Raw genomic sequence first — 115,343 nt, 5'->3', positions numbered from 1 at the left:
ATAAAGCAATTCACAAAAAATGAAAATAAAGAATGTGGAGTTTGGATTACTACTCAAATAGTAGAAGCTTCATTAGACGTTGATTTTGACTATTTAATAAGTGAAATGAGCACATTAGATAGCCAGTTTCAAAGATATGGAAGATGCTTTAGAAAAAGAATTTTTCAAGGAATAGAGCCTAATATATTTATTTATACTAAAAATTCTTCTGGAATTGGAAGTGTTTATGATGAAGAAATTTTTAATAAAAGCATAGAATTATTAATTCCTTATGATAATCAAATATTAAAAGAAGCAGTTAAGGTAGATTTAGTAGATAAATTATATTCAAAAGAACTGTTAAAAGGAACAAAATTCTTGAAGAAATTTATTGAGGCATGTAATGTATTGGAAAACATAATTCCATATGAAAATACAAGTAGAGAAGCTCAGCAAGTGCTACGAGACATAGATTCAGTAAGAGTAATTCCTAATGAAATATATAGCAGTAATATAAATCTATTTGATGAAATTATTGAAAGTAAAAGTGAAGACAGGCATAAGTTATTTAGAGAAATTAATAATCTTACTATAAGTATTCCAAAACAGAAATTAAAAAAATTTACTAAGTTAAATAAGGAACTTAGAGTAGATACTATAGTTAATATTGATAACATTCTTTTAATTAATGCTAAGTATACGAATGAAGAAGGGCTATGCCTTGGAGAGCTATATGATAATATTTTTTAGTTAAATTTATAACAGTAAGCAGTAATAATTCTATATGTTAAAAAAGTGATGCAGATATTAAGAGTAAAACCTATTAAAGTCAAAGATGCTAAGTTTTCGAATACTTAATTCTTAGAAGGTGATATATTGAATATTGATTTTGAAAATCTAAAAATTAGTGGACTTAAGGTAGATTATTATTTTATATGCAAAAGAAAATTATGGCTTTTTGATAAAGGAATTTCTATGGAAGCCGCTAATGATAGAGTTATGCAGGGAACAGTGGTGCATCAAGAATCGTATAAAAAGTCTAAAACAAAAGAGCTTTTGATAGATAATTTAATACGCTTAGATATTATTGATGATAATTATGTAAAAGAAGTTAAAATAACCAGCAGAATGAAGCAGGCCGATAAAATGCAGTTGCTTTACTATTTATATTATTTGAAGCAGATTGGTATAGAGAGAAAAGGGAGTCTAAATTATGTAAAGGAAAAGCAGGTTGAGGAAGTAATATTGACAGAGGAAAATAAAGCTTTAGTAGAAGATGCATTATTAGGAATAAGTGAACTTTTACAGGAGCAATATCCACCTAAAGTAGAAGAATATCCTCATTGTATTAAGTGTGCATATTATGAATATTGCTTTGTTAGGGAGGAGGATTAAATTATGGGAAGAGATTATTATATTTTTAGTAATGGAAGAATTAAGAGGAAGGAAAATACCATTTACTTTACAGATTCGGAAGAGAAACAAAAAGCAATTCCTATAGAAGAAGTAGAAAGAATTCACTTGTTTGGAGAAGTGGATTTGAATACGAAGTTTTTAAATTACATTTCAAAGTATAGTATTTTAATTAATATTTATAATTATTATGGTTTCTATAGTGGAACATATTATTCTAAAAAGAAAAATGTATCAGGATTAGTTGTAGTAAATCAATCGAGACTTTATCTAGAATATCCACTAAGATTAAAATTAGCAAAGACATTTATAGACTCAGCAAATCATCATATGCTGAGGAATTTACGGAGACATAAGGTTACTACAGAAAAATATATTGAGAAAATAGAAAATGAAAGAAAAATCATGAATGATTCAAAAAGTATTCAAGAAGTGATGGGAGCAGAAGGTCGAGCTAGAAAGGCATATTATGAAGCATTCAATACTTTCATAAAAGAAGATTTTTACATGGAGAAAAGAGAAAAAAGGCCGCCAAAAGATCCAATAAATGCACTTATTTCTTTTGGAAATAGTTTGATGTATACAACTGTATTGGGGGAAATTTACAAAACTCAGTTAGATCCAACTATTAGTTACCTTCATGAACCTTCAACAAAACGTTTCTCTTTAAGTTTAGATATTTCAGAAATATTTAAGCCACTCATAGTAGATAGTGTTATTTTCACAATGGTAAATAGAAATATGATTAAGAAAAATGATTTCCAAGTAGAAAATGAAATCTGCTTATTAAATGAAAATGGAAAGAAAAAGTTTATCAGAGAATTTGAAAATAAATTATCTACATCAGTAAAACATAGAAGTCTCCATAGAAATGTATCTTATAGAAACCTTATTAAATTGGAATGTTATAAAATAATAAAAATGGCTATTGAGAATGAAGAATATAAACCGTTAAAGGCTTGGTGGTAAGATGTTTGTAATATTAACATATGACGTTGGTGAAAAAAGAGTAAATAGGGTAAGGAAATGTTTGAAGAAATATCTTATATGGACTCAAAATTCAGTATTTGAGGGAGAAATCACAGAAGGGAAACTTCACATGTGTTTAGCGGAAGTTAATAAATATCTTGAAAAGAGCGATGATTCACTTTACATTTATATTGTAAGAAATATTCATAATATAAAAAAAGAGATAGTAGGGCAAGAAAAAAATTATGATGAACTATTTTTATAATTGCAGTAAATCTATTTTTTGTAGAAATCACATAAGTCTTTATAGAATCAAGCTTGAGGATATTAATACAATAAATGTGAGTTTCCAGACTGGAGGTCTACTGCAAAAAGATGAAAATTAACATAAATTTAATAACGATAATTGGCTATTTTACAAGGGTGTGATATAATCTTTTTACTGGGTTTTATATTAACTATGAGGAATGTAAATTTGGGTAATGGCTGAAGGTGCAATATTTGACATGTGGGTTTTATATTAACTATGAGGAATGTAAATCAGTCATTGTATCTAATATATTTCCACTATATGTGTGTTTTATATTAACTATGAGGAATGTAAATGGTAGCATGTCTATGTCTCTAGGCGCTGTTAAAGATGGTTTTATATTAACTATGAGGAATGTAAATTATTTAGATTTATTTCATACTAGTGGTATAAACTTATGTTTTATATTAACTATGAGGAATGTAAATTTAAAGAATAAAGATGGCAGTTATAAGGTACAAGCTGGTTTTATATTAACTATGAGGAATGTAAATTTCCCACTTGAAGGTGAAAATGATAGAAGCTATTTAGGTTTTATATTAACTATGAGGAATGTAAATGTCTTTTAGCCAGTTCTGATTCACTTAAACCTATTAAGTTTTATATTAACTATGAGGAATGTAAATTTTAGTAAAAAACAAAGGAAAGTTTTAAATTGGTGGGGTTTTATATTAACTATGAGGAATGTAAATAGCCAACAGTTAATTGATTTACAGCAAGAAAATATAAGTTTTATATTAACTATGAGGAATGTAAATCTATTTTATTAGCTTCGTATTCTCTACCGCAAGTTGGGTTTTATATTAACTATGAGGAATGTAAATTATCCATATCTAGATATGATTGTACAGCTTGTTTTGGTTTTATATTAACTATGAGGAATGTAAATTTAGAAACATACGCAAGTTGGGAAAAAAACAGAAGAAAGTTTTATATTAACTATGAGGAATGTAAATATTTATATTCCAGTGGGTGCATTTATTACAAGCTGGGTTTTATATTAACTATGAGGAATGTAAATTCAACATGAATTGATGAAGCACTTAATCCATCTAAAGTTTTATATTAGCTATGAGGAATGTAAATCCATCAATAGTTGCACTTGATGATAACGAAGTTGTTGTTTTATATTAACTATGAGGAATGTAAATATGTCAACAACTTTAAAAATAGAACTTCAAGAGTATGTTTTATATTAACTATGAGGAATGTAAATGTAGCTACTGTTGCTAAATCTTTAGAATTAACTTTGCGTTTTATATTAACTATGAGGAATGTAAATAGTGTTGGAGACATGGCTTATTTAACAGGTTATGTTGGTTTTATATTAACTATGAGGAATGTAAATATTGGAGTTGTTTCCATCTCATGCTTTAGTGCTTCGGTTTTATATTAACTATGAGGAATGTAAATATGGGAATGATGTTAATGACAATATTAGCTGGTTTTGTTTTATATTAACTATGAGGAATGTAAATTTAAGATATTAAAACGCTAATATGAAGCTAATAAGGTTTTATATTAACTATGAGGAATGTAAATTTAGATATTATAGTCATGTTCCTAGAGGTTTCTATTGTTTTATATTAACTATGAGGAATGTAAATTATATTGTTTTCCTTCCGTTTCTCTATCTTCTCCATGTTTTATATTAACTATGAGGAATGTAAAGAAAGGCGATATGACAGAGTTCTATGCGGATGATTTAGGTTTTATATTAACTATGAGGAATGTAAAGCCGTACCTACGGAATTTTAATTATATGTTTTTTTGAGTTTTATATTAACTATGAGGAACGTAAATCCGAAACTTCGGAATTTTATTATAAATGTTTTTTTGTTTTATATTAACTACGAGGAATGCACATGAAATCCGGAAAGTTCATAAATAAAAATTAAATTTATTATAATAGAGCAAAATATGTGTTACTAAGATACCTACAAAAGATATTCAATTTTTAGAGTTATATTCATAAGTTTTTATTTATAGATATGTTAGATTATAGAATTGTTCAGGATTAAGAAATTACATAATGTTCATATGTTTATGTAAGACTGATTGTAGTATATAATATTTCAGAAGTGCATGTGAATTGCATATACTAAAGAGATAGAATAATTAATATAGAATGGAAGGTATATATTATGGATTTTAAACCGCTACCAATTGATATAGATGATTTTAAAAAATTAATAACAGGAGGACATTATTTTATAGATAAAACTTTATTGATAAAAAATTTATTAGATAATAAGGCTGTTGTTAATTTGTTTGCAAGACCAAGAAGATTTGGAAAGACTCTAAATATTAGTATGCTTCAATACTTTTTTGAAAAGAGTAGTAAAGATAATTTTCATCTTTTTGATAATTTAAAGATAATGGAAGCAGGAGAAAAATACACAGCTCATATGGGTCAGTATCCTGTTATTAATATATCTTTAAAGTCTGCAAAGCAGGCATCTTTTGAGTTAGCTTATGTATCAATTGTGAGAAGAATAGCAGAAGAGTTTAAAAGGCATCAATATATATTAGATAGTGGAAAGTTAGAGGTTGAAAAAGAAAGATACTTAAAAATAGTTAAAGAGCAGGGGGAAGAAGGAGATTATATTGATTCCTTATATTATCTATGTGAATGCTTAAGAAAATATCATGAAAAAAAAGTAATAATTCTTATAGATGAATATGATGTGCCCCTTGAAAATGCATTTTTTGAAGGGTTTTATGACAGAATGATTAAATTCATAAGATCACTTTTTGAATCGGCTTTAAAGACAGATTCATCTCTAGAATTTGCGGTTATAGCTGGATGCTTAGGTATTTCAAGGGAAGATGCTTTTAATGGATTAAGTAATTTAAACACTATATCAATCTTAAATGAATATTGTGATGAGTATTTCGGATTTACTAAAGCAGAAGTAAATAAGATGATTGGAGAGTATGGATTTATTGAAAGAGAAGAATTAATTAAAAATTGGTATAATGGATATATTTTTGGTAATACGCAATTGTATAATCCTTGGAGTGTTGTACAATTTGTTCATGAGCTGTATAAAAATAAGGAAGCATCACCTGTCTCTTATTTGGAAAATACGGGCATGAGCAGTGCAGTTAAAATCTTAATTGAACGAGCAGACGCAACAGTTAAGAGAGAAATGGAATTATTAATAGAAGGTAAAATAATTGAAAAGCTAATTTATGATGGGATAACTTATGCAGAGGTATATGATACATTAGATAATTTATGGAACTTTATGTTTTTTAGTGGATATTTAAAAAAGGTAAATGAAAGAATAGATGAAATAAATCAGAAATACTTAATGTTAGAGATTACAAATGAAGATATTAAATGTATGATTAAAACAGAAGTTTTAAAATGGTTTCATGACAAGGTAAAAGCAAGAGATTTTAGTGGAATGTACAATGCAATAATATCTGGAGATGCAGAAAGTTTTGAGAATGAACTTGGAAAGCTATTAATAGAAACTATAAGCTTCAATGATGCTTATGAGAATTTCTATCATGGTTTTGTGATAGAATCTTTAACTAATATGAATGATTATATAATAAAATCCAACAGAGAGGGCGGAAGCGGAAGAAGTGATTTATTTATAAAATCTGTTTCACTTAGAGGTATTGCAATAGTTATTAAATTTAAGGTGGCAAAGAATATAGATGAATTGGAAGAAAAAGCAGAGGAAGCTATAAAACAGATAGAAAATAAAGGTTATGATATGGAACTTAGAAGTGAAGGTTATAAAAATGTTATAAAGTATGGAATAAGCTTTTATCAGAAAGATTGTTTGATTAAGTTAAAAAAAGAATAAATATTAGTTTTTTTACCAGATGTAAAGTAGAGTTATATTCCTGTAAGTAAGTGAAAATAACGCCTCGGAAGAAGAGTTTTAGATTCACCTTAACATGAGATGTATTTAAACCTAAATTATTCATAAGTATGCTTGATAGCAATCTAAAAATAACTTTTAGTTCTATCAAGCATATTTTTGCATTAATCAAAGGTAAGTTTTCATAGAATAAAAGTTTTGCTTGTTGTAAAAATATTATTATTTAATTCAGTCGATGAAAAGTTTAATGCTATTATTTGTAATAAAATTTTTATCCAAAAGAAGATTTATGCAATAATAACTAATATATCGTTCTTTTTAGAAACACCAGTACTTGAATAAATTTATATTTTAATTGAAGTAAACAATTTCATTAATATATTGATACAAATGGGAAAAATCAGTATAATTATAATACAATATATGGAATTTAATCTAAAAGGGAGAAAAGTATGTATGGAAGAAGGTATTGGTAATGAACTGGATAATAAAATTTAATCAATTAGAAAGAGAAAATACAGATAAGGTACTAGATATTATAGCTAAGTTTGATAAATATAAAAACGATATATTAGATGATGTTTATACAAAAGCTTATGGTTTGAAACATTCAATAGGTAACTTATTAGATAAATTAAATGCACATGCTATTGTTGGAGAAAAGCTAGAAGAAGAAATAGAGAGGTTAATAAAATTATATATAGAAGTGAGAGAAGATTATGAAAAAGCTGAAGATGAAATAAGAAAATACATGTATGTTTGTGCAAATGAAGCAGCAGAACTAAAATGCTCAATGATTGATATTACAAGTAGATATTTAACATCAAAGAAAGATGCATTTATGTTTAAAAGAAGGATGGATGTATTTACAGCAAAGCTTATTAATATGTCATTTATATTTGATATGGACTATATGGGTGAAATTGAAGTGTTGCAAGAAAATTACTGGGACCTTATGACAATCAAAAAAATAATTGATGCAAGAAATAAAGAATATGATGATGAGCAATATGAACTTATTAAGAAGCTTAAGGAAAGTCAGAAAAAGGATTATTCTAAAATATTTGATTATAAAGATATGATTGATTTAGCAGAAAAACATGAGTACAGGCAGGTTAGACAAAGCGGAGATCATATTATTATGCAGCATAAAAAGACTAATAAAATAGTTCCAATTCCAGCTCATGAATTAAAATATGGATTAATGCTTCAAATACAAAAACAAATTCAGATTAATAAAGTGAGTTAGTGGAATCCAAGTTTCTTTACTTGGATTTTTTTGTTATGCTTGAAACATTATTTTAGCGTATAAACTATACATCTTTAAACTTGATTAATATAGAGCACATTAAAATTAATAGGAAAATAACTTCTTTTATGTTCTCTTAATTATATGTTTTAGGTAAATAATATTGAAGTCTCAACATGCAGTATATACACTTATGGATTATAAATAAATATTTGTATTCTTCAAAAGTAAATGAAATATTAATAAGAAAGTATACTAAAGTATAATTTGAATTAATTGTAAACAAAGTTATAATAAAACAATAGGGTAATTTGCAATACATAAAATTGGAGTTAAAGTGATTAAGCAAGAGGAGATTAAGTTCAGAATTTATGGAGATGGGAGGGATAGGTAACATGGATGATAATGAAGCAAGATGGGTAGAAGAAGAAGATGGCAGCTATTATTATTACTATTCTGATGGAACAATGGCTACAGGTTGGATGCAGGAGGGTGATAACTGGTACTATTTTGATGATAATGGCAAAATGGCAACAGGTTGGGCACCTATAAATGGGGACTGGTATTATTTTTATTCTACTGGTGAAATGGCAACAAGTTGGGTAAATGATGGTGATGGATGGTATTATTTCTATGGCAATGGATCTATGGCATGGGGAAGAACAGTTAAAGGATATCTTTTAGATAATCATGGCAAAATGGTTACAGGTACTGGTTGGGTATATGAAGATGGTGATAGTTATTACCTTAAAGATGATAAAATAGCAACAGGATGGCTGCAAGATGGTGATAATTGGTCCTATTTGTATGATAATGGATCCATGGCATGGGGGAGAACAGTTGATGGATATTATTTAAATGATAATGGTGATTGGGTAAAAGATAAAGGCTGGAAAACAGAAAAAGACAATGATGGTAATGTAACTTACTATTATGTTGATTCTGAAATAGCAGTTACAGGCTGGAAAGAAATAGATAGTAAATGGTATTATTTTGATGAAGATGGAAAAATGAAAACAGGGTGGATAGAAGACAACGGTAATTGGTATTATTTAAATTCAAGTGGTGCAATGGAAACTGGCCAGAATGATATAGATGGTAACACGTACTATTTCTATTCTACTGGAGAAATGGCAACCGGTTGGGTACAATATGGTGATAATTGGCACTATTTTTATAAGGATGACAATGGATCTATGGCACATGATACCATGATTGGCCAATATTATGTAAACGCTAATGGTGACTGGGAACCTAGTGAGGATAATAATACACCTGAAAATATCGATAGCAGTAATTCTCAGGGGACAAGCGATACTAAAACTGTTAATATAAGTCTGGATACAGATACTGGAACAATAGTGGTAACAGATAGTGATAACAATTCGTCTAGTATAGAGTTGCCTCCTGAATTATATGATGCAACAAAGGATAGTGGACTTGCTAATTCATCGAAAGCCGTTCTCGCTAAAGCTACAATTGAATGGTATAATGCAGATACTCAAGATGAGAAGGATACAATCCTTGCTGGAATAAAAGGTGTTAGAGATTATATATCTGAGCATCCCGTTAGTGAATGGACGGAAAAATTTATTGCAGATACTATAAATGAAAATATAGGCGGACTAGTAGGGATTTATGGTGACTATTCAACAGGATTAACGGAAGTTAATGAGCTAAATGATCAAGTCTATTATACTAAGTATGCGCATGTTATGCGTTTGGTTTTATCAGTAACTACTGATGCATTAAATATGGGAAACAAAGTGCATTATGACCAATTAAATGGTGGAACAGGAGAATGGTTGCCGACTGAGTTACAAAAAATGTACCCTGAAACACAATTTAATTTTACAAGGAGAGGACAAAGTGGTGCGGATGTAGAATTTGAGGAGATACCAGGAAATAAACATCCTTCGGAATACGAAGTTAACCCGATGCAATGGCCAGAAGGCTTTAATTATGGAGATTTCAAACCATATACTGGAAGTGGGTACAAAACATTTTTAAAAGATATAAATAAGGGAAAATTGCCTGATGATACAGTATTTTTACCATATGAGCCTAAATCAGGTGAACTAAAAGTGCCAATTGTCGAATAGTTGATTGTAATTATAATAAAAACGAATATGTTAAATTGATATAATAAAAAATATATATTAAACCAAGTAGTCATCTAATTGTGTTAGGGAGAAAAGTTATAAAAGCTTTGATTCTTATAGCTTTTATAACTTTACTCTGCACTAATTTAACAGAACAGAAAAAGTTTAAAGGAGAAAAATTTATGAATAATAAAATTAGTTATTGGGATTTAAGTCAACAAAAAGATTTTTATGGAATATATAAAAAAGCAGATGAAGAATACGCAGAAACAAAGTCTGAATCATCCTTAAGATATAAAGCCGGGGCTTTGTTGCATCTTAAAAAATATCAGGATGTTTTAGATAATGCAACTGAATTAATTAAAATTAGTAATGGCAGAACAGATACTGAATATATTTGGGCAGGTATTGCCAATTGGTTTTTAGGTAATTATGCTGATGCAGTAGAAATATTAAAAAAGGGATTGAAGACAAAATATACAGATGCCGCAGGTGGCGTTGAAATACCAGCTTTACTATATTATATTGCAGTAAGGAGTAATGATAAAAAATTAGAAAAAGAGGCAATTGCACTTTTAAAGAAAAGGTGTAAGTCAAAAGTTTCTCTTAATTATCCTGGTTTCATAGCAGGATATATACTTGATAGAATAGACGATAATGAGTTATTAAATTCATATGCTTCTTTTAAAGAACTTAAAAGAAGAATATTGTGTAAAGCATATTTTTATATTGCAGTTAGAAATTTAAAAAACGGTGATGAGGAAATGTTTTATGAAAATTTAAAGAAGTGTATAGAAAACGAATCATATTTAGAATATGAGTATTTTATTGCTATTGGAGAGCTTGATAAGCAAACTTGTAATGAGTAATGAAGAAATGTTTTATGAAAACTTAACCAAGTGTATAGAAAATGAATCATAAAATCATAATCGCCAGCATTTTTTTGCGATACTTGATTTTCCCTTACTCATGAATAAATTATTATGGCATAGATTAAATGAGCTATGCCATTTGTGATTCATAGAAATAAATTATAATATAATAGTAGGAGTACAATTAATGGCTTAAAGCCTTATAAATGGGTAATAATAGTGAAAGAAGATAAAATATAAATAAAAGGGAAGCTGACAGAGATTAAAATAAAGAGCGTGCTTTGGATAAATACCATGATTAAGGTATTATATAAAGAATGTAATTGTATTTATGGGTCTTAAAATATAGTTAATATGTGGTTTGATTTAGTAGTAAATAAATTATAATATAGTAGTAGGAATACAATTAAGGGCTTAAAACCTTATAAATAGGGAATAGTAGTGAAAAAAGATAAAATATAATTAACTAAAGAGAATCTAATAGGCTCAAAATACAAGAAGTAGGAACTTATCAAAAAATATTTGATATATAGATAGAGATATTTATAATATTGTTTTTCAATATTTAATTTGAAGGAATTAATATAAGATGACAATGAAAGAAGGTGAAGTAAATGAAAAAAATAATACAAATAGGAACCTCCGATTTTAAAGAATTGATAGAAGGAAATAATTATTTTGTAGATAAAAGTTTGCTAATAAAAGAATTTTTAGAGAATGGAGCCAAGATTATTCTTACTCCTAGACCAAGAAGATTTGGTAAAACTTTGAATTTGAGTATGATAAAATACTTCTTTGATACAAGAAACAAAGAAGTAACAAAGGATTTGTTTAAGGGATTAAAAATAGAAAATGAAAAAGATATAATGAAGTTACAACAGCAATATCCAGTTGTGTTTATTAGTTTTAAAGGGATAAAATTCAATAATTTTGAACATGCAATAGTTGCTATTGAAATGCTTATGTCAGATGTTTACAAAGAGTATAGATATTTAATGGAAAGTAATGTTTTCGAAGAAGATGAAAAAAGAGATTTTGATAAAATTATAAATAGGGAAGCTGATTTGGTGCTATTAATAGCTTCTATAAAAAATCTTACTAGTTATTTATATAAATATTACAATAAGAAGGTCATTTTGCTTATAGATGAATATGATGTACCAATTCAAGAAAGCTACATTAGTGGTTATTATGAGGATATGCTTTTATTAATAAGAAATATGTTAAGTGATGCTTTAAAGGATAATATATATTTAGAAAAATCAATGATAACAGGAATTCTTAGAGTTGCAAAGGAAAGTATTTTTTCAGGACTTAATAATTTAGAAGTAAATACCATCCTAGGATATGATTTTAATGATAAATTTGGATTTACAGAAGAAGAAATTGAAAAGTTATTAAAATATTGTGACACAATAGATGAAATAAAGAATATAAAAAAATGGTATAATGGATATACTTTTGGTGGAGAAGTCATATATAATCCTTGGTCTGTTTTAAGTTATTTGAAAAAGAAAAGAGAAGGCTTTAAACCTTACTGGATTAATAGCAGTAGTAATGATTTAATAAAAAAATTATTGCTTAAAGGTGACAATAAGATGAAGCTTGAACTAGAAGACCTTATAGAAGGAAAATACATATTCAAAGTAATTGATGATAACATAGTAATGTCAGAAGTTGAAGATTCTAATGAAAATATTTGGAGTTTTTTACTTATGAGTGGATATTTAAAGGCAATTAAAACTGAAAATGTAGAGGGACTATTAAATTGTGAACTTAAAATTCCTAATCAAGAAGTATTGATTTTCTATAATAATTTAATTAAAAAATGGTTTTCGGAAACTATAACGAATCAAAAATATGAATTGATGTTAGAGACTTTAATAAGTGGAAATATTAAAGTATTTGAAGGGATTTTTAAAGAATTTGTAATTAATAATTTAAGTTATTTTGATGTATCAGGAAAAGAGCCAGAAAGAGTGTATCATGCTTTTGTACTTGGGATACTGATATCACTTTCAAATGATTATGAAGTAAAGTCAAATAAAGAAAGTGGTTATGGAAGATATGCACATATAAAAAGGTGCGATAGCACAACTAGGAACTTAATGATAATTCCGAGTGATGTTTCTAGAACAGGAATTATTATTGAATTTAAGAAAATTGATTATTTCTTAGATGATACTATAGAAAAGGCAACAAAAGAAGCCTTAACTCAAATTGAAGAAAAGAAGTATGAAACAGAGCTATTGCAAAAAGGTATTAATAATATACTAAAATTAGCGATTGTATTTAAAGGAAAAGAAATTAAAGTTACACAAGGTTAAAATATAGAGTTTAATGTTATTTATATTTGATTATAAAGATATGATTGATTTAGCAGAAAAACATGAGTATAAGCAGGTTAGGCAAAGCGGAGATCATATTATTATGCAGCATAAAAAGACTAATAAAATAGTTCCAATTCCAGCTCATGAATTAAAATATGGACTAATGCTTCAAATACAAAAACAAATTCAGATTAATAAAGTGAGTTAGTTGAATCCAAGTTTTTTTACTTGGATTTTTTGCTACGCATAAAATATTATTATTCATTAAAATTAAAGATATTTGTTTTAGATAGTTACATTTCAAGAATGTTTAGAAAACAGGTTTGATTATCAATTATGGAATATGTGAAGGATCGTAGATTAATTAAAGCCTCAGAAGAGATTGGAAATGGAAGAAAGATAATATTTATTTGCAAAAATTATGAAGGGAATACAGAAACACGAATCAACTAATTAATAGTATGTTAATGCAAAGTTATGGTAAAATTTATTTTAGAGTATATTAATAGAACAAAACGTTAGAGATTAGCAAAAGAATTAAAGTTGACGAGGTGAGTGAGTTTGATTAAAGATATTATATGGGATTTTGATGGAACCTTATTTGATACATATCCAGGTACAGTTGATGCTTTTCTAAAAGCACTTGATGATAGCGGAATAAAGGAAACGAAGGAAAATGTATTGAATTACCTTAAGGTTTCTGATAGTTCTGCGGTCACACATTTTAAACAGTTATACAGCTTAAATAATGCTTTCATTGATAAATATACTGATTATAAAAATGATATGAAATTAGAAACAATTAGACCATTCCCATTTGCAGAAGAAGTATGCAGGAAGTTTGCTGCTTTAGGTGGAAGAAATTATATTATTACTCATAGAGGTGACTCAACAGTAAAATTTCTTGAACACTACGGAATGAGATGTCATTTTACAGAAATAATTACAAAGCAGTATGGCTTTAAACGTAAGCCAGATCCGGAAGCATTCATATATCTAATTGAAAAGTATCAAGTTGATAAAAATAGAGCATTGGTGGTTGGAGATAGGGAATGTGAAGTTTTAGGAGGAAAAGCAGCAGGAATCAAGACGTGTTTATATAATACAAATAATATATTAGTTAGTACGGAGCCTGATTTTTATATAGATTCTTTAGAAAACTTATTTAATATAATTGATTGTGTTTTTTAAATTAAATAATTTAAACTTGTTAATGCCTTTGAGTAAATTATTATTAAAAATTAGATTGAGGTGATTATTAATGAAGAGATTATTATTGACTGCATATGGCTTTTCTACAATGGAAATAAGGAATGCGTTTTTAAAATTAGTTCCTAAAAATTCAAAGAATTTAAATATCTGTATTATATCTACCTCCCAGCCTAAACTAAAGGAAAAACATCCACAAATGATTTCAGTTAAGAATGCATTCCATGAAATGGGCTTTAAAGATGTTGAATTTATTGATATTGAATTTGAGGACGTTCAAAAATTAAAAGAGTTTGATGTAATATTTCTTAATGGAGGTTATCCTTTTTATCTGATATATCATTTAAAAAAGAGTGGAGCAGATAAAGTTTTAAAAGAATTAATAAATGATGGCAAAATTATGATTGGTTTAAGCGCAGGATCTATCGCATTAGGTCCGGATAACGAGATGTGTAATCATATTTATCCAGAAGATAATACATTTAAAGTTGCAGATTTGAGTGCATTAAATGCAGTGGATATACGTATATATCCACATTATAAGGAGCATTGTGGAATTTATCCTAATTTAGAAGAAAAGATTTTGGACTTTGAATTAAAGCACAATTGCACAGTAACACGATTAAATAATGATCAGGCAATATTGGTTTTAGATGATAAAATAGAAAAAATAGGCTAAAGTAAAAAGTTAAAAATTAATAAATTTAAAAAGGATAAGAGTTTAGAAGAAACTTTAATAAAAACACTATATATCCAGATGTTTAGAAAGAATTTTTTATCTCGTCATTCAGGTTTATGGAAAGATTGTACATCTTATAAAAATATTATACAATAATAGGACTACCTAGTATAATTATTGTAAGAAGAGAGGATGATGAAAATGAATGAATTCTTGAAAATAGTAAGAGAAAGAAGATCAGCAAATAAATTTATTGAAAATATTAAAATACCTAAAGAAGATTTTTATGACATATTTAAAGAACTTTCCTTAGCACCTTCAGCCTTTAACTTACAGCATGCAAAATATTATGTTGTAGAAGATAGAACATTGATGGACAAAATTTATGAAGCTTCATTTAATCAGTACAAAATAAAGACTGCTTCAGCAACAATAATAGTTACAGGTGATAAGAACGCCTATTTATCAGCAGATAAAATTTATGAAGGATCAATGATGCTTGGAATGATTGATAAAACTGAATATGATATCATGATTAATACCATTAGAAATCTTTATGAAGGATGGGGAGAAGGCTTTAAGCATGATGAAGCTATAAGAAATGCATCGTTATCAGCAATGCTTTTTATGCTACTCGCTAAAGATAAAGAATGGGATACATGCCCAATGATATATTTTGACAAGGATAAGATAAGCAAATTGTTAAATATCCCTGAGAATGAAACTCCTGTTTTAATGATTACTATGGGAAAAATCGATAAGAGCAGTGATAAGATTAGAGGATATAGGAAGCCTGTAGATGAATTTGTAAAGTTTTATTAATTATAGAGAGGCAGACTATTTTTTGATAAATAGTGCTGCCTCTTTAGTTTGAAGTGTAAGAAGTTGTTCTTGATGTTATAGATAAGTTTAGTAGATGCATGGTAAAATAAATACAAGTGATAGATTAGATAAAAAAAGGGTAATGGGTATGAAACATGAAGATTGATAGATTGCTTGGAATCACAATTTATTTATTGAATAACAAAAAGACAAGTGCAAAAATTCTGTCTGATAAATTTGAAGTTTCAATTAGGACGATTCAAAGAGATATAGAAACCTTATGTCAAGCAGGAATTCCAGTAGCTTCATCTGTTGGCGTGGATGGAGGATATGAAATTTTGGATAGCTTTAAAATGAACAGACAGATAGCAGGAGAAAATGATTATGCTTACATAATTTCAGCTTTACAAGGTTTGGCTTCTGCATATAAAAGTCAAAGCACAGCTGCAACGCTTGAAAAGGTAAAAGCAGTATTGAGGAAAGATAAAAGAGATTTAAATATTATTTTAGACTTTAATACTTTAAGTGAGAATAAAAACATTAATGAGAAATTGAAGTTATTAGAGAATATAATTGCAGAAAAATATAGTGTGTCCTTTGAATATACAAATGCAGATAATATAACAACTATTAAAGAAGTTGAACCAATTGCATTGACTTATAGATGGTATTCTTGGTATTTACTTGGATATTCATTGAAGAAAGAAGATTATAGATTATACAAAATTTTGCGCATGATGAATTTGAAGAAAACAAATAGTAGGATATTAAGGAAGCATGAGTCAGCACATATACTCCTAGAAAAAAATGAAGCTAAAGACATTAGAAAATATATAGATATAAAATTATTTGGTAAATGTGAAATAAAGATGAAAGCTATAGAATATTTAAATGGACACATTGAAGCAGAGTACAAGAATGGTGATTTTATTATGAATTTACATGTACCTGAAAATGAACAATTTTGGCTTGGAACTATTCTCTCTTTTGGAAATCTTGCAAAAATAATTGAACCAGAACAACTAAAGCGTAAGCTTTGTGCTAGATGTGATGAAATTTTAAATTTATATAAATGATATTTCATTTTAATTTATGACAGACTGTTGTCGTTATTGTCTTGTTATACTTTCTGTAAAGTAAAATTTAGCTTAAACAAGTAGTGTGTTTATCTATAGAAAAAACAGAGGGGAGTTAGTATCATGAAAAGTGTTTATGAAGAATGTCCAGTATATGGAAAAGGATTAATTACATTAAGAAAGACAAACAATGAGGATTTAGAAGAATTACTTGAATGTTATAGTGATGAAAAGGCTGTTCCATTATTTAATTCAGATAACTGCAATGGAGATAATTTTAATTACACAACAATAGAACGAATGAGACAGGCTATTGAGTTTTGGGAAGTTTCCTATAAGAATGAGGAATTCGTAAGATGGACGATAATTTTAAAGGGTATGAATAAAAAGATTGGAACTATAGAAATGTTTCATAGGAATGCAGATGATGAGTTTAATCATTATGGTATTTTAAGGATTGATCTTCAAAGTAAGTATGAGATTCAATCTATAATTGAAGATATATTAGCTATATCAAATGAGTATTTTTTCGAAGCATTTGAGGTTAAGGGGATACTTACTAAAGCAATTCAAAAGGCTGAAGAACGTATTTGTGCTTTAAAGAAAGCAGGATTTAAGCCTGTTTACAAAAAAGTGATGGGATATGATGATTATTACTGCAGGGAAATTTAAGTCTAGAGTTAAATGATACTTTTAATAATAAAATCTTTAAGCAGGTGACTCTTTATTAATGGAATGAATAATAGAGTCACCTAGATGAACTAGGATTATAACTATGAATAATTATTGATTTTATGGAGAATATATTTTAAGAAGTTAATGAGATTAAGGTTGACATTTAAAATTATAGAGTATATACTTAGTTTATAAATTAATTGAGAGCAATTTAATTTATAAAAATAGAATGTTCTTTATATAAAACACTCATTTGAAATTCCTGTGAAGAATTTCATTATTTTTAAATAATTATGTTGAATAAAATTAAATTTACATCAATTCAAAGTATGAATAAGGAGTGAAATGATCAACATGAGGTTTTACGATTTTTCAGCAAATAAGATGAATGGTCAAGAAATAAAGATGGAAGAGTATAAAGGCAAGGTAGTTTTAGTAGTGAATACAGCCAGTAAATGTGGTTTAACACCTCAGTTTAAAGAATTAGAAGAACTTTATAAAGAATATAAAGATAGAGGCTTTGAAATCTTGGGATTTCCATGTAATCAATTTGCTAAGCAGGACCCAGGAACTAATAAGGAAATTAGTGAATTTTGTTTAATCAATTATGGAGTTAGTTTTACAATGTTTGAAAAAATCGATGTAAATGGAGATAATGCACATCCACTATATAAATATTTAAAAAATGAGGCTAAAGGCATTTTAAATAAAGAAATTAAATGGAACTTTGCTAAGTTTTTAATAGATTCAGAAGGTAATGTAGTAAAAAGATATGCACCAATAACAACTCCATTAAAGTTAAAAGGTGATATAGAAAAGTTGCTGCAACAATAAATAAATTTGTTATATGGTGAAATTTTCACTTAAATAAATTGTCAGATAATAATATTTATAAAGGAGAGATATATTATGATATATGATTATAAGGTAAAAAATATAAAAGGTGACGAGGTCTCATTAAATAATTATAAGGGAAAAGTATTATTAATAGTTAATACAGCTACAGGCTGTGGATTTACCCCTCAATATGAAGGTCTTCAAAAGATATATGATAAATATAAAGACAAAGGATTAGAAATCTTAGATCTCCCATGTAATCAATTCTTTGAGCAGGCACCAGGAAGTAATGAAGAAATTGCAAGCTTCTGTCAGCTTAAATATAATACTACATTTGAAACTTTTGCTAAAATAGATGTAAATGGTGAAAATGCAGCTGACCTATATAAGTTTTTAAAGAAGGAAGCACCAAAAGCGGCTGAAGATGAAGCATCAGAAGGCTTATATAAATTTTTATCAGAAAAAGGCTTTAATACAACTGGAGACGATATAAAATGGAATTTTACAAAATTCTTAGTAGATAAAGCTGGAAATGTAGTTGCAAGATATGCCCCAACATTTGAGCCAGAAAAGTTAGAAGAAGCAATCGAAAAATTACTTTAAGCTTAAATAAAGCAACAAATTAATAACAAATATAAAAAGCGATAAACAAAAGGTTTATTGCTTTTTATATTTAAAAACGCATTGTAAAGCACAAAAGAGAAATTATTGACAGAATCAAAAGAATCAGATATAGTATTAAGATATAGACCAGTCACTATAATTTTATTAAGAAGGTATTGATATGAACGATAAAAAAAATACAAAGGAAAAATTTATAGAAACTGCTTCAAAGCTTTTTGAAGTGAAAGGCTATAATGCGACAGGTTTGAATGAAATCCTAGCAGAGAGTGGAGCACCAAAGGGATCATTATATTACCATTTTCCTAAAGGTAAAGAACAGCTTGCACTAGAAGCAATAATTTCAGCTGGAAAAAAGATAACACTTAATTTAAAAGAAAATCTAAAAAATGCTGAAGATCCTATTCAAGGAGTTATGAATAATTTAGAACATTTAGCAAAAGTAATTGATAATGAACAAAAAACTAGAGATATGTCTATTAGTTTAATTGCTTTGGAAACTTATTTAACCAGTGAAAATTTAAGGAAGGCATGTGAAGAAATTTTTGATGTTTTAGAGAGAACTTATGCTGAAAAATTAATTGAAATTGGGATTGATAAAGAAAAAGCTTATGAGCTAAGTGCTGTAATCGGAGCCATGACAGAAGGTGGAATCACATTGGCTTTAACTAGAAAAAATGGTAATCCGCTTAGATTAATAGCTAAACAAATTCCTAAAATAATAAATTATAGTGAGTAAATGATATTAAGCTAAAATAATTTATGTCATTAATAGTCTATTTCAAAATGATAATATAATGCTTTTGAAATAGACCATTTAAAAAAATATAATTATATAGACTGGTCTAAAAAGTAAGGAGGAAAAGAAAGATAATGGATGTACCAATAACAGCAAAATCTGAAGTAAAAATCAATGCAAAAATAATTATAGGAATATTAGTATTTAGTGCATTTATATCAGTATTTAATGAGACTATATTAAACGTCGCGTTAAATACTTTAATGAAGGAAATGAATGTTACCCCAGGAATAATACAATGGATAATTACAGGATATATGATAGTAGTGTCGGTAATGGTACCAGTCACGGCTTTTTTGATTCAATCCTTTAAAACAAAGGAGTTATATTTAGGAGCAATGACCTTACTGTTAATTGGGACAATCAGTGCAGCACTTTCAGGGTCTTTTACAATGCTGCTTATCTCAAGGATGTTGCAAGCTTCAGGGACTGGAATGATGATTCCACTTATGATGAATACAGTATTAACTATAACACCACCAGAGAAACATGGGTCAGCAATGGGCATATGCGGGGCTGCCATTTCTCTTGGACCAGCATTAGGACCAACTGCAGCAGGAATTATATTACAATATTTTAGCTGGCATGCATTATTCGTAATACTAATTCCATTTATAGTATTAGCCATGATTTTGGCTTATATATATCTGATTAATGTATCTAGCCTTACAAAACCTAAAATTGATATAATATCAATTTTATTATCAAGCATTGGGGTAGGAGGAATTATATATGGTATAAGTGGTTTCAGTGACAATGGAGATATTAAAGTGGTCGGTATAATTTTTATTGTTGGAATTATAGCGTTGATTATATTTGGAAAGCGACAATTAGTCTTAAAAGAACCAATGCTTGAAATGCGTACCTTTAAATATCCTTTATTTTCAATTGGAGTAGCACTTGTTATGATTTCTATGATGACCATGTTCACTATGAATGTAATGCTGCCGATGTTTTTACAGGGAGCACTTAAGACAACAACTTTTGTAGCAGCAATGGCATTGCTTCCAGCAGCTCTTGCAAATGGTTTTGTAACACCTATAGGTGGTACAATTTATGATAAATTTGGTGTGAAAGTATTAATACCAACAGGCTTTTTTATAATTCTTATTGCACTGTGGTTTTTATCAAAAGCAAATAATGATACGGTGCTGATAAAGATTATAATTTCATATGTAGTGGTGTGTATTGGAGTAGGGATTACTATGTCTCCTTGCCAGACAAGTTCTCTTAATCAATTGCCACCAGAAGCTTATCCACATGGAGTAGCAATACTAAATACTTTTCAGCAGATATCAGCAGCTATTGGCTCTTCATTATTCGTAGGGATTATGTCAGCTTCACAGTTGAAAGCGTTAAGAAGTGGAATTGACGAGCAGACAGCAATTTCGGTAGGATTTAGATCTGCAACATTGGTTGCAGTTGGAATTGTTCTAGTTGGATTTTGTTTGTCTTTTGCTTTAAGATTAGGGGAGAAAAAATAATGGAGTTTAAAATTGTAAAATGAAAAATAGTCAAATATAAAAGCTAAACATTCTGCAAATTCAAAATTATTTTTGCGTATAATTTTCTAATTTAGAGGTACAGTTCTCCTAATAAATGAATATCATAATATTCGAAAGGAGATGTTGAAATAAATGGAATTTGAACAAGAAGATACTTATAGAGATTCAAGAGGAATGCATGATAAATGTAAAAAATGTATGAATTATCATGTCAAATTAACCATGACAGATGGAAAAACTTTAGATGGAATTATTGAAAGTGTGGATTCTGATAAAATTATCATTATGGTTGCTGAGGATGTAATGGATAATAGCGGAGGAGGAGGAGATCCTCAGTATTATCAATATCAACAAAATGACTCTGAATACTATCAATATCAGGAAAGACAGTATTATAATTATCGTCCTCCAATGAGGTATAGACGTTTTAGAAGACAAGCATTTCCTCTTGCTGGATTAGCAGCTTTGTCATTATTGCCTTATCCTTATGTTGCTCCACCATATGTATATTATCCTTATTATTATTAATAGATACCTATAGTTATAGAGGCAGTTTCTACACTGTCTCTTTATAAGGCATTATTAGAAAAATAACAAGTTAAGCCGCCTTCATATTTGAAATTGTTATTTTCTTTCATATGCCTAAACAATAAAGTTTTTAGGTTAGAACTTCGTATCCTTTATTCATTAAAGCTGTTACAGCATTTTGAACATCCTTATCTTTAACAAGTATATAGTCAGTATCATAGGTAGAAATGGCAAATATACTTATTTTATTTTGAGCTAATATTGTGCTGATCTCAGAGAGTATGCCGATTAGTGAAAAGTCTAGCTGTCCTTCAACTTTTAAAATTCTCCAGTCTTTCTCGCATTTTATATCTTTAGGAATATTGGCTTCAACACATACAATTGATAGCTCGTCATATGTTTTAGTTATGGAAAAGAAATCACTAGTTTTTGCCCATTCTGGAATTGAAGAAGCTTCAGCTAACCTGCAAACTCCATATTTTTCTTTTAATAGCTGTAGTATTAATTTATTTTCTGACATATTTTACTTCCATCCTTTCAGCGTGTAAATATATTGAATTTGTTTTATGAGACATATTCAAAAATAAAAAAAGCCTAAAGAGAATTTTATTTAATTCTCCCAGGCTTTTATCCTTCCGTGTACACAATATTCTTGTGCGTTTTCTCTTGGACCAAACCAGTAAAACACTGTGGAACCCTAGAAAACTATATGCATTATAAAATTTAAAATACTTTTAATAAATAGTACCATAAGGTGAGATTTTAAGCAATGTTGTTTAGAAATGCAATTTTTTGATTCCTTCCTGTTAGTGATAATTATAGAGCATAATAAGTTTATTATAAGAGCCAATATGATTATTAAGATTGAAGTCCCTACAGGCATATGATATTTAAAAATATTTGTAAAAATAGATTAATATTAAGCATTGTGATAATATTTAAATAAATTTAATAAGTAATCATAATTTTAAATTTCACAGGCTAGATTGGAGGAGTAATGATATGGAGATAGATAGCATTGGATTTGATTTAGATGGAACTCTTTGGGATGCAATAGATGGTGTTTGTGAAGCTTGGAAAGAAGTTTTAAAAAAGCATTCAAAGGTAAAGAAAAAGATAGTAACTTATGAGGAAATAAAGGGGTGTATGGGATTAGTAAATGAGGATATAGGGAAAAAACTATTTCCAGATTTAGATGAAGCATTGAGGATGAAGCTAATGGAAGAAGTATGTGAAAATGAGCTGAAATACTTAGGAAAGCGTGGTGGATTATTATTTCCTAAAGTAGAGGAAACCCTTAAAGAATTATCACAAAAATATAAGTTGTTTATTGTAAGTAACTGCCAAGAAGGATATGTTGAATGTTTTTTTAAAGCACATAACTTAGCTAAATATTTTGTTGACTTTGAATCTTCAGGAGCAACTGGATTAAAAAAAGGAGAAAATATAAAACTTGTAATAGAGAGAAATGGTTTTAAAAATTCAATATACATAGGCGATACTAATGGAGATTTGGAGGGAGCAAAAGCTGCCAAAGTAAAATTTGTTTATGCAAAGTATGGTTTTGGTAACGTTCAAGAATATGACTATGTTATAGATAAATTTGAAGATATATTAAATCTAAAAATATAAAGTATCTTACTGGTATTTTATATTTTTTATGGTTAAAATGTTTTTATAAAGAGTATATATCATAATTAAGAAAATAATCAATAGGATAAAGTAGAATATTAGAAATTATTTTATTGGGAGTGATGAAATGAAAGGGTTGGTAGTTTTTTATTCATTGGAAGAGCATACAAAATTCATAGCAGATATTATAGCAGAGAAATTAAAATGTGAGTTGCTTGAATTAAAGCCAGTAGAGGAATATCCTAAAAGTGGAATCAAAAAATATTTGTTTGGAGGTATGGGTGCCTTATTTAAAAAGCAGCCTGCTTTAAAAAATAAAATTCAAGATCTAAGTGAGTATGACACAATATTTATCGGGACACCCGTTTGGGCTGGAACATATGCACCACCAATAAATACCTTTATCTCTGAGAATAAGATAGCTCATAAGAATCTTGCATTTTTTGCCTGTCATGGTGGCGGCGGAGCTCAAAAATGTTTTGATAAATTAGAAGCTGCTTTAAAAGATAATACTATACTCGGAAAAATTGAATTTGCAGATTCTAGTACAGAATCAGAAAAAAGCGATAAATTAAAGGAATGGATAAGAAAAATTATTAATTAGGGTAAATGTTTAAAATTTGATAAGAAGATATGTGTAAAGTAATTATAGCGTTAATGATATTTAATAATATTATTAACGTTATTTTTATGCAATAAAAGCAAGTTTGTATTTGGAAAAACATATAAAAATATGGTTGAATTTGCCTCTCGGAAGTAGTACTATAAAAGTATAGTACGAATGCAGTACTATATTAAAATCGAATTATATTTATTGGAGGCTTTGATATGGAAAGCAATAAAAATATTTTTAAGGAAAACTCAAAAGTGACCTATAATAAGCAGGCTTCAATCTATGATGAGAAAGGTGATGGAAAATTTGTAGCACCAATGTATGGTGAAATTGTAAAAAGAATAATTAAAGCAGATCCGAAAAGAATATTAGATGTAGGATGCGGTACAGGAAATGTATTAATTAGACTTGCAGCAAACAAAAATTTTAATTTATATGGCTTAGATATTTCTGAAAAAATGATTGAAACTGCTAAGAAAAATCTTGGCGATGCAGTAGAACTTAAAGTTGGAGATTCTGAATATATACCATGGAAAGATAATTTTTTTGATGTTATAGTATGTAATGCATCCTTTCATCATTATCCAAATCCAGAAAAAGTTTTATCTGATATGCGAAGAGTTTTAAGTAATGATGGTATATTGATTATTGGAGATCCAACGGCACCAGCACTTTGTAAACCAATTATAAATATGCTTTTAAAATCATCAGATAAAGGCGATTATTATATATATTCGGAAAAGGAAATAAAAAAACTACTGGTAGAGTGTGGTTTTGAGCCATTTGACTTTAAAAAGATTAATTGGAAGAGTTTTGCAATTAATGCTAAAATAAAATAATAAAAATTTTGGAGTGAGAATTATTATGGATAAAGGATTCAAAAGACAAGTTAATGAGTTTAATGCATTATGGCATAGTATGTTTATGGAAGCAAATTATAAAGACATAGAAGCAAAATATCCGAGCATACAAGTCTTTAGTACAAATGAGTTATCTATAATTAGGATTATTTCTGAAAAAGAAGAAGTGATCATAAGAGATATAGTAGATGTATTAAATATTCCTAAAAGTACATTAACCAGCATAATAGATAGATTAGAAAAGAATGATATTATAGTTAGAGCAATTAGTAAGAAAGATAGAAGATCATATAAACTGGAGCTTACTGAAAAAGGAATGGAAGTTCAGAAAGAGCATGTAAAATTTGAAGAAGAGATTTATGGAAAAGTAATAAGTTTTTTAGATACATATGAAGAAAGAGAAGCGTTTTTAGTGCTTGTAAGAAAGATAGTAAAAAATATTTCTCTTAAATCAAGGTGATAATATAGTATATAAAGCATGTGAATATGTACTTAAACATATAGATGAAGATAGTACATTAACGTCTATAGCAAATAAACTAAATATTAGTAAAAATTATTTATGCTCAATATTCAAACAGCATACAGGTTATACTCCAGCTGAATACAAGAAAAATGTAATGCAAGTGTAAGAGATTCTAAAAAAGAGTCTCTTTTTTGTCTGCTTTATGTAAATGTTTAAAGTCAGTAATTTTTTCATACTTTATCGTAATTTTATACCATTTTAGTAAGTTACTTTTTTATATATCATAAGATTATAGATAGAAATTAGATATTTATAAGTTCTGCTTGAATAATACATTCTACTAAAATATTAGTTTTAGAAATTTTGAAAAAATTTCATCATTCATTTTTAATTGAAACTTATATTGTATAAAAGTGAAGATAGGAATGTTATTTATTCTAATTTTGTAGGCAGTATAAAAATAAATAAGAAAGATGAGGGGCATAAAATCAATTATGATTTTAATAAACTATTTAATTAGGGGAGGAAAAATATATGAAGAAGAAAAAAATAAAAGCTGCAGTATTAGGAGTTCTAGTAAGCACATTTTTAGTAGGAGCGTTTATTCCAACGCCGACTTTTGCAGTGACTAAATCTCACTTTAGTGATGCCTTTGATTATGCTACAGGAAGTTGGTCAAAGTCAGACGGCTGGACTAATGGAGGACAGTTTAATTGTACTTGGAGAGCTAGCAACATTAATTTCAGTAATGGAGTTATGGATCTTACTTTAAATAAAGATACACAAGGTGGTTCTACGCCATATGCTGGTGCAGAATATCGCTCAAATGATACTTTTGGTTATGGACTTTATCAAGTGAGGATGAAACCCGCAAAAAATACTGGTATAGTTTCTTCATTCTTTACTTATACAGGACCAACAGATAATACTCCTTGGGATGAAATTGATATTGAGTTTTTAGGTAAGGATACAACGAAGGTACAATTTAACTATTATACAAATGGTGTAGGAAATCATGAGCACCTTTATAATTTAGGTTTTGATGCCTCAACAAGTTTTCATACTTATGCTTTTAACTGGCAGCCAACCTATATTGCATGGTTAGTAGATGGAAAGGAAGTTTACAGAGCAACAAGTAATATTCCATCTCACCCTGGTAAAATCATGATGAATTTATGGCCAGGAACAGGGGTAGACTCATGGTTAGGTTCTTATAATGGAGTGACTCCACTTAACGCATATTATGACTGGGCGTCTTATGATCCACAATAATATTTAAGTTTATTTAGGTAATAGATAGTTATCTGGGAATTTCTAATTGCGACATATACATTAAAATATTGTAAATGAAAATTGTTATAAATGATGTTTAGAGAGAACTGGCAAGAGTTATATGCCAGTTCTTTTAATTTAGAAGCAACATACTAGGCATTTGCTGGTAACGTGCCCTTAGAGGGTATAATAAAAGCCACCGCTGAGCGAATTATTACTTACTCTAAATAAAAAGTTAATTGGTAACACTTTCTTAATACTTTGTTTACATTTTCCATGTTTACAATCATATTACTTAGCAATATAATAGTAAATTGATAATTTATTATTTATGAAATAAAAATGGTTAAAAGGAAAAGCTAGTATATAGATCTATCATATGAAATTAACAGGAAAGTTTAGATTATTAATTAAAATAAAATTATGGGTAAGGAAGTGAGAGGATGATAATAAATCCTAAATTTAGAGGTTTCGTTTGTACAACAGCACATCCAGAAGGATGTGCTAAAAATGTTTTGAGGGCAGTAAATTATGTGAAAGAAGCTAAGCCAATTAAAGGTCCGAAAAACGTACTTGTTATTGGTGCATCGACGGGATATGGTCTGGCTTCAAGAATTGTATCAACTTTTGGTGCTGGTGCAAGTACTATTGGTGTTGTTTTTGAAAAGTCTGCATCTGAAAGTAGGACAGCTACAGCTGGCTGGTATAATACAGCATCATTTGAGGAGCAGGCTGGTGAAAATGGGTATTATTCTGCGACTATTAATGGAGATGCATTTTCAAAAGAGATAAAGGAAGAAACTATTAAACTAATAAAAAAAGATTTGGGAAAAGTAGATCTTGTAATATATAGTATTGCTTCAGCTAAAAGAATACATCCAGTAACAGGAGAGGTCTTCTCGTCAGTACTGAAACCAATTGGAAAAACATTTAAAGAAAAGACTGTAAACTTTCATAGTTATCAGGTATCAGATATGGAAATTAATCCAGCAGATGAAGATGAGGTAAGAGAAACCGTTGCCGTTATGGGTGGAGAAGACTGGAAGATGTGGATTGATTCATTAATAGCTGCAGATGTTCTTGCAGAGGGAGCAATTACAACAGCATATTCATATATTGGGCCTGAAATCACATATCCTGTTTATAGGAATGGTTCTATAGGAAAGGCAAAGAAAGATTTAGAGAAGACTGCTGAAATAATAAATAAGGACCTCGAGAAGATTAATGGAAAAGCCGTAATATCTGTTAATAAGGCTTTAGTGACTCAATCGAGTCTGGCACTTCCTGTAGTTCCTTTATATATATCTATATTATCTAAGGTTATGAAGGAAAAGGGTATTGATGAAGGCTGCATAGAGCAGATATATAGGTTATTTTCAGAAGAATTATATAAGAGTAATTTCTCACTTGATGATGAAGGTAGAATAAGAATGGATGATTTGGAATTAAGAAGTGATGTTCAAAAAGAAGTTTTTGAGCTATGGAAAAAGATTAATACTGATAATATTACCAAGTTAAGTGATATAGAGGAATTTAGAAATGAATTCTTTAAATTGTTTGGTTTTGGGCATTCTGATATAGATTATGATAATGAAGTTGATCAACATGTTAAAATAGCGAGTGTAGAAATGTAATAATATTAATAATTTTTTTATTTACTGGAAAAAATAAAAAAGTAAATTAAATTTTACGATTATAGTTGATTAGGCAAGCATACTGGTCTGTTATTTTTTTGATTGTGCATAAATGCCATAATTTTCTGGAAGTTGTGGTATAATAGCGCTATAGATTAAAATATGAAAGCCTAGGAGGAGACGGAATGGATATAAAGATTTTAGAAAAATATGCAGAACTCGTAGTTAAAACAGGAATAAATTTGCAGGAAAAACAGCAATTATTTATAACTTCACCAATTGAATGTGCGGATTTTGCTAGAATCATGGCAGAAAAAGCTTATGAAGCAGGGGCTATAAATGTAATAGTAAGATATAATGATGAAAAACTTTCTTTAATAAAATTTAATAAAGCTTCAATGGAAAGCTTTGAAAAGGAACCTATTCACCTTGCACTTGAAAGAGAGCAGCTTATAAAAGAGAAAACCGGATTTATCAGTATAGCTGCTGAAGATCCAGAACTTTTAAGTGGTATAGATCCTAATAAAATATCACTTCAAGCTAAGACAAACAGCACAGCTATGAAAAAAGCCAGTGCTGCAATGATGAGTAATGAAGTTTCATGGTGTGTTGTTTCAGTACCTACAAAAGGATGGGCTAAAAAGGTATTTCCAAATGTGCCAGAGGAAGAAGCAGTGGAAAAGCTTTGGCAGTCAATATTCAGCATAGTGAGAGCTGATAAAGAATCACCAGTTGCTGCTTGGGAAGAACATATATCAAAATTAGATCATAGAAGAAACTATTTAAATGAGAAAAGTTTCAAGTATCTTCACTATAAATCAGAAGGAACTGATTTAGTTGTGGAGCTTCCAGAAGGTCATGAGTGGTTAGCTGGAGCAGAAAATACTAAAGATGGAGTTAGATTTGTAGCTAATATGCCAACAGAAGAAGTATTTACTCTTCCAAAGAGAGATGGTGTAAATGGCTATGTAACTAGTAAAAAACCTTTAAATTATGGCGGAAACTTGATAGATAATTTTAAGCTTACTTTTAAAGATGGTAAAATTGTTGATTTTACAGCAGAAAAGGGTGAAGAAATATTAAAAGGACTTTTAGATACTGATGAAGGTGCAAGATATTTAGGAGAAGTTGCTTTAGTTGGCTATAACTCACCTATATCAAACTCAGGACTAATATTCTATAATACATTATTTGATGAAAATGCATCTTGCCACTTTGCTTTTGGTAAGGCATACCCAAGCTGCTTAAAAGGCAGTGATAATATGTCAGAAAAAGAACTTCTAGAAAAGGGAGTTAATGATTCGTTGACTCATATAGATTTCATGGTAGGTTCAGAGGAGCTTGAAATAATCGGAGAAACTGCGAGTGGTGAAAAAGTTCAAGTATTTAAAAATGGAGATTGGGTAATATAGAGTTCTAACTTTTAACATAGATTTAAATGGAAGCTTACCGAAATTACATACATTTTTGTTTCACAGGACTTATGAAATTTTCGCTGATAGGTTCTAAATGGGAGCATGTACACATTTTTGCATGATCCTAAAGCAAAGTTTATGACAAGCAATAAATGGAACAAGCTCCCATTAAGAACCTTAGAACAGCTAAATTTCAAATGCCTACTACACAAAAATGTATGTGATTTCTGATGAAGGTGTGCATATAAGTTTACTTAAGTAAATGTATATATTTATTTGGTTTGAAGAGGAATATATAATGATTAATAAAGATAGTACAAAGAATGAAGAAGTAGAAATTAAATGTCATGTGGGAAAAAGCAATGAAGAGATGTTAGACTTTTTAATTAAAGAATATAAAATGAATGTTAAATCTCTTTCAAAGGTTTTGGGAGTAGAGACATGGTTTTTGAATAACTTTAATGAAAATAAGAATAAAATATCTGTGGAGGATAGAGGAAAGTTTAGTAGTACACTAGCTGTATTATATTATATTTCTGAAATTACGCCTGATGAAAGGAATCGAGGAGTAATAGATAGCTTAGTGTCAGAATATAATATAGAACTTGATACAATTGCACGGATGGCAGATGTGAAAAAAGATGAATTAATAAATTTTATGAACGGCGGTATTTCAATTTCTGATGCTTCAAAATATAAGATTACAACTGTAAGCATGTTTTTACATTTTATATTTAAGCCTAGTATTGATAAATGGAGTTTAACAATAAAAGCAATAAAAGCCGGATTGGATAATGAAACAATAAATAAGCTTGTTGATGTAACATATGAAGAACTGGAAGGAATGAGGAAACTCTGCAATGGGAAATTTGCTCGAGATACAAATGAGGTTTAATATTATCTGCAGCTTAATAAAAAATATAAACAGCTAAAAAGTAGTGACTTAGTTATTTACTAATCTTTTAAAATTAAAATTACTTTACAGATTGACAAATTCGTTAAAAAATAGTATTTAATATATATAGAGTTATACGACTGACGGAAGTGGGATAAACCACATGAAGTATAACAATTTAAAAGCCGACCGTCTGGGCAAAAGCCTGGATAGTGGGCTTTTTTGTTGTATTAATGAGGAGTGAAAGTCTGAAAAAATGATTTCAAAATGTTTGATATCTTAAGAAAGGAATGATTATATAATGAAAGAATTGATTTTAAAGTATGGATGTAATCAAAATCAAAAGCCAGCTAGAATTTTTACTCAGGATGAAAATCTACCAATAAAAATATTAAATGGGACTCCAGGATATATAAATTTATTAGATGCATTTAATAGCTGGCAGCTTGTAAAAGAATTAAAAGAAGCTACAGGCTTAGCTGCAGCTGCATCTTTTAAGCATGTTAGCCCGGCAGGAGCTGCAGTAGCTATTCCCCTAACTGAAATTTTAAAGAAAGCATATTTTGTAGAGGAGGAGGAATTATCAGATATTTCAACAGCATATATAAGAGCAAGAGGCGCAGATAGAATGTCTTCATATGGAGATTTTGTAGCTTTGTCAGATGAGTGCAATGAGCAGACAGCAAAATTTTTATCACGAGAGGTATCTGATGGAATAATAGCACCAGCTTATTCTGATAAAGCGCTTAAAATATTGAAAAGTAAGCGTAAAGGTAAGTATTTAATAATACAAATGGATATCAATTATGTTCCGAAGGAAATTGAAACAAGAGAAATCTATGGAGTAACCTTTGAACAAAAGAGAAATGATGTAAAAATAAGTCAAGATATATTTAATAATTTGCCTACTAAAAATAAAATTGTACCTGACGATGCTAAAAGGGACTTGATTGTAGCTCTAATTACACTTAAGTATACACAATCAAATTCTGTATGTTATGCAAAAGATGGACAGGCTATTGGAATTGGTGCAGGTCAGCAATCAAGAATTCACTGTACTAGATTGGCTGGAAATAAAGCTGATGCGTGGTTTTTGAGACAAAATCCAAAGGTTATAAAACTTCCTTTTAAAAAAGAAATAAAAAGAGCAGATAGAGATAATGCAATAGATGTTTATATTTCAGATGATTATATGAATCTATTATGTGATGGGGGTTGGGAAGATATATTTTCTGAAAAGCCAGAACCATTAAGCAAAGAAGAAAGGATAATATGGCTTGAAAAATTATCAGAGGTATCTTTAGGTTCAGATGCATTTTTCCCTTTTGGAGATAACATAGAACGTGCTAGAAAAAGTGGCGTTTCTTATATAGCTCAGCCAGGTGGATCTATAAGAGATGATAATGTAATTGAAATCTGCGACAAATATAATATAGCTATGGCATTTACAGGAATAAGACTTTTCCATCATTAATTTAATAAAGTAGAGAAATAAAATATTATGTTCCAGAGAATAGAAAGAAGTACATTATTTTAGATTAAAGATAGTTTTTTAAAGATCAGATAACATTTATTATTAATATTAAAAAAGTTCCGCTAAGCATATCCAGTTAATATTGTCTTAGCAGAACTTTTAATTTTAAGTTTAAATCTAAATTATTAAGTCTCCATCATAAGAGGTAATAATTTTATATAAGTCAGGACGTCTATCTCTGAATATTCCCCATTCAATACGTTGTGTTTCAAGCTCATCTAAATCAAATTCAGCAACCAATACTGTTTCTTCGCTGCGATTAGCTTCAATAACTTTATTACCTTGTGGTCCTGCAATAAAGGATGAACCATAGAAGGTGATTTTAGAGTCTTCATCCTCTTCTACGCCAACACGGTTTGAGGCGATTACAGGAATTAAATTAGCGGCTGCATGACCAAGCATACAAGCCTGCCAGTGATCTTTTGAATCAATTGATCCATCTTGAGGTTCAGAACCAATAGCAGTAGGATAGAATATCATTTCAGCACCCATAAGAGTCATGCATCTAGCTGCTTCTGGATACCATTGATCCCAGCATATACCTACGCCAATTTTACCATAGCGTGTTTTCCATACTTTAAAACCAGTGTCTCCTGGATTAAAGTAAAATTTTTCTTCATAGCCAGGGCCATCAGGAATATGGCTTTTTCTGTAGGTACCAAGTACTTCACCATCAGCATCGATTATTGCAATGGCATTATATCTTGCATAATTTTTCTTCTCATAAAAACTGATAGGAAGAACAACTTTAAGTTCTTTGGCAATTTTCTTAAAGTGATTAATAGCTTTATTTTGTTCTACTTCTGTAGCGTAGATATAATAATCTGATTTTTCTTTTTGACAAAAATATGGAGTTTCAAATAATTCTTGAAGCAAAATTATTTGAGCACCTTTATCGGCTGCTTCTCTTACAAATTTTTCAGCTTTAGAAATATTTTCATCGATGTTTGAAGAACAGCTCATTTGGGTAGCTGCAACTTTAACTTTTCTCATGTGTATCACCTCATCTTATTATTTTATTATTTAGAAGCTGGCATCTGCTGAGTAGTACAATGTATATTCCCACCTTCTTTAATAACAGCTATTCCATCTACCGTTCTGATTTTTCTATCAGGGAAGGTTTCACTTAGCACTTTTGCAGCAGCTTTATCAGCTTCTTTAGCATTACCGCCAAATACAGGTAAAATAATACCGTCATTTACAAAGTAGAAGTTTAAATAGCTTAAAGTTAATCTTTCACCTTTATATTCAGTTCTAGGCGGCTGATTAATTTTAATAATTTCAAACTTTCTGCCTTTGGCATCCGTTGAATTTTTTAATATTTCAAGATTTTCTAAGGTTATTTTATAATTGTTATCTTCATGGTCATTGCAGGTTTGCATAAGGATTTTCCCTGGAGCTGCAAAGCAGGCTATATTATCTACGTGACCATCAGTTTCATCGCCATCTAAACCATTTTTTAGCCAGATAACTTTTTCTATATTTAAATATTCTTTTAAATAATTTTCAATTTGTTCCTTAGTAAGGTCTGGGTTTCTATTAGGATTTAGTAAGCATTCTTCAGTAGTAAGCAGAGTTCCTTCTCCATCAACATGAATTGAACCGCCTTCTAAAATGAAAGGTGCATCAAATTTTTCTACATTGAAATGTTCTAGAATTTTTCCTGCTACTTTGTCGTCTAAATCCCAAGGAGCATATTTTCCACCCCAAGCATTAAAGTTCCAATTCACGCCAGCTAAGCTTTGCGTATCATTCATTATAAATGTTGGACCATTATCACGAAGCCATGCATCATTATGTTCGATAGAAAGAAATTCTACATTATTAGAGGTTTTAAAATGATTTTGCACGTAAGTTAAATCTTCAGGGTTCACAATTACTGTAACTGGTTCAAATTCTGAAATTGCCTTGATGAATTCAGCATATCCAAGACATACACTTTCATGGTTTTCAGGATGGCACATAGATTCTTTAACAGGCCATGAAATAAAGGTACGCTCATGAGTGGTCCATTCAGCAGGCATCTTGTAATTTAAATCTTTTGGATACATATAATACTCCTCTTCTTTAAGAATTTATTTTAGGTTGTTTTATGGTTATAAGTTCTAGTTAGATATTAATATTTAATAATTTTAAAGAAATTCAACTTGAATTTCATCATTTACTGTTAATTGTTAAATATAAACTGTCAATTAGAACATATTTAGTATCTATCATATAATAAACTTCCATTCATATTTATGTCAAGATTCAACTGAAGAAGGGCATTTAGTTTAGAAACAGTGAAAATAATAAGCACATCTGTTTTATTTAATGAGTGTGTGAATTTAGCTTTATTTTTCATTTGAATTTATTAAAAAATCAATAAATAAAAAGGAATATTTTTAATTGATTTTACGAATAATACTATTAAAAACATTTAAAAATAATATAATTCACATTCCTTAATATTACATTTAAATTGGTTTTAAATTCAAAGATAAGGTTTTACCAGCTCTAAAGATTGAATTAATTTCGAGTAAATAAACTCCAAAAATGTAATGAATTATGATAAAATATAATTAAGAAAAGTGCCTAAATTACTACGTTTGCGGGGAAAGTTATGAATAGAAGAACAAGAAAACAAAAAAGAGAAATGGAAAAAGAAATAAATTTTTTCGGAGAATTTTCAAAAATAAAAAAGCATTTTTTTAGAGATTTTAATAGGAAATTAGCCAATGTGAAAGATAAAAGAAATCAAAGTTATATAACTTATAATCCAGAAATAATACTGTTTGTAGTTATTATGAAAAATGTTTCTGGAATTGTTAGCATGAATAGAATGACAAATGATTTTAACAATGATTTAGCAATAGATAATATAGCTAAATCATTAGGATATGACTCGTTAGAAGACATACCACACTATGATACTATAAATGACTTTTTGAGAAAATTAGACGTATCTGAATTAGAAAAAATTAGAGATTATATGATACGAGAGCTTTTCAAAAAAAGGTCGTTGGAGAAATATCGATTATTAGATAAGCATTGGTGCATTGCTATTGATGGTTCACAATTATTTTCCTTTAAGGAAAAACATTGTGAACATTGTTTAAGGAAAGAACACAAGAATAAAGATACTGGTGAAATAGAAAGAATAACTTATTATCACACGGTATTAGAAGCTAAGCTTATTTTAGGAAATATGACATTTAGTATATTAACTGAATTTGTAGAAAATGAGAACGAAAGCGTTAGCAAACAAGATTGTGAAATAAATGCAGCTAGAAGACTTATGAAAAAATTGAAATATAAGTTTAGAAAGCTTAATATCTGCATTTTAGGTGATAGTCTTTATGCATGTGAACCAATTTATAAATTATGTACTGAGTATAAGTGGAAATTTATTTTTAGATTTAAAGAAGGAAGAGCAAAAACACTTTGGGAAGAAATTCAAACCATAAAATATATTGAGAATAATGAAAACACCTCTAATTTAACTTTTAAAAGTCACGAGATACATCAAAAGTTAACTTATATAAATGAAGTTTCATATAAAAATAGCTCTGTTAATATAGTAGATTTCACTGAAAACATTCGCAAGAAATCTAAAGATAAAAGCACAAAAGAAGAAACGTCCAAAAACTTTGTTTTTGTTACGAATATACAAGTTACTAAACGAAATGCTTTTAAAATTGTAGTCGCTGGTAGAAGCAGATGGAAAATAGAAAATGAAGGATTCAACAACCAAAAGAATATAAGATATGATATTGAGCATGCGTGTTGTTTATATTATCAGGCCATGAAAAATCATTATTTATTAGTTCAGATTTCAGATATATTAAGACAACTACTAGAAAACGGTAGCGCAGCACTAAAAGAATTAAAAATTGGGATAAAAGAAATATCTTCAAGAATGCTAGAATCCTTTCGAACAGACACTCTAACATCTGAAGATATATCACAGTTAAATCAGCATATAAAAATACACGATTTATAACAAATATTATTTTAACAAAGGTTGTGATAAATTTAAAGACTATGGAACAAATTAATTAAATTTTTTTTGCGTAGTTGCAACGCAACTAGTACGGCGTTTTTTCAAAAATTGATGGAAATATATTTTCTTAATTTTCTGAAAATAAATAAGGGATTTTAAGAGAATTTGGACGACATAAATAAATTTAATCTTTAACGCTGAGGTTTTACTTGAAAAATAGTATAAATGTATATATAATAATAAAGGATGCAGTATACACATTTATTATTTGTGTGTTATTGATATAAAGAAATATATGAAAAAGCAGTGATGATAAAAGCTACGATTTAAGAATTTCTTCAGAGAGCCGATGGATGGTGAGAATCGGTGAAAGGCTGAATCTTTCCACTTTTGGAGCTGTCAGCGGTAAAGTACATGATTATTTAATTCATGTGTTCAAGCTGAAAGATTAGTAACCTTTATATTACTATTTCGAGTGGTTGATTTTATTATGAATCAGCAATTTGGGTGGCAACGCGGATTATTCCGTCCCAATTTATATATTGGGACGGTTTTTTTATATTATAATTAATAATTATTTAATCAGGAGGAAAAATATGTTAGATATTAAATTTTTAAGAGAGAATCCAGAAATAGTTAAACAAAACATAAAAAATAAGTTTCAAGATAATAAATTAGGTTTAGTAGATGAAGTAATTGATTTAGATGCTGAACTTAGAAAAGTAAAGCAGGAAGTAGAAGCTTTGAGGGCTGATAGAAATAAGCTATCTAAACAAATTGGTGGTTTAATGGCTCAAGGTAAAAAAGAAGAAGCTGAAGAAGTAAAGAAAAAAGTAAGTGCGGATTCAGATAGAATGGCTGAATTAGATATAAAGGAAAAGGAATTAGAAGAAAAAGTTAAAAACATCATGATGGTTATTCCTAACATAATAGATCCAAGTGTTCCTATAGGTAAGGATGATAGTCAAAATGTAGAATTAGAACGTTTTGGAGACCCAGTTGTACCAGATTTTGAAATTCCATATCATACAGAAATTATGGAAAAATTCAATGGTATTGATTTAGATAGTGCAAGAAAGGTTGCAGGTAATGGTTTCTATTACTTAATGGGAGATATTGCAAGACTTCATTCTGCTGTTATATCTTACGCAAGGGACTTTATGATAGATCGTGGTTTTACATATTGTATTCCACCTTTCATGATTCGTAGCCAAGTTGTAACTGGTGTTATGAGTTTTGCAGAAATGGATGCTATGATGTACAAAATTGAAGGCGAAGATCTATATTTAATAGGAACTAGTGAACACTCTATGATTGGTAAGTTCATAGATACAATATTACCAGAAACATCACTTCCTCATACATTAACTAGCTACTCACCATGCTTTAGAAAAGAAAAAGGAGCTCATGGTATAGAAGAAAGAGGAGTATATAGAATTCACCAATTTGAAAAACAAGAAATGATTGTTGTATGCAAGCCGGAAGAAAGTAAAATGTGGTATGAAAAGTTATGGAAGAATACCGTTGATTTATTCCGTTCTTTAGATATACCAGTAAGAACTTTAGAATGCTGTTCAGGTGATTTAGCAGACTTAAAAGTAAAATCAGTTGACGTAGAAGCCTGGTCTCCTAGACAAAAGAAATACTTTGAAGTTGGAAGCTGCTCTAACTTAGGTGATGCACAAGCTCGTCGTTTAAAGATTCGTGTAGATGGTCCAGATGGAAAATATTTTGCACATACATTAAACAATACAGTGGTAGCTCCACCAAGAATGCTTATTGCCTTCCTTGAAAATAACTTAAATGAAGATGGAACTATTAATATTCCAACTGCTCTTCAACCATACATGGGTGGAAAGAAAGTTATTAAATAATTTAAAATAGTATACAAAAATAAAAGAATCCTCTGCTAGTATATTTATTATTATGCTGGCAGAGTTTTTTTGTTTTAATTTGAAGTTATTAAAACATATTGCATGAATATATATTATATTTGATGGTGAAGTTATATATATTGATGTTTAGATTGCAGATAGATTAAACAAAAGCATCTGAGTTATTTGTATATTTATAATAAAATCTCTTTACATTAACATTTTCAAAATGTATAATTGATTTGTATTTTGTAAATAATAAAATCTAATATATAATTAACTGTGTTGAAAAAGAAGAGTAAATAGTATTTTAAATTTAAGAGATCTAGGGAGGGTGGAAGCCTAGAATTTAGAGCTATTGAAGGAAGCTTTGGAGTAATAAATAGAAAGCCACTTGGCGTAGTATATTTATGGGGTTATTCCCTTAAAGATAATTAAGTGGATTAAATTAATTAATTTAATCAATTTAGGTGGTAACGCGGAAGTTAAGCCTTTCGTCCTAGAAGTTTTTAGGATGAGAGGTTTTTTTATATTAAAAATTAAAAAAATATATATAACGTTGTCTTATCATCAGCACTGCTTGACGATTTTTTTTGAATGGGTTGGAATTTAAAAAAAATATAAGCTTCAGTTTAAAGAGAAAGCAACAGATATTGAAGATGCAGTATATTTATGAGTTTAGGATAAATAATTTTGATTAAATATTATTTTTAATTTTGGGAGGTGAAATTATAACAGTGGCAAAAGTAGAATTGACCAATATGTGCATGGTTTATGATAAAGTAAATAATAAAGTTTTAGTCCAAGATAGAATTAAATCTTGGAAAAGGATTTCATTTCCAGGAGGTCATGTAGAAGATGGGGAAAGTTTAATAGAGTCAACTATAAGAGAAATCAAAGAAGAAACAGGGCTAACAATATCAAATTTAGAGCCATGTGGAATCATATACTGGAATAATGATGAAACTGGTGACAAATATTTTGTATTCAATTATAGAACAGATGTATTTAGTGGTGAATTATTAGAAAAAACTGATGAGGGTAATGTGTTTTGGGTAGATAAGGATGATTTGTTAAACCTTAATTTATCAGATGGTCTTAAAGAGAGGTTGCCTATGTTTTTAGAGAAAAAGTATTCAGAGGGATTTGGAACTTGGAATGAACATTGGGAAAGTCAATTAAGATTTATATAAATCGCCATAACAAGGGGCCTATAATACCTTGTAAGGAAGAATGATAAGGAGAGATAAGATAATGAGTTTTGAAAAATTAGCAGATATGATATTTGGAAATGTTAAAAATACACCTGAATATTATATTCAAAAATATCCAAAGAGAAATCTGAAAGTTGGTGCAAGAGTCACAAGATACGCACCAAGTCCAACTGGATTTCAACATATAGGTGGAGTATTTTCAGCATTAATAAATGAAAGATTAGCAAGTCAAACTGAAGGAGTTTTTTATTTAAGAATAGAGGATACTGACCAAAAAAGAGAAGTTGAAGGTGCAATAGAAGATACTATAGTAACTATGCATAATTTTGGTTTAGATTTTAGTGAAGGTATGACAGGTCAGGACACTTTTAAAGGTAATTATGGTCCATATAAACAAAGTGAAAGAGCTGATATATATAATACTTTTGCAAAAGATTTACTTATAAAAGGTTTAGCTTATCCAGATTTTTGTACTCCAGAAGAATTAACAGAACTTAGAGAAAGACAAATGGCTAATAAAATAACTCCAGGATACTATGGAGAATATGCTAAATTTAGAAACATAACAGAAGAAGAAGCAATAAAGAGAATTGAAAATGGAGAAAAGTATATTATAAGATTAAAGTCTCCTGGAAATCCTGAAAAAAGAGTTGAATTCCATGATCTAATAAAGGGGGATATATCATTCCCAGAGAATAATCAGGATGTAGTGCTTATAAAAGGTGATGGACTTCCAACATACCACTTTGCTCATGCAATAGATGATTATTTAATGAGAACTACAGATGTAATAAGAGGAGAAGAATGGTTATCATCACTTCCAATACATGTTCAATTATTTGAAGTTTTAGGTTTTGAAGCTCCAAGATATGCTCATATTCCAGTAATAATGAAGCAGGATGGTGGATCAAAGAGAAAGCTTTCAAAGAGAAAAGATGCAGAAGCTGCTGTTTCTTATTATAAGGAAGTTGGATTCCCAGTAGTATCAGTAGTAGAATACTTACTTAATATAGTTAATTCTACTTTTGAAGAATGGAGAGCTGAAAATCCTAAGGCTGATTATCATGAATTTGAAATCCATTTAGAAAAGATGGGTAAGAGCGGAGCATTATTTGATTTAGTTAAATTAAATGATGTATCTAAAGAATGTATAGCAGTAATGAAAGCAGAATATGTTTATGATAACTATATAACTTGGGCTAAAGAATTTGATGCAGAGATGTACAAATTAGTTTCAGAAAATGAAGTGATGGCAAAAGAAATCTTTAATATAGATAAAGAAGGTCCAAAGCCAAGAAAAGATTTTGCTAAATGGGATGAAGTAAAGGATAAGATTTTCTACTTCTTTGATGAACTATTCTATAAGGAATCAGTAGAACAAATAGAACTTCCAAAGGGTGTAACCTTAGAAGCAGCAAAAGAAGTTGTAGCTACTTATAAAAATGAATTTAAATTTAATGTAGAAAGCCAAGAAGCTTGGTTTGATGACTTAAAGGAAATAGGAATTAGACTTGGATACTGTGCGAATAGAAAAGAATTCAAAGCAAATCCAGATCAATATAAAGGTATGATTTCAGATGTTGCGGGAGCTGTAAGAGCCGCTTTAACTCACAGAACTAATTCACCTGATATTTATACTATAATGCAAATTATAGGTGAAGAAAATACTAGAGAAAGATTTGATAAGTTTTTAGCACTATAACAAGTTAAATAAAGAAATAAAGTAAGGTGTTTTTTTAGATGCCTTACTTTATTTTTATGTTTCTTTATTTCGCATGATTAATATTAGGCTTAAAATTCTTATGATATATATGAGCAATAATAAAATTACATTTGAAAGGGCTATAGGCTAAGTAGATATCTAGATGTAAAATGTATAAAATTAATTGAAACATATATATATATATGTTTCAATTGAAAATTTACAATGTACAATTGACAATTATGGTTGAAATCCTTACAGGATTTCTTCAATAATTGTTAATTGTGAACTGTACATTGCAAATTGCAATATATATATATTGTAAATAAAAATAGGATTTATAACGCAAAAAAAGAGCGTTCAAAATTGAAAACCCTCAGAAAAACGCATTGACAATAAAATAAGCCAATGATATAATATACAATTATGACTATATAATATTAATATAACATATTTTAATCTCTGTGTCAATAGTTTTTTGAAAGGAAGTTTTTAAATTGGATGAAATTATTAATTTGTTTCAAGAAGGCTCACTAGATAAGCAGGTATTTAATGATATACTCAAGTGCAATGAATTAACTCATGAATATGGGTTAAGGCTTAATGAGGACGATATAAAAGAAATAATTAATACAAGAAATTTGGCACTTGAGAAAAGCGGCAGAATAGAGTTTGACGGCCAAATTGTAGATAAAATTATAATGGCCTTTTGCAACTCTCCATATATTTCACAATATAATTATAGTGATACTATAAATGAACTGGTAGAAATTTTTTATAACTATAAGAATGAAACCTTAGATTATATAGGTGATGATGAATTAATAGAAATTATGAAAGAATACTTTGATAATTACTGTCAGGGATCTTTAGAACTTTTAGAAGGTAAAGTATTATATAAAATTGCAGATAATATTAGAAATGGTGTTAAGGATTATACAAATCTAAATAGTGAAAAGGACTGATAAATTATGGGGAACAGTAAGAGTATCAAAAGATATAATTTTTCTATAGAAAACAATCTTGATGCAGAATGTTTTTTTAAAAGCATTTTAGTAATTTGTCATGAAAGAAAACTTTTAGATGATGTAAATTTAACGAAAATATCTTACGAGAGATTAGAAACTTTAAAAATGCAGCTAAAATACTATACAAAAGATGAGAGCAGTTCAGTTATGGTTGAGACAGCAGAAAAACTGATGCAAGGCATTGATTATACTATAGGAATGTATTTAAAAACTTTCGATAATATAGAATTAATAATAGAGGAATTAAAAAAAACGAGTTTATTTGATATGTTAAAAAGAGGGCATGATTTAATAAAAGAAAAAGTGGCGTATAGTGAAAAACTACTGGAGAAGATTCAGAAAAATAAGCTTGATGTTGATAATTATTCATATAACGATACTATTGATTATGGAATCTCGATATTTTTTAAAGAATATAATGATTTCTTTGAGCCTCATGAAGTTTCGGGTTCGGTAGACTATCAGCTTTGTATGGATAATATGAATTATAAAGGTATTGAATATACAAGTAATTATCTAGAGACACTAGATTTAGAAAATGAGTTTTGTTATAACTTTGATATTGTTGAAATTAATAAATTATTAAAAGGGTATGATAAAAGGAGCGAATTACTTCTTATAAACATCTTTGAACTAGTATTAATTAATTCACTTGGCTTAATTGCTTGTGGTAAAAACCTTAATAGTCTTAATATTAGCAATATGGATAGAGAATATATAAAAAGAATGTTAGGAAAATTATCTTTAAATGAATTACAGGAAGCCTTAATAAAATATGGTTATAGCTGTTGTGAAATTTTAAATATAGAAAATGATGCATTAATAAGTTACATTAGAAAGGCAGTAGTCAAAATAACTCCAGCAATATATGACAGCCTTAAGTTGAACAAATTGGAGGCAGTATTTATTTCAACTGATAAAAATAAAAATGACGAAGTAATTAGATATATTGATGGTAAACAATTAAGTAACTCTGCATTTAGGAAATTAAGCGAAAAAGTTAGAGAGAGTTCTTCAACTCAAGATAAAGTTCAGCTTATAAAAAATAATATTAAAAGCCTTGGAGATTTAATAGATATGCTAAATGCTGAATGCTTGTTTGAAGATGAATTTATTACGTACTTTAAAAGCTTATCTAAATTAGAAATCATTCTTTTAGCAAGACATATATCAGATTCAAGCATGGACAGTGAATATGACAAGGAATGGTATTTGGAATTCAAAAAGTATATTTCAAGTTTAACTGAAGATGAGCAAATTAAGATAGATGAACTTAAAGAGAAAATAGAATTAATATAAAATTTAGTGAATGAGCTTGCTATAGTATAGTAAGCTCTAAAAAATATTTAAGAATACCTTATTAAATAGGCATTGTTATTGAAAGTACTATGGCAATTTCGATACGATTTCTGTGCAATATAAAATAGTAAATTATATACATACATAAAGTTACATATTAACAATTATTATGTGTCTTAAGAATATGGGGTGAGTAAAAATGACACACAAAAGTGAAGCTATATTTAATAAGGAACTATATGAGGATTTGAAAATTGATTGCGAAAAGTGTTTTGGATTTTGCTGCATAGCATTATATTTTTCTGCTTCTGAAGGTTTTCCAGCGGATAAAGATGCTGGAAAACCATGTTCAAACTTAAAATCAGATTTCTCTTGCGCCATTCACAAAAATCTTAGAAAGAAAGGGCTTAAAGGCTGCACGGCCTATGATTGTTTCGGAGCAGGGCAAAAAGTTGCTCAAGGTACATATGGAGGACGTGATTGGAAACAAGTCCCAGAAGCAGCGAAAGAAATGTTTGAGGTGTTTTTAATAATGAGACAGCTTCATGAAATGCTATGGTATTTATCTGAAGCATTTAGGATACAATCTAACGATATTATTCAAAATAAGCTTGATGATTTGATAAAGGAAATAGAAAATGTCACTAATCAGAATCCTGATTCACTTATGCAATTTGATATAGAAGCATATCGTGATAGAGTTAATTTATTACTTCATAAGACAAGTGAAACTGTACGGACTAAGGCACTTAATGGGCAAAGAAGTACTTTGAGACGTAAAAAGATTGCAAGCAGATTAGATTGTTTTGGTGCAGACCTTAGAAAGAGTAATCTTAGGGGAGCAGATTTAAGAGGAGCATTTTTAATTGCAGCAGATCTTAGAGGAAATGATCTTAGTGGAGCAGATTTTATTGGAGCTGACATGAGGGATGCAGATCTTAGAGGAACTAATCTAGAAGAAAGTATATTTCTTACACAAGGTCAAATTAATACAGCTAAAGGAGATTCAAATACAAAGCTGCCGCCAGCTTTAATTCGTCCAACATATTGGGAAGAATAATTCCCCCTTGACAAAATTTATTTTATTTAATATACTTTTACAAAATAAAGGCAATGAAGAGAAGAGTAGTTATTATAAAAGCTTGGGTACAATCAAAAATATTACTTGATTATTTTTTTGAATGTATCTTACAGAGAAGTTCCTTGTGCTGAAATGGAACAGTGGAAATTTTAACGAAACAAGCCTCGGAGCCGCATACGGATCTTAATTTAGATAACATGCTTAAGTAGAATGCAGTTTTGAATAAAGTATTTATACTTTGTTCAAAGTTATATGTAGAAATTATGCAGTGGTTTTTACATTTACTGGGAGCTGTAAATTGTAAACTGTGGACTGAATTAAGTGATACTATGACGTTTGTTCACGTTACAGAACTAGAGTATAAATTTGTACTCGAGAAGGTTAGTATGGCGACATGCTAATGAAATAGGGTGGTACCGCGGAATAATTCGCCCCTACAGATTAATAATTTTGTAGGAGGTGTTTTTTTTATACCATTTTTTATAATGTAGATTAAAAATATGAGATTCTTAATGGTGCAGAGCTTATGCATAATTAGGAAGGATTAACTTAAAGGAGTGTACTTTATTATGGAAGAAAGAAAAGTAAAACGACCTGTATTCCCTAAAAGAGCTGTAATAACTGCTGGTATGCCTTATGGAAATAAAGAATTACATTTTGGTCACGTAGGCGGTGTGTTTGTTCATGCTGATGCTTTTGCAAGATTTTTAAGAGATAGGATAGGAAGCGAAAATGTTATATTTGTATCAGGAACAGATTGCTATGGTTCACCTATTTCAGCCAGCTATTTAAAAATTGTAGAGGATAAAAAATATGGAGGAACTATAGAAGATTATGTTCGAGAAAATCACGAAAAGCAAAAGAAAGTATTAGATGAATACAAAATGAGTTTAAGTTTATATGGTGCTTCAGCTTTGGATAGAGAAGGTGAAATACACAAGGAAGTATCAAAAGAAATATTTAATAAATTATATGAAAGCGGGCATTTAGTTAAGCTTTCATCTCCTCAGTTTTATGATCCAGATTTTAAAGTGCTGTTAAATGGCAGGCAAGTAATAGGAAAATGCCCAATAGAAGGCTGCAATTCAGATAAGGCCTATGCAGATGAATGTGCTTTAGGTCATCAATATATGTCAAATGAATTAATTGAACCAAAGAGCATTTTATCAGGTAAGACACCAGAATTAAGAGCTGTAACAAACTGGTACTTTGAATTGGATAAATATAATGAGCTTTTGAAAAAGGAAGTGAAATATTTAAAAGCAAATTCCAATTGGCGTAAATATTTATTAAACACCATGGAAGAATTTCTGAAACTTCCAATTATCTATGTAAAACGCAAACAGCTGGAAGGTATCACTAACCTAGAAGAAAAATTGCCGAAGCACCAAATTATTGATGAATCAAAGAAATCATCAATCACTTTCATATTTGAAAATTTAAGTGATAGAGATAAGGCAAGAGAAATATTTGATGAGCTTGGAATTCGTTTTAGAACAGGCAAGACCTTAGTGCCATTTAGGTTATCAGGGAATGTTGAATGGGGAATTGAGGTGCCTGAAAAGGAAGAGCTAAAAGATTTAACCTTTTGGGTTTGGCCAGAATCTCTTTGGGCACCAATATCATTTACTAAAACATATCTTGAATCCATTGGCAGAGATAAGGAGGAATGGAAAACATGGTGGAATTCAAAGGATTCAAAGGTGTATCAATTTATTGGTGAAGACAATATTTATTTTTATGGAATTGCAGAAATGGCAATGTTTATGGCCTTGCTAGGCATAAATAGTGACGATAAAGCAGACTTTGAGAATATTAATCTTCCTCACTTAATTGCTAATAATCATTTATTATTTATGGATAAAAAAGCCAGCAGTAGTGGCAGTATTAAACCGCCTATGGCAGGTGAACTGCTTAAGTACTATACAGCAGAACAATTGCGGATGCATTTCTTAGGACTGGGTTTATCAAAGAAAAGTGCAAGCTTTACACCACAAGTGTTTATGTCTGAAGAAGAAAAGCAAGGCCCTGATACGGTGTTAAAAGATGGTAATCTTCTTACTAATGTATTTAATAGACTTGTTCGCTCTTGTTTTTACACAGCACAAAAATATTTTGATGGTAAAATACCGGTAGGAGAAATTAGCGACGAAATTATAGAAGAATCCAATGAAGCTATTTTAACTTATGAAAAGAATATGTATAACCACGAATTTCACAGTGTTATTTATGTTTTAGACAGCTATATCCGCAAAATGAGTAAATATTGGGCAGGTAACATGAAGAGTGCAGAAGCAAATAATGATAGTGAGCTTCGTAAACAAATATTAATAGATTCATTTCATGCTGTAAGAACTGGAATTACTTTAATTCATCCGATTGCTCCAGAAAGCTCGGAAAAGGTGAGAGAATATTTAAATATAAATGAACGGGTTTGGGATTGGGAATATATCTTTAAACCAATTTATGAATTTATAAAGAATCAAGAAGTGCATAAATTAAAGTATTTAGAACCACGTGTTGATTTCTTTGAAAAGCATGAAAGCCAAATTTCAAGTTAGTATATGATTTCTAGTATAGATATACACAAAAGTTTAATTTAAATTCATATCTGGAAAAGTTTCACAGAAGAAATAAATTAAGCCTCTCTGCAGCAGCGAAAGAGGCTTAATTTATTATTTTGACTTATAACATAAGTTTTAGCTTAATTTAAATGATGATTTTAAAGGTACAATTCTGTTAAATACTAATTTATCAGCAGTAGTATGCTTTGTATCTACACAGAAGAAGCCGTTTCTAACCATTTGGAACTTATCTTGAGGTTTTGCATCTTTAAATGCAGTTGGCTCAATGAAACCTTGTAATATTTCCATTGAATTTGGGTTAATTTGTTCTAAGAAATCTTTTCCTTCATTTTCTTCAATATCATCCAATATTAATGGTTCGTATAATCTGAATTCAGCAGGAAGACAAGTTTTTGCATCTACCCAGTGGATAGTTCCTTTTACTTTTCTGCCAGTGAAACCTGAACCACTCTTAGTTTCTGGATCGTAAGTACAGTGAACTTCTATAACTTCACCATTTTCATCCTTGATTATATCAGTACACTTTACAAAATATGCTCCCTTTAATCTAACTTCGTTACCAGGGAATAATCTAAAGTATTTCTTAGGTGGAATTTCCATAAAGTCTTCTTTTTCAATATATAATTCTCTAGAGAATGGAACTAACCTTGTTCCTTGTGTTTCATCCTTAGCATTGTTTTCTATTTCAAGCATCTCTGTTTCATTTTCAGGATAATTAGTAATTACAAGCTTTAATGGATTTAATACACCCATAGTCAGTGGTGCTTTAAGCTGTAAATCTTCTCTTATAAAGTAATCTAACATTTGAGAATCAACAACTGAATTAGCTTTAGCAACTCCAATAGCTGTGCAGAAATTTCTTAATGCTTCAGGAGTACAGCCTTTTCTTCTAAGCCCTGAGATAGTAGGCATTCTAGGATCATCCCATCCGTCAACAACTTTTTCATCAACTAATTGTTTAAGCTTTCTCTTACTCATAACAGTATTAGTCATGTTAAGTCTTGCAAATTCTATTTGTCTTGGAGCAGCTTCCATTTCGCATTCACGTACAACCCAGTCATATAATGGTCTGTGATCCTCAAATTCTAAAGTACAGATAGAATGAGTTACATGCTCAATAGCATCTTCTAATGGATGAGCAAAATCGTACATTGGATAAATGCACCACTTATCACCAGTGTTGTGATGAGCAGAATGAGATATTCTATAAATAATAGGATCTCTCATATTTATATTTGGTGAAGCCATATCTATTTTTGCTCTAAGAACTTTTTCACCATCAGCAAATTCACCTTTTTTCATTTTTTCAAATAAATCTAAATTTTCTTCTACAGATCTATTTCTATAAGGGCTTTCTTTACCTGGCTGAGTTAAAGTTCCTCTATATTCCTTAGCTTCTTCAGGTGATAAATCACAAACGTAAGCTTCACCTTTCTTTATTAATAATATTGCTCTATTATACATTTCATCAAAATAATTAGACGCATAGAAAAGTTCATTCCAGTTTCCACCAAGCCATTTAACATCCTCTTTAATAGATTCAACATATTCTGTATCTTCTTTAACAGGGTTTGTATCATCAAATCTTAAATGAGTTTTTCCTTTAAATTCTTCTGCTAAACCAAAATTTAAAAGTATAGATTTGGCATGACCTATATGTAAGTAGCCATTAGGTTCTGGTGGGAAACGAGTAATTATTTCTTTATGTTTTCCGCTTTCTAGATCTTCTACAATGATATTTCTTATAAAGTTAGAAGAATTGATTTCATTTGACATAATTTAACCTCTTTCATAAGTGTATTTAGACATAAAAAGAAAATAACAAGTCAAAGATGTTAGGTATATTTTGAGTCAGATAATTAAGTGGTTTTATTATACTTATATCCATTAAATCAACATGCTAACAAAGTAGACCTAAAAAAGATCAGCATGATGACTTGTTATTTTTTTAATATGCTTCAAATTAAGAAAAATATATTTTTAAGATAATATATTTTACAATAATAATTCTACATTTTAAGAAAACCTGTAAGGATTTCAATTAAAATTGTACTTTGTTAATTGTAACATATATATCTAAATTATATTGTAATTTTTACTACTAATAATTTTAATCCAATATAAAGAAAAAATAAAGATAAAATTAAAGTTAATGTATATGTTCATTCATAAGCTCTTTATAAAGTTTATTAGCTTCCTTATATTTTCTTTTACTTTCAAGATATTCAATCAATTTTAACTTAATATCTTTACAAATATCCTTTTTCTTTATATTTTCGAAATAGGGTAAAATTTTATTTTTTACTTCTTCATAAAAGAAGTCTTCTTTAAATCGATAGACTACCAAATAAAGAAAGTATATTGAATCATAATATTTGGAAGTTTTGTATTCTTCAGATAGATATTTATCAAAAATCACTTTACATTCATCTAAGTTATTTAATCTTATACAAGCTGAAATATAGTTATATACGCAGGCTAGATTTTCATAATTACATTCCATTGCTAATTTACTCCATTTAATAGATTTCTTATAATCACCTTTGAGTAAATAAAGATCAGATAAGTTATTATAAAGATGCCAAAACAATTTTACCATATCAAAATGTTTTGCAGACATTAATCCAGCATTAAAGTGTTTTTCTGAACTTTCATACATTTTTAAATAAGAAAAGCATACACCAAGATAATTATGACACCATACTGCATTAAGATATCGCCCGCTTTTCTCATAACTATCTAAAGCTTTCTCAAGGTAGTAGGTTCCTCTGCCCATATTGTCATTAAAACAAAAGGCTCGGCCTAAACAAAAATTAATCCAAGAGGTATCCTTAAAATTTAATGCTCTCATTTGTCTTTCAATACCTTGCTCATTTTCATGAGCCCTGTATAATAAATCACCAGATATGAGGAGATATAAGTATTTAAGTTCATCACTTAAAGAGGTATATATTTTATCTAACAGAATCAAGTCATTTTTTACATAGTTGTAATCTATCATATCTACAAAGGTTTTGTACATAAGATCATATATTTTAAATTCAATACTATAGGGAGAGTGATTTATAAGAGACTCTATTTTTAAGAGATCATTGTAAATTGTCTTTGCACTTTCAAAGTTGTAGCTTTCAATGTCATTCATCATTGTATTGAATTTCTGTCTAACACGGCCTATATCAGCAAACTTATCGAAATCATCAATGTTAAGCTTCTTTAATAAGGCATTTATTACCTCTGTTCTTAAATGCTTTTTACCATTTTCAAAATAACTCAAATGGCTTACAGAGCATATACCATGAGCTAAGGCTTCCTGACTAAAGTTATTTTTTATTCTTGTGTATTTAATCCAGGCAGACAAAAAATCATATTCCAACTCATTGCCCAGTATTACTAATGTAGATTCCATAAAAAAATCCTCCGATAAAAAAGAAAAAAGTATATATATTTGACTAATAATAGTGAAACTTATACTAAATTATAACATTAAAGTAATGATTTATATAGAAATTATTCAATAGGAATGTTTTGAATGTGTTGGATTTTATGGGTAAAATATATTAGGTAGAGGGGGCATAGCAAAATGAAAGAATTTATAAAAAATTACAAAAGTCTGCCAAAAGAAATGTATGTTATATGTTTTGCAACACTTATAAATTGTTTGGGGGAATTTGTAGGACCATTTTTGGCATTATATCTTACTCAAAAAATTGGCATGACAACTGCAGTATCTGGAATGATAGTAACACTATCATCTGTTATAGGTATTCCTGCATCAATTTTAGGCGGGAAAATATCTGACATGAAAGGAAGGAAAAAAATATATATTTATGCACAAAGTTTATCTGCAGTATTATTAATTCCTTGTGCATTCACTAAAAATCCATTGATCACTATAATATGTCTACTCATAAGTACATTCTTTGGTGGCTTTATACGTCCGGCATATTCTTCAATGATGGTAGATATACTTTCAAATAAGCAAAGACAAGTTGGCCTTTCGCTGAATTATCTTTCTATAAATGCAGGCATTGCCATAGGGCCTATAGTAGCAGGTTTCCTATTTAATAATCTTTTACCAATGTTATTCTTGGGTGATGCTTTGACTTCTTTTGCAGCAGTATTTTTAGTATGGAAACATATTGAAGAGACATATACAGTAAATAGTGAAGAGAAAGTTCAAAATAAAGCTGAAGCAGCAGAAAAGGGAAATACATTTCAAATGCTTTGGAAAAGGCCAGAATTAAGTATATTTTTAGGCTTAAATATAGTATATAGTTTTGTTTATTCTCAGCATAAATTTTCACTTCCAATGACATTAAATGCACAGTTCAACAATGAAGGAGCAAAATACTTTGGCTATATTATGAGTACAAATGCTATTACAGTTTTAATTTTAACAGTTTTCATAGGTTATATAACAAAGAGGAATCATCAGTTAACCAATATGACTCTTACAGGAATATTGTATGCTATAGGTTTTGGAATGATAGGTTACCTTAATAGTTTTTCGTTTTTTATAATATCAACAGTAATATGGACCTGTGGAGAGATTTTAAGCTCTATAAGCTCGGGAGTCTATGTAGCAAATAATAGCCCGAATAATTATAGAGCTAGGTTAAATGCCATAACCAATTTAGGAAAATTTTTAGGAGCAGCACTTAGTACTTCTTTTGCAGGAGCATATATAGAATTATATGGCTGCAAAACCTTATGGTTTCTAGTGTTTCTTATTTCAATAATAGCAGCCATAGCAATGTTTGGTCTAAAGATTTTTTCAGTAAGAACCCGAAGAATCAAATCTAATGTAGTAACACATGTTGAGTAAACGAAAGAATTTATGATGGTGAAAAATATTTTGAAATTGTATCTTTCAAAGTGCATAAGATTTAGTAGGCATGCTTTATATTCTATTTATAAAGCATGTCCAAAAACTGTATGGAATTAAGTTGAAATTATTCTTAAACAAGATAGAAGTTAAATGAAACGACTATTTTAAATTTATAATTGGAAGATTTATTTTTTTAATATAGCAAATCATTCGTATTGAAAATATAGTGATTAAGGATAAATGCTGGGCAATACGAGCACCGGTAATAGGATATAAAAACCATAATAGAAGTGAGCCAATGATTCCTGCAACACAGTAAACATCAGTTTTAAATATTTCAGGTTTTCTATTAGTAATTATATCTCTAAGCATTCCACCGCCAACACCGGTTATGCTTGCAGCAAATAAAAATAACATTAAGTTATAACCATTTTCAATAGCTTTAAGACCTGAAGATACAAAAAAAGCAGAAAGCCCAATAGCATCAATTATTACGAAAATAGTATTATATTTTAATTTACCACGAAGGATAATAGGAATAGTTCCTCCTAAAATTATAAAGGGAATTGTTTTATAATTTGAGAAGAAGGCTGGAATACCAGCATTAGTTACGATATCGCGAAGAACACCACCTCCCATAGCAGTAACAGTAGCTAAAATGTATATTCCAAATAAATCAAATTTTTCTTCAATTGCAACGAAAGCACCAGATGTTGCAAATGCAAAAATGCCTAAATATTCTAGCAGAGCAATATCATACATAAATAAAATAATCCTTTCTATTAATTTCACTTATTTTATAAGAGCTTGTCTTTAAAGCGCATAAAAAAGAGACGAATTGCGTAAACAATCCGCCTCTGTTATTTTACCTGAAAGATTCTCTTTAATAAGGCTTATTTAAAAATAACTAAATAACATACATATTAATGTACTTATGAGTTATTTTATTGCTTAATTAAAAGATTGCTTCTTGGGTGTCATAAGACTTTCCAGAGTTTCGTCAGAATTCGGTCCTTTTGCCTGAGAGTTTGTTGCGACTTCACCTTCGGCGCTACTATATTTGCAGTCTCTCCCAAATTCGTCATACGATCTATATAAATTACCAACTAGATTATAAATTAGTTCTAATTGGATGTCAATGAATTATAATCTAATATTATATTTTATCTGTATATTCATCGTCAGCATCATCGTCATCATTTAAATCAATAGACTTTGAAGATAAAGAAGAGCGTGAAGTATTTGAACTATCAGCACTGTTATCATCAGTATCATTTACATCTTCAGTATCAGAAGCTTCTGATTTTGATGAGTTTATATCAGCTCCTGATTTTTGTATACAGTACCCCTCTGAAGTTGGACGCTGAGGAATTCTTTTATTATCCATGTTAATCACTCCTTGCTTAATTGATATTGTATAGTTTTTTACAAAATTTTATATTTCACCTTTGTATTCAAATTCATCACTATCAGTATTCATATCAGAATATTTTATTAGTGTAGGTATTCTTTCAGTAGGATCGGAAGCTTTTTCACGTTCAATACTTCTAGCACTTGAATTATATCTATCTTTTGAATTTGTTGAGTTATCTAACGCATGTTGTATATTTCTAGCGTAATGAGAAGGTTTTGTATTTGGCGAATGAAGATCAGTTAACTTTTCAGTATCATAATCCCCAGGCGTTGGAGAATATGGGGCTTTTTCATTTGTCATGGCAATCACTCCTAACATAATTGGTTTAGTATTAATAAAAATTTCTTTATAATTATTATTTGAAAAAACAGTTATATTAATCTGCGAAGTATTTGGATATTAAATAAAATAATAAATTAATTACATAAATATTTAAAATGTTGAAATGTATAGAAAATGATTGTAATTATAATTAAAAAATACATAGGATATAAAAAAATTCACAGTTAACTTTTGAAAACTGTGAATTTCTTTTATATTAGATTTAATGGAAGCCATGGTTTTAAGATATCATATGGTATTTTTGTGCCTTGAATACTTTCTCCAAGTTTAACTGTAGGTTTGAGTTTGCCATGGTAATCACTTCCGCCACTAGAATAAAGTTTATTGTTCTTGCAATAATCAAGGAGAGCTTTTGTTCTATCAACTGAATGAAGAGAATGATAGCATTCTATTCCATCAAGTGCATTTAATGATATTATTGAATCTAAGAATTCCTTATGATCATCGGCAAAATATCCATATAAATGAGCGAGAAAAGATTTTCCACCGGCTTTTTTTATAATAGCAGCAATTTCTGGTACTGTGAAATAATTCTTGGTTTGGTCAAGAAAGAAAGGACTTTCTTCATTATTTACGCAGGTTCTATAAAATGCATTAAGACTTTCCCAAACGTCTTTAGTAAAGTTCTTTTCATTTTCAGGGTATTTTTTTAGGTCAGCATGCATTAGTTGTGTTGCAAAATATTTACCTTTAACAGATAGAGTTTTGCTATATGTTATATTAAGGTTTCTGCATACTTCCATCATCTTTTCAAGATAAGTATTTTCCCTTTCAAGAAACTTTTCATCTGAAACTATACCCATGGAACTTATGGTATCAAGGTCAAGGCCATAGCCTAATACTTCGATAGGTTTCCCATCATGAACAACAGAAAATTCGCAGCCAGGAATAATTTTACCTTTAAAATATTCATGTATATTAAGTTTTTTTAATTTTTCATAGGCACCAATTGAGTCATGATCTGTAATAGCTATATATTTTAAGCCTATTTGCTCAGCTTTTATCAGTATATCTTTGGGTTCATCTGAACCATCAGATGAGGTTGTGTGAATGTGTAAATCAATCATTTTAATACCTCCTCAAGATAAGTTATATTTTAATTTTATATTAATTAACGAGTGAATGAAATACGATATTAAATATAATTTCACAGAGCTAAAGGAAAGAACTACTCAGGCTATTCTCCAAAGCTCATTAATAATGAATTCTTAATGAAATATATTTATGAGAATTTTGTTGATGAATTAAAGCAGTTAAATAATTCAGATAGCATCCTTATAATACCTTTAGGAAGATGTGTTGAAGCGGTTTTATTTAAACTATCAGAATATAAAATCATAACTAGAAATCAAATTCTTAATGGATTTCCACATCCATCTGGTGCAAATGTAAATAGAATAGCTCAATTTAATGAAAATAGTAGTAAAATGATTCAAATAATAAAGTCCTTAGAGAGTTAATGATAGGGTTTAAATTTTAAAAACTAGCAATGAAATGATAATAACATAAAGTATATTAAGAATATTAGAAAATAGAATTACTGAAAACTTGTAATTCTACTTTCTGTTTTATTTTTTTTTTTTTTTTTGATAGTCAGAATTTAAAAATGTCTATTTATACATAGACAAAATTGAAATTTAGACATATAATAATAAAAAGTGGTATTTTATTGGAAAGGATTGATTTTTGTGGATATAAAGTCAAATGAATTATTTTGGAGCGCAGAGGTAGAAGAAGTAAAGAAAGGTTTTATTGAGTATGAGGATGAATATAAATGCATAATTTGCGAGGAGGCCTTTCAAAAAGGAAGAATATATGAAATTAATTCAGCATTATATGATGCGGGAAAGGCAGCAGAACTGCATGTGAAAGAGAAACATGGTTCAATGCTTGAATATATGCTTGATATGAATTCGAGCTTTACTGGAATATCAGAAGTTCAAAGAGAATTAATTAAATTAATAGCTAAAGGATTAAGTGATAAAGAGATCGCAAAGGAGCTCGGTGTTGCTCAATCAACAATAAGAAATCATCGCTATAAATTAAGGGAAAAAGAAAAACAGGCAAAATTATTTTTAGCCATGATGGATTTACTTGCAAATGAAGCAAATAGGAAGATAAATAAGCTTGATAAGGAAACTATCTGTGATGCACCTAAGACTGCAACTACTTTAGATGATAGATATAATATTACAGATAAAGAAAAGAAGAGCGTAATTGAAAATTATATGAATGAAAATGGCGGCTTGAAGAGTTATCCTTCTAAGGAGAAAAAGAAAATCATTATATTAGGAGAGATAGTCAAGAATTTTTCTAAAGAAAAGATGTATCCTGAGAAAGAGCTCAATAGAATTTTAAAGAGAATATATGAAGATTATGCAACAATAAGAAGAGCTTTAATCGAATATGGATTTATAGAAAGAACTAATGATTGCAACAGCTATTGGATTAAGGAGTAACATAAAAATGAAAGGTAATAAAAACTTCTGGAGGTATATAGGTGGAAGGTTTGTATCTTTAAATGGAAGCGGTATACAAACCATTGCCCTTCCATTATATGTCCTTGACTCAACAGGCTCCGGAACGTTAATGGGAATTTTGTCAATGTTCATACTAATTCCAATACTAATGACAGCACCTTTTGCCGGTGTGATTGGAGATAGAAGTGATAGAAGAAATATTATGATAGCTATGGATTTTGGGCGAGGTATATTGGTTTGCATTTTAGCAGTCATAGCAATGAGAGGAAATTGTAATATATATATTTTATTTATATTGCAGATATTTATATCAATAATGGACAGTATATTTAATTCTTCATCTATGGCTCTAATGCCAGATTTAGTATCTAAAGATGAACTTATGGAAGCTAATTCTATTAAGAGCGGTTTTGATGCAGCATCTAATATCATTGGACCAATGTTAGGCGGAGTAATTTATGGAATATGGGGAATACAAGCTGTATTTTATATAAACAGTGCTTCCTTTGTGATTTCAGCAGTATTTTCTATTTTAATTACTTATAGGAAGAAAGCAGTTCAAACAGAGAAAATAAATATGAGAATTTTTCTTCATAAAAATCATGAGATATTAAAATTCATCGTAAGTAAAAAAGGATTATTTCAATTGTTTACCTTTGCTATGTTTGCAAATTTTTTTCTTGCACCTCTATTTGATGTAGTAATGCCATATGTTTTAAAGAAGGAAGTTGGATTTACCTCAGAACAATATGGATATATTGCAGGTTTTTTAGCAGTAGGTGCGCTATTTGGGAATATTAGTATACTAATGTATTTTAAAAAATTAGGATTAAAGCAACTTATGCGTTATGGGTTTGTTTTTGAAACTATTTTAAGAACGGCTGTTTGTGGATTAGTCTTTCCGAGTATAGTAAGTATATATGGAGGAGCAACTTGGATGTTGTTTATATCAATAGGAAGTCTTTGCATGATGATGGAATTCTTTAATGCCTTTGTAAATACTTCAATTGGGACAAACCTTCAAAATTTAGTTCCAGATAAAATGAGATCCAGATTTTTTGCTATATTTGGAATGTTTGCACAAGGAGCTATGCCTTTAGGAACTTTATTATTTGGAATTCTGCTTGATTTAGTAAAGTATTATAACATTTTAATTGCTATGAACTTATTAGTTATTATAGCCGTAATAATTTTTCTATTAAAAGCTTGCGATGAAGCTTATGAAGCAAAAATTTAAAAAATGTTTGTTTTTGGGAAACTCAAGAAAACTCTCCACATGTAATAATATTTCTGAAAGTAGTATATAATAGAAAATATATAAGCTAATTATGTAAATTGGGGAGGAATGAAAATGATAGATGAAAGTCTCAAATTATCAGAACTTCCATATGAGAGAGTAACAATTGAAACTTTTGAAAAGGAAGCATCGGATATAATTAATGAATTTACTAGAGCTAAAAGTGGTGAAGAACAATTTGAGATTCATAAAAGATATTATAGTTTAATGAATAAAGTAAGTACTGCTATGATTTTAGCATCTCTAAGGCATGATGGAGATGTATCAAATAAGTTTTATGAAGAGGAGCAGGAGTATTATGATAAAATATCTCCTAGAATTGAAAGTTTTAAGGTGAAGTATCAAAAGCTGCTCTTTGAGTCTCAGTATAGAATTTACTTTGAGAAGATTATAGGAACAGTACCATTTAAAGATATTGAGCTTAAGCTTAAAGCTTTTGATGATATGCTTATTCCTCTTAAACAAGAAGAAAATGCTCTAGTATCAAAATATAATAAGTTAATAGCTAAGACTAATGTAGAATTTAGAGGGGAAACACTTAGTCTTTCGCTACTTGGAAAATATCTGAAGTCAAAGGATAGAGAAACTAGAATTGAGGCGGCAAAAGCTAGAAGTGGAAAACTTATCACTATTGCAGATGAATTAGATGAAATTTTCGATAAGCTTGTAGCTAACCGCAATGAACAGGCCAAATTAATGAAATATGAAAATTATGTTGAACTAGGTTATTATAATATGCAGCGTAATTCTTATGATAAAAATGATGTTGCTAATTTTAGAAGTCAAGTTAAGAAATATTTAGTTCCATTTGCAACTAAAATGCACGAAGAGCGAAGAAAGCGGCTTGGAATAGAAAAACTGGACTTTGTGGATGAAGGAACTTACTTCCTTGATGGAAATCCTGTTCCGATCGGAAGTGCTGATGATATTTTTGCAGCGGGTAAAAAAATGTATAATGAGTTATCTACTGAAACAAGTGAATTTTTTAACTTTATGTTAGATCATGAGCTATTTGATGTATTAGGACGAGCTAATAAAGCAGCTGGTGGTTATATGGATATGTTAATGACTTACAAGGCACCAATTATATTTGCTAATTTTAATGGCACAAGTGGAGATGTGGATGTTATAACTCATGAATGTGGTCATGCGTTCCAGGGATATTTAACAAGAGATGATGAAATATTAGAACATAATAATATAACTATGGAAACGGCAGAAACTCACTCTATGTCAATGGAATTTTTTACAGGTAAATGGATGGAATTATTTTTTGGAAATAGGGCTGAGGATTATAGAAAAATGCAGGTTGAAGATGCTATAGCATTTGTACCCTATGGATGTATGGTGGATGAATTTCAAGAAATAATATATACAAAACCAGAACTGACCACAGCTCAAAGAAGAGAGGTTTGGAAGCAGTTAGAAAAAGAATATAAGCCTCATCTTGCTTATATGGATGATGAATTTTATAGTGAAGGTCGCAGATGGCAGATGCAAAAACACATATATAATTATCCATTCTATTATATAGATTATTGCCTTGCTCAAACTTGTGCACTTCAATTTAAAGGAATGATGGATGAAGATTATAATGATGCCTGGGACAAATATATAGAATTTTGCAGACAGTCAGCTAAAGATTATTTTCCTAACATGCTTAATAAGGTTGGACTTAAAAGTCCGTTTGAAGAGGGGTTTGTAAAAGAACTTGTTGATAAAATAAAATAATAAATTTATTATAAACAGCTAATCTTTATTTTGTAACTGAGGTTTTTCTATTTATAGAGCCAATGTGCAATATAGATGAAAGGCTGTTTTTTATGGAGCTATAAAAAGCTACGGAGATTAGATTAACAATACATGTATATGGTTACATTCTTATTAGTCTTTATAAGTTGAAATATGGAATATGACATTATTGCTTTGATGAAAATAATTCTACTTTATTGCTTTAAATTTTACAGCATATTATTGCTCATAATAGAAAATTTAGGTATAATTAGCATACATATAATATAAGTTTAACAATAAAAGGATAATATTTTAATTAAGTTGTTAATATAATGGAGTTTATGAAAGGATACATATCTTATTATAGAAGGTGATAAATGTGAAATACAAAATTGGAAAAAGTGTTAAAAATAATTTTGATGAAGCAATATCTGAAGCTACAATTGGTCTGAATTCACCTAAACTAATATTATTTTTTTCTAATGTTGATCGGTTTGAAGGGTATGCTGAAAAAATAAAAGAAAAATTTAATAGCAGCATTGTTATTGGATCTACTACTTTTGCAGGTTTCTGCAAAGACGGAGCCTATAAGAATGGATTGCTTTTAATGGGGATTGAAGATGGAATTGAATGTTATGGAGGGGTATTAGAAGAAGTAGAGCGTTATCCATTGAAATATGTTGATAGAATAACAGAGTGTGTAAATAAATTTCATGATACTTCTAATACTGTATGTTTTGAAATTTCTTCCGCATTAATTAGTTGTGAAGAATTAGCTTTATCTACGTTAAATTCTGTACTTGAGGATAAGAAAATTCCGTTGTTTGGAGGATCAGCAGGTGATCCTGGAAGAGCTGAGAAAACTATGATTTCTTTTAATGGAAAAGTGTATAGTAATGCGTGTGCCTTTGTAATAATCAAAAATTTAAGCGGTAGAATTAAATTATATAGAGAAAATATTTATAAACCAACAGAACATTATTTCACGGCAACTAAAGTAGATGTAAGAAATCGCATAGTTCATGAATATGATAATAAACCAGCTGCAAAAGTAATGGCTGAGGCATTAAATACAACTATTAATGAGCTTCCTAAATATTTAGATAGTTATCCACTTGGAAGAATTATTGGAAGTGATATGTATATTACTGCTAATCAAATGGTCACTGAAAATAATGGGATGGCATATCATGCAAGAGTATATAACAATTCGAAAATGGTACTTTTAGAACCAGATGCGTATAAAAATGTTATTAGGCAAACAATAAACAAAGTAAAAAAAGATGTTCCAAATCCATCATTATCAATTATGGTAAACTGTTTAGCAAGGTCAATGCTTTTTGAAAAAGATGGATATTTGAATGAATTTGCAAAAAACATGAGTGGTGCTTTGGGGGATTATATTGGGTTTGCAGGTTACGGAGAACAACTTGGAGAACAACATTTTAATCAAACAATGGTTCTTGCTGTATTTGAATAGTGAGGTAGTAATATATGAAGTGGTTTAAATCAAATAAAAATATAGATATGAATTCGAATGAGGAAGTAGTTTTAAAATTAGAGCAAAATGATAAGTTAGGTTTAGAAAAAAATATGAATGATGATAAATATATTAACTATGGTGTATTACATATAGAAAAAAAGCTTGGAGAATATATGGATGAAGAGGTTAAAGTAAGTCAATCTCTTGATGAAATAAATGATACATATTCACAAATTAGTAATATACAAGATACCATTAGCAGCCTTGATTCTAATTTTAATGACTTTAGTCAATATGCAAATAAAATTAATGGTGTTATGAATCGCTCTGAAGTTGCAGTTAAACAAGCGGATGATAAAATGGGAGAATTAGCAGAGAAAATCAATGGTACATGTACTCAGCTTGATTTAATTACAGAAGCCTTTCATACATTGGAGAATAATTCTAAAAACATTCAAGACCTGTCAAACAGTATAACAGATATAGCTAGTAGCACAAATCTTCTTGCATTAAATGCATCAATTGAGGCTGCCAGGGCTGGAGAGGCTGGAAAAGGATTTGCTGTAGTAGCGGAAGAAATAAGAAAATTATCAGCATCTACAACTGAGTTAGTAAGTGGGATTGATGGAAGTGTTAAGACTTTGTATGACAGTATTGATTCATTAAGGAAAGAAATTGAAAGTTCAAAAACAGCAATTCGTGATAATTTTGAGTATGCACAAAATGTTCAAAAAGATTTTAAACAAGTAACTGATTGTACAAATGAAGTTAAAGAATTTAGTGAACATATAATTACAGGCATTGAACGTACAAGCTCTGAGCTTAATGGAGCTGCAATAGGAGTGGGTTCTATAGCTGAACTGGTAGCCTCATTTGGGGATAAGTTAAATAATTTAAAATTAAGGATGAGTAAAAGATCAATTATAATTTGTGATATTATTAATTTCTTGCAGCAAATTGAAAATATATTAGCAGATTCATTCAGCAGGAAAAATAAAAATATAAATTGATTTTTAAATTTATTTTAAATAGCAAAGGTACTAATCAGAGATTAGTACTTTTTTGAATATTAAAAACTTATTTAATAATATTAATGAACTATTTGCTGTACATAAAAGTTCTGCTATATGTAGATTTATATTTTTTATTCAGATAGGGAAATATATTTTTATATTAAAGAAGGGATTTTTTCTTTATATAAAAATATACCGAAAGGAATAAAATTATTATGAAAAATGAAAATAGTAACTTGGCTATTGTGGCCGCAATACTATTTGAAATAATCTTAATAAGTGGAGTGATTTTTAATATTGCAATAAAAGAGTGGAAAGATTTATACCTGTATTTTATGACTGTTATATGTATTGTACTTCCTTTTATAATTGTAAAACTTGCTAATATAAAAAGGATAGTATTACCCTCTAGTTTTCAATTAGTATCGGTAATATTTATTTTTCTTGCACAATATTTTGGGGAAATTATGCAGTTCTATAGTAAGTTATGGTGGTGGGATTTACTTCTTCATGGAGCATTTGGCTGCTATGCTGTAATTGTAGGATTTCATTTAATAAAAGAAACAATTATAAAGACAAAAGAGGTTACTCAAACACGGTTTATTATCTTTGTATTAATTTTTTCATTTTCCTTTTCTATTACATTAGGTGCAATATGGGAAATAGTTGAGTTTTTAGGAGACTATTTTTTCAAAACAGACATGGTAAATGGCGGACTTGAAGATACAATAACGGATTTACTTATAAATATGCTAGGATCTTTTATAGTTTGCTTAATATACTACCTAAGAAGATTGAAAGCATGAATAATTTATATAATAGGAGTAAAGAGAAATGCCTTGTGTGTATACTTTAATTATATTACAATCTAATAAGTGTACATATTAAATAGATTTAGAAGAAAATAGGATGTTTTAGTCTATTGAACTTTATCTATGAATAGTTAATGGGGCGATGAATTGGAAATTGCAATTGCATTTATAGTTTGTTTTTTATTATTAATTTATAGTTCAGTAAAAGGAATTTTTGTAGGATATACATTAATTATAGGACTATTAATATTTATAGCCTTAGCTTGCAAAAAAGGCTTTAAATTTATTGATGTTATACATATGGCCTATGCAGGAGGCAAGAAGTCTTTTATTGTACTTGAAATTTTCATATTAATTGGAGCAGTAACATCTACATGGATGGCCAGTGGAACAGTTCCAGCTATAGTTTATTACGGAATGCAGTTTTTAAATCCTAATATTTTTGTAGTTTATGTATTTTTGATAACAGCATTAGTATCATTTTTATTAGGAACCTCCTTTGGTACTGTTGGAACAGTTGGAGTAGCTTTTATGGTTATGGCAAGAGGAGGGCATGTTAATTTAAGCTTAACAGCAGGTGCAGTTCTTGCTGGAGCATATTTTGGCGATAGATGCTCACCAATGTCCTCTAGTGCTAATCTTGTGGCAAATATTACAACGACTGACTTATATATGAATATTAAAAATATGTTTAAGAGTTCGATAATACCTTTTATAATAGCATTTTTTATGTATCTAGTTTTTTCATTTAAATTTCCATTAAATGTTCAGGAAAGTGATATAAGTGCGGAAATTTTAAGAAGCTTTAATATAAGTTTTATTACCTTGGTGCCGGCAATTATAATATTAGTATTTTGTATATTTAAGATAAATGTGAAGATATCTATTTTAGTCAGTATAATTGCAGCCTGCACTATAAGTATTGTACTTGAACATAATTCAATGAGCCAGGTAATAAGGTATGTAATAGAAGGATATAGCATAGAAGATAATGATATTTTAGGCAGCATTATAAAGGGTGGCGGAGTATTATCTATGCTCAAATCTGCTTTAGTTGTATTTGTATCGTCTGCCTTTACAGGTATATTTGAAGGTACAAAAATGTTAACTAATTTAGAAGAAATAATAGATAAGTCTAAAGGCAGAGCAGGATGCTTTTTTACTACCGTTATAGTAAGTATTATTACAGCGGCTTTTGGCTGCAGTCAAGCACTTTCAGTAATTCTTACTCATATGCTAATGAAAAAGAATTACGAAGAAAATAATATAGATAAGGATCAATTGGCTTTAGATATCGAAAATTCGGCAATAATCATAGCACCGTTAATTCCTTGGAATATTGCTGTATTAGTGCCATTAACTACTCTTAATACAGGTTCAGGTGCTATTATTTATGCATTTTATTTATATTTAATTCCTATAATCAGTATTGTATATTTTAAATTAAATAGTATGAAAAAAACTGCAATTCAAAATCCAATATGAAATATCTCATATAGAAGCTTCATTAGAAAATCTAATGAGGTTTTTTTGTTACATTTAGTATAATAAGGCAGCTGCTTCATATTTAGCAGCTGCCTTATTTTCTAATGTTCCTGCAAGTTGTTTACAGATACTTCACGTGATTTTTTAGGGTTATTTAAGAAATGTATGCTGGCAGTATCTGAATTTTCATTCACATTTTCGATATAAATTGGTGTTCCATTATAAGTTACGTTAACCATAGTAGGTAAAGATGAAATTTCTTTTGCACGTTGTTTGTCCATTGATATTGCCTCCTTCTAATTTTTATTAACATACTTTATATTTTTACCAATTACCGTATTGAATATTCGTTATAATTTAAAAAGTTTATAAGTTAAGCAGAATTTTATTAATACTAATATTATAAAATTGCATTCAAATTTCATAATCAAAGTTAATCTTTTGGTAAATTTTAAGAAGGCAAAGAAAGTATCATAATTAAATTATTAATGGAAAAAATAAATTTATTGTAATAATCAATTTTTATTATGTGATTTAGAGCTATAGGAGGCTGAAGGAATGAAGATTTTAATAACAACAGATACGTATTCTCCTATAATAAATGGTGTTGTTACTTCAATTAATAATTTATATAGAGAATTAAAATGTAATGGACATGAGGTTAAGATTTTAACTTTGTCAAATACAGGGGATGAAAAGATAGATGGGGATGTGTATTATTTAAAATCAATTAAAGTTGGTATTTATCCTGATACAAGAATTATAAATATTATTTTACAAAATGGGCTTATTAAAAAAATTATTAAATGGAAACCAGATGTTGTTCATTCACAGACAGAATTTTCTATGATGTTAGTATCTAAATATATTTCTCGTAAATTAAATATTCCACATATACATACGTATCACACTATGTATGAAAACTATCTTAATTATTTATTTAAAGGAAAAATAATAAATAGAAATGCATGCGCTAAAATAATTAAGGTACTATTAAATAGTCTTGATAGTATTATAGCACCAACAGAAAAAACCAGAGATACATTAGTAAGTTATGGTGTTAAGAAACCTATATATGTAGTACCAACTGGAATAGATTTAAGCAGATTTAAACAGGAATTATCATTAGAAGAAAAGCAGAAAATTATGTCTGAATTAAATATTAATAGACAGGATAGGATTATAGCTTATATTGGTAGAATAGGGGAAGAAAAAAATATCAGTGAGCTTATAAGATTGATGCCTGGCGTTATAAAAGAGATTCATAATGTAAAACTTTTGATTGTTGGAGGAGGACCATATTTAAATAATTTAAAAAGTTTAGTCAAAAAAGATAAAATAGAAGAGAGAGTTATTTTTACAGGAATGATAAATCCCGAAGAGATTTATAAATATTATAAAATAGCAGAGGTATTTGTTACTGCATCATTTAGCGAAACCCAAGGTTTAACTTACGTGGAAGCTTTAAGCAGTGGATGTCCGGTGGTTTGTAAATATGATCCTTGCATAAATGGAGTAATTGAACAAGGGGAAAATGGCTTTTCTTATAAAGAAAAAGATGAATTTGCACATTATATAAAGAGAATATTAAGCGACATTAAGTTAAGAGATAGGATGAGTAAAGAAGCTGTTATTAATGCAAATAAATATTCTAGTGATAGTTTTGCAAGAAGTATTTTAGATAAGTACTTTTATGTTATAAATGCTAATAGGGAAAGTAGTATTTCTGTTGCAAAATTAGTGAATCCTAAACCACAAAAATAAAACATATAATTTGATTTCTATCAATATTAAATCTTATATATATGAAAGTATAAGATTTGTTTAAAAATAAATTTGGAATAATACTTACAGATTAAATTTACGAGCTTTTACGAGCTCTTTTTTTTTGCGTATCAATCACTTTTTATAAGTTTTTGCAGTAAGATGTATAAAAAACATTTTTAATTCTTTAATGTGGTTTAAAGGAAGTGGTAAGTTTAATGGATGATCCCAAGCATCATAAGAAAGTGAAAATAAAGAAGTTATTGTCTAAAAATATATTTAGGGTGTACTTGAATTAAATTTAACAGGGTGCACTCTAAAGATAAGGAGGGTGCGCAAAGTGCAATTTAGAAGTGTTTATTTAAGCAGGATATTGGATAGAAAAATATATACCTTGAATAATGAAGTTTTAGGAACATTAAAAGATCTGGCTGTTGATGTTAATTATAAAAATCCTAAAGTTACCATAGCTGTCATTAAAACAAAAAATGGAATAAAATTTATTGATTTTAATAACATAGATGTTTATAAAGACAAGAAACAGTATATGATGATTTGTAACAAGATTATAGGAAAAGAACTGGAAGATAGTTTGCTCTTAAACAAATATGTTTTAGATAAGCAAATTATAGATGTGAATGGAAGAAAGGTCGTTAGAGCTAATGATATTAGATTGATTATATTGGCTTCAGGCATGTTTATTGCTGCAGTAGATATTGGTCTGGAAGGTATTTTAAGACGAATTGGAATTGCCAAGCCATTAAAGAGAATAGGTGTAAAAGTATCTAGCAGACTAATGTTGTGGGGAGATATTGAAACAGCATATGCTTCAAGAGACATTTCTCTTTCAAAAACATATGAAAAACTTCATACCCTTCATCCATCTGATCTTGCGGATATTATTGAAGATTTTGATGCAAATACAGGAGCAATTATTTTTTCAAGTTTAGATACTGCAAAGGCGGCAGATGTCTTGGAAGAATTAGAAGAGGATGTACAAATAAGCCTGCTTAGAATTCTCTCTACAGATAAGGCCGCTGATATATTAGAGGAAATGCCAGCAGATGAAGCAGCTGACGTATTGGATGGCCTCAAAGAGGATAAGGCAGAAGAATTACTTAACAATATGGAAAAAGAAGCTTCAGATGAAATACGAGAGCTTATGGAATATGAAGAAGATTTGGTTGGAAGCCTTATGACTACTGATTTTGTTTCATGTCCAAGTCATTATACTGTAGCTGATGCGGTCAATGACATTAGAAAAGATCAAGAAGAAATTGAACAGTTTTACTATGTTTATGTTGTAAATGCAGTAAATAAACTTATTGGAGTAGTATCCTTAAAAGAATTAATTATTGCATCTCCTACTCAGAAGTTAGAAGAGATTATGAGTAAGAAAATTATATACATCCAGGATGAAGAAAAAATAAGCGATTTAATAAAAGATATAACAAAATATAACCTGCTTGCTATGCCCGTAGTTGATGAAAAAATTCATTTAATTGGAAGTGTAAGTTTAAATGATATTATGTTTGAAATAATTAAGCATAATAAAAAAGTTATATAGCAGGGAGGGGAAACAGTGAATGGGAAAAGAATAACATGGATAACAAATTTATTAATATTTTTTAGTATTCTAGGTCCAGGAATTATAACAGGCAGTGTAGATAACGATGCAGGTGGTATTACAACCTATTCGGTAGCTGGTGCAGCCTATGGATATAAACTGCTTTGGGCATTAATTCCCTGCTTCATTGTACTCGTTATAGTACAAGAGATGAATGCTAGAATGGGGATAGTAACAGGAAAGGGCTTAGCTGATTTAATTAGAGAAAATTTTGGAGTTAGGATAACTTTCTTCATTTTTATTGGATTAATTATTGCAGATATGGGGAATACAGCTACTGAGTTTGCTGGAATAGCCGGTAGTATGCAGATTTTTGGCGTGAGTAAATATATTTCTGTACCGTTTGCTGCTATTGCAGTGTGGATTTTAGTTGTAAAAGGTACTTATAAGACAACAGAAAAGCTATTTCTAGTTTTTAGTTTATTTTTGCTATCCTACATTGCCTCAGCATTTCTAGCAAAACCAGATTGGCATGAAATAGGCATCGCTTTAATTCATCCAACCATTGAAACTAACTTCGATTATGTAGATACCGTTGTTGGTATGATAGGAACTACTATAGCTCCATGGATGCAGTTTTATATGCAGTCAGCAGTCATAGAAAAGGGATTAAAGATAGAGGATTTTAAATATGAAGTTTGGGATGTTGTGGTTGGAAGCATTATTACAGTAATAGTTGCCTTTTTTATAATTGTAGCTTGTGGAGCAACTCTCAATAAAAGTGGAATTCAAATAGGAGAAGCTAAGGATGCCGCATTAGCATTGCAGCCTCTTGCTGGAGCTTTTGCTTCTGAAATTTTTGCATTTGGTCTTTTTATAGCTTCAATTTTTTCTGCAACAATATTGCCTTTAGCTACAGCCTTTTATATTTGTGAAGCCTTTGGTTTTGAAGCAGGGATAGACAAGTCCTTAAAAGAAGCACCTGAGTTTTTTACATTATTTACAATAATAATTTTAGTAGGAATCATAATAATTTTAATTCCAGGAGCACCACTTATTGAAATAACCTTAGGATCACAAGTAATAAATGGTATACTTTTGCCGGTTGTCCTAGTCTGCATGATGCTTATGGTAAATAATAAGGAAATCATGGGCGAATATGTTAACGGTAGAGTAAAGAATGCAATTGGTTGGATAACAATTATAGTGTTAATTGTATTAACACTTATCCTGACCCTTGAGCCTTTGGTAGCTATTTTCTTGAGTTAATTTTTGGAAGCAACAAAGTAAATATGCTTCCTATAGCAATTGACATATAATAGGTCAATATTCTCCATATAAAAATTGCTGTTATAATTATACCTTCTTTAAAGAACAAACCATAAATTAAGTAAAAACCACCTTCAGCGCCACCTTCAGCACCAGGGAGTGGGATAATTGCCATGAAATTTATTAAAAAGATTTGAGCAGCTATCATGGTTAATATATCGGCAGAATTAAAACCAAAACTTCTATAAATACAATATGGTATAGTAAAAAAAGCTAACCATTGAAGAATTGTAAAAATAGATGCCATAAGGCACATTTTTATATTTTTTGTTATTAGCAAGGTATTTTCATGAAAGTTTTCTAGTTCAGTCTCTATTTTTTTATAAAGTTCCTCAGGTTTCTTTAACAGTTTGAATTTTTCTAATAGTTTAAATATAAACATGAATATGCCTTTAGTTAATTTACTGCTAATTGAAAATACAATCATTAATGTCATGATTATTATATGTACAACGAAGCCAGAAACACAAAAGTATATAAAATAATTTACTCTTGAATTAAAATAACTAAACTTAAATAAAAATGCTAAAATTAAAATAATTATATTTACTAATTGATGTACTATAAATTTAATCATTAAAATTGAACCAGAAATTCCAGCTGGAATTCCATTTTCAGTCATTGCATATAACTGAGCAGGCTGGCTTCCAGCTGAAAATGGAGTAACAGCACCAAAATATTGTCCAATCATTTCAAACTTTAAACATTTTAAAAATAAATTATCTATATTATAAAACTTTTTAGTTATTATGTATAAGACGAGTGTTTCAAATAACCAAAACAGAAGTATGAGCACGAAAGAAAAGAGCAGCCATAAGAATATTAAAGTTTTTAAATCTTGAAATATAGAGTTTAAACCTTTCGTAAAAAGAAAGAATGATAAGAAAATGCAGGCAGAAATAATCATTGCAATTGAATTAAATATTTTATTTTTCATCTATATTACTCCTAATTTGAATTTTCTTACAGTATATTGAATCATAAAATTCTTTCCACATTTTTAAAACATAATCTTTAGAATAAAATTTATGGCATTCCCAGGAGTTATTGCACCAGGTCTCATAATTTTTACCTTTACTTTGCAAGGCAGTTATAATATCTTTAAATTCAATTATATTTTTCCCACGTAAATAATAATCAAATAAAATGTTATGATATATATCTAAATCTCTTAAAAGTACTGGGATTTTTAATGCCATAGCTTCGAGAATAGACATTGGAAACAGTTCATTATAAGAAGGTAAAAACATTAAATCACAAATATTATATATATCATTCATCTTATCTCTATCTATAATACCTAAAAATTTAACGTTAGGAGGCGAATTTGAAACAAGCTTTTTAAGTTCTGCATAACCATCAGTTATTGGACCAAAAGAAAATCCGCCTGCCCATATAAATTGAATATTAGGAAGGCTTTTGGAAACTTCAATAAAATCAGTAACACCTTTCCGAGTTTGGACTTGCCCAACTCCTAATACAACAAATTTTTTTAATGGTATATTGTATAAAGCTTTTATGGTGTTAATCCTTTCTTTATCATATCTATAAAAACTTTCTTCGGAAACAAAGTTAGGGATATAAGTTACCTTATGTTCATCTATTTTATAACGTTTAAGAATGTCGATAAAATATGGGTTAACTACTACTAAGTGATCAACGCTTTTGTAGAACCAAATTATATACTTATAGAATATTTTCTTTATTATAGCAGGCAGCTTTAGACTTTCTTCTATGGTTTCAGGAACAAAATGCACATAAGCCACACTTGTACCTAGTAATTTTGAAAAAGGAATGCTTAAAAAAAATTTTAAGTCAATAGTGTGGTAGTGGACAATGCCGTGTAAGTTAGAACTGTTTATTGTAACTTTATAATTGTCTTTAAGTCCATTTTTAACTAAATTAACTTGTTCTATATATGCTGATAGGACTCCTTGCCCTTTTACTTTATCAGCAGAAGAAAGCATATTAATTGTGTGCATAAAGATCTCCTTTCTTATTACAATCACTTAAGATGAACGTATTCTTTAATTATCATTAACTTAGTTTTTGTAATTTTTTATTATATATTCTGATTTTAAAATTATAATGAGGTGTCATTAGGCTTAATGGAAAAGTTTGACCTTAAAAGACAGAAATATTTTTGATTATGCCTTACTGGAGGTAACAAAAATATTTCTGATTTAAATTTAGAATAGTTATGAAATTATTAGTATTTACGTTCATTTATACATTTATCAATGCACATAGTACAACAATATTTATGATCAGGCTTACTATGAAAGCAACTACAGCAGGTAGAATGTTCAAATTGTATAGTAGAGTGATCTATATTAAATTTATCTTTTAATAAATGCTGAATATCATGTAATTTTGTTTCACAATTTTCAATAGTGCACTCCTTTATTGAGATGTGTGCTGTCATTGATAGGATCTCTTTAGATAAGCTCCATATGTGAATATCTGTAATCTCAATTATACCTCCTAAATCTTTAATAGATTTCTTTAAATCATCAATAGAAATTTCTTCAGGAGCGGCTTCTAGAAGAATTTTAATACATTCAAGGGCCATCTTGAAAGCATTTCTCAAGATAAGACAAGCGAGTATTGCACTTAGAAATGTATCAATGCCAGATAAATTGGTAAAGTAAATTATAATACCACCTATAAGTACACCAATATCTGATAATGCATCTCCGAGAAAGTGTAAAAATACGCTTCTCACATTCAAATTATTGGATCCATTCCCAAGATTAAATACTACTAGTGTGTTTACAGCTAGCCCTAGGATAGAGAAGATAATCATTCCTTGAGGGGCAATTTCTATGGGATTAAGATATCTGAGCACTGCCTCATAAAAAATATATATAGATATAAAAATTAATGAAATGTTATTTATGAATGCAGTGAATATACTAAATCTGGAGTAGCCAAAAGTGTATTTGTAATTAGCAGCCTTGGTTGCTATCTTTAGGCCCCAAAAGCTTATTAATAATGAAGCAATATCTGTTAAAAGATGCCAGCTGTCACTGAAGAGTGCAAGACTATTGGTTATAAAAGCACCTGTGAATTTTCCTAAAAAAATAATTGATACTCCAATTATTGTAAAGAATATTTTCTTCTCACTTTGTTTAAATATATGATTTTTCAACTGAGGTTTTTTTTCAATCATTTTACTAAGCTCCTAAGTTATGAAAGTATTTTATATTGTTATAGAAAGTTATTTTTCAATTAATAATGTATGATTTATCTAAAGAAGTGTTACGAGCATTGGAATTATAGTCGAATTCTTATATGTAGGTTAAAAAAATTAGATAATAGTATATTTTAAGTTCAAAATTGTAGAAAGTTTTACCGTTTTGTTTACAGAATTAATAGCATTGTATTTTTTTTCAAATATATGATATTATTTATACTAAAGTATTTTGTTTGGGGGACAAGTTATGAAAGCATTAAAGGTTATGTCGATAATTGGATTGGTATATATTCCGATTTGTTTCTTGATTATGTGCATGGCAGCTGGATTTACCCTAAGAGGTGCGCTTGCATGGGGAATATTAGGAATGTTTTATGCATTACCATTTTCAATTGTAGGTCTAGTCATATCAATTAATTTATTAAAAAGTAGAAGTGGAAATTTAAATATTGATATTATAGACAAATTAATTGATTTGAATGAATTAAAGGAAAAAAATATCATCAATGAAGAAGAAGTTAATAAAATAAAAGCACAATATTTCAATATGAGATATTAAGACGTGATTAATTAAGGTTAATTTTAAAGATGTTAATATGAGAGTATTTAAATGAATTGGGAGATGAATTATGAAAGCAGTAAAAGTTATGTCTATAATTGGAGTGATACTTTTATCCTTTTGCTTAATTTTATTATTTGCTGGTGAAGCTGGCTCGCGACGAACTACCGCTGAAGTTGCTGTGTTTTTTGGAGCAATAGGTTTAATTTATTCAATAGTATATGGAATTATAGTATTAGCGGCATCAACTAAGAAAAGCAATAGAAAGATTGCAGACGCAAGTCTTAACATAAAAGATCAGCTGATTAAATTAGGTTATTTAAGAGAAAAAGAAATCATAACTGAGCAGGAATTTAATCAATTAAAAGAAGAATATTTAAGTAAATTATATAGATAAACTAATACACCTTACAACATTTTTTATTGTCGGAATATAATAAAAGTAGAGAAAAAATTTATGTACAAATGAAATGTTGGAAGGGGAAAATCTCAATGAGAAAAATTAAGATAATAACAGATTCATCATGTGATCTATCTTATGAGATTATAAATTCTTTAGACATTGGTTATTTAGGACTAGAGTGTGAATTAGATGGAAAAAAGATTGTAGAAGACTGTGGACAAAGCCTTAGTTATAAAGAGTTTTATGAAAAGCTTCGAAATGGAGCTATGCCAAGGACAAGCCAAGTAAGTCCAATAAATTTTTCTAAAGAATTTGAGAAGTGGATAGGTAAAGATTATGATATTTTATATATAGGGTTTTCTTCAGCACTAAGTGGAACCTGCAATAGTGCACTTATTGCAAGAGAAGAAGTTTTAGAAATATATCCAGAATGTAAAATAATTATAATAGATACAAAAGCCGCTACTAGTGGGCAGGGATTATTGGTATATATAGCTGCAAAATTAAAAGAAGAAGGAAAAAGTATTGATGAAATTGCTCAGTATATAGAGGATAGAAAAAGAAATGTATATCACTTTTTTACAGTAAAAGATTTGAAGTATTTAGAACGAGGCGGAAGAATAAGCACTACATCAGCAATATTAGGTAAGGTTCTAAATATTAATCCTATTTTAACTGTTACTGAAGAGGGAACTTTAGAGTTTTTAGAAATGGTAAGAGGAGAAAAAAAGGTATTAAGAGAATTAGTTAAGAAAATTGAAAAAAATATTGATGGAGTAGATATTGATACGATTTTTGTTTCTCACGCTGATAATGAGGAAGCAGTTAAATATTTGTGTAAATTGATTAAGGAAAAATTTAACGTTAAGGATATTATAATAAATTATATGGGATTAGTAATAGGAAGTCACACTGGATATGGAGCAGTGGGAGTTTTTTTTATAGGAAAAGAAAAAAATAATATATGATATAGGAAAAACACAGTTATAGGTATACAACCTTAAACTTATACTTGTGTGGTAACTTACCGGAATCACATACATTTTTATTCCGCAGGACTTGTGAAATTTTCGCTGAAAGTTCTAAATGTGAGCATGCACCCATTTCTGCATGCTCCAGAAACAAGTTCGTGACAAGCAGAAACTGGAACAAGCTCACATTAAGAACTTTTAGCAGCTAAATTTCAAATGCCTGCTTCACAAAAATGTATGTGATTTCTAGTATAAGTACACAAAAAAATTTCTTATTTGATTGTGCCTTAAATAAGAAATATATGATCAATTAAATGAAAACTATAATGGATTTCTATCTACTAATTTTTTATATTTGTATTTTGGATAACCAACCATTTTTAAAGCCTTTTGGAGCAATGGCTAAAATGAACTCATAAATACTAGAAACTCCTCATACTCAAGTGCTTGAGCACTTAAGTAATCTTGGAAGTTTCTGATTATATATCTGTCTGAGCTTGTCAAAATAATATTTTTACACCATTTCTTATAATTATCATATCTGTAACGTGCAGCTTCTGACGATAGAGCACAATATGTCTCAATATCATAAGGAGATCTTACATTCAGCTTGTGTAGTATTATTGGGTTAGATAGTAATAAGCCGGTAAAATAATTCGCTTCAGATTCTCTAAATTTATAATCTTCTTCAGTTAAAGATTCACAAAATATCTTTGTAGATTTTGAATAATGTTCACATAAAATATGACCTAATTCGTGGGATAAAGTCCATCTAATCCGCTCTTCAGATTTATAATCTAAGTCATTATAATAAATTATATATTTATCTAATGGTTTGAAATAATCAGTACAGCCTTCATCTGAATTTAATAATTCAAAAGTTTCTTCTTTAGTTAGATTGTGGTCAAGCATGAATTGATGATAAGAAACTATTTTTATGTTATTGAAAGAACTTATTATTTCAATTATGTCTATAGGAAATTTAAGGATATTTAATTTTATATAAATGTCATTAACTATGCGCTTAATATATTTGTATCTAATCGTCAAAGTATTCATCAAAAGCAGACCTTAAAATTTTCATCATTTTTTCTTTATTCTTAGGATCCATTTTTCTTCTAGCTCTTTCAATTCTTCTAATATCATTATCTTCAATAATAGATTCATTATCCTTCAGAATAATTTCTGCTTCATCTTTGTCATCGGAAAGTAAATAATCAACAGTAGTGTTTAGAGTATTAGCAAGCTTAATTAAAGTGTCATTACTAGCACCTTGCTTATTGCTTTCTATCATTCCAATTGTAGATTGACTTAAACCAATTGTTTCAGCTAACTTTTGCTGTGTAATTTTCATTTTCTTCCTAAGTAATTTTACTTTGTCGCCTAACATAATAAATTCACCTCTTTATGATAATTTTATCATAGTGACCGATATAATCAATAGGGAATTTGAAAAAAGCTTAGATATTTCCAGTAAATTATATAGTTAATCCTATATATAATTGATGGATTAATTGGTTAATTGTGTTACAATAATTGGTAAGATGAAATTTGATTGGGTTTATGAAGACGGAGGGTGAAAATTATGATAATTTCGAAGAGCAAAGAGGAAAAGTATTGTACAGAAGTTTCTAATGAAAATACATTCATTATATCTGATGTAACAAAAGAAAAAGGGGGAAGCGGTGAATATTTTAGACCTCATGATTTGCTATGTGCTGGACTTGCGTCCTGTCTTAATATCACAACTAGAATGGTGTTGGAACGTAAAAAAATAACATATGAAAATGTAATTGTTAAGGTGGACTTAGATAGAAGTGATGAGGAGAAAACGAAATTTATCTATGATATTGATATTATAGGTGATATTTCAAAGGAAACAAAAGAACTTATAATTAACATAGCAAAGAACTGTCCAGTAAAAAACACTTTATCAAAAGAAATAGAATTTGCCCAAGCGAGCAGATAGTGCTAAAAATGCTATAGAAAAATCCATATTGAAACAATGCCTGCAATTGATGAACCGATAATATTAGATATCATATCAAAATTTGTGTCCTTTAGTCCATGTTGGTTATTTGAAGTTGTAATAGAATCTGCAATGAATTCGTAAATTTCAAAAATACAGCCAAGTGAAATACCTATTGCTGCTACAAAGACTCCAATATAAAATTTTGATGAGACTATAGGCATAGCAATTTTATGCAAAATAGAATAATAGAAAAGTGCAAATGAAAAAGCACCAAATGCATGTAGAAATCTATCATAATGTTTAGATTTATTATAAACATATAGATATTTACCAATAAAGCTATTACCAATAAGAGTTATTAAAACCATAAGAATGATTAAAAGATTAACTTGAAAATTTAGCATATATTGTGATATTAAAAACGCTAAATAAAATACATAAGTGGCTATGTGTTCAGGAAGTAAAGTATATCTTTTTTTTACTATTGCAGCAATTCCGATAAATAACATGATTGCAGAAAAAATTACAGTCATAATTAATAATAAAAAACTATATCCCATTAAGCCACCTCATAATAAATTAATTTTAATATTATTATTTACCTATATAGCCTTATTTATTCTAAATATATTTAGGAGGAAGATATGAGAGAAGAAAAAGAAATAAAGATCAAATATGTACATACCAACATTATTGCAAAGGATTGGAAAAGAGTATCTTTGTTTTACCAACGTGTTTTTGGCTGCAAACCAGTAGCACCTGAGCGTAATTTGCAAGGTGAATGGCTTGATAAATTAACAGGGATTAAGAGTGCCCATATTACAGGAGAGCATTTAACGTTACCAGGATATGAAGAAGAGCTACCAACATTAGAGATTTTCTCATATGATAATATGGATTATGAGAGTAAAAAAGTACTAAATGGTGTAGGACTTGCTCACTTAGCGTTTGAGGTTGATGATGTTTTAGAAGTATTGGAAAAAATAAAGCGAGAAGGAGGTGGGCAAGTAGGGCAATTAGTAAAAACAGAATATCCTAATAATGTAATAGCAACGTTTGTTTATGCAAAAGATATTGAAGGAAATATTATAGAACTGCAAAGCTGGAAAAAATAAAAATTCTATTTATAAAAAATGTTATAATTAAATATAAGTAAATAAGAGTTTGCTTTATATATTGATTCATTTTTTATCAATAAGTATAGGCCTAGGAAGTTGCTTGATTGTATTGGATTTAGGTGTACTATATAGGTATAATTAATAAAATTCCAAATAATAAAGAACTTGTTAGAATTGATTTTGGTAATAAATAATTGAATTTTAACAAATATATTGTATTTATATATGTTGAAATAATAAAATTACATTTAGGATGTCTATCAGCTAAGCAAATATCTAAATGTTAAATGTAGAAAATCAATTGTAATATTATATATATTTATAGCGTACATAGGAGGAAAAATGACGAAAAAAAGAGCAATAATAATGGTTTTATTAATAAGCATGCTATCAGGTGCTTTTTATGCTTACAAGATTAATGTAGATTCAAGGGGATATATTAATGAGATGATAAATAAAGTTGAAGGCAAGACTTTAAATTCAAAATTTGAAACAAAGATTAAATCAGGCAATTTATCTACTGATTATAATATAGATCAGGTACTTAAAGATATAGATAAATTTAAGATAAATACCTTAAATGTTCCAGTAGTTATAAATATCGATACTAGGACTTCAAGCGATATGGCAATAGACAAAGGTAGTGAAAAACGAGCTATAGAGTTAATTGAAAAGCTTAGATTTAAAAAGATAAACATAATACTTGAACCATATCCATGGATAGAAAATGGAAGCGTTGGAGAAACAGATTGGCAGCCTGATAATATTAATAATTTCTTTTATAATTGGGAAACAAACGTTCTAAATAATTTAATTAAAGATGTAGCTGTACCATATCATGTGGATGCACTGAATGCAGGAACAAGTTTTGTACATATGGAAGCAAATGAAGGGTATATGTGCGATATGATAGATTATGTTAAGGCACGCTATAAGGGTTTGGTAACTTATAGGACAAATTTCTGGATTACAGCAGCTGATTTTGCACCAGAATATACTGAAAAATATAAGGAAAAACTAAATAATAAAGTATTTTCAAAAGTAGATTTTATTTCTATAGCAGCTTATTTTGAGCTTACAGAAAATGATACAAATACGGTAGATAATTTAACAAAAGCCCTTGAAAGTTCAACAAAGTTTAATAGGAAACAGGATATAAAGCAGGAAATAAAAAATTTCTATGATAAATGGAATAAACCAATTTTCTTCGGAGAATTAGGATTCCCAAGAACTAATAAAGCTTCTGTAGAGCCACACAACCCTTTAGTGTCTAATATTGTGAATAATCAGGAACAAGCAAATTGTTTTTCAGCCTATAAAAATGAATTTCAAGATGAACCTTGGCAGCTTGGATTTTCAGTATTTGCAATTGGGGAAACTAGCAGCGATAAGAGATATTATCCAAGTGAAGAAAGTGCAGAAGTTATTAAAAGCTGGTACGCAAATTAATTAAGACATACCTTATAAATTCTTTATATAAAAGTAAAGTTAGTAAGACTAAGGATAATCACAACCTAAATGATATGAAACCTATAAGTATGATATAATTAATATATACAAGAAAAATATAATTTCATATGTGCTTAATAAGCGGAAGGGGGATGATTCATGAGAAGTAAATTAAAACATGCTTTTGCTGACATTAATAGGATTTTTTTTATGATATTAGGTTCAATTCTAGTATCAATAGCCTTGGAAACATTCTTGATACCCAATAATATTATTGATGGTGGTATGACAGGAATATCCATTATGGCAAATCACTTGACAAATATTCCATTAGGAGTATTTATATTTATATTTAATTTGCCTTTTGTTATTATAGGTTATAGACAGATAGGAAAGACATTTGCTCTTTCAACTGTTTTTTCAGTAATATGTTTGTCTATAGGAGTTTCATTATTTACACCTGTTCCTGGAGTAACGCAAGATATACTTCTAGCAACTATATTTGGAGGGATTATTTTAGGAGTTGGAGTAGGTTTGATTATAAGAAATGGTGGTTCATTAGACGGAACTGAAATTATTGCTATAATTTTAGATAAGAGAAGTGCATTTTCTATTGGTGAAATAGTTATGTTCTTCAATTTATTTATACTTGGAAGTTCTGGATTAATATTCGGCTGGGATAGAGCCATGTATTCTTTAATAGCATATTTTATTGCTTTTAAAACAATAGATATTACTGTAGAAGGACTCGATGAATCAAAAGCAGTAATCATAGTGTCTGAAAAAAATAAAGATATTTCTGATGCGATAATAGCAAGGCTTGGAAGAGGTGTTACCTTTTTAGAAGGTAAAGGGGCGTATAGCGGAAATGAAATGAACGTTATATATGTGGTCTTATCAAGGCTTGAAATAGCAAAGTTGAAAAGTATTGTAAATGGCTTTGATGAGGATGCACTAATTACAATTAGTAGTGTTGATGGTGCAGGTAAAAAATATAAGAAAAAAGCCATACATTAAAATATATCTAAAATACATGTTAGTATTAAGTAATTATGAATTTGAGTATCGTATTTTGTAGAATGCGATACTTTTGCTTTTAAAATATTATAATATACAAATAATGAAGAATTTAATTGAGGATGCATAGATTATATGTACTGGAGGTAAAAATGCTTATTGAAGACAAAATAATAGAAAGCAAAGGACTAACCTGGAAACTTCGTTGTCCAATAAAAACTGATGCATACAAATTAGCTGAATTAAGGGTTAAAATCGATGGAGAAACAGAATACCTTGATAGGGAACCAGGGGAAGGTTTACTTACTCCAGAAGATTTTGAAAAAATTATTCATGAAGATAATACGTCAGAAAGGACATTATTTTTATTAGCGGAGGTTAATAATAGAATTGTTGGCTTTACTCGTTGCGAAGGAAATAAGCTAAATAGGTTCAAACATAAGGCCGAGTTTGGTATATGCATAGAAAAAGAATATTGGAGCTATGGAATTGGTAAAGTCCTAATAGAAAATGTGTTAAAAACTATGGATAGTGTTGGAATCAAAAAAATCTCATTAACTGTAGTACAAACAAATACTAAAGCAATTCAATTATATAAAAAATATGGCTTCGTAGAAGAAGGTATATTAATAAACGACCGTATCCATAAAGATGGAAAATACTACAATACAGTCATAATGGGACGAGTACTATGAGATCTTAATTGGATAAATGATTAAGTAGATATAAACATTTAAATTTGTATGTGAATAGAATTAGAAATAAGCATATATAATTTTGGCTCAACATCAAAATATGTTCTTGACAGCTTAAGCTGTCAAGAAATGGTTATTACATTCTAATAAAATTCTTCCTTTGTAGTAGTCTTTATTCCTTGTAAAATAGTGTCTGCGTTGAATTGCTTTAATTTTACCGTTTCTACCTTCAACAGCGGCATTGGTATATCTACAATGATGATAGTTAATTATTTCTTGTCTCCAGTTTTCAAAAGTAACCAAAGCACGTTCTACCTCAGGTATATTTAGTGAATGTCCTTTTTTACACCATTTATCAAATACATTTGTTGCCTGTATAACACTTGAACAACAGTCATACCACTCAATAAGTTCCTCTTTCCACTCATATACTGCTTTTAGGTCAGGTGATAATGACAACAACTGCTGGAGCATCTCAACCTCTTTTGATGTAAGATATTCATTCCGTTTTTCAAGTACTGATTTATTTCTTTTCAATACTGTCCGTGCCGCAGGAGTTAAATCACAACTTATGCGTTTTCTTACGCCTCTAAGAGCTTCCATAGCATAGCTATTAACATGAAACCTATCCGCAATACGTATAGCATCTGGGTATACTTCTTTTGCAAATGTGTGATAATATGGAGCCAAATCCATTACTATAGCAAAAGGTCGGAGCTCAAAAAGTTCTGGATTTACAGTCTTATGACTTCTAAGCTCTTCAAGTTTTCTTCCTGGAATTATTTCAAGTAATGTTCCGTTACGAAGGTCATGAATTCCAGTATTATAACTATGTCCTTTCCTTATAGCAAAATCATCCATTCCAAGTATAAGCTTGTTAGTGTTAGAACTTTCTAATATAACTTTTGCTTGCAATTGTGGAACAACATAGTCAATATAATTTTTATATATTCTTTCAACTGTAGAATATGGTATTTTCAATGTTCTAGCACAGTGAATAACCGTTGCTCCTGGTACTTTAGTTGCAATAAACTCTTGAAATTCATTAGTATAACGACTCTTTCCAGTCAGGAATGAATATTGCCATGAAAAAGAGGCATTACAATCCTTACAGGACATTCTTATTTTAGGAACCTTTAATATTACCTCGTTTTGAAATATAGGAAGATGCCTTACTCTTCTAATTCCAGATGAGCCTCGTCTTATTATTTTAAAACTCTTACAGCACGGACAAGGTTGAGTATATTCTGTAGGTTGGATTTCAATACAAATTCTATCTTCAAAACCATAGATAAAATTGATAACATTTATTCCTTGTAAATTTAATATATTAGTGATATCCTGTAATTGCATTTAAACTCCTTCAATTCTATTGGATTAGTCACTTATAGAATACAGGAATTTGAATGCATTTTTCATTTAATTTTATAATTATTTTATGTCAAGCACAGTTTTTAGTGTTGAGCCATAATTTTTTTATATTCATTTAACTTAATCTTGTATATAAACTAAAAGAAGAAATACATGTTTGTGGAGTAGGCATTTGAAAATAAGCTGCTAAAAACACTTAAAGGAAGGTTGTTCAAAATTAGCTTGTCAAACTTAAGTTGGAGCATGCTAATTTTTGTGCAACCTTCCTTTTAGTGTTTTCAGCGATATTTTCATAGTCCTACGTAATAAACATGTATTTCTTCTTGATTAATATACGCTTAAGTTTAGTTACCACTTTGCATGTCTAGTATTTTGTAGATTGCTTTTGCTACACCGTGTTCTATGTTACTTGCAGTTATATATTTCGCAGCTTGTTTTATTTCTGGAATAGCATTTTCCATAGCAAAGGAATTTGGAAATTCAACAAACATAGAATAATCATTCGAACTATCTCCTAAAATAGCTACTTCTTCTTTCTTTATATCAATTCCTTCTGCAACCTTTGCTAAGATGCTTCCTTTTGTTGCATTAATATGGTTGATTTCAATATTAGTAATAAAGCTTGAGGATACAGCTAGTCCATCTAATTTGTTCAACTCTTCTTTTAGAACATTTATTTCATCTATAGATTCAGCAAAAGAAACTAGCTTACCTATTTTAATATCAGCGTCTAAAAATTCATCTAAATTTGTTATGTAATTCATCTTTACAAAATGAGGACTATTTACAGCATATTTGTAAATTTCATCTGGATCTGTTAGATATGAGTGCATAGTCTTTGTTCTTTTTATCATTCCATTTAATGTTTTCTCTCTAGAGCTTGTTGTATAGTATCCATTGTCAGTGTATATCTCTACTGATAAGTTATCATACTTTGATAGTACCTTTAAAATCTCTATAGTCTTGTTTTTAGAAATATAGATTCCAGCAACAGTTTTACCGGAAACATCTTTGTATTCTCCACCGTTTAATACAACGCATTCGCATTTTACATCATATTTATCCAAAATTGGCTTAACATCATCATAAGCTCTGCCAGTTGCAATGGCAAACTTTATTCCATTTCTCTGAGCTAGTTTTATAGCTTCAATATTTTCTTTTGATATCTTTCCATTAAGACCTATCAAGGTCCCGTCCATATCAGATGCAATTAATTTTATCATTTCTAAATCTCCTAACGTAGTTTTTTTACTAATGCATTTAAATATTACACTTAGGCACAATCAAATAAATAGCAAGTTCATTTGCCGGCCTATTTTCCATCATCCTACGTCGGCAACTTGACCTAATAGCCCCTCTATGATGTTAAGTTACCTCCTTGCCTGATGAAAAATATTCAAGGCAACCTTGGACCTGTTATTTATTTTCATGTGCCTTAAATTGCAGCTTTGTATTTATTATATCATTAATTTTTACAATTCACTTATTTTATAAGTAATGGTATTATTTACTTATGGTATATAATAGTTGTTTTGGTATAAATTCTATTTAAGGCATGGAGGAAAAAGATGAGCAGAATAAATAATGAAAGAATCATATTATATTTGATGAGACATGGACAAACTATTTTAAATAAAGCTGGAAGAACTCAAGGCTGGTGTGATGGAGTTTTAACCAAGGAAGGTGTTGATGTAGCTGTAAATGCTGGTCTTGGACTTAGTGATGTTAAGTTTAAGTCCGTTTATAGCAGCGATTTAGGAAGAGCTGTAAAAACAGCCAGAATTGTTATAAAGGAAAATAAAGCAAGCAGAGATTTACAACTAAGGGAACTTGAAGGGCTAAGAGAAGTATGCTTTGGTAAATATGAAGGAGAACGAGAAGAGGTAATGCGTAATGATATATTAAATTATCTTAATGTAACGTCCTTTAAGGAGGCGGAGGAAAAATATCATTTCCAAAAGGAATATTGTAATTCTTGTGCTACCCTAGATGACACAAAAGTAGCGGAAAGTTATGAGGTGGCAATAAGCAGAGTGATGAAAACTTTAGAGCGAATATGTATAGAGAATTCAAATGACGGCGGAGGAAATGTCCTTATAGTAGCACATGGAGGAATTATCAGATTAATTATTGACTATTTGGACAAGAGCTTTGATATACGAAATATGGATAATTCAAGTGTATCTAAAGTCATATATGAAAATGGAAGTTTTAATGTTGAATCTGTAAATGATAATAGTTATAGCGAACGAGGTAAGTTAATTAAAAGTTTAGGAGGAGAGAAGAGTGAAAATTATCGCAAAAAGTCCCTATGATCCTGAGGCAGTAAATTTATTGGAGGAATTATCTAAAAGTTTAGAAGACATAACAGGTAGTACTGGGAAGCAGTCTTTTGATTTTAGTGATGTTTGTGTTCCGCGTTCTGTATTTGTAGTTGCATATGATGATGGTGGAGAAGCTATAGGCTGCGGTGGTATACGTCCAATTAATGAGAGTACTGCTGAAGTGAAACGGATGTTTTCTAAAGTAAAAACAAAGGGGGTTGGGAGTGAAATCTTATTCTATTTAGAGAATGAGGCTATAAGATTTGGATATTCTGTTTTGTGGGTTGAAACTCGAATAATAAATGAAGCCGCAGTATCATTTTATAGGAAAAATGGATATGTTCAAATCCATAATTACGGTAAATATGCTAATGATTTAAGGGCAATTTGTTTTGAAAAGAAGATAGGTTTATAAATATATTTTTAAGCGATGAAGTAATTATATGGTATATGGTAGAATAAAATTTTATTAGATATAAATTTGTTTAAGAAGGGACTTTTAGTGGATTCTAATATTATATTATTAGTAATACTTGCAGCATCAATACTTGGAAAAGCTAATTCAGTAGCTATTGCAACATCTATATTATTGATTATTAAACTTGTAAATCTAGATAAATATATATTCCCTGTTATAGAAGACAGTGGAATGACACTAGGGTTAATATTACTTATTGCTGCTATTTTAATTCCAATTGCAGATGGAAAGTATACAGCTATAAATATTAAAAATGTTCTTGCGTCATGGATTGGTATAGCGGCATTGATAATTTCTCTTTTCACTACTTACTTAAGTGGCCTAGGCCTTCAATATCTTACAGTTCAGGGTCATGGTGATGTAATGCCAGCCTTAATATTAGGAGCAGTAATTGCTTCTGCATTTTTAGGTGGAGTTCCAGTTGGTCCTTTAATTACTTCAGGAATGCTCGCTTTAGGTGTTAAATTGTTACATAGGTGATAAAAGAATTTAAAAAACACATGAAGAGAACTAAAGAAATATATATAAAGCCAGGTGTTATTTTAAACTAATTAGAGAAAAGAAGAGATAATTAACGCTAGTAAAAATGATGGCTAAGAGCTCTAAACTTGATTATTTCAGCATTATATAATATAATCAAATTAGATAACAAATGAATATAATTAGATTCGGTTGGGCAAATTCTACGATTTGCTTTCAAGCAATTTAGTTTCTGGGGTGGGAAACTCTTTTTGAGTATTCCCACCTTTTTTGTGCTTTAATTTTTTGATGTTATTTGAAAAACTATTTTTGGGGGAAAATATTTATGTAGAAAGAAGGAGATAATATATGAAAGATAAAATTAAAAATAAAGTTATTAGTCCATTTCTAAAGTTTTTTAAAAGTGAATCATCTAGTGGGTTGATACTTTTAGCATGTGCTATAATTGCGATTATTATTGCAAATTCAAGCTTAGCTGAGAGTTATGAAAACATACTTCATTCGTATATAACAATTGGTTACAAGGAAGTTTCAATATCCATGTCAGTTCTCCATTGGATTAATGATGGATTCATGGCTATATTTTTCTTGGTAGTTGGAATGGAAATAAAGAGAGAAGTAGTGTACGGAGAGCTCAAGTCATTTAAGAAGACAATACTTCCAATATCAGCAGCCATAGGAGGAATGATTGTACCAGCAATTATTTATGCATTATTTAATTATAATAGAGCAAGCATTTCTGGATGGGGAATTCCTATGGCAACAGATATTGCATTTGCTTTAGGAGTACTTTCATTAGTAGGAAAAAAAGCACCAAAGGGAATAGTAGTATTCCTTACAGCGTTAGCTATAGTTGACGATCTAGGAGCTATTATAGTAATTGCAGTATTTTATACGAGCCAAATTTCCTTAAGTGCATTAATTATGGCTATGGGTATCTTAATTGCTCTTATATTAGCCAATAAATTTAATGTTAAATTTCCAGCTGTGTATATTATTTTAGGTATATTATTATGGATATGTGTTTTAAAATCAGGAATACATTCAACAATAGCTGGTGTATTACTTGGGATGACTTTGCCTATAGGAGAAAATATTCATAAATTTAAAGATTCTATACTGCATAAATTTGAAGAAACATTAACCCCTTGGTCTAGTTATTTGATAATGCCAATATTTGCTCTAGCTAATTCAGGTATAACTATCGATATAAACAGTTTTTCAGTGGCTATAGTGGAGCATGTTAGTTTGGGAATAATATTTGGTTTATTTTTTGGTAAGCAGATAGGTATATTTGTGACCTCATATATTTTAGTTAAATTAAAGATAGCTAAACTTCCAGCTAATGTAACTAAGAGGCATTTATATGGTGCAAGTGTTCTTGGAGGAATTGGATTTACTATGTCTATCTTTGTTGCATCATTATCATTTACAGATGAAGCTATATTGTCTATGGCGAAAATAAGTATAATAATTGCTTCTATTTTAGCAGCAGCATTCGGAGCAGTAATTTTCAAGTTTATAGAAATCAAAGGAAAGCAATAGAATTATTTAGAAAAATAGTGTATAATCAAAGAAACGTTTACAATTTAAAATGGCATGTTTATCTATAAAAATTGGAGGAAAACAATATGGTTTTAGACATAGTTAAAACTGATAGTAAAAATGTTGATTTTATTAAACTTATAAAATTATTAGATGAAGACCTTAATGAAAGATATGGGGAATTGCAAAAACAATACGACAAGCATAATGAGCTAGATTTTATTAAAGATGTTATAATAATTTATAAAGATGATATACCTGCTGCGTGTGGAGCTTTTAAGGAATATGATGCTGATACTATAGAGCTAAAGCGGATATTTGTAACAAAGGATAATAGAAGACAGGGATTATCTAAATTGATAGTCAGAAAACTTGAGGAGCTTGGAAACAGCAGTGGCTATAAATATGCAGTATTGGAAACAGGAATAAAGCAAATTGAAGCGATTAATTTATATAAAAACACTGGATATACAGTCATCGAAAATTATGGATCCTATGCAGGAAATTCTAATAGTGTATGTATGAAGAAGAACTTATAATGAGGAATTAGTATATAAGATTTAAAAGTATATGATAAATAAGAATAATGCATAAATAGGATTTTATTTAATAATGAAATACAAAAAATAGCATTATAGATTTTTGAGGGAGAAGAAAATGAATTTAATTAGAGATTACAGAAGTGATGCAGCAACTTTGGCTACATTGCATATGAGGCAGGCTATGGCCGATGCAGAAGTAGGAGATGATTTTAATGGGGAAGATCCTACAGTAAATTGCTTAGAAAAAAGAAGTGCTGAACTGTTTGGAAAAGAGGCTGCATTATTTGTTATTTCTTGTACTATGGCTAATCAGATTGCAATTATGGCCTCGACGAATCATGGGGATGAGGTGTTAGTTGGTGAAGAATCACATATCTATAATATGGAAACAGGGGGGCTCTCTGCACTTGCAGGAGTGCAGACTAGAGCTCTTAGAAGTTTAGATGGAAGGTTTGATTTTCAAGATGTTCAAAAGTCAATTAGAAAACATGGACTACAAACACCTATAACAAAAGTATTGTGCTTAGAAAATACATATGATTTAAATAAAGGTATTCCTTTATCTAAAAAATATATTTCAGAAATGTGTGAATTAGCACATAAAAATGATTTGCAGGTTTTTTTAGACGGAGCTAGAATATTCAATGCAGCAGCGGCTCTAAAAGTTGAGCCTAAGATATTATGCGAAGATATAGACATGATGCAGTTTTCCCTATGTAAGGGCTTAAGTGCGCCAGTAGGAGCAGTTCTTCTTGGGACAAAGGAATTTATTGAGAGAGCACGGAGAATGAGGCAGAGAATGGGCGGCGGATTAGCGCAGGCAGGACATATGGCAGCAGCTGGCGTGGTTGCACTCGAAACAATGATTGACAGAATAGAAAATGATAATATAAATGCTAAGAAGTTAGCAATGGGGCTTGCTAGCGTAAATGATAAGATGGTTGATGTTGAAAAAACTTTAACTAACATTGTTAAAATGGATCTTAAAACTACTGGAAAAGATTCATATTATATTAGCAGTGTTTTAGAGGAACATGGAATAAAAATAAAAATAATAGATTCAACAACCTGCAGGTTTGTAACTCACAGAGGAATTACAGCAGAAGATATTGAGGAAACTATTGAAATAATAAAAAGCACACTTATATAGTAAATTAATGATGAAAGGTATTATAGGTATTAATCATATTTTGCATTAAACTGAAAGGATACATATGAATATTATTATTGAATTAGGAAGTGTAAATGATATTGATGAATTGGAACAGCTTTATGATGATTTAAATGATTATTTGGCAGGAGGAATAAATTATCCTGGATGGAGAAAAGGAATGTATCCTGTTAGGCAAAATGCTATTGATGGAGTTAATAATAAAAATCTATATGTAGCAAGGTATAATGGGAAAATTGTAGGCTCACTTATCTTAAGCAATAGACCAGAAACAGCATATTATACAGTAAAGTGGGCTTTTGAGTCTGATTATTCTGATGTTCTTGTAGTATACACATTTGCAGTACATCCGGATTTCTTAAAATCTGGTATAGGTAGGGCATTAATAAATTTTTCTATTGAACATGGAAATATGTTACATACTAAAGCAATTCGTTTAGATGTTTATGAAAAGAATATGCCTGCAATAAGGCTATATGAAAAATGTGGATTTAAGTATGTGGACACAGTTGATTTAGGGCTTGGAGATTATGGTTTAGATTGGTTCAAGCTTTATGAAAGAATACTGTGATATAAAGTATAAAAAAGAATCATGTCTAGTATCTAAGGCATGGTTCTTTTCTATATTTAAGAGGAGTATGTATTATGTGAGAAGAACACGTTTTATTAGAACAGAAATATAAAGTCAATGGTTTAAAGATGAATTTAATGAAGAGAACAATAAGGTATCACATTTAGCGTTGTTTCTACATGAAAAAGTAGCTGGAACAGGAAGATTATTGCCCGGGAAAAGTAACTCTAATTATATGATTCCAATCAAAGATCATATAATTAGAGCTGCCAGTTAGAGAAGTATTTTTAATTTTATAAGAAGAACCAATTGATAAACCTACATTTCGACTGAGTGTTGTAAAGCCGAAGAAAATTTAATTTGTGATATAATTATGCCTCCAATAATAAGAAGACAACCTAAATAGCCCCTTATGCTCATAGTTTCTCCAAGCATAAGTGCACCACCTATAGCACCAAATACTGATTCCATACTCATGATAATACCTGCATGAGCTGGATTGGCATTTTTTTGAGCGACAACCTGTAAAGTATATGCAACCCCAACAGATAACAGACCACCATAAAGTATTGGAATTAAAGCTTCTCTTATCCCATTAATTGCAATTGGTTCAAAAATAACTGCAGATACAAGACTTAAAATCGAACATGTTGCAAATTGAATACATGATAGTTTTAGACAATCCACTTTCTTTGAAAAATGATCTATAGTTAATATGTGGACAGCCCAAAATATTGATCCGATTATTTCAAGTAAATCTCCATAATTTACACTGAAATTTTCATTTACACTTAAGAAGTATAAGCCAATAACAGCTAGTCCTATTCCAAACCAAGAATTTTTCGTGATTTTAAGGCCTAGAAATATTCCTATTATAGGCACAATAATCATATAGAATCCAGTAATAAAGCCGGCTTTTCCAGCAGTTGTATAAATAAGTCCCATTTGCTGAAGAGTTGAACCTGCATAGGCAACTGTACCAACTAAAATTCCTGGAATAAGTATCTTTTTTGTCCTTATCTCAATGTTATCGTTAGCAGCTTCAGTATTTTTTCTTCTTTTATCTAAGTAAAAAATTAAAGGTACAAGAGAAATACTTCCGAGGGCAAATCTAATTCCGTTGAAAGTAAAAGCTCCTACATATTGAGATCCTACTCTTTGAGCTACAAATGCAAATCCCCATATAGCAGCAGTTAGCAATAACAATAGATTAGAAATCATTCCTTTATTATTAATTTGAATCAGCTCCTTAAAATATAAAGTCTACTTCTATATTCTCATAACTTTAAGCATAATACAAGATATGAAAATATTGTTTAACTATATTATATTTATGCAAAAATAGAGATGGCATTAAATGTAAGTAGTAAAAGGCTATCTCTATTTTGAGTTAAGTTGTTTCCGTTGATAGTATTCACAAAAAATGAAATTATATACAGCCGTTTTATAAATTATAATGTTGCATGTATTTTGTATAGAGAGAAATTTAACTTCTTACTTATGTAATTCATAATATAATTAAGATTATTCATGATTTAATACGAATAACATTAAAAAATATCTCAATAATGTTTATATTAAAATTGATTAATGGTGAAAAAGCATGTTATAATTGGATATATTAAAGAGACGTAGGAAAATAATAAAAGAAAAGGGAGAAGTAAAAATGAAAAAGCTAAAATTAACAAAGGTAATGGGGAGCGCGTTAGTAATAGCTTCAATTTTTGCGTTAAATCCAATGGGTGTAAGTGCAAGTTGGAAACAAGATTCTAATGGCTGGTGGTGGAATACTGGAAATAATTCATATGTTGTAGGCTGGAGAAACATTGATGGCAAGTGGTATTACTTTAGTTCTGATGGATACATGGTGCATGATACAACTGTAGATGGATATCAAATTGGTTCTAACGGTGCGTGGATTCAAGAATCAGAAGATGCTTCATCAAATTTAAAACAAAAAATTAGAGAAACCGTATTCAATGAGCTGACTTCAGGGGAACGACAGAGTGTATCAGGATCATGGCAGGATAGTGAAATTTCTAAAATAACTTTAGAGGACGGTATGGGAACAATAAATGACAAATCTTATATAGGGAAACAAGTATATTTAATTGATTTCCCAACTAAAAATGAAATAGAACCTAATATTATAACTGTATTTGTAGATATGAATAATTATAAAATAATAGGACATGGTTTTGTAGATTAAACAAATTTTTGGTAAGTTAATATTAAGAATTTATTTTATGCTCCTATATAAAGTTTAAGAAAAAACAAATAGTATCTAAAAAAAGTCTGTACTTATAATGGTATGGGCTTTTTTTTATAAAGACTAGATAGAATCATGATTAGTAAAAGAATTAAGTGATATTTATTTAAATATTATAATAAGGATTTCTTCATAAGTTCTACATATGTTCTTGGTATAATTTTTAATTAAATAAGGCACATGAAAATAGACTTATTATTTATTTGATTGTGCCTAAAGTAAAGAAAAATATTTGATAATAAGTATTAATAAAGTATTTGGAGGTGTTAAATATGGTTACTGAAGTGGTAATAACAGGGATAATAATATTAGCAGTTGCACATATTCTTTATCATAGATCTAAAAAAAACATGTCAGGAGGATGTTGCTGCGGTAAAGGAAGTAAGAATAAGAAAAAATTAAGTGAAATAGGTAAAGAAAAATAATTTAGAATAAATCTAAAGAGCCTTGACAAAAAACTTGTGTCAAGGCTCTTATTAAATTTCTATTAAATAATTCTATTAGGTTAAATATAATTTAAAGTTTGAAAATGCTAAAAACATCTTCATAATATCTACACAAATTCTGGATATACTTTATCAAGGCTGGCATCCATTTATATAAAGTACTGAAATAAAATAACTTTACTAGAAGATTTAAATTAATGAGAGAGGTGGTGAAGTCATGCTAAGTTTTATAGAAACAAAAAATTCAGTAGATAAAGAACTCTATGAAGTTGAGATGATTTTGAAGAATATGGGAAAGGACTTTAATTCAGGTCTAACAAAAGATATATTCGATTATTTCTTTAAGGTTCCTGGAAAATATCTTCGTCCATTGCTAATTATACTTTCAGCAAAAACTATAAAACCCAATATGACTATGGAGCAAAAGAAAAAGTTAATTGAATTAAGCGTAGCTATTGAACTTATTCATAGTGCCAGCTTAGTACACGATGACATAATTGACAATGATTTAATTCGTCGTGGACAAAAGACATTAAATAATGTACATGGAAGAAAGATAGCAGTTTTATCAGGAGACATTTTTTATGCTAAAGCATTTTCTATATTATTAAAGCTTCCAACAATGGAGGAAAAGCGGATAATTACGCAGGTTATTGAGGAAATGTGTATAGCAGAAATTGAGCAGGCTAGAAATAAAGAAATTTCAAGAGAAGATTATCTGAACATAATAAAAGGAAAGACTGCAGTTTTTATGAGTGCTTGCTGCAAGCTTGGAGCAAAAGCAGCTGAAGCTAACGAAGATGAAATTATAAAATTAGAGGAATTTGGGTTGAATTTTGGTATGGTATATCAAATAGTAGATGATTGCATGGATGGCGATTGCAATGCCATTAAAAATAATATAACAATTGAGAATGCTAAAGAGTTTGCTATAAAAGCAGACGAGGCAATTGAAAATTTGGAAACATCAATATATAAACAGGGACTTATAAGTCTTTTAAATTATGTGATTGATTTGTCTAATAGAGAAATAAAAAAAGCTTAATATACATTAAAAATAATTATAGAGAGTGGAGGAAAATAGATGAAGCTTTTTAATAATAAGTACTTGATTCCTGTATGGACAATTCTTCGTATATGGCTGGGATTCCAATGGTTAATTCCAGCAATGGAAAAACTTCAAGATCCGAAATGGGTAGGTAATGAAGCGGGGACGGCAATAACAGGCTTTCTAAAAGGTGGGTTAGCACAGGCAAGTGGAGATCATCCATCAGTACAATGGTGGTATGCAAAATTTATAGAAAATGTTGCACTACCGAATGCAGGAGTTCTAACTTACATAGTACCAGTTGGTGAACTTCTTGTTGGTATTAGTTTAATACTTGGAGCTTTTACTATTGCAGGTTTAATTGGTGGTGCTCTTATGAATCTAAATTATATGTTAGCAGGAACAACAAGTACTAATCCAATTTTATATACTGCAGCCATAATATTAATGGCAGCTGGAGCTAATGCATATACAATCGGAATTGATAAATTATTAATATTTTTTTGGAAGAAGAAGTTTAGCAAAAGAACAAGCATAGCATAAGAAATTTAGTTTGATAAATACAAATTTTAAATAAATGTTACAGATGAAGGGAGTTTATAAACAATGAAAAAGAAAACAATTAGAGGTGCACTATTAAGTTTAATTCTTACGTTAGGTCTTTCAACAGCAGCTTTTGCTGATGGTATGGGTAACATGGACATGGGAAAAGGAACAGAAAAAAGTGCAAGTGGCATAAATGTCGAGTTAACTTTTAATAAAGATAATAAAGCTAAAACTGGTAAGAATGATGTGATGGTAACATTACATGATGATAATAATAAAGAAATTGATAATGCTGATGTTAAGATAAGTGCAGAAATGGACAAAGGTTCTGACATGGGCGGAATGAGTATGGATAAGTCAAAGCCTATTGAAGCAACATTGGAAAGTAGTGGACAAGGTCAATACATGGGAGATATAGACTTTTCGGATAAAGGAAAATGGGTTGTTACAGCTAATGCTACAGTAAATGGAGAAAAGAAAGATATAAAATTTGATGTTGATGTAGTAAGTGCAGGTCCGAACTGGGTTGTTATAGGTGGATTTGTTGGAATAGTAGCAGTAATAATTATAGTAGCTGCAGTAAAGAAAAAAAGTAGTAAATAAAGATAAAGAATAGAGGTGACAGTTTAATGCCAAAGTCGGACAAGAAATCAAGTGATGAAGTAAAGTCATCACAAGAGCAAAGAGAAAATAATTTATTAGATAATAAATTGCTTAAGAGCTTTATAAAAAGTAAATGGTATCCAGGAATATTTCAATTAATTGTAGGATTAGTATTTGCGTTTATTGTATTTGAACTATTAACTGGGCCTACTGATGCTGGTGATAATTTTGGTACAGCAGGAACATGGGTATTATGGTGGCCTATTCTTCCTATTCTGCTATTCATAACAGGCAGGTTCTGGTGTACAATATGTCCATTTGGTGCATTAAGTGATTTAGTCCAAAAATTTGTTGGAAGTAAAAAGCCAGTACCTAAGTTTTTAAGAAAATATGGAGTATGGTGTATAGATGCAATGTTCTTAGCTATTACTTGGAGTGACCATGTTTTTGGCGTTGTTGAATCACCTAGAGGTTCTGGAACATTACTTTTACTTATAACAATTGGAGTAATATTCTCAGGTGCATTTTGGGAGCGTAGAACTTGGTGTAGATATCTTTGTTTCCTTGGTGGATTATCTGGAAATTATTCCAGAGCAGGAATGTTGCAATTGCGTGGAACAAAAGAAGTATGTGCTAAGTGTACAGCTGCTCACTGTTATAAAGGAAGTGAAAGGGCAAATGGATGTCCGATGTTTGAATTTCCGAAAACAATGGAAGATAATTCAGAATGCAATTTCTGTGGTAACTGTGTAAAGAATTGTCCTAACAATTCAATTAAAATATCATGGCGCCCACCTACTAAAGAATTATGGTTTATAAAAAAGCCAAGATTTGATGCAGCATTTTTAGCAGTTGTAATCATGGGAATAGTATTTGTTCAAAATATTACAATGTTAAACATATGGGATGGAATACTAGCATGGCTTGAAAATGTAACTGGAACAGAAAATTATGCAGTAACATTTACCATAACTTTTATCATAGCAATGGCTATACCAGTAATATTGTTATCTATAACAGGATCAGTTGCGAAAATATTTAATAAAGCTTCATTAAAGGAAAACTTCACAAGGTATGGATATGCCATTATACCATTAGACATGGCTGCTCATATAGCTCATAATTTATTCCATTTATTGGCGGAAGGAAAATCTATATTTTATACATTTATAGAGTTATTTGGAGTTCAAGTTCAGAATGCTTCTACAAATATTCTTGATGATCCAACAATACAAGTACTTCAATTTTTATTAATAGGAATTGGTACTCTTGGATCAATATATACTGTTTATAGAATTTCTAAGAACAATTATGAAAGTAAAAAAATAAGTGTAACAATTGTATATACCGTCTTATTAATAGTGCTTGCAGTAGTTAATATAATGTTATTTTCATTACCTATGGCTATGCGTATGTAATTAGGCCAAGCCGTTATAGCTTATCTAAAGTAATTTTAGGTAAGCTATAATAATAATTTTCGATTAAAAAGTACAATATAGAAAAAACATACTAGCTAATTTTTGTAGGTGTAAGATAAAAGGAATACGAGGTGATTTAATATGGCAGAAACAAATATAACAGATGTGGAGAGGATCTTCTCAGCAATTGCAAAGAGATATGATATGTTAAATTCTATTTTAACTTTAAATATTGATAGGTTGTGGAGAAGAAAGGCAATAAAAATATGTAATATTAAAGAAGATCAAAAGGTATTAGACTTGTGCTGTGGGACAGGACAAATGATAAATTATGAATGTAAAGCAGTAGGAAAAAATGCTACAGTTATTGGGATGGATTTTAGTCAGGAAATGCTTAATGTATGTAACAGAAGACTTAGACAATCATTAGAAAATTATAGATTTAAACTAATTAGAGGTAGTATCTTAGAATTACCTTTTAAAGAAAATACATTTGATTGCATTACAATTGCCTTTGGTTTAAGAAATATTCAAGATAAAAGTAAGGCATTATCGGAAATGTATAGGGTTTTAAAACCAGGTGGAAAAGTGGTATGTTTGGAATTATCAAAACCTAACATACCTATTTTAAAAAATATATATGATTTATATTTCAATCGTATATTGCCAGTAGTTGGATCAATAGGTACAGGTGACAGGGAGGCATATTATTATCTTAGAGATTCTGTAAATAACTTCATGAATAAAAAGCAGCTTAAAGAGGAATTTGAACGAATAGGGTTTAAGAATTCAGAATATAAATCTTTGACTTTTGGAGTTGCATCTATACATTATGGAACAAAAAGATAAAATATATATGTTATTTATATCAATCTTCTTTAATGAACACATAATTAATAAGAAAGATACTATAATAAAAAGAAAGATGTGATTGTCTAATCTCAAGCAAGGAGGAAAATCAAATGAATGAAAATCAAATGAATCGAATGCATACAGGTAAAGGATTTATTGCTGCATTAGACCAAAGTGGCGGTAGCACTCCAAAAGCACTACTTCAATATGGTATTCAAGAAAATAGTTATTCTAATGATGAGAAGATGTTTGATTTGGTACATGAAATGAGAAAACGCATCATAAAGAGTCCTGCGTTTACTTCAGAATACATTCTTGGTGCTATATTATTTGAAGATACAATGTATCGGACTATTGATGATCAATATACAGCTGATTACCTTTGGAAACAAAAAAATATTGTACCCTTTTTAAAGGTTGATAAAGGACTACTGGAAATTGAAAATGGTGTTCAGCTCATGAAACCAATAACTAATTTGGATGAGCTTTTAAAGAAGGCTATAGAAAAGAATATTTTTGGAACAAAAATGCGTTCAGTTGTTAAAGAAGCCAATTCTCATGGGATTAAAATATTAATTGATCAGCAATTTGAAATTGGTAAACAAATAGCTGAAGCGGGTCTAATTCCAATCATTGAGCCAGAGGTTGATATCCACAGCCTTGATAAGGAAGAATCAGAAAAGCATTTAAAGTTTGAAATTTCAAAACAATTATCAAAGCTTGACCTAAAAACAAAAATTATGCTTAAGCTCTCCATACCTACGAAGGATAATTTTTATAGTGATTTGATGGATGATCCACATGTTGTTAGGATTGTGGCTTTATCTGGGGGATATAGTCAAGCTGAAGCAAATAAAAAGCTAGCATGTAATCATGGATTAATCGCTAGTTTCTCACGAGCTTTATCACAAGGATTAACTGTCCAGCAAACAGAGGAAGAATTTAATGCAATGCTATTAAATTCAATTAAGGAAATCTATGAAGCATCAATCAAATAATTTAGTGCTGTATCCTATTATGGTAATTTGATGAAATGCAAAAGGTTTAAGTGCTATAAAGATATAGTGCTTAAACTTTTTATTAAATTTAAACCTAAAATTTTTCATAAATATACTATCTTCATAATTGCTCCATATTTGAACAGTAAAATAAAAATATAAAGTTAAGATAAATAAGGAGTGATATACAATGAAAAAGAAAATTATGATTTTAATATTAACAGCAATATTAACTGTAGGAGGTGCATCATTTGCATATGCTGCAAGTAACAATGGTGCAGTTTCTAATAGTTTTAATAGACCAATGATGAGTGCTCAAAATGATAATGTTGAGTCATCAGCTGACTATAGAGGAACAATGATGAGGAGGACAGGCTCTGGAGAACAATCCAATGATAGTTATAATAAAATGATAGAAATAATGAAAGATAATGGATTGACTGATGAAGCAGCAGCTATGGAAAATGGAGACTTTAATACTATGCAGAATTTAATGTCTAATATGAGTACTGAAGATTACAAAAAAATGATAGATGTTATGCGAAATAATGGATATGAATCTATGGCTAATAAGATGGAATCTGTAGGCAAAAATAATATGCTTAAAATACATCAAAATATGATGGGAAGATAAGAAAAATATATTATAAAATTATAAGAACTTAATATAATGACACAAAAATGAAAAAAATGTGAGATATAATTGATATATTACAATTGGAGGTGACTTGAAATGATGATTATACCTGTAATTCTAATTACAAGTGTTATATTTTTTATGTACAAGTATCAAGAAAGTAATGAACTTAAGGTTTGCAGAGTTAGAGATAATTCTTTAAATATACTAAATGAAAGATTTTCTCGTGGAGAAATAAGTGAAGAGGAGTATTATAGTATAAAAAATGCATTAAACAGGTAGTAAAATGTTGCCATGTAAGAGAGGAGTAAGCCCTTTTTAACATGGCTTTTTTTATTGAATTAAAGAGACCAATATAGATATATTTATCAATATTCTAATTGTTAAATTTAATTAAGCAGGTAAGCTATATTTTTTGATACTTTTCTACATAAAATCTTTATAAATATTTTGTATTATGAATTATAGAACATTGAAACTTAAATATACAATGTCTTTTAGGGATTGAAAGTACTCAATATAGTAAGAATATTAAAAAAAGCAATATATTTAAAGCTTATAGCATGAGCATAAATTCTCGGTTAGAGAATTTTTTATAGCCTAAATATGGAGGTACATAATTTGAAATATTATGAAAAACAAATTTCATTAAATAATCCGCTTTCATTTTTGAAACATTTTAGAAATGAAGAAAAGTTTTTATTTTATAATCCAATAAAACAAGAATTCATTTTTGGAGCTAAGCGTTTAAAAACTTTTTCAGCAAATGAAAATTTTAATGATTATTTATATATTTTTTCATCAATGACTTTCTTTGATTCCATTAAAGATACTAAGTGGGACAATTTTGGCAACGAAAATATTGCATTTGAATATTATCTTGTTGAAAAAGAAGGAAAGCAAACTCTTTATTACTTTAAGGATTTTGTTGAAATTGAAAATAGAGAGATAGAAGTTTGTGACCATTCTTATAAGTATGAAATAGATGATTATAAAACTTGGAAAGAAATGTTTTCAGCAGTAAAAAACAAGATATTAATGAAAGAAGTAAATAAAGTAGTTATTTCAAGAGAAATTAAAATTCAATGTGATACATCAATAAATGCAGAAAGTGTATTACAGAAACTTTTGAAGCAGAACAAAAATAGTTTTGTATTTAGCTATTCAAAAGAAGGAAAAGTATTTTTAGGTGCGACACCAGAAATTTTAGTTCAAAAAGAAGGTGAAGAAGTATTAAGCTATGCATTAGCTGGTACTATCTTGAGAAGTGATGAAAATGATGAATTGCAAAAGGAAAAGTTGTTAAAAGATAATAAAAATTGTTATGAACATCAAATTGTTATTGATTCAATAACGGATATAATGAAGAAATTTACAGATGAATTAATAGTAGATGAAACTAAAATTTTAACACTTAAAAATTTACATCATCTTCAAACAAGGATTCTTGGAAAGAGCAAAGATACAACTTTACTTCAGTGGGTGAAGTTACTTCACCCTACACCTGCGTTAGGTGGAAATCCAGTTGATAAAGCTACAGATTTAATTAGAAGGTATGAAAAGCATGAAAGAGGTTTATATGCGGCACCAATTGGGGTTGTGGATGGAAATGGGAATGGTATATTCATAGCAGGAATACGATCAGTTTTAATTGAAAAAAATATGGCATATGCATACACAGGATGCGGTATAGTGGATAAATCGGATTGCAAAGATGAATATATTGAAACAAATAATAAATTAAAAACCATAATTGAAAGTTTATAATGAGGAGGAGAAATGAATGACAAATTATATTGCGGCATTAGTTGACGAATTGCATGAATTAGGTGTGCGTGAAGTTGTGATTAGTCCAGGCTCAAGATCTACTCCTTTAGCTATATTGTTCTGTGAACATGATTTTAGAATATTTGTCAATGTTGATGAACGTTCTGCAGGATTTTTTGCACTTGGCATAGCTAAAGAGCAGGAAAGACCAGTTGTATTAGTTTGTACTTCTGGTTCTGCTACTGCAAATTATCTGCCAGCAATTGTGGAGGCGAAATATTCAGGAATACCATTAATTGTATTGACGGCAGATAGACCCCATGAGTTGCGTAAGGTTGGTGCACCACAAGCAATAGATCAAAATAAAATATTTGATAATTTCATCAAATATTTTGAAGAATTAGCTCTGCCAGAGGAAACTGATAGTATGTATAGGTATGTTCGTATAGTTATGCAAAAAGCATATGCAAATGCTATGTCAAAGGAATATGGTGTGGCGCACATTAATATACCAGTTAGAGACCCTTTAATTCCGGATTTAGGCAAATTAGATTTTACTGCAGGTCGTGAAAAAAATAAATTCGAGTACATTGAAGGAGAAAATAGTGTATCTTTGGACAAATCAATTTTTAAAGATAAAAATGGAATAATAATTTGTGGCGGAGATGCTTATTCAAACTATCATAAAGAAGTATTAGCTTTAGGAGAGAGGCTAAAAGCACCAATACTTGCTGACCCGATTTCAAACATGCGAAATTTTTCAAGTGATATTGTTATTGATAGTTATGATGCTTTTTTAAAAGATGATTATGTTAAAAATGAACTTAAGCCAGAGTTTATAATTCACTTTGGACAGGTACCTGTTTCAAAAAGACTGCAACAGTTTTTAACCTTACACAAAGAGTGCTTATATATACAGGTTGGAGAGAGTTTTAATTATCGTAATCCATCTTTATCAACTAAAAAGTACATTAATTCGTCAACTAGAGTATTTGCAGAATCTATTTGTATAGAAAATAGCGGTAGAGAGTATTTAGATAAGTGGTTAAGGTATCAGAAAAAAATGCGTGAACAAATTAAAGCAGCAATAAACGAAGAAGCTTTTTTTGAAGGGAAAATTATTCAAAAGTTACAAAAAATGCTGCCAGAAAAAAGCAGATTAGTTGCAGCAAATAGCATGGCAATTCGTGATTTAGATTACTTTTTTGAAGCACGTGAGAAAAATGTAAAGGTACTATGTAATAGAGGTGCAAATGGAATTGATGGTACTATTTCTACTGCATTAGGGGTATCGACTTCAAATAAACCAACAATTTTACTTATAGGAGATTTGGCCTTTAATCATGATTTAAATGGCTTACTGATTGGAAAAACACATAAGTTAAATTTAATTATTTTATTATTTAATAATGATGGAGGAGGAATATTTAGATATTTACCTCAAAGTGAAGAGAAACATTTTGAACATCTATTCTTAACGCCACAGGATATTAATTTTAAAGGGATAGAAACTTTGTATAATACAACATACTATGAAGCAAAAGACTACAAGACTTTTGAAGATAAATTTAATGAAGCCTTAACTTTAGAAGGAGTTAAGGTAATTGAAATGAAAATAGATTCAGAATTAAGCAAAATATTACATGACAAATATACAACATTATAAGGTGTGACATTATGTTTATTAAAATTGAAAACATTAAATATCATATTGAAATAAAAGGAGAAGGTAATCCAATTATTTGCTTGCATGGTTTTTCTGAGGATGTTAGTACATGGAAGTTGCTTGATTTACATGGATATAAGTTAATATTAATAGATCTCATTGGACATGGAAAAAGCGACAAGCCAAAAGAAAGTAAATATTATTCTTTGGAAGTGATGCTTAAGCATTTAAACAAGCTTATATCTAAATTGAATTTAAAAAAGTATTCAATATTAGGTTATTCAATGGGAGGAAGATGTGCATTAGCTTACACTTTAACTTATCCAAATGAAATCAATAAATTAATTTTAGAAAGTGCTTCTTACGGAGAAGAAAAAATATTAAATAGATTAAAGCGGCGTAAAGAGGATTTAAATTTAGCTAAAAGTATAAGAGAAAATGGTATAGAATGGTTTAACGAATATTGGGGAAGCTTAAGCATTTTTAAATCTCAAAAAGTTTTACCCGAATCTATAATGAATGATATAAGCAGAAGGAGATTAGCTAACAGCACCCATGCACTTTCTAATACTTTAGAAAGTACTGGTCAAGGGAATCTCCTATGTCTGAAAGATGAAATAGTTAAATTATCTATGCCTATATTATATATAAGTGGAGAATATGATAAAAAATATCAGAAAATAGGAAGAGAATTTGAAGTGTTAAATGCTAATGTAAAGCACATAATCATAAATAGATGTGGACACAATACTCACATTGAAAATATCAACGGTTTCGTGAAAGTTTTAAATGAATTTTTATAATTAATTAGATTTTTAGGTACATGAAAAAGAGGATGGCAAATGGACTTGTTATTTATTTGATTGTGCCTTATACCTAAATGTTTTAAGAAAAAAATAAAGTAAAATAATTAGCTAAAAGTCAGACGCAATAATATTTTATTGGGCTTTGAGCGAAATGGAAGGAATGAACATAAATATGAAGAAATTTGAATGGAAAGAATTAAACCGCAATTATGAAGATATTAAATATGAAGTCTATGATGGAATTGCAAAGATTACAATTAATCGCCCAGAGGTACGCAATGCTTTTCGTCCTAAAACTATTATGGAGTTAATTGAAGCTTTTACAATAGCTCGTGAAGATAGTAAAATCGGCGTAATAGTTTTAACAGGAGCTAATCATGGACAGGGAGAGGCTAATGAAGCCTTTTGCTCAGGAGGAGATCAAAAAGTGCGTGGAAATGGAGGATATATAGGAGAAGATAATATACCTCGTTTAAATGTTCTAGATTTGCAGCGTTTGATTAGGGTGATTCCAAAGCCAGTAATTGCAATGGTTAATGGATATGCAATTGGCGGTGGACATGTGCTGCATATTGTATGCGATTTAACAATTGCATCTGAAAATGCTAAATTTGGTCAAACTGGTCCTAAAGTAGGCTCATTTGATGGTGGATATGGAGCAGGATATTTAGCACGTATTGTTGGGCATAAAAAAGCTCGCGAGATTTGGTATTTATGTCGTCAATATACTGCTGAGGAAGCTTTAGAAATGGGACTTATAAATACAGTGGTTCCGTTTAATGAGCTAGAACAAGAGACAGTAAAATGGGCAAAGGAAATTATGCAGCATTCGCCAACTGCACTTCGCTTTTTAAAAGCATCATTTAATGCAGATACAGATGGAGTAGCTGGATTGCAGCAATTAGCTGGAGATGCTACGCTTTTATTTTATACTACAGAGGAAGCCAAAGAAGGTAGAGATGCTTTTAAAGAAAAACGAAATCCAGACTTTGAGCAATTTCCCAAATTTCCATAAATAAAATTAATAAAGGTGACATAAAATGAATTGGCTTAGGAAACATAATATTAAAAATCCCAATAAAAAATTTATTAATGATTTAACTTTTGGTGAAGTTTATGAACGTGTAATAGAATTAACTCAAAAGCTATCAGCCTATGTAAAAGATGAGAAAAGAGTTGCTATTTATTCAAATAACTCAGTTGATATGGCATTATTTTTTCTGGCATTTCAATTCTTAGAAAAGGAAGTGCTTATGCTAAATGTGCGTTTAACAGATGAAGAAATAAGAATTCAGTTAGACTCATTAGAGATCCGGACGGTTTTTTCTTACGATAATAAATTTATATCCTTTCATCAAGTGTATCAAAGCAAAAAAAATGAATCGGGATTGTCAGAGGATTTTGATAAGGAGAGCACTGCTGTTATCATGAATACAAGTGCTACAACAGGAAAGGTTAAATCAGTACCACTTAAATGGAAACAACTTTATAATCATGTGAAAGCATCGCAAGAAGCTTTAGGAGTAACACAAGAAGATAATTGGCTTGTAACATTGCCTATGTATCATGTTAGCGGATTAACTATTTTACTGAGAAGTTTATATAATGGAACTCAACTTACCATATTGGAACAGTTTAATGAAGAACGAGTAATAGGATTAATTGAAGAGGGTAATATTAATATGTTATCTATTGTGCCAACAATGTTGAACAGAATTATAGATAAAATAGAGAAACATAAATTGCGTGTAGTTCTATTAGGTGGCGAATTTATCCCTAAGGCTCTGGTTGAAAAAGGTATATTAAGGAGCATTCCAATATATAAGACATATGGAATGACAGAAACAACAAGTCAATCTACAACCTTTTCTGTATTAGAGTATCCTGAAAAAATTGATTCAGTAGGTTTGCCGCTTAAAAATGTAAAAATCTTTATTAAAAACTCAGATAAAAAAGGAGTAGGTGAAGTTTATATTAAAAGCCCAATGTTAATGGATGGATATATTGGCAAAGAGGAAATTAGAGGATACTTTAATACAGAAGATGTAGGTTATATAGATGATGATGGATTTCTATTTATACTTGAACGCCGTAAAAATATAATAATATCTGGTGGTGAGAATATTTACCCAAGAGAAATTGAAAATATTTTATATAATCATCCTAAAGTAAAGGAATGTGCAGTGATTGGTAAAAAGGATGAAAAATGGGGTCAAGTTCCAGTGCTTTATGTAGTATCTTCTTTAAGAAGAGATGAAATATTAGAGTATCTTTCGAATAAGTTAGCAAGATATAAATTACCAAAAGAGATTATATATCTAAATGAGCTTCCTAAAAATGCAGTAGGTAAAATATTAAAAAAGAATCTATAAGAAGGTGCTTAACAGATGCAGGTAAAGAAAATAGAGCTTTTTCATATTAGAATGCCTTTGAACTTTAATTTTAAAACCTCACAAACTTCTATAAATTATCGAGAAACAATAATAGTTAAGGTTTATGATGAATTTAATAACAAAGGCTATGGTGAAGTAGTTTCATTTAATGATCCATTTTACACTAATGAAACATTGGCAATTTCTAAAGAGGTATTAATAAATAAATATATTCCAAAGTTAATCTTTAAATCTATAGAGCATCCTTATGATATACACAAGAATATTGAAGCAGAATATCCAATGGCACTTGCAGGTTTAGAGAACGCCCTTATGGATTTGTATTCTAAAAGAAATAGGAAATCAATTATGGAGCTTGCACTTAATGAAAAAACGAATGAACAGATATATGCAGGAATAGTGCTTGGAGACTTAGAAAGTTCAAAGATTATAAAGCAGATTGAAGTCTATAAGAAGGCAGGATATACTCGTTTTAAAATAAAGATAAAACCAGAAGATGGGTTTGAAAAATTAAAAGCAATTAGAGAGATATATTCTGACATAAAACTACTGGCAGATGCTAATAAAAGTTATAGCATTGAACAAATTAATGAACTAAAGAAGTTCGATGAATTAAATTTACTATGCATAGAAGAACCATTAGATTCAGAAAGTTTTTTAGATTATCAAAAGCTTCAAAAAGAACTTAAGACTCCAATATGTTTAGATGAAAGTATCCAAACAGTTAAAGATTTAAATGCTGCAATCAAGTTAAAGGCATTTAAAGCGCTTAATATAAAAATAGGGCGAGTTGGGGGCTTATATTATGCAAAGCAGATGATTGAATTATGCAGAGAAAACAACATTAAATATTGGATTGGAAGTATGGTTGAAAGTGGTATTTCTAAGGTATTACATGTTCATTTGGCGAGTCTGCAGGATACTTATATTCCTGGAGATTTATCATCGTCAAAGCGTTATTTTGAAAGAGATGTAATAAAACCGGAAATTATAGCTGAAAATGGCATTATTAAAGTACCAAAAGGCTATGGATTAGGAGTGAAGGTTAAGGAAGAGGTTTTAAAAGACCTTACAATAGATTATTTTAAAAATGGATGGTGAATATAAAATGAATTTAATAGAAGGTTTAAATATTGAATATATCCATGTATATGAAAACACACTTGAAGCAAAAATGAACTTAACTGATTTTCATGATCAAACTTTCGGATATCTGCATGGAGGAGCAACAATTGCTTTTGGAGAAACAATTGCAGGTTATGCTTCAATTAGAAAGATAAATAAGGATCAAGCAGCTGTGGGGCAAAGTATAACTGCAAATCATATGAAAGCTAAAAAAATAGAAGGATATATTATAGCAAAAGGCAGATTACTACATATGGGAAAAATATCTCATGTGTGGAATATTGAGATGTTTGATGAAAATAATATATTAATTTCATGTGTAACGGTTACAAATGCTATCATTAAGCAAAACAAAGATAATAGTTAATTCTTTGATGAGGAGAGACGAAAAGATGACTTTTAAATCAATAGTAAAACTTATGGATATAAAAACTCTTGTTGCAGGATTGATTCCTGTAACTTTAGGTTCAGTTTATTCCAAATATGCTTTTCAAAAGTTAAATATATTTTATTTTATATTATTAGTAATTGCTATGATATTAATTCAAAGTGCTACAAATATGATTAATGATTACTTTGATTTTAAACGTGGAGCTGATGATAAAAAAAGTAGTGAAGAGAAAGCCTTAGTAAGTGGAGAGATTACTCCTAAACAAGTTTTGTTTATAATATTTTCATATCAATTAATTGCTCTTATAATTGGTATTTTTATAGCTAGTCAAACAAGTTATTATATATTGCTGGTTGCAATTTTTGGTGGGCTTATTTCACTTTTTTATGCATTTGGACCTTTACCTATTTCTTATACTCCAATTGGTGAATTTGTGTCAGGAGCTACTATGGGGATGGGAATAACAAGTACAGTGATTTATATTCAATCAGGTATATTAAATTTAAGTACAGTTTTAGTTACGGTTCCAACAGCAGTATTTATTGGAACTATATTATTAACTAATAATTTAAGTGATATAGAAGAGGATAGGGAATCTGGAAGAAAAACTCTGCCTATTATTATAGGGAGAAAAAATGCTGAGCGGTTATGGATCTTTAACGTGTTAATGCTAGTTATTTTAACCTTTGGATTGGTGTTATTACACATTTACCCTATTATTGCATTAGTGCCTGTTCTTTTTCTATTTCCTTATAAATCTGTTTTAAGCTTTTTATCATATAAAAAGAGTATCATAACAAAAGGAAGAAGTATGGGGCTAATAGGCAAAATTGGATTAAAGTATCACTTAGCTGTGGTTATTGGATTATTAGCGGCAAGTGCACTATAAAAAGTATTAGAAATGAATAGATCACATAAAATATATGAAACCAGAAGTTTAGATAATATAAGCTTCTGGTTTTTTGTGGTCAAATTAAGTAGGTGAATTTTCTTATGAAGCGCTATTTTATAGTTAATAGAGTGATTAATATAAAATTTAAAAGTTTTCTTATGGGTTTTCTACATAATAACTACATAAAAACTTGGTAATATTTGAACAAATAGAGAGCTATTAAAGGTTGCTGTTTTTAATAATAAATTTTTCGCGCATTAGTATAAATAAAAGATTGCTTTGAAGGGAGATAGAAATGATACAAAATTATTTGACTATTGGAATTTTTCTTGTAGCCTCATTTATTTTTGGTATGGTAGTTTTGCTAACAGCTTCTTTGGTAAGACCTAAGAAGCCTAATAAAGAAAAGTTATCAACCTATGAATGCGGAGTTGAAACAACTGGACCAACTTGGATTAGATTTAAGGTAAGTTATTTTATGTACGGGTTAGTATTTCTACTCTTTGATGTAGAAACCGTATTTTTATTACCATGGGCAGTGAAATTTAAGTCACTAGGCTTATTCGCACTTGTGGAGATGGTTATTTTTGTAGGTATTTTAATAATTGGTTTATGGTATGCGTGGAAAGAGGGGGCATTAGAATGGAAGTAAATTTTAATGAAGATAAATATGTTCAAGAGCAAATAGAAAAAAATATTATTTTAACTAAATTAGATGATACTTTAAATTATTTTCGTGCTCATTCTTTTTGGCCTTTAACCTTTGGGTTAGCCTGCTGTGCTATTGAAATGATGGCGGCTGGCGGTGCTCGTTATGACATTGCTCGTTTTGGCTATGAAGTTTTTCGTGCTTCTCCAAGGCAGGCAGATTTAATGATTGTTGCTGGAACTGTTACTGAAAAAATGGCGCCTGTAGTTAAAAAGATTTATGATCAAATGCCTGAACCAAAATGGGTAATTGCTATGGGAAGCTGCGCAACCAGTGGAGGACCATTTGTAGATTCCTATAGTGTTGTGCCAGGTGCAGATACATTTTTACCAGTAGATGTTTATATTCCAGGTTGTCCTCCACGTCCAGAAGCGTTAATTCATGGACTTTTAACATTAAAAGAAAAAATTATTCATCAAAAAAGAGGTGGGAATAAATGAGTAAAATTAGTGAAAATCTGATTTCAGAATTAAAAGCAGATTATAAGCAAGATATTGAAATTATAGAAAATATGCAGATTTCTATTCATATAGAACTAGATATTTTTATGGATATTATAAAAAAGTTAAAGGATTATTGTTTTGATTTTTTAGTTGATTTGACTGCAGTTGAAGAAGATGGGTTAAGCTGTATTTACCATTTCATGTCTTTAGTAACTAATGAAGTGATTAGAGTTAAGGTGAGACTAAATGAAAAACTTGAAATTCAATCACTAACTAATTATTGGCTTGCAGCCAATGTTCAGGAAAGAGAAGTTTATGATTTATTTGGAATTAATTTTGTTGGTCATCCAGATTTAAAAAGAATATTATGTCCAGATGATTTTGTAGGGCATCCACTTAGAAAAGATTTTAAGGTAGATAAGCGAAGTTAGAAAGGAGGCAGTTACATGATAGAACATAATAAAGATTTGCATACTGAAGAAATGACTTTGAACTTTGGGCCTCAGCATCCTAGTACTCATGGAGTATATAGAGCTATTTTTACCTTAGATGGAGAGCATATTATAAATGCTGAAAATGTAATTGGTTATTTGCATAGAGGTATGGAAAAACTAGCTGAATCTAGAACTTATACTCAATTTATACCTTACACAGATAGATTAGATTATTTATCTGGAATGTTAAATGAATTAGGTTATGTTCAAACAGTAGAGAAGCTTATGGAAATTGAAGTTCCGGAAAGGGCGGAATATCTTCGCATTATTATGGCTGAACTTCAAAGAATTGCTAGCCACCAAGTTTTTTTAGGTAGTATGGCATTGGATTTGAACGGGCATACGCCATGGATGTATTTTTTTAGAGATAGAGAAAAAGTTTTGGATCTATTTGAGATGGTTTGTGGTTCTAGAATGACAACAAATTACATGCGTATAGGTGGAGTAAGTTATGATCTGCCTGAGGAATTTATTCCAAGTTTGAGAAGCTTCCTTAACGATATGGATAAAAGCTTCATAGAGTATCAGCGTATCATTACTGGTAATGAAATATTTGAAGCTAGAACTAAAGGTGTTGGAATAATTAGTGGAGAAAAAGCTTTAGCTTATGGTTTAACAGGTCCAAACCTTAGGGCTTCTGGCATTGATCTAGATTTAAGGCGTGACGCTCCATATGGTATTTATGATCGTTTCAATTTTAAAGTAATTATCGGAAAAGAAGGCGATTGCTACGAGAGATGGATAATGCGTATTAGAGAGATGGAAGAGAGTATAAAAATAATTAAACAGGCATTAGAACAAATTCAAGATGGCCCTGTCCTAGCTAAAGTTCCAAGACTTATAAAACCGCCAAAAGGAGATATTTATCACCAAATTGAAGGTTCTAAAGGTACACTAGGCTATTACCTAGTAAGCGATGGAGCAGATAAACCTTATAGAATTCATATTCATGGACCGTCTTTTGTTAACATTGGTGCTTTTCCTGAAATGGCGAGTGGAAGTACCATTCAGGATGCAGTTGCAATATTAGCATCACTAGATCCTATATTAGGCGAAATTGATAGGTAGCTTGGAGGTAAAAAATGGAGAATATATTTTTAAATATTTCTGATTGGATTAGAAGCTTAACTTTTGCATTAGGAATACCAAATGCTTTAGTAAGTATTATTATGAGCTTAGTTTATTTTATTGGAGTTGTGGCTTTTGTTTTATTAAATGCTATGTTTTTGATTTATTTAGAAAGAAAATTTTGTGGCTATCTGCAACAACGTCCCGGACCTAATAGATTTGGTCCACAAGGGATATTTCAAAGTGTAGCTGACGTCGTTAAGCTTCTAGGGAAAGAAGATATTATTCCAAAGAAAACGGATAAATTAGTCTTTGTAATGGCATCTCTATTAGTTATGGTACCTGCTATATTAGTTTATGCTGTTTTACCTTTTGGTAAAAATGTGGTTGCTGTAAATTTAAATTTGGGATTGCTTTATTTTTTAGCTATCTCTGGAACTTCATCAATACCAATATTAATGGCAGGATGGGGATCTAATAATAAATATTCTCTTTTAGGTGGAATGAGAGTAGTTGCTCAAATGATAAGTTATGAAATACCTATGATTTTTTCTCTTCTTGGAGTAGTTATGATAAGTGGTTCTTTAAACTTGACAGAAATTATAACAGCACAAAACAAGATTTGGTTCATTTTTTTGCAGCCTGTTGCATTTATTATTTATCTTATTGCCGCGACTGCAGAGTTAAATAGAGCTCCTTTTGACTTAGCTGAAGGAGAGCAGGAAATAGTAGCTGGTCCATTCACAGAATATAGCGGAATGAGATATGCACTTTTTTATCTTGCAGAATACACTAATATGTTTGCTACTTCAGCCCTTACGGTTACTTTGTTCTTAGGTGGAGCTAGTGGACCTATATTACCTTCTTGGATTTGGTTTATTTTAAAAACTTATGTAGTTGTATTACTGCTTATGTTGGTTAGATGGACTTTTCCTAGATTTAGGTTGGATCATATGATGTCTTTGAATTGGAAGTATCTTATTCCTATTTCATTGATGAATATTTTATTTACAGGAATAGGTATTAAAATATTTCAATTAGTTAGTTAAGAGGTGAATTTAATGTTTGGTAAAGGATTAATTAATGGTCTTAGAGTAACTCTTGGACATTTATTTGAAAAAAATATTACAGAGCAGTATCCAGAAGAACATCCAAATCTTCCACAACGTTCTCGTTGTTCTTTTAAATTGGATTCAGAAAAATGCATTTCCTGCAGTATTTGTGCTTTGAGTTGCCCAAATAGAGTTATTAATGTAGAAAGTTATAAAGATGAAAATAATAAAAAGCATTTAAGTAAATATGAAATGAAATTAGAGTACTGCCTTTTTTGCGGACTCTGCGTTGAAAGCTGTCCAAGTAAGGCTCTGCAGGTAACTTCGCATTTTGAATTAAGTGCTTATAGTAGAGCTAAAACTAAGTTAACACTTTTTAATGATAAGGAGGACTTACTATGATTTCAGCTTACGTTTTTTGGCCAATAGCATTTTTAATTATAGCTTGTGCTATAGGCGTCGTACATTCGAAAAATATTATCCATAGTGCTTTAGCTATGATTCTAACATTTATAGGTATCGCAGTAGTTTTCATCTTACTTGAAGCTGATTTTCTAGCGTTAACACAAATTTTAGTTTATGCGGGAGCTATTTCAATCTTAATTGTATTTGCTATAATGCTTACTCGAAAAAGTGATATGAAAAACAGTAATCCCTTTAATAAATTAAGATGGACAAGTTTAGTATTTTGCTTAGGATTTTTCGCAATTATTACTCGTTTAATTTTAGTTAGTAAGTTTACTTATAAGAATTTAAGTATAGAAAATACCATTAGTGCTATTGCAGACGGATTCTTTGGAAATTATATGATTCCCTTTGAAGTCTCTGCATTACTCTTATTAATAGCCTTGGCAGGAGCTATTATTTTAGCTAAAGGAGTGAAAAATTAAATGGTTGGTTTAGAAGGTTATCTAATACTAGCAGCGGCTTTGTTTTGCATTGGTCTTTATGGGGCTTTTGCTAAAAAAAATGTTATCAGTGTATTAATGTCAATAGAAATCATGATGAATGCAGTCAATATTAATTTAGTAGCTTTTAATAGATTTTTAGCGCCAGAAAAGGTTACAGGACACCTTTTTGCAATATTTGTTATTGTAGTTGCAGCAGCTGAAATTGCTGTAGGCTTAGCTATTATATTAAATATTTATCGCAGTCATACTACATCTAATGTAGAAGATTTCAATATTTTAAAATGGTAGGTGTTATGATGAGATTTATAAATTTAGCGTGGATTATTCCCTTATTTCCTGCAGTTGCATTTTTAATTATTGGATTTATTACAAAAAAATCTAAAGGGATTAGTTCAGCAATTGCAATAGTTGGGATGGTTCTTTCTTTTATATTTTCTTTAGGCATTATTTATGAGGTTATTGCTTCAAAAGTCAGCATTAATCAGCCTATTGAATATGCTGTTTCCTGGCTCTCGGTTCCTATTAAGATTGAAGCTGGAGTGCTAATTGATCCACTTACAGCAATTATGCTCTTAATTGTAACTTTTATAGGTTTATTGGTTGAAATATATTCTTTGGGCTACATGAAAGGAGAGCAAGGTTTTTCTAGATTCTTTGCTAACTTATCTCTATTTAGCAGTTCAATGCTCGGACTCGTAATTTCCAATAATTATTTTCAAATGTTTTTTTTCTGGGAACTTGTAGGTTTATGTTCTTACCTTTTAATTGGTTTTTACTATGAAAGGCCTTCAGCTGTAAAAGCTAATAAGAAAGCATTTGTAGCTAACAGAGTTGGAGATTTTGGATTTTTAGTTGGAATGCTTTGCCTTTTCATGGCTTTTGGAACTTTTAATTTTAGAGAACTGGCTGCTAATATTCCAGCTTATCAAGATGCTCTTTATTTAACTATAATAGCATTATTGATCTTTGCAGGACCAGTAGCAAAGTCAGCTCAATTTCCACTTCATGTTTGGCTTCCAGATGCTATGGAAGGACCAACACCAGTAAGTGCTTTAATACATGCTGCAACCATGGTAGCGGCAGGTGTATATCTTTTAGCACGTGGCTATATTTTATTTTCTTCATTACAAGAAGTAAGCTTAGTAATTGCGTATACTGGAGGAATAACTGCATTTATGGCAGGAACTATTGCAATAGTTCAAAGAGATTTAAAAAGAATTTTAGCTTTTTCAACCATGAGTCAATTAGGGTATATGGTTATGGCAATGGGAGTGGGTGGATTTACTTCTGGAATGTTTCATCTTACAAGCCACGCATTTTTTAAAGCGTTATTATTCTTAGGAGCTGGAAGTATTATTCACGCTATAGGAGTACAGGATATTTTTAAAATGGGCGGCTTAATTAAAAAGATGAAGCTTGTAAGCATAACTTTTATAATTGCTTCTCTATCATTAGCTGGAATTCCACCGTTATCAGGCTTTTTCAGTAAAGATGAAATTTTAACAGTAACTTATGAACATGGATATATATTTTTATATTATTTAGGTTTGCTTACAGCGTTTTTAACAGCATTTTATATGGCTCGTTTAGTTTTTATAGTATTCTTTGGAGAAGAAAGAGAAAAACATTCTGTCCATAAAATTCCTTGGTGTATGACTGTACCATTAATCATATTATCAGTTTTTTCAGTAGCTTATGGTTTTATAAATGAAACATTTGCTTCATATATATACTTTCAAACATCTCAAATTCCTGAGGCAAATTTAATGGTTATGGGTGAATCGGTAGCAGCAGCTTTTGGTGGAATAATACTTGGATGGCTTATCTATAGTAAAAAAGTAATTTCAAGTGAAGCTCTAAGTGTGAAATTTAAACCAATTCATCAATTTCTTTTTAATCAATATTATTTAAATGAACTTTATCACTTAGTATATGAAAAAGTAATTTTAAATATATCCCATTTATTTAATTGGTGTGATCGTAATATAGTAGATGGAATTTTTGATAATACTACTTCTTTGATAAGTAGAACGGGAGCTAAACTTAGACTTATTCATTCAGGACGGGTGCAAAACTATGCTTTGATTTTTTTCATTGCAATTGCTTTAATAATTCTTTGGCTCGCAGCACCAATTTTAGGAGGGATATAGATGGAATTTCCGATATTAACGTCAATACTATTAGCACCCATTTTGGGTATTATTATAATACTTTTGTTTCCAGCTACTAAGGAAAAGGAAATAAAAGTAACAGCATCAATTGTTACTTTTATTTCACTCTTACTTTCCATTATAGCTTTTGTAACTTACAATAAGTCAATAGGAGGGCTTCAATTTCAAGAAACTTATTCTTGGATACCTGCATTTGGAATTAATTATTCTGTAGGGGCGGATGGTTTAAGCATACCTTTAATATTGCTTACTGCTATTGTTATTTTTGCAGGTGTTTTTTCATCATGGAAAATGGAAAAAAGAATAAAGGAATTTTTTATATTCCTACTTTTACTAGTTGCAGGTGTTTTTGGAGTATTTATTTCAAGAGATTTATTTTTCTTTTACCTATTTTTTGAAATAGCCGTTATTCCAATGTATATATTAATTGGGGTATGGGGAAGTACAAGAAAAGATTATGCTGCAATGAAGTTAACTTTGTATTTATTAGTAGGTAGTGCATTTATCCTAATTGGAATTATTGCAACCTTCATATATGCTAATAAATTAGGAATAAAAAGTTTTGATATACAAACCCTTAGTAATATTCAATATAGTTCAGGTTTTCAAAAATTTGCTTTTTTCTTAATGTTAATTGGTTTTGGGATATTAGTACCTATGTGGCCTTTTCATACATGGTCTCCAGACGGTCACGTGGCTGCGCCAACAGCCGTAAGCATGCTTCATGCTGGAGTCTTGATGAAATTAGGTGGTTATGGAATTATCCGTGCAGGAGTGTTTTTATTTCCAGAAGGCGCAAAATATTGGGCTCCTTTAATTGCAGTACTATCAATAGCTAATATAGTATATGGAGCTATGGTTGCTATGGCTCAAAAGGATTTAAAATTTGTAATTGGGTATTCTAGTGTAAGTCATATGGGGTATGTGCTACTCGGAATTGCTTCATTAAACTTCGAAGGAATAGATGGAGCTGTAGCACAGATGTTTGCTCATGGTATTATGACCGCATTATTCTTTACTTTAATAGGAAATATTTATAATCAGGCTCATACAAGAGAAATTGCTCGATTTGGCGGCTTAATACATCAAATGCCAAGGGTAGCTATTGGTTTTATAATAGCTGGTTTTGCATCATTAGGATTACCAGGATTAAATAACTTTGTTGCAGAATTTCTAATATTTTTAGGATCTCATGATGAACCAAGAAAACTTTTTTCAATAATACCCTTTAAAGCAATTTCAATACTAGCCATTCTAGGAATTGTTATTACTGCTGCCTATATATTAAAGGTAGTTCAAAGCACCTTCTTTGGTCCAAGAAAAGAAGAATGGGATCATTTAGAGGATGCAAAAGGAGTTGAAATGATACCTATAGTGATGCTTGCAGGTGTATTAATATTTTTTGGTTTATTCCCATCACCACTAATTGATCTTATTCACAGTGGAGCAATGTCACTTATGGGTAAGATATCAGACATAGGAATGATAATGGGAGGATTTTAATTATGAGTTATATAGTTGAACTTTTAACTGCAGCTTTATGTCTTGTACTTTTGGTAGCAAGTTTATCCCTACCAAAGTACAAAGAAAAGCTTGGCTTATTTACAGGCATATGTCTTTTTATAATTTTCATAATATCACTATTCAATGATCCACTATTAAATGGAAATCAGATTCAGACTTTATTTAATGGAGCTTATATTAATAATTCTTTTAGTACTTTTTTTAAACAGTTATTTTTAATAGCTGCTATTTTAACAGTATTAATTTCTAAAGATCATTTAGTTTCTAAACAGGGTGAGTTTTACGCCTTAATTGTTTCAGCATTACTTGGAATGATGATTATGGTATCTTCTGGAGAACTCATCGCCATATATGTAGGATTAGAATTAATGACCATATCCTTTTGTGTTCTAATTGCTTATAAGGGCGATGCAAAGTCAAAGGAGGCAAGTTTAAAGTATATTATTTTAGGCGCAATGTCTTCAGCAATTTTCTTATACGGATTAAGTTTAATATATGGCATAACACAAACTACAGTTATCAAGGAAATAGCACAAGTATTAGGAACAGGAAGCGTTTCACCATTAGAAATACTAGGTATGATATTTTTAATTGCAGGTTTTGCTTTTAAAATTGCTATTGTTCCTTTTCATATGTGGGCACCCGATATTTATGAAGGAGCACCTACTTCAATTACAGTATTTTTAGCAGTAGCATCTAAAGTAGCAGGTCTAGCAGTTTTATTGAGGCTTTTTATGACTGGTATGTCTTCAATTTCAGCTTATTGGATTGAGTTAATAGTTGTTTTATCTGTTATAACTC

Annotated in this window: 113 protein-coding genes, 1 CRISPR repeat array, 3 riboswitches and 3 other annotated features (2 of these 120 only partly in view); of the genes, 94 read left to right on the top strand and 19 right to left on the bottom strand. The window is 29.7% G+C overall.

Translation table 11 applies throughout. From position 1 onward, the window contains the following. The 20 genes from CDLVIII_RS22585 to CDLVIII_RS22490 all read left to right on the top strand — a co-directional run. On the top strand, positions 1–729 hold the 3' portion of the coding sequence (locus CDLVIII_RS22585) for a CRISPR-associated helicase/endonuclease Cas3 (protein ID WP_009171794.1). It extends 1,491 nt beyond the left edge of the window; only the last 729 of its 2,220 coding nucleotides appear in the window; its start codon lies off the left edge, out of view; its stop codon occupies positions 727–729. 126 nt (positions 730–855) lie between these two features. Then, positions 856–1,374, top strand: a complete 519-nt coding sequence (gene cas4 / locus CDLVIII_RS22580; RefSeq protein WP_009171793.1) for a CRISPR-associated protein Cas4 — start codon at positions 856–858, stop codon at positions 1,372–1,374. A 3-nt stretch (positions 1,375–1,377) separates the two neighbouring features. Beyond that, entirely contained in the window at positions 1,378–2,361 is a 984-nt protein-coding gene (cas1b, locus tag CDLVIII_RS22575) for a type I-B CRISPR-associated endonuclease Cas1b (protein WP_009171792.1), read from the top strand. A 1-nt stretch (position 2,362) separates the two neighbouring features. After that, positions 2,363–2,626 (top strand): CRISPR-associated endonuclease Cas2, encoded by a 264-nt coding sequence (gene cas2 / locus CDLVIII_RS22570; RefSeq protein ID WP_009171791.1) that lies wholly within the window; start codon positions 2,363–2,365, stop codon positions 2,624–2,626. A 181-nt stretch (positions 2,627–2,807) separates the two neighbouring features. After that, a CRISPR array of direct repeats spans positions 2,808–4,538; the repeat unit is 29 nt; unit sequence GTTTTATATTAACTATGAGGAATGTAAAT. Positions 4,539–4,815: 277 nt separating this feature from the next. Continuing rightward, positions 4,816–6,495 carry an AAA family ATPase gene (locus tag CDLVIII_RS22565; protein WP_009171790.1) on the top strand — a complete coding sequence of 560 codons (1,680 nt, stop codon included), beginning with the start codon at positions 4,816–4,818 and terminating at the stop codon, positions 6,493–6,495. A 493-nt stretch (positions 6,496–6,988) separates the two neighbouring features. Next, positions 6,989–7,762 (top strand): type II toxin-antitoxin system HicA family toxin, encoded by a 774-nt coding sequence (locus CDLVIII_RS22560; protein WP_009171789.1) that lies wholly within the window; start codon positions 6,989–6,991, stop codon positions 7,760–7,762. Positions 7,763–8,157: 395 nt separating this feature from the next. Further along, complete coding sequence (locus CDLVIII_RS32670; protein WP_009171788.1) at positions 8,158–9,864, top strand: N-acetylmuramoyl-L-alanine amidase family protein; 1,707 nt, start codon at positions 8,158–8,160, stop codon at positions 9,862–9,864. A 182-nt stretch (positions 9,865–10,046) separates the two neighbouring features. Continuing rightward, positions 10,047–10,733 carry a hypothetical protein gene (locus tag CDLVIII_RS22550; RefSeq protein ID WP_035301892.1) on the top strand — a complete coding sequence of 229 codons (687 nt, stop codon included), beginning with the start codon at positions 10,047–10,049 and terminating at the stop codon, positions 10,731–10,733. Positions 10,734–11,350: 617 nt separating this feature from the next. After that, positions 11,351–13,063 (top strand): AAA family ATPase, encoded by a 1,713-nt coding sequence (locus CDLVIII_RS22545; protein WP_009171786.1) that lies wholly within the window; start codon positions 11,351–11,353, stop codon positions 13,061–13,063. A 13-nt stretch (positions 13,064–13,076) separates the two neighbouring features. Further along, positions 13,077–13,274 (top strand): type II toxin-antitoxin system HicA family toxin, encoded by a 198-nt coding sequence (locus tag CDLVIII_RS22540; RefSeq protein WP_035301891.1) that lies wholly within the window; start codon positions 13,077–13,079, stop codon positions 13,272–13,274. 353 nt (positions 13,275–13,627) lie between these two features. Beyond that, complete coding sequence (locus tag CDLVIII_RS22535) at positions 13,628–14,257, top strand: HAD-IA family hydrolase (RefSeq protein ID WP_009171785.1); 630 nt, start codon at positions 13,628–13,630, stop codon at positions 14,255–14,257. Between the two features lie 70 nt (positions 14,258–14,327). Next, positions 14,328–14,954, top strand: coding sequence for a Type 1 glutamine amidotransferase-like domain-containing protein (locus CDLVIII_RS22530; protein ID WP_009171784.1), 627 nt, complete (start codon positions 14,328–14,330; stop codon positions 14,952–14,954). Positions 14,955–15,155: 201 nt separating this feature from the next. Further along, complete coding sequence (locus tag CDLVIII_RS22525; protein WP_009171783.1) at positions 15,156–15,776, top strand: nitroreductase family protein; 621 nt, start codon at positions 15,156–15,158, stop codon at positions 15,774–15,776. A 155-nt stretch (positions 15,777–15,931) separates the two neighbouring features. Then, positions 15,932–16,852: a WYL domain-containing protein gene (locus tag CDLVIII_RS22520; protein ID WP_009171782.1), complete on the top strand. Its 921-nt coding sequence runs from the start codon at positions 15,932–15,934 to the stop codon at positions 16,850–16,852. Between the two features lie 123 nt (positions 16,853–16,975). Then, entirely contained in the window at positions 16,976–17,524 is a 549-nt protein-coding gene (locus CDLVIII_RS22515) for a GNAT family N-acetyltransferase (RefSeq protein ID WP_009171781.1), read from the top strand. A gap of 357 nt (positions 17,525–17,881) precedes the next feature. After that, positions 17,882–18,361 (top strand): glutathione peroxidase, encoded by a 480-nt coding sequence (locus CDLVIII_RS22510; protein ID WP_035301890.1) that lies wholly within the window; start codon positions 17,882–17,884, stop codon positions 18,359–18,361. Positions 18,362–18,436: 75 nt separating this feature from the next. Continuing rightward, positions 18,437–18,967, top strand: coding sequence for a glutathione peroxidase (locus tag CDLVIII_RS22505; RefSeq protein ID WP_009171779.1), 531 nt, complete (start codon positions 18,437–18,439; stop codon positions 18,965–18,967). Positions 18,968–19,148: 181 nt separating this feature from the next. After that, a complete protein-coding gene (locus CDLVIII_RS22500; protein WP_009171778.1) occupies positions 19,149–19,724 on the top strand; it encodes a TetR/AcrR family transcriptional regulator in 576 nt (191 codons plus the stop codon). A 134-nt stretch (positions 19,725–19,858) separates the two neighbouring features. Next, positions 19,859–21,268: a DHA2 family efflux MFS transporter permease subunit gene (locus CDLVIII_RS22495; protein WP_009171777.1), complete on the top strand. Its 1,410-nt coding sequence runs from the start codon at positions 19,859–19,861 to the stop codon at positions 21,266–21,268. A 153-nt stretch (positions 21,269–21,421) separates the two neighbouring features. Next, positions 21,422–21,817: a hypothetical protein gene (locus tag CDLVIII_RS22490; RefSeq protein ID WP_009171776.1), complete on the top strand. Its 396-nt coding sequence runs from the start codon at positions 21,422–21,424 to the stop codon at positions 21,815–21,817. Between the two features lie 130 nt (positions 21,818–21,947). Here CDLVIII_RS22490 and CDLVIII_RS22485 read toward each other — a convergent pair whose 3' ends face one another. After that, a complete protein-coding gene (locus tag CDLVIII_RS22485) occupies positions 21,948–22,337 on the bottom strand; it encodes an ACT domain-containing protein (protein WP_009171775.1) in 390 nt (129 codons plus the stop codon). 94 nt (positions 22,338–22,431) lie between these two features. Further along, positions 22,432–22,529: riboswitch (guanidine-I (ykkC/yxkD leader) on the bottom strand. Positions 22,530–22,819: 290 nt separating this feature from the next. On the opposite strand from CDLVIII_RS22485, the gene CDLVIII_RS22480 reads away from it, so the two are divergent. From CDLVIII_RS22480 to CDLVIII_RS22440, 10 genes are all read left to right on the top strand, one after another. Further along, the gene (locus CDLVIII_RS22480) at positions 22,820–23,449 is read left to right on the top strand and encodes an HAD family hydrolase (protein ID WP_009171774.1); all 630 of its coding nucleotides are present in this window, start codon (positions 22,820–22,822) and stop codon (positions 23,447–23,449) included. Positions 23,450–23,576: 127 nt separating this feature from the next. After that, positions 23,577–24,053, top strand: a complete 477-nt coding sequence (locus CDLVIII_RS22475) for a flavodoxin (RefSeq protein ID WP_009171773.1) — start codon at positions 23,577–23,579, stop codon at positions 24,051–24,053. Positions 24,054–24,277: 224 nt separating this feature from the next. After that, positions 24,278–24,901: a class I SAM-dependent methyltransferase gene (locus CDLVIII_RS22470; RefSeq protein WP_009171772.1), complete on the top strand. Its 624-nt coding sequence runs from the start codon at positions 24,278–24,280 to the stop codon at positions 24,899–24,901. Positions 24,902–24,926: 25 nt separating this feature from the next. Then, positions 24,927–25,382 (top strand): MarR family transcriptional regulator, encoded by a 456-nt coding sequence (locus CDLVIII_RS22465; protein ID WP_009171771.1) that lies wholly within the window; start codon positions 24,927–24,929, stop codon positions 25,380–25,382. Next, complete coding sequence (locus CDLVIII_RS32800; protein ID WP_083825425.1) at positions 25,360–25,554, top strand: AraC family transcriptional regulator; 195 nt, start codon at positions 25,360–25,362, stop codon at positions 25,552–25,554. The genes CDLVIII_RS22465 and CDLVIII_RS32800 overlap by 23 nt, the downstream gene beginning before the upstream one ends. 368 nt (positions 25,555–25,922) lie before the next feature. After that, positions 25,923–26,660, top strand: coding sequence for a glycoside hydrolase family 16 protein (locus CDLVIII_RS22460; RefSeq protein WP_009171770.1), 738 nt, complete (start codon positions 25,923–25,925; stop codon positions 26,658–26,660). 443 nt (positions 26,661–27,103) lie between these two features. Further along, positions 27,104–28,294: an enoyl-ACP reductase FabV gene (fabV, locus tag CDLVIII_RS22455; RefSeq protein ID WP_009171769.1), complete on the top strand. Its 1,191-nt coding sequence runs from the start codon at positions 27,104–27,106 to the stop codon at positions 28,292–28,294. Positions 28,295–28,479: 185 nt separating this feature from the next. Continuing rightward, positions 28,480–29,706, top strand: coding sequence for an aminopeptidase (locus CDLVIII_RS22450; RefSeq protein ID WP_009171768.1), 1,227 nt, complete (start codon positions 28,480–28,482; stop codon positions 29,704–29,706). A 301-nt stretch (positions 29,707–30,007) separates the two neighbouring features. Continuing rightward, positions 30,008–30,604, top strand: a complete 597-nt coding sequence (locus CDLVIII_RS22445; protein WP_009171767.1) for an HTH domain-containing protein — start codon at positions 30,008–30,010, stop codon at positions 30,602–30,604. Between the two features lie 126 nt (positions 30,605–30,730). After that, positions 30,731–30,810, top strand: a riboswitch (ZMP/ZTP riboswitch). 95 nt (positions 30,811–30,905) lie between these two features. Next, positions 30,906–32,078 (top strand): phosphoribosylaminoimidazolecarboxamide formyltransferase, encoded by a 1,173-nt coding sequence (locus tag CDLVIII_RS22440; RefSeq protein ID WP_009171766.1) that lies wholly within the window; start codon positions 30,906–30,908, stop codon positions 32,076–32,078. A gap of 177 nt (positions 32,079–32,255) precedes the next feature. Here CDLVIII_RS22440 and aguB read toward each other — a convergent pair whose 3' ends face one another. After that, positions 32,256–33,131 (bottom strand): N-carbamoylputrescine amidase, encoded by an 876-nt coding sequence (gene aguB, locus CDLVIII_RS22435; RefSeq protein ID WP_009171765.1) that lies wholly within the window; start codon positions 33,129–33,131, stop codon positions 32,256–32,258. Positions 33,132–33,157: 26 nt separating this feature from the next. Next, positions 33,158–34,189 carry an agmatine deiminase family protein gene (locus tag CDLVIII_RS22430; protein ID WP_009171764.1) on the bottom strand — a complete coding sequence of 344 codons (1,032 nt, stop codon included), beginning with the start codon at positions 34,187–34,189 and terminating at the stop codon, positions 33,158–33,160. A 551-nt stretch (positions 34,190–34,740) separates the two neighbouring features. On the opposite strand from CDLVIII_RS22430, the gene CDLVIII_RS22425 reads away from it, so the two are divergent. From CDLVIII_RS22425 to CDLVIII_RS22390, 8 genes are all read left to right on the top strand, one after another. Beyond that, on the top strand, positions 34,741–36,120 hold the full coding sequence (locus CDLVIII_RS22425) for a transposase family protein (RefSeq protein ID WP_009170651.1): 1,380 nt from the start codon (positions 34,741–34,743) through the stop codon (positions 36,118–36,120). A gap of 297 nt (positions 36,121–36,417) precedes the next feature. Further along, positions 36,418–36,656: a binding site (T-box leader), on the top strand. Positions 36,657–36,716: 60 nt separating this feature from the next. Further along, complete coding sequence (serS, locus tag CDLVIII_RS22420; protein ID WP_009171763.1) at positions 36,717–37,994, top strand: serine--tRNA ligase; 1,278 nt, start codon at positions 36,717–36,719, stop codon at positions 37,992–37,994. Positions 37,995–38,270: 276 nt separating this feature from the next. Further along, positions 38,271–38,499: a binding site (T-box leader), on the top strand. Positions 38,500–38,731: 232 nt separating this feature from the next. After that, a complete protein-coding gene (locus CDLVIII_RS22415; RefSeq protein WP_009171762.1) occupies positions 38,732–39,187 on the top strand; it encodes an 8-oxo-dGTP diphosphatase in 456 nt (151 codons plus the stop codon). Between the two features lie 61 nt (positions 39,188–39,248). Beyond that, positions 39,249–40,910: a glutamate--tRNA ligase gene (gene gltX, locus CDLVIII_RS22410; protein ID WP_009171761.1), complete on the top strand. Its 1,662-nt coding sequence runs from the start codon at positions 39,249–39,251 to the stop codon at positions 40,908–40,910. A 497-nt stretch (positions 40,911–41,407) separates the two neighbouring features. After that, the gene (locus CDLVIII_RS22405) at positions 41,408–41,875 is read left to right on the top strand and encodes a DUF6323 family protein (RefSeq protein ID WP_009171760.1); all 468 of its coding nucleotides are present in this window, start codon (positions 41,408–41,410) and stop codon (positions 41,873–41,875) included. A 6-nt stretch (positions 41,876–41,881) separates the two neighbouring features. Further along, positions 41,882–43,237 (top strand): DUF6179 domain-containing protein, encoded by a 1,356-nt coding sequence (locus tag CDLVIII_RS22400; protein WP_009171759.1) that lies wholly within the window; start codon positions 41,882–41,884, stop codon positions 43,235–43,237. Positions 43,238–43,436: 199 nt separating this feature from the next. After that, a complete protein-coding gene (locus tag CDLVIII_RS22395; protein WP_009171758.1) occupies positions 43,437–44,297 on the top strand; it encodes a pentapeptide repeat-containing protein in 861 nt (286 codons plus the stop codon). Positions 44,298–44,887: 590 nt separating this feature from the next. After that, positions 44,888–46,879 carry a class I tRNA ligase family protein gene (locus tag CDLVIII_RS22390; protein WP_009171757.1) on the top strand — a complete coding sequence of 664 codons (1,992 nt, stop codon included), beginning with the start codon at positions 44,888–44,890 and terminating at the stop codon, positions 46,877–46,879. A gap of 138 nt (positions 46,880–47,017) precedes the next feature. Here the strand turns inward: CDLVIII_RS22390 and CDLVIII_RS22385 are convergent, their stop codons facing one another. Both CDLVIII_RS22385 and CDLVIII_RS22380 read right to left on the bottom strand, forming a co-directional pair. Continuing rightward, positions 47,018–48,679 carry a glutamine--tRNA ligase/YqeY domain fusion protein gene (locus tag CDLVIII_RS22385; protein WP_009171756.1) on the bottom strand — a complete coding sequence of 554 codons (1,662 nt, stop codon included), beginning with the start codon at positions 48,677–48,679 and terminating at the stop codon, positions 47,018–47,020. A 373-nt stretch (positions 48,680–49,052) separates the two neighbouring features. Beyond that, positions 49,053–50,309, bottom strand: a complete 1,257-nt coding sequence (locus CDLVIII_RS22380) for a helix-turn-helix transcriptional regulator (protein ID WP_009171755.1) — start codon at positions 50,307–50,309, stop codon at positions 49,053–49,055. Between the two features lie 174 nt (positions 50,310–50,483). On the opposite strand from CDLVIII_RS22380, the gene CDLVIII_RS22375 reads away from it, so the two are divergent. Next, on the top strand, positions 50,484–51,728 hold the full coding sequence (locus tag CDLVIII_RS22375; RefSeq protein WP_009171754.1) for an MFS transporter: 1,245 nt from the start codon (positions 50,484–50,486) through the stop codon (positions 51,726–51,728). 162 nt (positions 51,729–51,890) lie between these two features. Here the strand turns inward: CDLVIII_RS22375 and CDLVIII_RS22370 are convergent, their stop codons facing one another. The 4 genes from CDLVIII_RS22370 to CDLVIII_RS22355 all read right to left on the bottom strand — a co-directional run bounded on the left by CDLVIII_RS22370 (position 51,891) and on the right by CDLVIII_RS22355 (position 54,554). Then, positions 51,891–52,523 (bottom strand): trimeric intracellular cation channel family protein, encoded by a 633-nt coding sequence (locus CDLVIII_RS22370; protein ID WP_242835794.1) that lies wholly within the window; start codon positions 52,521–52,523, stop codon positions 51,891–51,893. A gap of 206 nt (positions 52,524–52,729) precedes the next feature. After that, positions 52,730–52,816: riboswitch (glycine riboswitch) on the bottom strand. 71 nt (positions 52,817–52,887) lie between these two features. Beyond that, the gene (locus CDLVIII_RS22365) at positions 52,888–53,118 is read right to left on the bottom strand and encodes a hypothetical protein (protein ID WP_009171752.1); all 231 of its coding nucleotides are present in this window, start codon (positions 53,116–53,118) and stop codon (positions 52,888–52,890) included. A gap of 48 nt (positions 53,119–53,166) precedes the next feature. Then, positions 53,167–53,445 (bottom strand): hypothetical protein, encoded by a 279-nt coding sequence (locus CDLVIII_RS22360; protein WP_009171751.1) that lies wholly within the window; start codon positions 53,443–53,445, stop codon positions 53,167–53,169. 233 nt (positions 53,446–53,678) lie between these two features. Beyond that, on the bottom strand, positions 53,679–54,554 hold the full coding sequence (locus CDLVIII_RS22355) for a PHP domain-containing protein (RefSeq protein ID WP_009171750.1): 876 nt from the start codon (positions 54,552–54,554) through the stop codon (positions 53,679–53,681). A 144-nt stretch (positions 54,555–54,698) separates the two neighbouring features. Between CDLVIII_RS22355 and CDLVIII_RS22350 the strand changes: the two genes are divergently transcribed. The 8 genes from CDLVIII_RS22350 (at position 54,699) to CDLVIII_RS22315 (ending at position 63,791) form a co-directional block, all read left to right on the top strand. Then, positions 54,699–54,947: a hypothetical protein gene (locus CDLVIII_RS22350; protein ID WP_050816289.1), complete on the top strand. Its 249-nt coding sequence runs from the start codon at positions 54,699–54,701 to the stop codon at positions 54,945–54,947. A 228-nt stretch (positions 54,948–55,175) separates the two neighbouring features. Beyond that, positions 55,176–55,946: a DUF2087 domain-containing protein gene (locus tag CDLVIII_RS22345; RefSeq protein WP_009171749.1), complete on the top strand. Its 771-nt coding sequence runs from the start codon at positions 55,176–55,178 to the stop codon at positions 55,944–55,946. 7 nt (positions 55,947–55,953) lie between these two features. Next, the gene (locus CDLVIII_RS22340) at positions 55,954–57,204 is read left to right on the top strand and encodes an MFS transporter (protein WP_009171748.1); all 1,251 of its coding nucleotides are present in this window, start codon (positions 55,954–55,956) and stop codon (positions 57,202–57,204) included. A gap of 114 nt (positions 57,205–57,318) precedes the next feature. Beyond that, positions 57,319–58,995, top strand: coding sequence for a M3 family oligoendopeptidase (locus tag CDLVIII_RS22335; RefSeq protein WP_009171747.1), 1,677 nt, complete (start codon positions 57,319–57,321; stop codon positions 58,993–58,995). Positions 58,996–59,377: 382 nt separating this feature from the next. After that, on the top strand, positions 59,378–60,478 hold the full coding sequence (locus CDLVIII_RS22330; protein WP_009171746.1) for an FIST N-terminal domain-containing protein: 1,101 nt from the start codon (positions 59,378–59,380) through the stop codon (positions 60,476–60,478). A 14-nt stretch (positions 60,479–60,492) separates the two neighbouring features. Continuing rightward, positions 60,493–61,491: a methyl-accepting chemotaxis protein gene (locus tag CDLVIII_RS22325; protein WP_009171745.1), complete on the top strand. Its 999-nt coding sequence runs from the start codon at positions 60,493–60,495 to the stop codon at positions 61,489–61,491. 218 nt (positions 61,492–61,709) lie between these two features. Next, positions 61,710–62,300 (top strand): hypothetical protein, encoded by a 591-nt coding sequence (locus tag CDLVIII_RS22320; RefSeq protein ID WP_009171744.1) that lies wholly within the window; start codon positions 61,710–61,712, stop codon positions 62,298–62,300. Positions 62,301–62,453: 153 nt separating this feature from the next. Next, on the top strand, positions 62,454–63,791 hold the full coding sequence (locus CDLVIII_RS22315; RefSeq protein WP_009171743.1) for a Na+/H+ antiporter NhaC family protein: 1,338 nt from the start codon (positions 62,454–62,456) through the stop codon (positions 63,789–63,791). A gap of 101 nt (positions 63,792–63,892) precedes the next feature. Here the strand turns inward: CDLVIII_RS22315 and CDLVIII_RS22310 are convergent, their stop codons facing one another. After that, positions 63,893–64,072 carry an H-type small acid-soluble spore protein gene (locus tag CDLVIII_RS22310; protein WP_009171742.1) on the bottom strand — a complete coding sequence of 60 codons (180 nt, stop codon included), beginning with the start codon at positions 64,070–64,072 and terminating at the stop codon, positions 63,893–63,895. Positions 64,073–64,349: 277 nt separating this feature from the next. On the opposite strand from CDLVIII_RS22310, the gene CDLVIII_RS22305 reads away from it, so the two are divergent. From CDLVIII_RS22305 to CDLVIII_RS22295, 3 genes are all read left to right on the top strand, one after another. Then, positions 64,350–65,555 (top strand): glycosyltransferase family 4 protein, encoded by a 1,206-nt coding sequence (locus tag CDLVIII_RS22305; RefSeq protein WP_009171741.1) that lies wholly within the window; start codon positions 64,350–64,352, stop codon positions 65,553–65,555. A 340-nt stretch (positions 65,556–65,895) separates the two neighbouring features. Further along, the gene (locus CDLVIII_RS22300) at positions 65,896–67,122 is read left to right on the top strand and encodes a CBS domain-containing protein (protein WP_009171740.1); all 1,227 of its coding nucleotides are present in this window, start codon (positions 65,896–65,898) and stop codon (positions 67,120–67,122) included. Positions 67,123–67,137: 15 nt separating this feature from the next. Then, entirely contained in the window at positions 67,138–68,391 is a 1,254-nt protein-coding gene (locus tag CDLVIII_RS22295) for an Nramp family divalent metal transporter (protein ID WP_009171739.1), read from the top strand. Here the strand turns inward: CDLVIII_RS22295 and CDLVIII_RS22290 are convergent. The 3 genes from CDLVIII_RS22290 to CDLVIII_RS22280 form a co-directional block, all read right to left on the bottom strand. After that, positions 68,375–69,388 carry a lysylphosphatidylglycerol synthase transmembrane domain-containing protein gene (locus tag CDLVIII_RS22290; RefSeq protein ID WP_009171738.1) on the bottom strand — a complete coding sequence of 338 codons (1,014 nt, stop codon included), beginning with the start codon at positions 69,386–69,388 and terminating at the stop codon, positions 68,375–68,377. The genes CDLVIII_RS22295 and CDLVIII_RS22290 overlap by 17 nt on opposite strands. Continuing rightward, positions 69,378–70,433, bottom strand: coding sequence for a glycosyltransferase (locus CDLVIII_RS22285; RefSeq protein WP_009171737.1), 1,056 nt, complete (start codon positions 70,431–70,433; stop codon positions 69,378–69,380). The genes CDLVIII_RS22290 and CDLVIII_RS22285 overlap by 11 nt, the downstream gene beginning before the upstream one ends. Before the next feature lie 227 nt (positions 70,434–70,660). After that, a complete protein-coding gene (locus CDLVIII_RS22280) occupies positions 70,661–71,623 on the bottom strand; it encodes a cation diffusion facilitator family transporter (RefSeq protein ID WP_009171736.1) in 963 nt (320 codons plus the stop codon). 271 nt (positions 71,624–71,894) lie between these two features. Between CDLVIII_RS22280 and CDLVIII_RS22275 the strand changes: the two genes are divergently transcribed. The 3 genes from CDLVIII_RS22275 to CDLVIII_RS22265 all read left to right on the top strand — a co-directional run bounded on the left by CDLVIII_RS22275 (position 71,895) and on the right by CDLVIII_RS22265 (position 73,577). Continuing rightward, positions 71,895–72,206 (top strand): hypothetical protein, encoded by a 312-nt coding sequence (locus tag CDLVIII_RS22275; RefSeq protein ID WP_009171735.1) that lies wholly within the window; start codon positions 71,895–71,897, stop codon positions 72,204–72,206. 70 nt (positions 72,207–72,276) lie between these two features. Then, positions 72,277–72,603, top strand: coding sequence for a hypothetical protein (locus CDLVIII_RS22270; RefSeq protein ID WP_009171734.1), 327 nt, complete (start codon positions 72,277–72,279; stop codon positions 72,601–72,603). A gap of 95 nt (positions 72,604–72,698) precedes the next feature. Continuing rightward, entirely contained in the window at positions 72,699–73,577 is an 879-nt protein-coding gene (locus CDLVIII_RS22265) for a DegV family protein (RefSeq protein ID WP_009171733.1), read from the top strand. Between the two features lie 405 nt (positions 73,578–73,982). On the opposite strand, the gene CDLVIII_RS22260 is transcribed toward CDLVIII_RS22265, so the two are convergent. Further along, the gene (locus CDLVIII_RS22260; RefSeq protein ID WP_242835793.1) at positions 73,983–74,492 is read right to left on the bottom strand and encodes an ImmA/IrrE family metallo-endopeptidase; all 510 of its coding nucleotides are present in this window, start codon (positions 74,490–74,492) and stop codon (positions 73,983–73,985) included. A 127-nt stretch (positions 74,493–74,619) separates the two neighbouring features. Beyond that, positions 74,620–74,970 carry a helix-turn-helix transcriptional regulator gene (locus CDLVIII_RS22255; protein ID WP_009171731.1) on the bottom strand — a complete coding sequence of 117 codons (351 nt, stop codon included), beginning with the start codon at positions 74,968–74,970 and terminating at the stop codon, positions 74,620–74,622. 195 nt (positions 74,971–75,165) lie between these two features. Between CDLVIII_RS22255 and CDLVIII_RS22250 the strand changes: the two genes are divergently transcribed. Next, positions 75,166–75,549: an OsmC family protein gene (locus CDLVIII_RS22250; RefSeq protein ID WP_009171730.1), complete on the top strand. Its 384-nt coding sequence runs from the start codon at positions 75,166–75,168 to the stop codon at positions 75,547–75,549. Between the two features lie 11 nt (positions 75,550–75,560). Here CDLVIII_RS22250 and CDLVIII_RS22245 read toward each other — a convergent pair whose 3' ends face one another. Next, complete coding sequence (locus tag CDLVIII_RS22245; protein ID WP_009171729.1) at positions 75,561–76,112, bottom strand: hypothetical protein; 552 nt, start codon at positions 76,110–76,112, stop codon at positions 75,561–75,563. Between the two features lie 84 nt (positions 76,113–76,196). Here CDLVIII_RS22245 and CDLVIII_RS22240 point away from each other — a divergent pair, with 84 nt between their 5' ends. The 4 genes from CDLVIII_RS22240 (at position 76,197) to CDLVIII_RS22225 (ending at position 79,831) form a co-directional block, all read left to right on the top strand. Next, positions 76,197–76,667 carry a VOC family protein gene (locus CDLVIII_RS22240; protein ID WP_009171728.1) on the top strand — a complete coding sequence of 157 codons (471 nt, stop codon included), beginning with the start codon at positions 76,197–76,199 and terminating at the stop codon, positions 76,665–76,667. Between the two features lie 345 nt (positions 76,668–77,012). Further along, positions 77,013–78,119 carry a hypothetical protein gene (locus CDLVIII_RS22235; RefSeq protein WP_009171727.1) on the top strand — a complete coding sequence of 369 codons (1,107 nt, stop codon included), beginning with the start codon at positions 77,013–77,015 and terminating at the stop codon, positions 78,117–78,119. Positions 78,120–78,329: 210 nt separating this feature from the next. Then, positions 78,330–79,136 (top strand): YitT family protein, encoded by an 807-nt coding sequence (locus CDLVIII_RS22230; protein ID WP_085959829.1) that lies wholly within the window; start codon positions 78,330–78,332, stop codon positions 79,134–79,136. 152 nt (positions 79,137–79,288) lie between these two features. Beyond that, a complete protein-coding gene (locus CDLVIII_RS22225; protein WP_009171725.1) occupies positions 79,289–79,831 on the top strand; it encodes a GNAT family N-acetyltransferase in 543 nt (180 codons plus the stop codon). A 114-nt stretch (positions 79,832–79,945) separates the two neighbouring features. On the opposite strand, the gene CDLVIII_RS22220 is transcribed toward CDLVIII_RS22225, so the two are convergent. After that, entirely contained in the window at positions 79,946–81,184 is a 1,239-nt protein-coding gene (locus CDLVIII_RS22220) for an ISL3 family transposase (RefSeq protein ID WP_009167586.1), read from the bottom strand. A 362-nt stretch (positions 81,185–81,546) separates the two neighbouring features. Then, positions 81,547–82,425 (bottom strand): Cof-type HAD-IIB family hydrolase, encoded by an 879-nt coding sequence (locus CDLVIII_RS22215; RefSeq protein WP_009171724.1) that lies wholly within the window; start codon positions 82,423–82,425, stop codon positions 81,547–81,549. Between the two features lie 345 nt (positions 82,426–82,770). Between CDLVIII_RS22215 and CDLVIII_RS22210 the strand changes: the two genes are divergently transcribed. From CDLVIII_RS22210 to CDLVIII_RS22180, 7 genes are all read left to right on the top strand, one after another. Beyond that, complete coding sequence (locus CDLVIII_RS22210; protein WP_009171723.1) at positions 82,771–83,517, top strand: histidine phosphatase family protein; 747 nt, start codon at positions 82,771–82,773, stop codon at positions 83,515–83,517. Then, positions 83,489–83,941 carry a GNAT family N-acetyltransferase gene (locus CDLVIII_RS22205; RefSeq protein WP_009171722.1) on the top strand — a complete coding sequence of 151 codons (453 nt, stop codon included), beginning with the start codon at positions 83,489–83,491 and terminating at the stop codon, positions 83,939–83,941. The genes CDLVIII_RS22210 and CDLVIII_RS22205 overlap by 29 nt, the downstream gene beginning before the upstream one ends. Before the next feature lie 87 nt (positions 83,942–84,028). Continuing rightward, positions 84,029–84,484, top strand: a complete 456-nt coding sequence (locus tag CDLVIII_RS22200; RefSeq protein WP_009171721.1) for a DUF441 domain-containing protein — start codon at positions 84,029–84,031, stop codon at positions 84,482–84,484. Between the two features lie 190 nt (positions 84,485–84,674). Beyond that, positions 84,675–84,731 (top strand) — a sequence feature (sodium ion sensor (DUF1646 type); this cis-regulatory element may regulate processes involved in with the transportation of sodium ions). 101 nt (positions 84,732–84,832) lie between these two features. Beyond that, positions 84,833–86,029 carry a Na+/H+ antiporter NhaA gene (gene nhaA / locus CDLVIII_RS22195; RefSeq protein WP_009171720.1) on the top strand — a complete coding sequence of 399 codons (1,197 nt, stop codon included), beginning with the start codon at positions 84,833–84,835 and terminating at the stop codon, positions 86,027–86,029. Between the two features lie 86 nt (positions 86,030–86,115). Beyond that, positions 86,116–86,568 carry a GNAT family N-acetyltransferase gene (locus tag CDLVIII_RS22190; RefSeq protein ID WP_009171719.1) on the top strand — a complete coding sequence of 151 codons (453 nt, stop codon included), beginning with the start codon at positions 86,116–86,118 and terminating at the stop codon, positions 86,566–86,568. Between the two features lie 118 nt (positions 86,569–86,686). After that, positions 86,687–87,721, top strand: coding sequence for a GntG family PLP-dependent aldolase (locus tag CDLVIII_RS22185; protein ID WP_009171718.1), 1,035 nt, complete (start codon positions 86,687–86,689; stop codon positions 87,719–87,721). A 64-nt stretch (positions 87,722–87,785) separates the two neighbouring features. Then, entirely contained in the window at positions 87,786–88,313 is a 528-nt protein-coding gene (locus CDLVIII_RS22180) for a GNAT family N-acetyltransferase (protein ID WP_009171717.1), read from the top strand. A 318-nt stretch (positions 88,314–88,631) separates the two neighbouring features. Here the strand turns inward: CDLVIII_RS22180 and CDLVIII_RS22175 are convergent, their stop codons facing one another. After that, positions 88,632–89,534, bottom strand: a complete 903-nt coding sequence (locus CDLVIII_RS22175; RefSeq protein WP_009171716.1) for a DMT family transporter — start codon at positions 89,532–89,534, stop codon at positions 88,632–88,634. Positions 89,535–89,979: 445 nt separating this feature from the next. Between CDLVIII_RS22175 and CDLVIII_RS22170 the strand changes: the two genes are divergently transcribed. From CDLVIII_RS22170 to CDLVIII_RS22035, 29 genes are all read left to right on the top strand, one after another. Beyond that, complete coding sequence (locus tag CDLVIII_RS22170; protein WP_009171715.1) at positions 89,980–90,522, top strand: cell wall-binding repeat-containing protein; 543 nt, start codon at positions 89,980–89,982, stop codon at positions 90,520–90,522. A 332-nt stretch (positions 90,523–90,854) separates the two neighbouring features. Continuing rightward, complete coding sequence (locus CDLVIII_RS31585; protein WP_009171714.1) at positions 90,855–91,007, top strand: hypothetical protein; 153 nt, start codon at positions 90,855–90,857, stop codon at positions 91,005–91,007. 238 nt (positions 91,008–91,245) lie between these two features. Beyond that, positions 91,246–92,073: a polyprenyl synthetase family protein gene (locus tag CDLVIII_RS22165; RefSeq protein ID WP_009171713.1), complete on the top strand. Its 828-nt coding sequence runs from the start codon at positions 91,246–91,248 to the stop codon at positions 92,071–92,073. 39 nt (positions 92,074–92,112) lie between these two features. Further along, positions 92,113–92,619, top strand: a complete 507-nt coding sequence (locus CDLVIII_RS22160) for a DoxX family membrane protein (protein WP_009171712.1) — start codon at positions 92,113–92,115, stop codon at positions 92,617–92,619. A 63-nt stretch (positions 92,620–92,682) separates the two neighbouring features. After that, entirely contained in the window at positions 92,683–93,225 is a 543-nt protein-coding gene (locus CDLVIII_RS22155; protein WP_009171711.1) for a FixH family protein, read from the top strand. A gap of 26 nt (positions 93,226–93,251) precedes the next feature. Further along, a complete protein-coding gene (locus CDLVIII_RS22150; RefSeq protein WP_009171710.1) occupies positions 93,252–94,643 on the top strand; it encodes a 4Fe-4S binding protein in 1,392 nt (463 codons plus the stop codon). Between the two features lie 141 nt (positions 94,644–94,784). Next, positions 94,785–95,492 carry a bifunctional demethylmenaquinone methyltransferase/2-methoxy-6-polyprenyl-1,4-benzoquinol methylase UbiE gene (gene ubiE / locus CDLVIII_RS22145; protein ID WP_009171709.1) on the top strand — a complete coding sequence of 236 codons (708 nt, stop codon included), beginning with the start codon at positions 94,785–94,787 and terminating at the stop codon, positions 95,490–95,492. Positions 95,493–95,605: 113 nt separating this feature from the next. Beyond that, positions 95,606–96,493, top strand: a complete 888-nt coding sequence (locus CDLVIII_RS22140) for a fructose bisphosphate aldolase (protein ID WP_009171708.1) — start codon at positions 95,606–95,608, stop codon at positions 96,491–96,493. A gap of 190 nt (positions 96,494–96,683) precedes the next feature. Further along, positions 96,684–97,127 carry a hypothetical protein gene (locus CDLVIII_RS22135; protein ID WP_009171707.1) on the top strand — a complete coding sequence of 148 codons (444 nt, stop codon included), beginning with the start codon at positions 96,684–96,686 and terminating at the stop codon, positions 97,125–97,127. A gap of 99 nt (positions 97,128–97,226) precedes the next feature. Next, positions 97,227–97,412: a hypothetical protein gene (locus CDLVIII_RS22130; protein WP_009171706.1), complete on the top strand. Its 186-nt coding sequence runs from the start codon at positions 97,227–97,229 to the stop codon at positions 97,410–97,412. Between the two features lie 339 nt (positions 97,413–97,751). Next, positions 97,752–98,897, top strand: coding sequence for an isochorismate synthase (locus tag CDLVIII_RS22125; protein ID WP_009171705.1), 1,146 nt, complete (start codon positions 97,752–97,754; stop codon positions 98,895–98,897). A gap of 16 nt (positions 98,898–98,913) precedes the next feature. Further along, positions 98,914–100,563: a 2-succinyl-5-enolpyruvyl-6-hydroxy-3-cyclohexene-1-carboxylic-acid synthase gene (gene menD, locus CDLVIII_RS22120; protein WP_009171704.1), complete on the top strand. Its 1,650-nt coding sequence runs from the start codon at positions 98,914–98,916 to the stop codon at positions 100,561–100,563. A gap of 11 nt (positions 100,564–100,574) precedes the next feature. Beyond that, positions 100,575–101,366, top strand: coding sequence for a 2-succinyl-6-hydroxy-2,4-cyclohexadiene-1-carboxylate synthase (menH, locus tag CDLVIII_RS22115; protein WP_009171703.1), 792 nt, complete (start codon positions 100,575–100,577; stop codon positions 101,364–101,366). Between the two features lie 175 nt (positions 101,367–101,541). After that, entirely contained in the window at positions 101,542–102,384 is an 843-nt protein-coding gene (gene menB / locus CDLVIII_RS22110) for a 1,4-dihydroxy-2-naphthoyl-CoA synthase (RefSeq protein ID WP_009171702.1), read from the top strand. A 25-nt stretch (positions 102,385–102,409) separates the two neighbouring features. Continuing rightward, the gene (gene menE / locus CDLVIII_RS22105) at positions 102,410–103,741 is read left to right on the top strand and encodes an o-succinylbenzoate--CoA ligase (protein WP_009171701.1); all 1,332 of its coding nucleotides are present in this window, start codon (positions 102,410–102,412) and stop codon (positions 103,739–103,741) included. Between the two features lie 15 nt (positions 103,742–103,756). Beyond that, positions 103,757–104,863 carry an o-succinylbenzoate synthase gene (gene menC / locus CDLVIII_RS22100; RefSeq protein WP_009171700.1) on the top strand — a complete coding sequence of 369 codons (1,107 nt, stop codon included), beginning with the start codon at positions 103,757–103,759 and terminating at the stop codon, positions 104,861–104,863. A gap of 7 nt (positions 104,864–104,870) precedes the next feature. Beyond that, positions 104,871–105,254 carry a PaaI family thioesterase gene (locus tag CDLVIII_RS22095; protein ID WP_035302507.1) on the top strand — a complete coding sequence of 128 codons (384 nt, stop codon included), beginning with the start codon at positions 104,871–104,873 and terminating at the stop codon, positions 105,252–105,254. Positions 105,255–105,279: 25 nt separating this feature from the next. Further along, positions 105,280–106,167, top strand: coding sequence for a prenyltransferase (locus CDLVIII_RS22090; RefSeq protein ID WP_009171698.1), 888 nt, complete (start codon positions 105,280–105,282; stop codon positions 106,165–106,167). A gap of 298 nt (positions 106,168–106,465) precedes the next feature. Further along, positions 106,466–106,822, top strand: a complete 357-nt coding sequence (locus tag CDLVIII_RS22085; protein WP_009171697.1) for an NADH-quinone oxidoreductase subunit A — start codon at positions 106,466–106,468, stop codon at positions 106,820–106,822. Beyond that, complete coding sequence (locus tag CDLVIII_RS22080) at positions 106,813–107,319, top strand: NADH-quinone oxidoreductase subunit B (RefSeq protein WP_009171696.1); 507 nt, start codon at positions 106,813–106,815, stop codon at positions 107,317–107,319. Before CDLVIII_RS22085 ends, CDLVIII_RS22080 begins: the two co-directional genes overlap by 10 nt. After that, complete coding sequence (locus tag CDLVIII_RS22075; RefSeq protein WP_009171695.1) at positions 107,316–107,753, top strand: NADH-quinone oxidoreductase subunit C; 438 nt, start codon at positions 107,316–107,318, stop codon at positions 107,751–107,753. Before CDLVIII_RS22080 ends, CDLVIII_RS22075 begins: the two co-directional genes overlap by 4 nt. Before the next feature lie 15 nt (positions 107,754–107,768). Beyond that, positions 107,769–108,884, top strand: coding sequence for an NADH-quinone oxidoreductase subunit D (locus CDLVIII_RS22070; protein WP_009171694.1), 1,116 nt, complete (start codon positions 107,769–107,771; stop codon positions 108,882–108,884). A 14-nt stretch (positions 108,885–108,898) separates the two neighbouring features. Then, the gene (gene nuoH / locus CDLVIII_RS22065) at positions 108,899–109,933 is read left to right on the top strand and encodes an NADH-quinone oxidoreductase subunit NuoH (protein WP_009171693.1); all 1,035 of its coding nucleotides are present in this window, start codon (positions 108,899–108,901) and stop codon (positions 109,931–109,933) included. A gap of 12 nt (positions 109,934–109,945) precedes the next feature. Then, positions 109,946–110,338, top strand: a complete 393-nt coding sequence (locus CDLVIII_RS22060; RefSeq protein WP_009171692.1) for an NADH-quinone oxidoreductase subunit I — start codon at positions 109,946–109,948, stop codon at positions 110,336–110,338. Further along, a complete protein-coding gene (locus tag CDLVIII_RS22055) occupies positions 110,335–110,826 on the top strand; it encodes an NADH-quinone oxidoreductase subunit J (protein ID WP_009171691.1) in 492 nt (163 codons plus the stop codon). Before CDLVIII_RS22060 ends, CDLVIII_RS22055 begins: the two co-directional genes overlap by 4 nt. Beyond that, positions 110,827–111,135, top strand: a complete 309-nt coding sequence (gene nuoK / locus CDLVIII_RS22050) for an NADH-quinone oxidoreductase subunit NuoK (RefSeq protein ID WP_009171690.1) — start codon at positions 110,827–110,829, stop codon at positions 111,133–111,135. Between the two features lie 5 nt (positions 111,136–111,140). Continuing rightward, positions 111,141–112,997: an NADH-quinone oxidoreductase subunit L gene (gene nuoL / locus CDLVIII_RS22045; RefSeq protein WP_242835792.1), complete on the top strand. Its 1,857-nt coding sequence runs from the start codon at positions 111,141–111,143 to the stop codon at positions 112,995–112,997. After that, positions 112,998–114,521 (top strand): NADH-quinone oxidoreductase subunit M, encoded by a 1,524-nt coding sequence (locus CDLVIII_RS22040; protein WP_009171688.1) that lies wholly within the window; start codon positions 112,998–113,000, stop codon positions 114,519–114,521. 2 nt (positions 114,522–114,523) lie between these two features. After that, a protein-coding gene (locus tag CDLVIII_RS22035) for an NADH-quinone oxidoreductase subunit N (RefSeq protein ID WP_009171687.1) crosses the window boundary here: on the top strand, positions 114,524–115,343 show its 5' portion. It continues 599 nt past the right edge of the window; 820 of the gene's 1,419 nt are visible here — the first part of the coding sequence; the start codon lies at positions 114,524–114,526; the stop codon falls past the right edge of the window.

Source organism: Clostridium sp. DL-VIII (genome assembly GCF_000230835.1).
Taxonomy (GTDB): domain Bacteria; phylum Bacillota; class Clostridia; order Clostridiales; family Clostridiaceae; genus Clostridium.
This window is presented reverse-complemented; position numbering and strand designations above follow the sequence as displayed.

Bases quoted from the DNA above. Each gene is read 5' to 3' on its own strand.
- CDLVIII_RS31585 (WP_009171714.1), top strand. From the start codon at position 90,855: ATGGTTACTGAAGTGGTAATAACAGGGATAATAATATTAGCAGTTGCA.
- CDLVIII_RS22165 (WP_009171713.1), top strand. From the start codon at position 91,246: ATGCTAAGTTTTATAGAAACAAAAAATTCAGTAGATAAAGAACTCTAT.
- CDLVIII_RS22400 (WP_009171759.1), top strand. From the start codon at position 41,882: ATGGGGAACAGTAAGAGTATCAAAAGATATAATTTTTCTATAGAAAAC.
- CDLVIII_RS22395 (WP_009171758.1), top strand. From the start codon at position 43,437: ATGACACACAAAAGTGAAGCTATATTTAATAAGGAACTATATGAGGAT.
- CDLVIII_RS22075 (WP_009171695.1), top strand. From the start codon at position 107,316: ATGAGTAAAATTAGTGAAAATCTGATTTCAGAATTAAAAGCAGATTAT.
- CDLVIII_RS22285 (WP_009171737.1), bottom strand. From the start codon at position 70,433: ATGCACACAATTAATATGCTTTCTTCTGCTGATAAAGTAAAAGGGCAA.
- CDLVIII_RS22465 (WP_009171771.1), top strand. From the start codon at position 24,927: ATGGATAAAGGATTCAAAAGACAAGTTAATGAGTTTAATGCATTATGG.
- CDLVIII_RS22520 (WP_009171782.1), top strand. From the start codon at position 15,932: ATGAAGATTGATAGATTGCTTGGAATCACAATTTATTTATTGAATAAC.
- CDLVIII_RS22490 (WP_009171776.1), top strand. From the start codon at position 21,422: ATGGAATTTGAACAAGAAGATACTTATAGAGATTCAAGAGGAATGCAT.
- CDLVIII_RS22230 (WP_085959829.1), top strand. From the start codon at position 78,330: ATGATATTAGGTTCAATTCTAGTATCAATAGCCTTGGAAACATTCTTG.
- nuoH (WP_009171693.1), top strand. From the start codon at position 108,899: ATGGAGAATATATTTTTAAATATTTCTGATTGGATTAGAAGCTTAACT.
- CDLVIII_RS22080 (WP_009171696.1), top strand. From the start codon at position 106,813: ATGGAAGTAAATTTTAATGAAGATAAATATGTTCAAGAGCAAATAGAA.
- CDLVIII_RS22060 (WP_009171692.1), top strand. From the start codon at position 109,946: ATGTTTGGTAAAGGATTAATTAATGGTCTTAGAGTAACTCTTGGACAT.
- CDLVIII_RS22340 (WP_009171748.1), top strand. From the start codon at position 55,954: ATGAAAGGTAATAAAAACTTCTGGAGGTATATAGGTGGAAGGTTTGTA.
- CDLVIII_RS22070 (WP_009171694.1), top strand. From the start codon at position 107,769: ATGATAGAACATAATAAAGATTTGCATACTGAAGAAATGACTTTGAAC.
- CDLVIII_RS22565 (WP_009171790.1), top strand. From the start codon at position 4,816: ATGGATTTTAAACCGCTACCAATTGATATAGATGATTTTAAAAAATTA.
- CDLVIII_RS22210 (WP_009171723.1), top strand. From the start codon at position 82,771: ATGAGCAGAATAAATAATGAAAGAATCATATTATATTTGATGAGACAT.
- CDLVIII_RS22545 (WP_009171786.1), top strand. From the start codon at position 11,351: ATGAAAAAAATAATACAAATAGGAACCTCCGATTTTAAAGAATTGATA.
- CDLVIII_RS22390 (WP_009171757.1), top strand. From the start codon at position 44,888: ATGGAAGAAAGAAAAGTAAAACGACCTGTATTCCCTAAAAGAGCTGTA.
- CDLVIII_RS22220 (WP_009167586.1), bottom strand. From the start codon at position 81,184: ATGCAATTACAGGATATCACTAATATATTAAATTTACAAGGAATAAAT.
- CDLVIII_RS22530 (WP_009171784.1), top strand. From the start codon at position 14,328: ATGAAGAGATTATTATTGACTGCATATGGCTTTTCTACAATGGAAATA.
- CDLVIII_RS22175 (WP_009171716.1), bottom strand. From the start codon at position 89,534: ATGATTTCTAATCTATTGTTATTGCTAACTGCTGCTATATGGGGATTT.
- CDLVIII_RS22135 (WP_009171707.1), top strand. From the start codon at position 96,684: ATGAAAAAGAAAATTATGATTTTAATATTAACAGCAATATTAACTGTA.
- CDLVIII_RS22140 (WP_009171708.1), top strand. From the start codon at position 95,606: ATGAATGAAAATCAAATGAATCGAATGCATACAGGTAAAGGATTTATT.
- CDLVIII_RS22250 (WP_009171730.1), top strand. From the start codon at position 75,166: ATGATAATTTCGAAGAGCAAAGAGGAAAAGTATTGTACAGAAGTTTCT.
- CDLVIII_RS22525 (WP_009171783.1), top strand. From the start codon at position 15,156: ATGAATGAATTCTTGAAAATAGTAAGAGAAAGAAGATCAGCAAATAAA.
- CDLVIII_RS22470 (WP_009171772.1), top strand. From the start codon at position 24,278: ATGGAAAGCAATAAAAATATTTTTAAGGAAAACTCAAAAGTGACCTAT.
- CDLVIII_RS22505 (WP_009171779.1), top strand. From the start codon at position 18,437: ATGATATATGATTATAAGGTAAAAAATATAAAAGGTGACGAGGTCTCA.
- CDLVIII_RS22170 (WP_009171715.1), top strand. From the start codon at position 89,980: ATGAAAAAGCTAAAATTAACAAAGGTAATGGGGAGCGCGTTAGTAATA.
- CDLVIII_RS22040 (WP_009171688.1), top strand. From the start codon at position 112,998: ATGGAATTTCCGATATTAACGTCAATACTATTAGCACCCATTTTGGGT.
- CDLVIII_RS22130 (WP_009171706.1), top strand. From the start codon at position 97,227: ATGATGATTATACCTGTAATTCTAATTACAAGTGTTATATTTTTTATG.
- CDLVIII_RS22275 (WP_009171735.1), top strand. From the start codon at position 71,895: ATGAAAGCATTAAAGGTTATGTCGATAATTGGATTGGTATATATTCCG.
- CDLVIII_RS22445 (WP_009171767.1), top strand. From the start codon at position 30,008: ATGATTAATAAAGATAGTACAAAGAATGAAGAAGTAGAAATTAAATGT.
- CDLVIII_RS22305 (WP_009171741.1), top strand. From the start codon at position 64,350: ATGAAGATTTTAATAACAACAGATACGTATTCTCCTATAATAAATGGT.
- CDLVIII_RS22085 (WP_009171697.1), top strand. From the start codon at position 106,466: ATGATACAAAATTATTTGACTATTGGAATTTTTCTTGTAGCCTCATTT.
- menE (WP_009171701.1), top strand. From the start codon at position 102,410: ATGAATTGGCTTAGGAAACATAATATTAAAAATCCCAATAAAAAATTT.
- CDLVIII_RS22475 (WP_009171773.1), top strand. From the start codon at position 23,577: ATGAAAGGGTTGGTAGTTTTTTATTCATTGGAAGAGCATACAAAATTC.
- CDLVIII_RS22290 (WP_009171738.1), bottom strand. From the start codon at position 69,388: ATGAAAAATAAAATATTTAATTCAATTGCAATGATTATTTCTGCCTGC.
- CDLVIII_RS22430 (WP_009171764.1), bottom strand. From the start codon at position 34,189: ATGTATCCAAAAGATTTAAATTACAAGATGCCTGCTGAATGGACCACT.
- nhaA (WP_009171720.1), top strand. From the start codon at position 84,833: ATGAAAGATAAAATTAAAAATAAAGTTATTAGTCCATTTCTAAAGTTT.
- CDLVIII_RS22160 (WP_009171712.1), top strand. From the start codon at position 92,113: ATGAAGCTTTTTAATAATAAGTACTTGATTCCTGTATGGACAATTCTT.
- CDLVIII_RS22265 (WP_009171733.1), top strand. From the start codon at position 72,699: ATGAGAAAAATTAAGATAATAACAGATTCATCATGTGATCTATCTTAT.
- CDLVIII_RS22225 (WP_009171725.1), top strand. From the start codon at position 79,289: ATGCTTATTGAAGACAAAATAATAGAAAGCAAAGGACTAACCTGGAAA.
- CDLVIII_RS22235 (WP_009171727.1), top strand. From the start codon at position 77,013: ATGACGAAAAAAAGAGCAATAATAATGGTTTTATTAATAAGCATGCTA.
- CDLVIII_RS22365 (WP_009171752.1), bottom strand. From the start codon at position 53,118: ATGGATAATAAAAGAATTCCTCAGCGTCCAACTTCAGAGGGGTACTGT.
- CDLVIII_RS22055 (WP_009171691.1), top strand. From the start codon at position 110,335: ATGATTTCAGCTTACGTTTTTTGGCCAATAGCATTTTTAATTATAGCT.
- CDLVIII_RS22550 (WP_035301892.1), top strand. From the start codon at position 10,047: ATGAATAATAAAATTAGTTATTGGGATTTAAGTCAACAAAAAGATTTT.
- fabV (WP_009171769.1), top strand. From the start codon at position 27,104: ATGATAATAAATCCTAAATTTAGAGGTTTCGTTTGTACAACAGCACAT.
- CDLVIII_RS22155 (WP_009171711.1), top strand. From the start codon at position 92,683: ATGAAAAAGAAAACAATTAGAGGTGCACTATTAAGTTTAATTCTTACG.
- CDLVIII_RS22240 (WP_009171728.1), top strand. From the start codon at position 76,197: ATGAGAGAAGAAAAAGAAATAAAGATCAAATATGTACATACCAACATT.
- CDLVIII_RS22460 (WP_009171770.1), top strand. From the start codon at position 25,923: ATGAAGAAGAAAAAAATAAAAGCTGCAGTATTAGGAGTTCTAGTAAGC.
- CDLVIII_RS22450 (WP_009171768.1), top strand. From the start codon at position 28,480: ATGGATATAAAGATTTTAGAAAAATATGCAGAACTCGTAGTTAAAACA.
- CDLVIII_RS22560 (WP_009171789.1), top strand. From the start codon at position 6,989: ATGAACTGGATAATAAAATTTAATCAATTAGAAAGAGAAAATACAGAT.
- CDLVIII_RS22095 (WP_035302507.1), top strand. From the start codon at position 104,871: ATGAATTTAATAGAAGGTTTAAATATTGAATATATCCATGTATATGAA.
- CDLVIII_RS22255 (WP_009171731.1), bottom strand. From the start codon at position 74,970: ATGTTAGGCGACAAAGTAAAATTACTTAGGAAGAAAATGAAAATTACA.
- CDLVIII_RS22485 (WP_009171775.1), bottom strand. From the start codon at position 22,337: ATGTCAGAAAATAAATTAATACTACAGCTATTAAAAGAAAAATATGGA.
- CDLVIII_RS22190 (WP_009171719.1), top strand. From the start codon at position 86,116: ATGGTTTTAGACATAGTTAAAACTGATAGTAAAAATGTTGATTTTATT.
- CDLVIII_RS22245 (WP_009171729.1), bottom strand. From the start codon at position 76,112: ATGGGATATAGTTTTTTATTATTAATTATGACTGTAATTTTTTCTGCA.
- serS (WP_009171763.1), top strand. From the start codon at position 36,717: ATGTTAGATATTAAATTTTTAAGAGAGAATCCAGAAATAGTTAAACAA.
- CDLVIII_RS22440 (WP_009171766.1), top strand. From the start codon at position 30,906: ATGAAAGAATTGATTTTAAAGTATGGATGTAATCAAAATCAAAAGCCA.
- gltX (WP_009171761.1), top strand. From the start codon at position 39,249: ATGAGTTTTGAAAAATTAGCAGATATGATATTTGGAAATGTTAAAAAT.
- CDLVIII_RS22355 (WP_009171750.1), bottom strand. From the start codon at position 54,554: ATGATTGATTTACACATTCACACAACCTCATCTGATGGTTCAGATGAA.
- CDLVIII_RS22185 (WP_009171718.1), top strand. From the start codon at position 86,687: ATGAATTTAATTAGAGATTACAGAAGTGATGCAGCAACTTTGGCTACA.
- CDLVIII_RS22380 (WP_009171755.1), bottom strand. From the start codon at position 50,309: ATGGAATCTACATTAGTAATACTGGGCAATGAGTTGGAATATGATTTT.
- CDLVIII_RS22215 (WP_009171724.1), bottom strand. From the start codon at position 82,425: ATGATAAAATTAATTGCATCTGATATGGACGGGACCTTGATAGGTCTT.
- cas1b (WP_009171792.1), top strand. From the start codon at position 1,378: ATGGGAAGAGATTATTATATTTTTAGTAATGGAAGAATTAAGAGGAAG.
- menB (WP_009171702.1), top strand. From the start codon at position 101,542: ATGAAGAAATTTGAATGGAAAGAATTAAACCGCAATTATGAAGATATT.
- menD (WP_009171704.1), top strand. From the start codon at position 98,914: ATGACAAATTATATTGCGGCATTAGTTGACGAATTGCATGAATTAGGT.
- CDLVIII_RS22515 (WP_009171781.1), top strand. From the start codon at position 16,976: ATGAAAAGTGTTTATGAAGAATGTCCAGTATATGGAAAAGGATTAATT.
- CDLVIII_RS22385 (WP_009171756.1), bottom strand. From the start codon at position 48,679: ATGTCAAATGAAATCAATTCTTCTAACTTTATAAGAAATATCATTGTA.
- menH (WP_009171703.1), top strand. From the start codon at position 100,575: ATGTTTATTAAAATTGAAAACATTAAATATCATATTGAAATAAAAGGA.
- CDLVIII_RS22360 (WP_009171751.1), bottom strand. From the start codon at position 53,445: ATGACAAATGAAAAAGCCCCATATTCTCCAACGCCTGGGGATTATGAT.
- CDLVIII_RS22325 (WP_009171745.1), top strand. From the start codon at position 60,493: ATGAAGTGGTTTAAATCAAATAAAAATATAGATATGAATTCGAATGAG.
- CDLVIII_RS22260 (WP_242835793.1), bottom strand. From the start codon at position 74,492: ATGCTTGACCACAATCTAACTAAAGAAGAAACTTTTGAATTATTAAAT.
- CDLVIII_RS22320 (WP_009171744.1), top strand. From the start codon at position 61,710: ATGAAAAATGAAAATAGTAACTTGGCTATTGTGGCCGCAATACTATTT.
- CDLVIII_RS22090 (WP_009171698.1), top strand. From the start codon at position 105,280: ATGACTTTTAAATCAATAGTAAAACTTATGGATATAAAAACTCTTGTT.
- CDLVIII_RS22310 (WP_009171742.1), bottom strand. From the start codon at position 64,072: ATGGACAAACAACGTGCAAAAGAAATTTCATCTTTACCTACTATGGTT.
- CDLVIII_RS22335 (WP_009171747.1), top strand. From the start codon at position 57,319: ATGATAGATGAAAGTCTCAAATTATCAGAACTTCCATATGAGAGAGTA.
- aguB (WP_009171765.1), bottom strand. From the start codon at position 33,131: ATGAGAAAAGTTAAAGTTGCAGCTACCCAAATGAGCTGTTCTTCAAAC.
- CDLVIII_RS22270 (WP_009171734.1), top strand. From the start codon at position 72,277: ATGAAAGCAGTAAAAGTTATGTCTATAATTGGAGTGATACTTTTATCC.
- CDLVIII_RS22500 (WP_009171778.1), top strand. From the start codon at position 19,149: ATGAACGATAAAAAAAATACAAAGGAAAAATTTATAGAAACTGCTTCA.
- nuoL (WP_242835792.1), top strand. From the start codon at position 111,141: ATGATGAGATTTATAAATTTAGCGTGGATTATTCCCTTATTTCCTGCA.
- CDLVIII_RS22375 (WP_009171754.1), top strand. From the start codon at position 50,484: ATGAAAGAATTTATAAAAAATTACAAAAGTCTGCCAAAAGAAATGTAT.
- CDLVIII_RS22480 (WP_009171774.1), top strand. From the start codon at position 22,820: ATGGAGATAGATAGCATTGGATTTGATTTAGATGGAACTCTTTGGGAT.
- CDLVIII_RS22350 (WP_050816289.1), top strand. From the start codon at position 54,699: ATGAAATATATTTATGAGAATTTTGTTGATGAATTAAAGCAGTTAAAT.
- CDLVIII_RS22510 (WP_035301890.1), top strand. From the start codon at position 17,882: ATGAGGTTTTACGATTTTTCAGCAAATAAGATGAATGGTCAAGAAATA.
- CDLVIII_RS22540 (WP_035301891.1), top strand. From the start codon at position 13,077: ATGTTATTTATATTTGATTATAAAGATATGATTGATTTAGCAGAAAAA.
- CDLVIII_RS22425 (WP_009170651.1), top strand. From the start codon at position 34,741: ATGAATAGAAGAACAAGAAAACAAAAAAGAGAAATGGAAAAAGAAATA.
- CDLVIII_RS22180 (WP_009171717.1), top strand. From the start codon at position 87,786: ATGAATATTATTATTGAATTAGGAAGTGTAAATGATATTGATGAATTG.
- menC (WP_009171700.1), top strand. From the start codon at position 103,757: ATGCAGGTAAAGAAAATAGAGCTTTTTCATATTAGAATGCCTTTGAAC.
- CDLVIII_RS22280 (WP_009171736.1), bottom strand. From the start codon at position 71,623: ATGATTGAAAAAAAACCTCAGTTGAAAAATCATATATTTAAACAAAGT.
- cas2 (WP_009171791.1), top strand. From the start codon at position 2,363: ATGTTTGTAATATTAACATATGACGTTGGTGAAAAAAGAGTAAATAGG.
- nuoK (WP_009171690.1), top strand. From the start codon at position 110,827: ATGGTTGGTTTAGAAGGTTATCTAATACTAGCAGCGGCTTTGTTTTGC.
- ubiE (WP_009171709.1), top strand. From the start codon at position 94,785: ATGGCAGAAACAAATATAACAGATGTGGAGAGGATCTTCTCAGCAATT.
- CDLVIII_RS32670 (WP_009171788.1), top strand. From the start codon at position 8,158: ATGGATGATAATGAAGCAAGATGGGTAGAAGAAGAAGATGGCAGCTAT.
- CDLVIII_RS22495 (WP_009171777.1), top strand. From the start codon at position 19,859: ATGGATGTACCAATAACAGCAAAATCTGAAGTAAAAATCAATGCAAAA.
- CDLVIII_RS22150 (WP_009171710.1), top strand. From the start codon at position 93,252: ATGCCAAAGTCGGACAAGAAATCAAGTGATGAAGTAAAGTCATCACAA.